Genomic DNA, 99,130 nt, shown 5'->3' with positions numbered 1-99,130 from the left:
AGCAAGCTCCCTGTTACCGTTCGACTTGCATGTGTAAAGCATGCCGCCAGCGTTCAATCTGAGCCAGGATCAAACTCTTTCGTTTAATCTCTGTGCTAATTTGTACAACTTGGCTTACTTTTGAAATGGTTTTAACGCCATTCCTACATCACTTCAAACCTGAAGAATTTACATTCAACAGATCATTTTGAGAGTGTAAGCACTTGTTTGACTGGCAAACCAAGCACTCACACTCATCGGCTGTATTTTGTTAAAGATCAGTGGCTTAGACACCGAAACTCGCTGGAAAACTGCTTGTTTCGTTTGCTGTGTCAGCAGCAGAGAGGCCGAAATATACGCCCCAGCCCCAAACACGTCAACACCTATCGACAAAAAAAATGGGTGTAAGGCGATAAGTCATTGATTTACAAAGAAACCAATTTGAAACAAAAACGCAGCAAACGCTAGAAACCACAAAGGGCGCTAACGCGCCCTTTGTTAAAAACAATTCAAAACCATCGAAATTCAGATCAATCGCATCGATAAATCAATCGCGCGTATATCTTTAGTGAGTTTACCGATAGAAATTCGCTCAACCCCAGTCTCTGCAATCGCGCGCAACGTATCTAAATCAACGCCACCAGACGCTTCCAGCACTGCTTTGCCTTCTGCACGCTCTACCGCGTGTCGCATATCGACCAAACTCATATTATCTAATAGCACCGATGTGGCTCCGGCTTTGAGCGCTTGATCGAGTTCATCGAGGTTTTCGACTTCGACTTGAATTGTCACGTGGGCTGGCGCGATATCGCGCGCGGTAGCCAGTGCATTAGCAATACTGCCAGCGGCGAGAATATGATTCTCTTTAATTAAGATGCCATCGTAGAGGCCAACGCGTTGATTCGCACCACCGCCCACCGTCACGGCGTATTTCTGCGCGCGGCGCAGGCCGGGGATGGTTTTGCGCGTGTCGTGCACTACCGCTGCCGTGCCTGCAACAACGTCTGCATATTGGCGCGTCACTGTTGCGACTGCCGATAACGTTTGTAGAAAATTCAGCGCCGAACGCTCGCCAGTGAGTAATGCACGGGTATTACCTTCTAGCTCACAAAGGATAGTATCTGCATTAACATACTCCCCTTCTTTCACTTTCCAAGTGATAGCCACGCTGGAATCCACTTGGCGAAACACTTCGTTAAACCAGGCTTGACCGCAAATCAGCGCATTTTCACGCAATACAATCCGCGCCACGCTGCTTTGTGTTGCAGGAATCAGCTGCGCGGTCCAATCGCAATCGCCGATATCCTCGCTCAAAGCGACGGCGACGTTGGCGGCAATCAAATGCTGGGGAGGTAGTGTCATCATTTTTCTTCGAAATCTGGAAAAGGGTGCGGTGCAATCGCGGCGGCGAGTTCCTGCCGAATGCGCTGCAAAGCAACTATGGTATCGGCTTCAATCCGCAAAGTTAAGACCGGCGTAGTGTTTGACGCGCGTATCAGGCCAAAGCCATCGGTATATTCAATCCGCAAGCCATCAATCAGGCTAATTTGCTGCGCACTCGGAAAGTGCGCTTGCTGTGCAATTTGTTCAACGAGGGCATGGCCTGATTCATCCAATGGAATTTGTAACTCGGGCGATGAATGATTCACCGGAAAACGCGCCAGCTCAGTATCTAGGTCAAGCCCTGCCGCGACTTGCTGCAATAATTTCGCGCCTGCGTACAAAGCATCATCCACGCCCCATGCGGCGAAAGCAAAATGCCCCGATAATTCGCCGGCGACTAAAGCGCCGGTTTCACGCAAGCGACGTTTCATATGTGAATGGCCGGTCGGAATCGCTTCGGAAGTGCCACCATGCTGCGCGACCCATTGGGCGACGGCACGGCTGGATTTTACGTCATATAAGATATGCCCAGTTCGCTGCGCCAATTCGGCGCAGGCAAATAGCATCAACAAATGATCGCCTGGAATAATTTTTCCACTGCGCGTCACCACACCGAGACGGTCGCCATCACCATCAAATGCTAAACCCAGATCGGCTTGCTGCGCCAAAACGGTTGCTTGGAGTTCGCGGAGATTTTCGGCGACTTGCGGATCCGGATGGTGATTGGGAAATAAGCCATCGACTTCGCAATACAACTCAATGACTTCACAACCGAGCAGTCGATACAGAGTCGGCGCGACTGCACCGGGCGAACCATTGCCGCAATCAATGACGATTTTGAGTGGTCTAGCGACCGATTGGACCAAGGGCAACTGCTGTTGCAGCGTTGAATAATATTCATCAGTCACACTCAAGGCTTGCGCTGCGCCGGATGCTTGGCAAGGCACAGACTCGGTTTCGATCCGTTGCCGCAAAGCCTGCAAGGCCTCCCCCGCCACCGTAACGCCGCCGAGCATGATTTTAATGCCATTGTAATCCGGTGGATTATGGCTGCCGGTAATCATGATGCCTGAACCAGCAGCATGCTTGAGCGCGGCAAAATATAACAACGGCGTACAGGACAATCCCAGATCAAACACTTGCACGCCGGCTTCGACTAAACCATGGCTGAGTGCTGCAGCCAAAGCGGGGCTAGACAAGCGACCATCAAAGCCGAGTGCCAAGTTCGTCAAGCCGCGTTCAATCGCGATGGCGCCACAGGCGCGCCCTACCCAATAGGCAAAGTCGGGCGTGAGTAAATCAATTTTGCCTCGAATATCGTAGGCTTTAAACAAACTAACGGGTACTGAAATCATTTTTATCGCGGTAAAGGAAGATGGTATTGGAAAAAACGCAGAATGTTCTCGGGCAACCACGTTAGCTTGCCAGGCGGCGTGCCACTAACAAAACCCACATGGCCGCCCTCGGCAGGCTGCAATAAAGTAATACAGCTGGCCACTTCATGCGGCTGCGGCAAACTTGCGGCGGGAATAAACGGATCATTCAGCGCATTAATAATTAAAGTTGGTAAGGTAATCTGATGCAGCTGCGATTTACTACTAGCGCTTTGCCAATAATGCTCGACGCTATGGAAACCATGCAAAGGCGCAGTGACCAAATGATCGAATTCTCGGATGGTTTTCACCTGCTTCACTTGCTGCCAATCTATATACGGATTTTCGTTCAGTTTTAGTTTCATCTGCGTTTTGTAGCGCAAAGTGCGCAAAAACTCGCGCACATACAGGTGCCGATTAATACCAATATCCAACTGCGTGCCGCTGGCGACTAAATCCATTGGAGCAGAAATCGTCGCGGCCGCATCAATAATCATATTGGCCGCACTACCCTGCTCCGCCAACCATTTTAATAAGGCATTGCCGCCAAGTGAAACGCCCACCGCAAAGATCGGTGAATCTGGGAACTGTTTACGAATTCGCCGCAGCACCCAATTAATTTCTTCCGAATCGCCAGCGTGATAAGCGCGCGGCAAGCGATTTTGCACATTGCCGCAAGTGCGAAAGTGCGGCACGACGCCGCGCCAACCCTGCTTGTACGCTTGAGTAAATAAAGACAGCGCGTAATGACTGCGCGAGCTGCCTTCCAAACCGTGAAATAACACAATCAGCGGCGTGCCAGCACGCCCTGCCGTCCAATCGACAACAATGCTGTCTAAATCCGGCGTAACCCACGCTTCGCGGCGATAGCGTGCTGCGCGCTTCCACATAAATAAAGCCGGATAAATTGTTTGCGCGTGCCCACCCGGTAGCCAAGTTGCCGATTTGAATTCAGTAAAGCTGAGGGTTTTTTCGCGTGCCATTGAGTGAGTTTGGCGTAAAGTTGCTGCTAAATCTAGCGCTGTTGACCCTAGTTTGAATGAAAAAAGCCCATCCAATCAGGATGGGCTTTGATTAACAGGTGTTTTTATTTGCTCGCTGAAACCAAAACTGTGGCTGGATCGCCCACAATTAAATGCAGCACATTGCCATCAAGTTTAGCCACCGATGCAACCCCAGCAGCCAATACCGCAGCTTCATTGAATTGCTGCACATCTTTCAACACCACGCGAACTCGCGTTGCAGCGATTGAAGCAACTTCACTGATGTTAGATTGGCCGCCCAATGCGCTCAATAAGGCTGGATTACTAATTGAAACACTACCAGCAGGTATTGCCATCGGAGTCTCATTTAACGATGCTGCTAAGCCAATACCCCCTGCTTTCAAATATTCAGACATATCCGTTTTTAGATTTTCAGAACGTGTACCAAAAATCGCCTGCATATTATTGCCGACTTGCATCACACCGGCAGCACCTAAGGATTTGAGTGAGGCTTGATTCACTTTGGCGGCATCGGCGACAGAAATCCGCAAGCGAGTAATACACGCATCTAGACTTTTAATATTGCTTGCACCACCAAAAGCGACCACCAAATCATGTGCCATACCGTGGCCACTAGCTTGATGCTGTACGGCATCAACTACTTCATCTTCACGGCCTGGTGTTTTTAGATTCCATTTAGTAATCACGAAGCGGAACACAGTGTAGTAAATTGTGGCATAAATTGGGCCAACAATCAGTACATACCACCAATTCTTTCCATACACACCCAAGGCATTAAAGAGTAAGAAATCAATGCCGCCTTGCGAAAAGGTAAAACCCATCCGCATATCGAGCGTGTTCGCAACAAAATGCGCCGATGCAGCAAGAAATGCGTGAATCACATACAACACCGGAGCCACAAACATAAAGGCAAATTCAATCGGCTCGGTAATACCAGTGAGGAATGAAGCTAAGGCCGCAGACACCATCATCCCGCCTATCATCACTTTATTTTCTGGTTTTGCAGTATGCCAAATCGCAATCGCTGCGGCTGGCAAACCAAACATTTTAAAGAAAAACGCACCCGACAAAATACCGGCAGTTGGGTCGCCGGCAAAGAAACGGGCAATATCACCACGTACCACTTTGCCGCTGGCATCAGTAAATGAACCAATTTCGGTGAAAAATGGTACGTTCCAGATATGGTGTAAACCAAATGGAATCAACAAGCGCTCAACAAAACCGTACACCGTTGCCGCTGTGCGTGGATCGGAATGCGCAGCCCATTGAGAGAATGTGTTGATCACACCTTGAATCGGCGGCCAAATAAACGACATCAGCACGCCAACAAAAATAGCGACAATACCCGTCGCAATCGGTACAAAACGTTTACCGGCAAAAAAGCCCAGATACGGCGGCAATTCAATTCGATAATATTTATTAAATAATATCGCAGCCACTCCACCGATGATAATCCCGCCAAATACACCGGTTTCCATCGATTTCATGCCCATCACCATTGCAGGCTCAACGCCCATAACCGGTGCCATCACACCCATCGTGGCGAGCAACACCACAAAACCTACTGATGCTGCAATCGCTGCAACCCCATCATTTTCGGTCAAACCTAAAGCCACACCAATTGCGAAAATCAAAGGCAAATGACCAAAAATTGCCCCACCGCCTGCCGCCATTAATTGCGACACAATGGTCGGAATAAACGAGAAATTAGAAGCCCCAATCCCCAGCAATAAACCGGCAACGGGCAATACAGCCACTGGTAACATTAACGCTTTACCGATTTGCTGTAAGACTGCAAACGCATTCTTAAACATTGTTTTTCTCCAAAAGGCTAATGATGCTTTTATAAGTCATTCCATAGCCGGTTTATCGAACTCATACTGAATGATGTTACAAAAAATTAAATTTGCCTATGCAGCGATAACCTTACAGGGATATACCTTAGCGAATATAGATAAAAATATTGTTTTAAATCAATATTGTATAATCACAATATCTAACACCTATTCAAATCACGTCACATCATGATGGCAAAAAAAAACCACCCAAAAGGTGGTTTTTATTATGGATGAAAAATAAATTTAAACAATTAAATGCACAATATGTGAATCAATTTTTGCAAATCCGGCAATACCTGAATTTTTTAATGCGTTTTCATTCAGTAGCGCACCATTGATCAGCTCTACTCGAATTCGAGTTGAAGCAATCAGTTCAGCTAAGCGCACATTCGTTTTGCCACCCAAAGCGGCGTACCACTCTGGTTTAAGCAAATCAGACTGCACAGTAGAAACCACCACGCCTTGAACTTCTTTTTCTACCGGTGCAGTCGCCACGGTTTGTGGTTTACCTCTGAGCAACCAACCGATCGCAATGCCAAGCACTAAACCAATAACTAATAACATTTCAATTTCCTTTTAATCAACCAACTGTGCAAGACGGGCGCGAACTTCGGCAGCGGTGCCCAGTTGCAGCACTTCAGCAGCGAGTTTTTCACAATCGGCTTTATTCAATGTACGCACCAAAGCTTTAATCGCCGGAATCGTTGGCACACTGGCCGACAATTCATCGACACCTATACCCAGCAACAGGGGGATAGCCATAGGGTCTGAGGCAATACCCCCACACACACCAACCCACTTACCATGCGCGTGCGCACCTTTGACCGTCATATTGATTAAATTCAGTACACCGGGATGCATCGCATCGGCTTGTTTAGCGAGTTTCGGATGACCGCGATCCATTGCCAATGTGTATTGCGTTAAATCATTAGTACCAATCGAGAAGAAATCGACTTCGCGCGCAAACTGTTCGGCCATGACCGCCGTTGCAGGCACTTCAACCATAATGCCGACTTGCACATCTTGCGTGATACCCAGAGCCGCTTTTTCTTGCGCAACGATGCGTTTCACTTCGCGCACTTCTTCCAGGCTGGTAATCATTGGGAACATGATGGCCAATTTGGAATACGGCGCAGAACGCAAGATTGCTCGCACTTGCGTGTGCAAGATTTCTGGCTCAGCCAAACATAAACGCACACCGCGAACGCCCAAGAATGGATTTTCTTCCACTGGCATTGGCAAGTAAGGCAATGGTTTATCGCCACCCACATCCAAAGTTCGTACGACGAATGTTTTGTCATTGCCCAAAGCTTTGGCAATATCGATGTAAATCTGGCTTTGTTCTTCCTCAGTTGGCGCTTCGGTGCGTTCAAGGTACAAAAACTCACTACGTAGCAAACCCACACCTTCGCTACCCAACTTCACGCCTTGAATGGCTTCATCCAAACCACCAATATTGGCGACCACTTCAACATGAATTCCATCTGTCGTTGTCGCAGGTTCAAACGCGGTTGCCAATTCAGCTTCACGTTTGATTGCTTGCTTGGCTTGTTTTTCACGGATCTCAGTGACTTCAGTTTCAGACGGATTTTTACGCAAAGTACCGCGTGTGCCATCCAAAATCACCGGCATGCCATTCGTTAAAGCCAAAGCCGCCTCATCGATACCGCAAATTGCAGGAATATTCAGCGAGCGTGCCAAGATGGCAACGTGGCTGGTGGCGCCACCACCGGTGGTGCAAAAACCGAGTACGCGAGTCCGATCCAAACTGGCGGTATCGGATGGCGTGAGGTCTTCGGCAATCAAAATCGCGTTTTCTGGTACGACCATTGCGACTTCTTCAACGCCAGCAATCAAACGTAATACACGCAAACCCACGTCGCGAATATCATTTGCACGACCAGCAAGGATTTCATTTTTGAGTGCGGCGAGTTTCGCTGAGTAAGTGCTGTAGGCTTCTTTCCATGCAAAACCAGCACTTTTGCCATTGGTGATGCCCGCAATCGCAATCGCGAGTAAATCAGGGTCTTCCAGCAATTCTTGATGCGCAGCAAAAATCTCAGCTTTGCTTTCATCGCTGATTTCAGCTTTTAAATTTTCTAATTGTTGATGCGCGTCTTTCAAAGCTTTATCAAAGCGGCGGCGCTCCACTTCAGGGGCATCGCCCTTTTCAGTAACTGCAATATCCACTTGTTTGACTTGGAAAATCTGCCCTACCGCTAAACCCGGTGATGCAGAAACACCCGTCAATACATTTGGATCATCCGATTTGGGCTGAGCTTTGGTCGTTTTAATCGTATCCATCGGTTTTGGTTTTTGTTTTGGCGCAACGCCGCCAACATCTTCACCGCAACCACTCAAAATCAATGCTGTTAAAGTTTTAATCGCACCAGATGCATCAGGGCCAATCGCACGTACACGGATTTCATCACCGTTTTGCACTTCCAAACCCATAATTGCCACAACCGATTTGGCGTTAGATTCTTGCCCTGCACGAACGAGTTTTACTTCGGATTTAAACGTTTTAGCGGCATTGGCCAGCACAGCAGCAGGACGAGCGTGCAAACCCGTTGGATTTGGAATGCGGATTGGATCGGAATAGGCTTCGCCCGACGCATCAGCCGTCGTTGAAGTTTGCACTACGCCATCGGCCAGCACTAAAGTCAGCGCCACATCTTTTCCCGCAACAACCAAACCTTTACTCGGTGTATAGCTGCTGACTTTTTCACCATTGGTGATGACCATCTGAGTCAATAAAGACAGCGCTTTACGACCGACTGCATCCATATCAAATTCGATTAGTGCTTGCCCTGCATCGACGATATCACCTTCTTTCACTTTGGCCGTAAAGCCTTGGCCTTTGAGCATCACCGTATCAAGACCGATGTGAATCAGCACTTCAAGGCCGTTACTAGCAACCAAAGAAATCGCATGTTTGGCAGAATGGATTTGTGTCACTTTGCCCGTCATCGGAGCCACTAGGATGTTACTTGTCGGATCGATTGAAATCCCATCGCCGACCATCTTTTGTGCAAAAACAGGATCAGGTACGGTTTCCAAAGGAACCATGACACCCGAAAATGGGGCGAGTAATACGAACTGCGAAGCTGGATTTGTCGGCATAACAACCTCTATTGGTTTAATTTTTGATGACATTAAATAAAATGATCCGCATTTAGTGCCTGCGTTGACGTCAATCTATTTACTTAGTTTACTTGCGTCATACCAGCGGCATACAGCGTAATATTTCTGGTTTTATAAGTAAATTTTGCCAGCATCGTCTGCTCAATTTTGAGTCTGATTTTTTTGAGCTGGCATTTTAGCTGTCTATATCTTAGATGTTTTGTGTTAAATCAGTTTTATCCGGCGGATTTACAGCAGACAATATTTTCTTACAATTATTAACAATCGAACTCTACATTTAAGCTATAACTAGCAAATAAATAGGGTGGCTTAGCCACCCTATTTATATAAAATTCCTAAATTATTTTTCGCCACATCCAGAATTAATCACGACAGCGATGGCTTTAATCGCCTCATCAGCATCTAGGCCATCGGCTTTAATCTGAATTTGATCACCCTTGCTCACATCCAAGCCCATCACTGAAACCACTGATTTTGCATTGGCTTCTATGCCTTTATAAACCAATTTAATATCTGATTTATATTGCTTCGCCACATTAACCAAATTTGCTGCAGGACGCGCATGCAAACCTGTCGCATTCACAATACTCAGCGGAGAAGAAACAACAGCAGCCATAAATAACCTCGTGTCGGTAAGATTGATCAGAGTCAATCCAATTAGCATAGAACATCGTTGCTAGCATAACCAAGCCGCCACTGTATGTATGTCAGTAATTTCACTAGGCTTAAAACAAATTTGTTTTAGATCAAAGTCGCCGCAGCCAAGCAAGCTCGGTCGCAATAGCATCGAGTTGCAAATCCCAAGGCTCACTAGGCAAGGCATCCACTTGTTGACAAGCAAATGCCAAACCAATCAAGCGTGGTTTGAGCCATGATTTTCGCGTACGCCGAAAAGCAAATGTCGTATCGTAAAATCCTCCGCCCTGCCCTAAGCGCGCCAAAGTAGTATCAAAGCCAACTAATGGTACGAAAACGCTATCTAAATCTTTAGCACTACATTGCTCGGGATGTTGAGGAATCGGGATATTGAATGCACCCAGTTGCCAGCGCGAATTTTGATCCAAACGTACAAACCTGAGCTGGCGACCCGATGACGGCACGATAGGCAAATAAACAAAACAACCGCGCTGCAGCGCCAAAAAAATTAGCGGCCAAGTTGGAAACTCACTACCAACTGGTACATACAGCGCGATTTTTTTGCCACGACGCAGTTTTTGCAGAATTTGTGGGTAATGCGTGATGACCCAAGCCGCCGATTGGCGCTGCGCAATTGAAATCGCCGCTCGGCGTTGACGTAGCTGGCGGCGTAATTGAGATTTTTGTGTAATCACAGAGAATGAGGGCTTCCCACAGTGCCGTTTCGGTTCGCATCTTGAACCCATGGTTCAAGTTGTTGCCGGTCAGATGCCATCAGGTGCATTCAACAAGGAACGCGCACAACAGGCGTCTAGATGACTGACAAACATGCTATACAGCTTATCGGTTCAAAGATTAAGAACCGTCGCGAACACCGCAGGAAAGCTTAAGGGTCAACGACGCAGTTTTAAAAACATTCTGTTTAAAATAATTCAGTCTGTTCTAGTAAAGCTGCATCGATTGTTGAATTCATATTGTCGATTTTACGCTGAATGCTGCCAATGTCAAAGCCACCTTCGACCTTAGTACTTAAAAATTCATGCGTCATATTCAACGCAGTCATGATGGCAATTTTCTCAATCCCAATCACCTTACCCGCAGTGCGAATGTCATGCATACGTGCATCGAGTAATTGCACAGCTTGGAGTAAGGTTTCTTCCTCTGCAACAGGGCAAGCCACGCGAAACTCTCGCCCCATAATTGAAATATCCAGATGCTTTACCGCTTCGCTCATAGCATGTCCTCAGGAAGTTTCGCCAAAATTGCGGCCACTTTATCTTTAGTACCTGCCAACTTCATACTGAGCTGTTGCTGTTCCTGCTGCGCTAACAACAAATTTTGCCGTAGTCCGCGATTTTCAGCCCTCAGCTCACGGCACAAAGCCGCTAACTGCATGACCTTGTCTTCCAAACCACTGAGTTCAACTTCCATAATCGGTTCCCTTTAGGCAGACAGCAAAACTAAATCACTCAGCCACATTTTAAAAGCAAATCATTGTATAACACAGCAAAAAACATCTACACAACAAAATAGTTTAGGTATTTAACGCTAAGCCTTATTAAATAAAGCCTAGCTATACATACCTAATAATCACTCATCATTTTCTTCAGTGACTTCATCAACCACATCAACGCCGTAGCTCAAATCAACACCAATAAAGTCATCTGGTACTTCCAAAGTCATGCGACCAATCGCTTTGCTACGATAGTCCGTGATAATCAAATCAGCCGTTTTTTGCTCATCGATCACACCACCGGCCATCAAAGCACCACGTTTGCGACCAATCAGGTTAAACAACTCATCTACCGTGCCATCCAGATTGCTCAGCTTATAACGCGCCATTAACTCTTTTGGATAGCGTTCACGCAAGGTTTCGATCGCAAAATACGCCACCACGACCTCATCATAGGCATTACGGCCGATAGAACCACCCAAGGCGAGGCGGAAACCCGATGGCTCGTGTGTGACCTTAGGCCACATCAAACCGGGCGTGTCGTACAGAATCACGCCATCTAGCGTCTCAATCCGCTGCTGCGACTTAGTTACGCCCGGTGTATCCGCGACACGAGCCACTTTGCGCTTCGCCAAAATATTCAGCAGCGTAGATTTACCGACGTTCGGAATCCCCAAAATCATTGCGCGCAGCGGTTTCTCAGCATTATTGCGAAACGGTGCAAGTTTTTTACATAGCACCGCAATCTGCTTGATCGCTGCAGCTTTATTGTCTTCACCCATCAACAAAGCTTCGGTACCGGCTTGCTGGCGGAAATAGTTCAACCACAGCTGACTCAAAGCAGGATCAGCAAGATCAATCTTGTTGATGATCTTCAGTGCAGGGCGTTGACGATGCAAGCGCAACTTCTCAATCATCGGGTTACTACTCGACAGCGGCATCCGCGCATCCACGATCTCGATGACCATATCCACCTTGGCCATTGTCTCTGCCACTTTCTTTTGCGCCACATGCATATGACCCGGAAACCACTGAATCGCCATCGAACATCCCCCAGAAAACCCGCGATTATACAGCTTATTCACACAATCCTATACAAATCAGTCACTTAAAATGTGGAGTAAACTAACTGCATATGTGGATAAGTGTTATCCACAGCAAAAGACTAAAACACAGCACATTTTATCCACAGCAGCAGCAGGACTTGTACCTACCCATGTGGATAAGATAAGTTGTTGATAAATATCAGCTTCTAGAGTTATCCACAGAAATTTGAATCCTTATCTATTACTACTATCTTTTACTTATCAATATATATATAAATCAAAACCCCAAAAAAATTTTAGATACAAAAAAAAATTGTAAGCTACAAAAATTATAAAAAAATCCCATAAATAATTAAATTTATGGGATTTTTTATAATTAGTAAATAATCAAAAAATAATTAATTAATCCAAGTACCAGTTCTAGCACCAGTATTGGTCAACGTTATAGTTCCATCATTAGCTTGTGATTTACCTGTAATCGGTGTTGCAGTAACAGTAAACGTATTAGCGGTACTACAATCAGATGTAATTGTATAATAAGTATTAGATGAATTTGCTACTGCACAAGTAGTACCAGTACTTGTATATCTACCATTGCTTGTAAAATATCTCTCGAATGCTTGTGCTTGAGATGTAATAGTTTGTTGCACATCAGTTCTTCGAGTTTTAATTATATATTGCTGATAGCTTGGCAATGCAATACTAGCTAAAATACCAATAATAGCCACAGTAATCATCATTTCAATTAAACTAAAGCCTAAATTTTTTTTCATATTAAAAACCTTAAAGTGGACAAACAAAGGCTGTTGTTTGCAACATAACAACAGAACGAGCATCAATACCTTGTCCACGCCCCATAATACTATATGCTTTACATGATTCTTTTCCAGTTGGCCGCATTGAGTCTGGTAATTGATTAATAAGAAATTTTGCAGAAGTTAATTGTTCTTTACCTGAAGTAGTATCTAAAACAATATCTTTAGAATTAGTATCAGACCATACACTTGGCATTGCAGTTACTATAGAACCTACTCCAGTAACTGTACTATTTGTGCATCCATCTAGACAAGAATCTGCATTAGCTTGCAATAAAGCACTACCTTGACGAAGTGCTTGTTCAGCAGCTTGGTAAGCTCTATTACGGTCCATGTAATTACCTGACATTTTTTCATTCATAATTGTATTACGCATACCATTTACAACTAAAATAGTAACTACCACAAGTAAAATCAATGAAATTATTAAAATAAATCCATTTTGTTTATCAAATTTCATTTGATCACCACCTAACTATTTTTTAATAAAACAGTTGAACGAAACATTCTATATAATTTTTTATCGTTCTGAGATGAAGTAATATCAACATCATTACAATCTTTAACAGCAGCTGATTTTATAACAGAAGAATCTATTTTTTCACTTCTTAAAACTAAACAAACTTGAACTGATGAAATTTGATCAGCAGTAACTCCACCTGATAATGTATCAACATAACTATCAGCAATACAATCCCTAGGTTTAGTTCCATCTCCTGCTTCAACACCGCAGCCATATATACCTTCAGTACCAGTAGGTGCAGTATCAACACCATATTTAATTTTAAAATCTATTAATTCAGTACCATTACCAGTTCCTGAAGCACTTGGTGCTATCCAATCCACAGAACCACATTGTAATTTATTACCTGACTTAGCAATTACAAGCGTAACATCACCACTTGTTGCTCCGGCACCATCACAGTTAATTTGATTAGTACCATCTGAATTAAATTTAATTGAAATAGATTCATTGGATGTTGCTGTTACACGATCAGTTCCCATAGCAACATTCGGGTTTGGCCTAAATCCAGCTTGACCAATTATTTTTTGCAACATAAATATTGCATATCTACCATCTTCTGAAACTCTATTTTGCATAGATTGTAAATTGGATGTTTTTCTAGTGTTTATATAAAGTTCAGACACTGCCAATAAAGCAATTAATGAAATCGCCATAGCAATCATTATTTCTATTAACGTAAATCCTTTATTATTTTTCATTATTCAATCACCGTAGAATAACTAGCTATTTGAGCATCAACTGATGATGTTTTCGATCTATTATCAACCCAATTAATAGTCAAGTTATACCGAAAAAATCCAGCTGATTGACCAGCTACTGCTGTTAGTACGTAAGTTGCTCCTGGTAGTTGAGAACGTAAGTACTGATTCCAATTATCCATTTCAGTAGAAACTAAATACGCTTGTACTCCAGTATCCTGTGTTGAACAATTTACTATGTCATGATCTGAAGTATCTTGAATGCATTTTGAAAAATTTGGTGGTAATGGAGTTGGTAAATCAGCATCAGTACTTGCTAAAAATGGTGTTCGATTTGCACGTATACGATCACTTAAATCTGCTGATACATCCGCTGCAACACTACGATAATAAGAACTTTGATTCATAATAACAGAGCGCGCTTGTAGTGCAGCAAGACCTAACAAACCTAAACCTAATATCATGACTGAAACCATCACTTCAATTAATGATATTCCCAGTTGCTTATGCATACTAAAACCTCTTTAATAATATGAGCATTAAGAGCATATCGTACTACTAATGCTTTTACTAACATGTCCAGATAGTGAGACTGTAATATTCTGTTGTTTTCTATCTTTAATACAAGCTGAAAAATTAATTGCAGGTGTTGCACTACCATGTGTTGAATTAAATGTAACTAATGTTGGACTTCCTGTTCCACTGTTGATTGTTATATTTTTTTGTACTACTACGCGCTGCAATATTGTATTAGTACCACTTTCAATAATTATCCAGCCGTTAGACCAATCAATAGCATTAGTTGAACATGCTGTGGCCGTATTTGCATTACTTACAGGACAAAATTGAATATCTTTTTTTTGCTTAATTGCTTCTAATCGAGCATTACTTAAGCTTGTGATTAATAAATCACTCTGCGAAGATAATTTTGCATCTTTAAGTAAATCCATCATATTAGGCACTGCAATTGATGCCAGTATTCCAAGAATAGAAACGGTAATCATCATTTCAACTAATGTAAATCCATTTGTTTTTAAACGAATTGTTTTACTATTATTCATTATTTAATCTCCCGCCAAATTGTTGTTTCTACTTTGACACCTGATGATTTACTTAATAAATTTTCTTTATCAACAGTATCGCTACCAATAGTTCCTCCGTAAAGAGTTCCCTTTCCTGTTGATGCTGGTTTTGGCATTGGTTTATAAATTTTTATGGCAGGCTTACTTTTTCCATTTGAATCAACAATTAATTTTGGATTTCCTGTGTAAACAGCCATATAATTTGCTTCACGCTGTGCGATAACTTTGCCAATATCTAAAGATGAACCGCTATTATCAGTTGGGGTTACAATTTTATTTTCACTTGCAACATATGTTAGCTCTGTAGGAATTCCTTCTTTTTCATAACCACTTATAAATTGATCACCACTTGCAAATTTAACTTTATCAGCTTCTGTTGATTTTCCATCTTTTTGGATATCAATAAAGCTATACGATAACTTAGTTTTTTTACTATTGTTTGTAGTTACTGAACCTGTATATGGGTTTAAACCCATAACCCACCCTTTACCACCTGGTAAGCACTTTTCAGTGGATTGAGGTATACCTGTTCCAAATAAAATTTTGTCATCAAAAATCATTGGTGAAGTTACTAATCGTTCACTACTTACTGGGAAATTAATATACCAGCCTTTATTTTTTGTAGAATCAGCTGTATTTGTACCTGTTCTTAAATCAAGTGGACTTGCTGATGCTTTTCTATAGTTGCCAATTCTGATATTTGTTCCGCTACTAATATCTTTAGTTTCTGAAATCGATTGTGCTTGTAAACTAGATTCAACTATTGTTGTTGGGGAATCTTCCATCTTATCAACAATTGTATAAAATGATTGTTGTGTTATATCAGTTCTATCTGTATCAGTTAATAGTTTACCTGTACCAAACATTACTAAATTACCAATTTGATTTCCATCTTTATCATTTAATTGCATTACAGCAGGCCGCATCACAATTGGTTTACTTGTACCTGCATTATAAATTGGTGTTGCAACTACTTTAAAATTATCAGGATTCTCATCAGTTAAATCAAATCGCCATAATTTACCGTTAATATCACCAGCATAAAGATAATCTAATACGCCATCTTGTCCTGCATCTATACCTGCTGGTGAAGATAAACCCGCTCCACCAGTAACATCAATTTGTTTAATTAATGCACCAGTATTTGCATTAATAATATAAAGTGATGATGTATTAGGTGTTTGTGGTGATGCTCCTTTCACCCATTTATTTTCATATCCGTTTGTTAAGATAACTGCTGGTGTTACGGTATCAGTTGCTGTACGTACGTTATAAATAATTGGGGTGCCAAAAGCATAACCCATCGTATTTGTACTTTGATCTGTCCATTCCCATTTTATTGTAGTGTTCGCTGCAGAAAAATTTGTATCTTGAGTTGCATCTACTGCGTAATAACCTTTGCCTCCTTGCCCTAGACCACCAACTAATATTGTTTTCCAATTTCCACCGAGTTTTATATCTGCTTGCCGCATACTGCCATTAACATAAAATTCATGAGGCGTTCCGCCACTTATTCCATAATCACTTGCAGTTAATGATTTTAAATTTGAATAAACTGGTGAAGGAATATATGCCATTAATTCAGTCATATTGCTAATGCCAAATGTATGCAGCATTCCATCATTAGCGCCAATAAATACCATATTTCTTGAGGCATTATCAGTGGTAAATTTTGCATAATCTGAATCTAATGTTTGCCCAATTGGTTTGGATACAACAACAGGTTGACTATCTACGATATCACCCAGTAAACCATTTGGTCGTGTTCTAAATCCTGAAATATTTTCAGTACCACGAATAAAATTAATTGTATTTTTTCGTTCTGCTGAGCTGCTACCAAGTGCTGTTGATTGTGCTGAAGTCATTGCAGTCAATCCAGCGGTATCATTAAAAATAAATGATGTTGTTGTTGGAGTAGAGCCTGTTACTTTTGAAGAATATATTTTTCTACTAGCTACAGCGGGGATAACAGCTTTGGCATTTGGAGTGCATTGTGATGTTGCAGGATTAAAATTACCTGCTGAATCTAAATTGTAGCAACGTAATTCGCCATACCATCCTTTGGGATTAAATACGGGCTGAAATACTTTATTAGCAGTGCTTACAATATCTGTTTGTGTAGCTACACCACCAGCGTTAGATATTGATGCAACGATATCATTCACTGCATTAGTTAGTGAAGTTGTTAACTCTGCTTCATTAATTACTGGATAATATTTACCACCGCCCACTTTTGCTGCTGCTGGTAAAACGTTATTAACAACAGCGAAACCTACTGTGTAGGTTTGCATATTTTGAGTTTTAAATTTTACATCGTCGAATGATTTATTATCTAAATCATTACCAGTGGTACGCATGTCAAGTTCATTTGCATATTTGGCAACATCACGTAAAGCACGTGGACGATTACTAGTATCTCCAAATCCTGGTGTAGATGAGGCTGGATTTGAGCCTTCTAATATTGAAGGACAATTAGCAGTCGTTGTTGTGCAAATGCTTACACCTGAATGGTTATTATCATCTGTAGCTTCACCATCAGTGAGTACAATGGTAAAGTTTTTTTGACATCTATATTTTATTGGGCTGGTATAGTTTCCACTAATAACTCCAAAGTTTGATGCTTTACCTTGATAATATTGAGTTATCTCTAATAGTGCCTCCCCTAGTGGGGTTGCTGTTCTACCTCTTAAGCTATTAATCCCACCTAAAACAGTGGATGTATTCGTGTCAGTAGATGTTCCAATGCTGGCACCAATTGCAGTAACAATCTTTCCGCCTTCTCCCCTTTCAGTTCCACCAACACCCGTGGTGTCATTTACCCTAAAGGAAGAAACGCCCCAAAGTAAGCTCGGATTATTTATAATTAGATTCCGTGATACTCTTTTTGCAATATTCATTTTCGTATTTGGATTTGATACTTCACTATCTATCCAATTACGATACGTTGAATTGCTAATACATCCAGTCCAAATTTCATTAGTTTCATTACAGTTTGAATTTGATGATTGAGTAATCCAAGCATTGTTAGTATCTTGTAACATGCTGCCTGAGTTATCAATTAATAACATTACATTGGGTGCAACTGAAGTTGATAATGTGGGTGGTAAAGCTGGATAGGGTCCTACAGCCAATAAAAGTTGACTTTGGACTGCTAGTGCTAATCCAATCCAAACATGAATGGGTTTAACTTTAAATTGGCTGTACATCATCTTCCCCTTACAATTCTGACAAACATGTATAATTTGTATATTATAATATACTGATATGGTGATATTTACATTGACTGATGGCTGGTTGTTTTGAAAAGATAAACGGTTGATTAAAATTTGTTTTAAATCAATGGTCTATCTGTTCTATATGTGTTGATTTAACATCAACTGAATATAGTCCTCACTTCTAGATTTGACTTGTCAGGGAGATAATTGGTTATTTTTCCTTGCTAAAAGGTCAAGTAATTGAATTTTAAGACTAATCCCAGTGTATTTTTTGATAGATGGCAAGATGTAATCTCCACATTTATCTATTATGGTGGGTATGAAACCCAACTATCCACTCCCAAAAATTTTGACTTTTGCTTTGCAAGTCGGTCTGCTTGCTCATCAATCGGGTGCGAGTACGCATCGGACTTCCTTGTTGATTCAGCGCACTGCTAAAGCGCTGGGTGCGGCACGGGTGGAAGTGATTATTTCTTCAACCAATATCGGGGCAACCATAGAGTGGGGCGATGAGCGCGAAACTGGATTTCGCAAAGCACCGCATATGGGCGCGAACTTCGCTTTGCTTACGTCGCTAAATCAATGGTTGGTCGATCTCGAGCAGGATGAGCTTGATCCTGTGCGCGCACAATTAGCGTTAGATACTATTGCCCAGCGTGCGATTCATTATCCACGTTGGCTAATTACTGTTTTGGTTGGCTTATCTTGTGGTGCATTTGCGGCTTTGTTTGGTGGCGATGTAGCGGCGATTTTGATTACGACTTTGGGTTCGACACTGGGCATGGCGCTTCGGTTTTACTTAGTTTTGCGCCATTTTAAGCCTTCGGTTTTTGCGACGGCGGCCAGCTTTGTTGCCTTGCTTTTCGTCGGCGTATTGCGCCATTTCACCGCAACGCCAGATGCCGCATTGGCCGCGTCAGTGCTATTTTTGATTCCTGGTGTACCTTTAATTAATGGTGCCGCGGATTTACTGAATGGTAATTATCTAAATGGTATGGTGCGTTTTACGATGAGCGCAGTGATTGTTTTTGGTATTGCCGTGGGCGTGAGTTTGGCACTGCGGATTTTGGGGATTTAAATGGCGCCTTGGTTATTGGAATTATGGGCGGCGCCTGCTGCTTTGGGATTCGCGCTGTTATTTAATGTGCCACCGCGCGCTTTATGGATGTGCGGTGTGTTGGCCGTGTTGGGTCATGCCGCGCGCAAGTTGGTCATGACTTTGAATGGCGATATTGTATTTGGCACTTTAGTTGCGGCGATTTTAATTGGTTTGATTGCTGAATGGTGGTCGGCACGCCGCAATGAACCCGCAGTGATTTATGCGATTAGCGCGGCGATTCCGATGGTGCCAGGCACGTATATGTATAAAGCAGTGCAAGCTTTGCTGGGAATTGCGACTTTGCCTGCGGGTGACACGGGGCAAGCGTTGTTGATTGCGGCGGGCGTGAGTGGTGTAAAGGCGGGGATGATTGTGTTGGCGCTGGCGTTTGGCATTGCGGCACCGATTTTGCTATTACCGCAACGGAACAGGAATTAAATCATGCGTAAATTATGGTTATTAGTTTTCTTGTTGGCCGCTTTGCCTGCGAGTGCGGTGGGATTGCGTTGTGGTCAGGCCTTACTGGAGTTGGGCGATACGATGAGTCGAGTCGAACAAGCTTGCGGTGCGCCGACAGATCGACACGAATTTAGCGCGCCTTATTATTTTACGGATAACTGGGGCAATCGCCGCTACGGTGGTGAGCAAGTGTTTACTGAGTGGGTTTACAATTTTGGCCCACAGCGTTTTATGATGAAAGTGAGATTTGTAGGCAGTGAAATTACGAATATTACTCAATTGGGTTATGGTAGCTAGGGTATTTGCTTATAGCCATTTATTTATAATGTCTACAAGCAAATACCCTAGCTTTGATTAGTTTGCTTTAAACCACTGCGCACAAAACTGGCGCAAAATCCCCAAGCTATATTGTGCGGCGACTTCATGAATAAATTGCTTGAAATTCAGATGTGCGTGCTCATTCGCTTCATCTGAAATTGTCCGCATAATTGCGAACGGAATTTCAAAATCATCGCAAACTTGTGCAATCGCTGCGCCTTCCATTTCCACCGCCAGCAAATCGGGTAATTCCCGTTTTAGTGCCGCCAAGACTTGCAAATCCTGAATAAATTGATCGCCGCTCGCAATTAATCCTTTAACAATCTGCACTTGATCCAAGCCAAATTGCGCGCGCGATGCAGCGCTGATGTGCTCAGCCAATTCATGTTGAATAAAATACTGCGCTGCATTACTAAGCTGTTGGCTCAGTTCGCTGGATGTGGCAAAACGACTTTTGCCGCTACGCGGAATTTCAAATTTAGGGAAAATCGGGAACGCATTCATATCGTGCTGAATCAGTTCATTCGCGATGACGATATCGCCGACTTTCAAACTCGTATCAGCCGCACCCGCAACGCCGCTGAGCACAATTTGCGTCACTTCAAAATGCTGAATCAAACTGGTGACGGTGCTGGCCGCAGCCACTTTGCCGATGCCGGACAACACGCATACGCAAGGCACGCCCCATAAGGTGCCGCTGCGATATTCACGTTTGCCGAGTAGATGAATTTGCACGTCTTGCAAATGCTCGGCTAAACCTTGTTGCTCTTCTTCCATCGCAAACACAAGGCCAAGGCGGGCGGGGAGGGTTGATTTCATGGAATTGTCGTTTTAATCAGATGTAAAAAAGGCGGCTGATTCAGCCGCCGATGGGAATTATTTGCTAGCGTAGCGCGTTGGATCGGCCATCTTCGCTGCTGCAAATCCAGCAGCGCGCAAACGGCAAGCATCGCAAACACCGCAAGCTTCACCAGTTTCATTGGCTTGATAGCAAGTGACCGTTAAGCTGTAATCAACACCTAATCGCAGACCTTCGGCGACGATCTCGGCTTTAGTCAGACGAATCAACGGTGTGTGGATATTGAGTGATGAGCCTTCCACGCCGACTTTAGTCGCCAAGCGTGCCATCGCTTGAAACGCTGAAATGTATTCTGGACGGCAATCAGGATAGCCCGAGTAATCGACCGCATTCACGCCAATATAAATGTCATCGGCTTTTAAGACTTCCGACCACGCCAGCGCGAACGACAGCAGCACGGTATTTCTCGCTGGCACGTAAGTCACCGGGATTTCATTGGTATTTTCAACGCCATCCACTGGCACGGCAATATTTGCGTCGGTGAGCGCCGAGCCGCCAAATCCGGCTAGATCAATTTTAATCACGCGATGTTCAATCGCGCCGAGCGCTTTAGCTACGCGGGCGGCGGCTTGCAGCTCAGCATTGTGGCGTTGGCCATAATCGAAAGACAGCGCGTAGCAATCAAAACCTTTGGCTTTGGCGATTGCAAGGCAAGTGGCCGAATCGAGACCACCGGATAAAAGAATGACGGCTTTTTTGTTCATATTAATTCCAATTCTAAAAACTAAGGGTATTTAAGCACAACCTTTGAATATAAATTGCTAGCGATCTATACCCCTGGTTTTTCACCCCAAAGAATTTTATGCAATTGCACTTGCACTCGTACAGCCAGTTTATCGGCAATCACCCATTCTGCAAGCTCGGCTGGCTTCAGGGTTTCCCAAACGGGGGAAAAAATCACCGGTGCACGTTCATTGAGCTTTTCTTGGCGTACCTTATCGCGCGCCCATTCGTAGTCAGCGCGATCAACCAAGACAAATTTGATTTCATCACGGCGATTGACGGCGTCGACATTCGGCCAATGCATATTGTGCATTTCGCCTGAACCGGGGGTTTTGATATCTAAAATTCGCGAAACACGGGGATCAACGGTCTCAATTGGCTGGCCGCCGCCGGTTTCAACGCTGACATCAAAACCTTCATCGCACAGGCGTTTGAATAGGATGTGCACCGCTTTTTGCGCCAGCGGCTCGCCGCCGGTGACGCAAATGGTATTGCAGGAAAATGCGCGGATTTGCTGCATGATGTCATCAATTAGCTGCGTTTTGCCGCCAGTAAACGCATACGCGCTATCGCAATAGCCGCAGCGCATTGGACAGCCAGTGAGCCGCACAAACACCGTGGGCAGGCCCATCCGGCTAGTTTCTCCCTGTAGCGAATGGAATATTTCGGTAATTCTCAGTTCTTCACGCATTCAAGCTCCTAACCGGATAACAGTCCGGGGGAATAAAAAACGGCATCGAAATCCGATGCCGTCAGGTATTTTATACTGATTTAATGCTTTGGGCAGTTAACAATTGCCCTAATTAGTTCGGCGCCATCAGCGCTTTTTTCGCTTTAGCGGCGGCTTCTGATTGTGGGTATTGCTCGATGATTGTAATCAGGTAATTCCGTGAGCCTTTTTTGTCGCCGCTGGCAGCCGCAACGGAAGCTAAGCCCAGTAGGGAATCTGGCGCTTTGGCATCGGTCGGGGCATTGTCGACGACGTTTTTAAATGCAACGGTAGCCGATTTATAATCTTTGCTAAACGCATAGCTAGTGCCTAGCCAGTATTGCGCGGCGGGAAGTTTCTCGCTTTTCGGGAAGTCAATCGCAAATTTATTCAGCGCTGCGCTACCTTCTTTGAATTTTTTCGCTTGCACCAGCGCCACAGCGGCATCAAAGCTTTCTTGCTCGCTCAATTGCACCGCGGCTTTGGTTTCCGCTTTGGCTTGCTCGATGGTGCGCAACCGTGTGTCCAAATCGATATACAAGTCTTTTTGCCGTTTGATGGCTTCATCCAAATTAAATTGCAGCACTTCATTTTGGCCATTGAGTTTGGCCAGCGCTTCTTTTTGCGCGTCGATCTGGCGAACTAAATTGAGAACTTGTTTATTGCCGGCTTCGAGCTGGTCGATGCGTTGTTGATTTTGTTGTTGCAGCGTTTGTACTTTATTGGTTAGGTCGGTGATTTGCTGGCGCGCTACGTCGTCGTCAAACAAACCTGCTTGGGAAGACGCGCTCCAAGCCACCAGTGCGAAGGCGATGATACTTTTTTTGAAGTGGATCATTGGTTCATTCATAACGGTAAAGTAGTCCTGAGCAGCATTAAAAGCGGAGTCGACGAAAGACACGAAAAGCACGAAAGTGAATTGTAATCGGGTCGGCAGTCAACCTTCTATCCCTTTTCGTGTTTTTTCGTGCTTTTTGTGGACAATTTTTTTTGACTTTAAACTTGCAGTTTAAGTGTCAGTATTGATTACTTGCTTTGTTCGCCTGGGTAAACGATGTCGGTACGACGGTTGCGTTCCCACGCTTCATCGGTATCGCCATTTTCCAGCGGACGCTCTTCACCGAAGCTTACCGCTTCGATTTGGCTGTCTGGCACGCCCAGTGCTTTGAGCATTGCGCTCACGGCTTCTGCACGTTTTTGTCCCAAGGCCAAATTGTATTCGGCAGTACCGCGATTATCGGTATTACCTTGCAAAATGATTTTCACGTCTTTATGGCTGAGCAAGAATTTAGCGTGCGCTTGTACCATTTCATTAAAGTCTGGACGCACGACGAAGGAATCAAAATCAAAGTACACGCGGCGTTGCGACAAGACATTGCTTGGATCGGTTAGCTCTGGAAACATCGATTTGCCGCTGGTCGTGCTGGTATCGACGGTCTTGATTTCGCTACCGGTGGTGGTGCTTGTATTGGTTTGTTGGCCAGCATTTGGATCTTTGATTGGCGCTGTTGGTGTGCTTGAGCAAGCAGCTAACAAAGCGGTCATTGCGATACTCAGGGCGATTTTTTTCATTTGTATTTCTCCGATTCAAAAAGGGTTGATTGCTCGGTGGGCTCAAGCCCACCCTTACATCGTGGGCTGCCTTACCGCAACATCGGGCCCCAAGCGGGTTGGCGGACTTCGCCGTTTTGCGATTTCAAGCGTTGTTTTACTTTGCCATCGCTAGAAACAATCGCCAAAGTGCCACGGCGACCGACATCCGTTTCATACAAAATCATCGAGCTATTCGGCGCAAACGACGGTGAATCGTCCATATTGGTCGACGTCAACGTCGTGCTACGGCGAGTCGCCAAATCCATAATGGCCACGCGGTAACCATTGTCACGCGTGATATACGTCATCGATTTGCCATCCGGCGAGATTTTCGCGCTGGCATTGTAGCCACCCGAAAAAGTCAGCCGTTCTGGATTGCCACCGCTAATCGACGAGCGATAAATTTGCGGGCTACCGCCACGATCCGACGTAAAGATGATGCTTCGACCATCGGCAGTGAAACTTGGTTCAGTGTTAATTTCACCACCTTGGCTGACGCGGCGTAGATTTTTACCATCCACATCAACGATAAAAATTTGGCTACCGCCTTCTTTACTCAAGACCACTGCAAGTTGTTTGCCATCGGGCGACCAGGCTGGTGATGAATTGCTGCCCTTGAAATTAGCTGCTGCCCAGCGTTTACCGGTCGCTAGTTCATGCACATAGACCACGGGTTTTTCTAGCTCGAACGACACATAAGCCAATTTTCCGCCATCAGGCGACCAGCGTGGCGACATAATCGGCATTCTAGATTTCAGTACGGTTTGCGCGCCGTAACCATCAGCATCAGCGACTTGCAGCTCATAGCTTTTGCCGGTTTTCAGAATGTAGGCAATCCGTGAAGCAAACGCGCCAGTTTTGCCAGTGATTTTGGCGTAAATCATATCGGCGATTTGATGGCTGATACGGCGCAATTGCGCTGGGTTGCCGCGCTTTTCAAACGCAATCAGCTCTTGCTTGCTCGCGACATCGATCAACCAAAATTTCACAACCGCTTGGCCGCCTTCGCTTTGAATTTGCCCAATCACCGCATATTGCGCGCCGCTGGCTTGCAAAGCAGAAAAATTGATCGCGGCAGGGGTATAGGCTTGCAAGCTTGTATCAGTAACGCTGATAACCTTAAACACCCCACTGGTATTTAAATCATTGCCAATTACCGGCGTAACGGGCTGATTCGCTATGTTTTCATTTTGGAAAGGAATGATGGCGATAGGATATTGCTGGCTACCGACGCCAACCACTTCAATCGTCATATCCGCTTGCGCTACGCTGCTGGTGAGTAAAATCAGCAAGGCAAAATGGCGTAAAACACGTTTGAGTAACAAGTTTGCTTCTCCTTTATTCTTTCGGGGCAAATTCCCAACGAATATCGCGGTAATCGTTAAATGATGCGCCTGCTGGCGGTTTCGGGAACGGCGCGTACAACTGGATGGCGCGTTTCACCGCTTCATCCCATTTTGGGTCGCCACTGGCTTTCACCAGTTCAATATCGCGGATTTCACCGCTAGGTAATAAGTAAATTTTGTAGGCAACACGTGGGTTTTGATTGCTCGGGGTATAGACGATTTTCTGTTTAATATCCTGACCGACACCCTTGGCATAAGCCTCACCCAAACCAGCACCCTTGCCTTTGCCGACATTACCCGTTGCACCCACAGTATCGCCTGTGCCGCCGGCTTTGCCGCCTACTTTGGCGTTGGGGTTTGGCTTATCGCTCTTACTACCTGCATCCAGCATATTGTCGAACGATAGCGCGTCTTGCAATTCGCTCTTTGGTTTTTTCACTTCCGCTTTTTTCGGCGGCAATGTCGCTTTAGCGGGAACCGGTGTTGCGACTGTTTTTGGCTGTGCCGTGGCTTTAGGCGCTGCGGTCGGTGTTGGCGCTGATGTTGGCTTCGCGGTTGGCGTGGCAGTCGGTTTGGCGGTGGCTTTCGCAGTCGGAATCGGCGTCGCTTTGACTTTTTCCGTTACGATGTCCGGCGCTTTAACGGGGACAGGATCAGGTTTGGTTTCTGGTACTTTAACGGGTTTAGCGATAGCTATCTGTTCGCTAGCGACCAGAGCAGGTGGCGGCGCGCCCCATAATTCGACGACGACCGGTTCAGGCTTTTTGGTTTTCCATTGCACTGAAAATAGCAAAAATCCAGCGAGCAGCACGTGCATACCGACCGCCAGCACAAAGGCCAACCCACGCTGTTCATCAGGATAATTTGAGCGGTTTGGATTCATTACTTCTGATAGACCTGTAGACCCACGCGAGGGATTTCGGCGATTCGTAGTGCATCAGTGGTTTGCATTACGATTTCATAACGCACATTTTTATCCGCAGCGATAACGACAGGGCGCTCGGTTCCAGCTGCGGCGTCCACTTTTTCTTTAATCGCCACGGCCAGCGCTTTGGCATCGGCGTACGGCGTGCTGTCCTTGCCGTCTTTAAGTAGCAAAGCGCCATCTTTATTGATTTCAACCGTCATTGGATTGCCGGTCACTTGCTGACTAGATTTGCCTGCGGAGGGCAATTCAACCAAGCCCGACGGCATACCGGGTGCGGCGACCATAAAGATCACCAGCAGCACCAGCATCACATCGACATAGGGCACAACATTAATTTCGTTTTTAACGCGGCGAGGGCGACGAGCCATGATATCGCTCCCTTATTTGCCGATTTGGCGTTGCAAGATATTCGAGAATTCTTCGATAAAGGTATCAAAACGGCCAGCCAAACGATCAACATCGTGCGCAAAACGGTTGTACGCAACGACCGCTGGAATCGCGGCAAACAGACCAATCGCCGTAGCAACGAGCGCTTCGGCAATATGCGGCGCAACCGTGGCGAGTGTGGCTTGGCCAACATTACCGAGGCCTTTGAACGCGTACATAATCCCCCACACCGTACCAAACAGCCCGATATAAGGGCTGACCGAGCCGACTGAAGCAAGGAACGAGGTGTGTTTATCCAAATGATCGAGTTCGCGTTGGCAGGAAGCGCGCATCGCACGGCGCGAGCCTTCCATCACGTCAGAGAGTTCCATGCCGGATTTTTGGCGGAGTTTCAAAAATTCGCTGAAACCGGCCATAAAGATTTTTTCCATGCCAATCGCGTTGCGGCCATGTTTGACATGCTCGTACAGACCATTCAAATCCGAGCCGCTCCAAAAACGATCTTCAAATTCATCGGTATGTTTTTTGGCGGTGCTGATGGTGAAATGTTTACTAAAAATATGCCACCACGACATAAACGACAGCGCCAATAGCAATACCATCACCATTTGCACGACGATGCTCGCTTGTAAAACCAAGCTAATAATCGACATATCTTCAACAGGTTGCATGAATCTAAGCTCCGAATGGGCTGAATTTTGAATGAGAGGAATAAGCTCAGAGCGAACAGGCGCTGAAAAGTTTAGCAATTTTGCCTAATTTTTCCTGATGATCATAGCTTAAATGTCATTAGTTACGGTATTAGAGGAGAAAGGCGAAAAACGGGGATTATGAAAGGCACGAACAAAAAAGCGAATAAAGGTAAAAATATTAGCTCAGTTACGGTTTGTGTTTGGTGTGTATGGAGAGTGCTGGGTGAGTCGAAACGAGAGTCCACGAAAAACACGAAAGGCACGAAATAAATACAAAGGCTAAAATTTTGCTCTTGTTCGTGTTTTTCGTGGACTAATTTTTTTTAAGCTTCGGTTTTTGGTGGGTTCAGGCCGAAATGCAAGTAAGCGCTGAGCGTTGCCATACGGCCGCGCGGCGTGCGTTGTAAAAAGCCTTGCTGGATTAGATAAGGTTCGATCACTTCTTCGATGGTGTCGGACGATTCGCCAATCGCGGCGGCGACATTATCTAAACCCACCGGCCCGCCTGCGAATTTATCCAGAATTGCGCGCAGCACTTTTCTATCCATCACATCCAAACCCGCGTGATCAACGTCGAGCATTTCCAGCGCGGCATCGGCGATATCCCGCGTGACGATGCCATCGTGCCGCACCTCGGCAAAATCGCGCACGCGCCGCAACAAACGATTAGCAATCCGCGGTGTACCGCGTGAACGGCGCGCCACTTCAAATGCGCCATCGGCATCCATTTCCACTTTCATCAAACTCGCCGAGCGCGTCACGATGCGTGTGAGTTCTTCCGGCGTATAAAACTCTAGCCGCGCCACAATGCCGAAGCGATCGCGCAGCGGATTGGTCAGCATCCCCGCCCGCGTCGTCGCGCCAATTAATGTAAACGGTGGTAAGTCGAGCTTCACCGAGCGCGCTGCTGGGCCTTCGCCGATCATAATATCCAGCTGAAAGTCTTCCAGTGCCGGATAAAGAATTTCTTCAACTACCGGAGAAAGTCGGTGAATTTCGTCGATAAATAGCACATCATGCGGCTCCAGATTAGTCAGCAGCGCCGCCAAGTCACCAGCGCGTTCCAACACTGGCCCTGAGGTTTGTCGCAAATTGACGCCGAGTTCACGCGAAATAATATGCGCTAACGTCGTTTTTCCGAGTCCCGGCGGGCCAAATAGCAAGACATGATCGAGCGCTTCACCGCGTTTTTTAGCCGCTTCAATGAAAATTTCGAGTTGCCCACGCGCTTTCATTTGCCCGACGTATTCGTCGAGCAATTTCGGCCGCAGCGCTTTTTCTTGCGCGTCTTCGTGATTAGAAATCTTTTGCGCGGTAATCACACGATCCGGCGGCGGAGCAGAAAATAGCGAGTCGGTTTCGATCATGGTTTGCTTTTTGTGACGTATATGATTGTAGTCATTTAAAATAATGGCTTGTAGGTCAATACATATGCATTTCTAATAGGTTATTCAAATTTAATCTTGGTAAATGGATGCGTCGCTAGATTTGAAGCTTCAGCTTTATTGCCAAGATGGTCGCGCTCATGCCGCGCGGCACTTACTTCCTTGAACGGCTAAGAAAGTAAGCAAAGAAGGCCGCCCGAGGCGCACATCGGTCCCCGATGCCCTCGCGTGGCGAAAGCCAAATGATAAAGCTATTTGTCTTTCTTCGTGCTCGGTGCGCTTAGACGGGATTTTAAGCCCCAGCTCGACCAGCGCGAAATTTATCAATACATCATCTGAATTTTAATAATTTTACAAAGCGATGGGTCTGCATAGCAGGCGAAAAATACTAAATAATTTGATGTATTATTTTCGTGTTTTTCGTGATCTAGATTTTATCCTTTCGCCAAGGCTTTCAGCGCCATCCGAATTCCGGTCGATACATCGGCATCCAGCGGTAGCGTTTTCATTGCCATATTCGCTTCACGTTCGTTGTAACCGAGTGCGAGCAAGGCGTTGAGAATATCACTGCGATCATCGGGTGTGGTGCTAAATGGCAGGCCGCCTGGGGTGCTAGTGAGGCCGCTGGTGGCAAGTTTACCGCGCAGTTCGAGCACCAAACGTTCGGCGGTTTTTTTGCCGATACCGGGCACGGTAGACAGGCGTTGGATGTCTTCCGCAGCCACCGCGCTAGCCAACTCGTCTGCGGTCATACCCGACAGAATCGCCAGCGCGATTTTCGCGCCGATGCCGGAGACTTTAATCAGCGTGCGAAAGCTATTGCGCTCGTCTTTGCTGGCAAAGCCGTACAGCAATTGCGCGTCTTCGCGCACGACCAGATGCGTGAATAACGTGGTTTTTTCACTGAGATGCGGCAGCACATAAAAGGTGCTCATCGGCACGTCGACTTCATAACCAACGCCATTGACGTCGAGCACGATGTGCGGCGGCTGTTTTTCGATAATCAGGCCAGTGAGACGTCCAATCATAGCGGCAGCTCCAAAAAGTAATTGCTGGGATTGTAGTCGTATTTTTGGACGTTCGTTCACTTTGCTTTGATTTTGTGCAAAAAGAATCGCTACGCGGAAAATCTGTGCTGATATTTTGTATACCACACAGCAAATCCAGCGACGATCAGCATCGCGGCGCTGTAGCCGGCGAGCACATCGCTAAAATGATGCACGCCCAAACCAACGCGCGCCAAGCCGCAGATCAGCGCTATCGATAGCGCTGCGCCGTAAAATCGCCACGCTTTGGTGGGCTGACGTTGCGAAAAAATCAGCGCCAAAATAAATGGCAAAGCCCACGCGACCATTGAATGCCCGCTGGGAAACGAGGGACTATTGGCATGCGCCAAGTGCAGCAACTCGGGTCGTGGGCGCAGCACACTGTATTTAATCAGCCCCGCCACGCTCCAACTCCCTATCACCGCCAGCGGCAAACCGAGCGCTGCAGCGCGATCGCGCCAGCAAAACCACACGCTAAAACCCAGTGCGATCAGCAGCGAAATGGGAAAGCTCGCCAGCGCGGCGAGCAATTTGCAGGCGGCGATCCACGCCGGATGTGCGTTATACAGCGCATCGCTGATGGTTTGATCGAGCTGGTTCAGGACGGGGGTGTCGATTAAGGCGGTGAGTAGCAATAAACAGATGAAGCCTGAAAACGCCAACCATTTCAGACGACGCAGCGTGTCGGGCGCGACCGCGTCGTGGCGCAAACTAAAATTCCGCATTCCTTAAAACTCCAAAAAAGGTGCGGTGAATTTTAGCGGAGGCTCAAGCGGGGGTCTGGGTAATAAGTCACGGCGATTAAAACCACACACCGCCGTGCGCGCCAATGACGCCACCCGCGACGGTGATGAGGCTGAGCGTGAGTAGGATGTAATGCAATCGCTGCAACAGCGCCATCGTGCCCGCTGGGTCGATTTGGGCTTTGCGATGGAGTAGTCGATGTATCAGCCACGGTTCCAGTACAAACAACATCAGCGTAAAGATACCCCACGTCGCAATCATCGCCCATAGCCACCACGTATCGGCGAGTCGCGACCAGCTATTGCTCAGATGCAGCATCATAAAACCCGAAATCATCGCGATTTGCGTGCTGAATTTGGCTTGTAGGCCGAAACGATGTTCAAGCTTTTCAAACAGCGCATAGTCGTCACCACTGCGGCGCAGCGCTGGAATCAAAATGGTTGTCACAAACGCCACGCCGCCAATCCAAAATACAATGGCCAACACATGCAGCCCGCGCCAGAGCGCGTAATCGTTGATGGTCATGGGTATTACTCCCTAGGCTTTATTTGAAAATGGCGGCGTTGATATACATCTGCTGTGTAATGGTGGGTTACGGCCTAGGTGCTTAGCGTGATTGCTCTGCATTTTCGACAGGCCTAACCCACCCTACGCTACTGCGTTGGTATATCTGTGTGTCGGGATTTACGCCATCCGCCCACGTTTCATCGACAATTGATATTCCATCAATTTTTTGGCGATGCCGCCGCTGTGTTGGGCGTGGGTGAGGGCGACGCCGAGTGCGTCGGCGGCGTCGGCTTGTGGTACGCCTGATAGGCGTAAATGTCGCTGTACCATCAAGCCCACTTGGGTTTTATCGGCGTGCCCGTTGCCGACGACGGCTTGCTTGACTTGCAGCGCCGTGTAATCAGCGACAGGCAATCCGGCCAACACCAAGGCGGCAACGGCTGCGCCGCGTGCTTGGCCTAGCATCAAGGTGGCGGCGGGATTAACGTTGACGAAGACTTGTTCGACTGCGGATTCATTCGGTTGGTAAGTGCGGATAATTTCGGCAATGCCGTCGAGAATGATTTTAATCCGATCTGGCAGCGGCCCACCTTGGGTTTTAATACAGCCCGAAGCGACATAAACGCGATTTTGCCCGACCACATCAATGACGCCAAAACCAGTGGTGCGCGAGCCGGGGTCGATGCCGAGAATGCGCATCAATCGATCGACGTGGTTTGGCGCTCAAACGTCCACGTGCGGGTAATCACGAGGATTTGCGCTGGTTTGCCAGCGGCGTCGAGCATATCGGGTGGCAGTTTTTTAAACGGGGAAGACATTTTCAGAATTCGTACCGCAGCTTTATCGAGCTGTGGATTACCCGATGATTTGTCGATTTCGGCGTTGAGAAGTCGGCCATCGGCGGCGATTTCGACGGTGACGCGCAATTGCCCGTAAATTTTATTCCCGTTGGCATCAACTGGATACGCTAGCGTGCCGACTTTTTCAATTTGCTGCCGCCAATTGTCCATATACATCGCGACGCTGGTTTGTTTGGCGCGCGCGCCGACAAAAGCTTTGCGTGGTTTGCTTTGATAATCGTGATTTTGTTTATCAATTTGCGCCGCCAGACCGGCCATTTTGAGTTCTTGCAGTTTTCTGTCTTCGGCTTCTTTGCCGCTGCCGTCGGGTTTTTCTGGTGTATTTTTGCTATCGGTTTGCAATGCGGTGCTGTGTTTGAGCTGCGTCATCAATTGCGTTGAGCGATCTTCAAGCTGTTTTTGCTGCGCTTCAACTTGTTCCAATTCGGGTGATGGTGCTTTGCTATCAGCAGGCAGCGCTGATTTCACGCGGTGATTCGCGGCATCGGTATTGCCACCGCCGTCGAGGTCGGCTTGGGCTTCGACATCTGTTTTTGTCGGCTTGCTCTTGGTTTTTTGGTTCACCAGCACAATATCAAGTGGCTGTTGCGATAGAAATTGTCGTGGATCGGGCATGACAAATTTAATGCCGAAAATCGGAAAGGCGTGTGCAATGATAGAAAAACCAATGGCCATTGCCATAAAACGATCTCGTCTATCCATTTCGTATCCCTATTCGCGCCATTGCTTTTAAACCCGAGCGAGTGTAGCACAGGCGGCTCAAGGCTTACGCTGCTCGCCGTTTGAAGTGTGAAGCGGAGTAGAATAAAGGAAACACTTCTTTTCTTTTGAGGCTAAAACATCATGTTCCGTTTTATTCTAATTTCTGCATTATTGGCGGCTCCTGCAATCGCGGCGGAAGATGGCGCAAAAGTGGCGGCAAAATACAACTGTTTGGCCTGTCATTCAGTGGATAAAAAAATTGTTGGCCCAGCGTATAAAGATGTTGCTGCGAAGTATAAAGGTCAAAAAGATGCGGAAGCCATGTTAATGGGCGAGATTCGCAAAGGCTTGCCAGGCGGTAAATGGGGACAAATTCCGATGCCGGCGCAGCAGATCAACGATAAAGATTTACGCGTGATTGTGCGCTGGGTTTTGGCACAATAAGTAAAAGATTTAACAAAACTGTGATAAATGGTGTATTGCATAAGAATGCGTTGTTGATTAAGCTGCTTCCCCATTTACTGTTTCATTTGATGTAAGTCGGAAAGCAAAAATTTTAAGGGCCTGTTCGTGCCCTGAGTCGTAGTGGTTTGAACTGCCTTACGATGCAGTTTTTGCATATTTAGTACTAAAGCGCTCTTTGGTAGCGATTACAGTGGTTTACGATAAGCGAGAAAGAATCATGGCCAAGCTCACAGAACAAGACATCGCCGGCTGGAAAGGCTCGGAAGATGATTATATGAATGCGGACCAACTCGAGTTTTTCCGCGAGCGTTTGGTGCAAATGAAAGAAGAATTGGTGGCCAATGCCACGCAAACGACGAATCATTTGCAAGAACAAGAAGCGACGCCAGATCCGGCTGATCGTGCGACTCTCGAAGAGGAGTACGCACTCGAATTGCGTACTCGTGATCGTGAACGCAAATTGTTGATGAAAATCGATTCGACCTTACGCAAAATCGACGACAACAACTACGGTTTCTGTGAAGATACCGGCGAGCCAATTGGCTTGTTGCGCTTGTTGGCACGCCCAACTGCGTCGCTGACCGTGGAAGCGCAAGAGCGCCGCGAACGTCAGAAAAAGCAATACGCAGACTAAGATGAGCCAAGTCGCGCTGGCGCAAGCAAGCGAGCTCATTGCAAAAACCCGCGCTAGAGTCACCCCTGCGCGGGTTAATATTTTGGCGGTGCTATTGGCTGCGCAGCGCCCGCTGTCGCACCAAGACGTGCTCGCTGCGCTAGAACCCGAGGCTGATCGCGTCACCGTGTATCGCGTGCTCGATTGGCTGACTGATATGGGTTTGGCGCATAAACTCTCCGGCGATGATCGCGTCTGGCGGTTTTCAGTCGCGTCTGCGCCGCATCATCACGCGCATTTTCAATGCACATCGTGTGGGCGTTTTTATTGTCTTGAACACGTCAGCACTGATTTATCCCTCACAGTGCCAGCCCAATTTTTGGTTAATGTCGTCGAAATTACCGTCAAAGGCATTTGCGCCGATTGCCTGAAATAAAGCCTCAAACAGAGTCCACGAAATACACGAAAAGCACGAAAAAATTCAGTGCATGTAGCCAAGATCTGCTCGTCGTTACGACGATGGCGCTCTTGCTTGGTACTTTTTCGTGTCTTTCGTGATTTTCGTGGACTCCCGCTTTGTTTTTATGGGGAATTCCTTGAATTTGCGTGCATTAGCCGCTAATCTCTTTCCTTTCGAAGAATAAACGCGCCGCAGGGCGCTAGCCGCTGGCAGGGAAGACTATGCATTATCAAACCGACGACGTTCGTATCCGCGAAATTAAAGAACTCTTACCGCCAGTGGCTGTGATTGAAAAATATCCAGTGAATGAGCTCGCATCGACCGCGGTGTTTGAAACTCGCCAAGCGATTCACCATATTTTGAATGATCAAGACGACCGCATGCTGGTCATCATCGGCCCTTGCTCGATCCACGATACCGAATCGGCCATCGAATACGGCAATCGTTTGGTGAAACTGCGTGAACACTACAAAGGCACGCTTGAAATCGTCATGCGCGTGTACTTTGAAAAACCACGCACCACAGTGGGCTGGAAAGGTTTGATCAACGATCCATTCCTGAACGGTAGCTTCAATATCAATGAAGGCCTGCGCATCGCGCGCAAATTGCTGGTCGATTTAAACAATATCGGCCTGCCAACCGCCGGCGAATTCCTCGATATGATCACGCCGCAATACGTGGCTGACCTGATGAGCTGGGGCGCGATTGGCGCACGGACGACTGAATCGCAAGTGCATCGCGAATTGGCATCGGGCTTGTCTTGCCCAGTTGGTTTCAAAAACGGCACTGATGGCAATTTGAAAATCGCTTTTGACGCGATCAAATCGGCCGGTCAACCGCATCATTTCTTGTCGGTAACCAAATACGGTCACTCGGCGATTGTTGCGACTGCGGGTAATCCAGATTGCCACGTGATTTTGCGCGGCGGTAAAGCGCCAAATTACGAAGAAGCTCATGTTCGCGCTGCAAGCGCAGATTTGGCAGCCGCAGGTTTAGCACAAAAAATCATGGTCGACTTTAGCCATGGCAATAGCAGCAAAGATTACCGTCGCCAAACTGTCGTCTGTGCTGACACCTGTGGGCAAGTCGCAGCGGGCAATACAGCGATTTTCGGTGTGATGGTGGAAAGTCATCTGGTAGAAGGTCGTCAAGACGACGGCGCAGGTAAAGAGCTGACTTACGGTCAATCGATTACCGATGCCTGTATCGGCTGGGATGCAACTGAAACCCTCTTGCAAGACCTGTCTAACGCAGTAGAACAACGTCGCGCCTTAACTAGCTCGAAATAATTACTGTTGATTCATTCAATAAAAAACCCGCTGCGGCGGGTTTTTTATTGCTGCATGAATGGTTTGCTCGGTGGCGCGGAGCGTAGCTCATTGCACTGTTAGGACTATAGCGCTGGAATGTGCGTTTGTATTTTTAAGTCGATCGATCTGATGTATTTACTTATAAGCTTTAATAAATAAGCGCCACATGAATATACCCCTATGTATTGACCCACTGTTTCAACTGTTGCCAGCGCAGCAATACTTCACGTACATGCAGTTCAACTTCGCTTTCGCCAATTTCCCCTGTTAAGCCATTGGCTTTAATTTCACTTAAATCTACCCCCAAACGCGCGGCGAGTTTTGCAGCTGCGGGAGTGATTTTGAGTGCGCTGCTGGCGGCCTGGGGTGGCGCTGTGATGTGATAGCTCACTGGCTCTTCGTTTTCGGCGAGCAAAAAGCCAGTTGGTATTTCTTCTACTTCCATCATCAGCAATAAATCGCCACTATGGGCTGCTTCGCCTAGCGCAATGACAAAGCGACTGACTTCGCCGCGTTCTGGCGCATGAATCGGCCAGCTTTGGCCTTGGTATTCCAAGGTGAGTAGTAATTCATCTTGTGCGACGATTTGGCCAGGTTTCACGTGAAACACGCTGGCAACGACGCTATGCGTTAATTCGGGAGCGCAAATGAGATGCGTGGTGTAGTTTTTATTCATGAACGATAGACCTTAGAAGTCTTGATTTTAACCAAGTTGTGCCCGATTCAGACGACTATAATGCGGACACATTGTGCGCCGCAATACTGCAGTATTTTCTACTTTTCACTGCTTAGCACGCTAAACGTCGCTAAAACAGTCTGTTTTGATGATATTACGCTGGCAACGAAGGCTTAGCGTGAACATTCACTTTATCTGAATTGCACACTTATTTTCGGACTAGAATTCGGCTGACCATAGATGACGGTATTGATTGCTTCACATTGATGGTCTGATGTATTGCTTTCTAGGCATTGATTAATGATAGCTGTAGACCAATACCTCGTATTTATTTTTTAATTTGGAGTGACATAATGAGCGAATTAGTTTTAGTCATTAACGCAGGCTCTTCGAGCATTAAGTTTTCTTTGTTTGAAACGGGCAAAGCTGATCCGGTCGTTTTGTTCAAAGGTCAAATGGAAGGCCTTTACGTCGAGCCGAAATTTAGCGCTAAAGACGCAGCCGACAATAAAGTAGCAAATGAAACTTTGCCAAGCGATGTGCCAAAAACTCACGATTACGCACTGCGTTTTATGCTCGATTGGCTGCAATCGCGGATCAATGGCCGCAGCATTGCGGTAATTGGTCATCGCGTCGTGCATGGCGGCACAACGTATTCCAAGCCAGAATTGGTGACGGCGGAGGTGATTGCAGGCCTAGAAGCCTTGATTCCACTCGCGCCTTTGCATGCACCGCATAACATTACACCGATCCGCATTCTGCAAGAATTGCTGCCGAATGTGCCGCAAGTAACTTGCTTTGATACGGCATTCCACACGACGCAGCCTGAATTGAATCAATTGTTTGCGCTGCCGTATGAGTTTTCGCAAAAAGAAAATATTCGCCGTTACGGTTTCCACGGTTTGTCGTACGAATACATTGCCAGCGTCTTGCCAGAAATTGATACTAAGGCCGCAGAAGGCCGTACCGTGGTCGCGCATTTGGGCAATGGCTCATCGATGGCAGGTTTATTGGGCGGTGTTTGCCAATCGACGACAATGGGCTTTACCGCGCTGGATGGTTTGCCTATGGGAACGCGTTGCGGTCGGATTGATGGCGGTGTGATTTTGCATTTGCTCAATCATCTAAAAATGGATGCCAAACAAATCGAAACGCTGCTGTATAAAGAATCGGGTTTATTGGGCTTGTCGGGCTTTTCTAGCGATATGCGCGATTTGCAAGAATCAGATTCGCCACGTGCGCAAATGGCGGTGCAATATTTTGCCAATAGTGTGGTGCGTGAAACGGCGGCTTTGGCGGCGACTTTGGGTGGGATTGATGCCTTGGTGTTTACCGCAGGGATTGGTGAAAACGATGCGCACACGCGTCAATTGGTTTGTCATCAATTGCGCTGGTTGGGCGTTGATTTGGATGAAGCTGCCAATGCGGTGCGTTCAGGCGAGCCACGCCGGATTTCCTTGGCTGACAGTAAAATCGCCGTGTATGTGATTCCAACCAATGAAGAGCTAATGATCGCGCGCCAAGCATTGGCCTGCCTCGCTTGATTTAAAGCATAGCAACACCAAACCAAGGCTGTGAAATACAGCCTTGGTTTTTTTTGTTCTGTCTTTTGTGATCTAAGGCTTTTAGCTTGGCTTTTTCATGTGGATTTCATCTTGCTGCGGCATGATGAACTGTCAGAAGCAGTCAACTCCAGTTACGATGTCGGTATTGACCGTTTTTGAGTAGGAAGACCATGTTAGACCAAGATAATGTGATTGATGTGAGCGTAGAGCCGCGCAAAATACCGCCGATGCAGGGCTGGCAGTGGATTGTGAACGCGTTTATGTTATTCAAGCAGGCGCCGACAGCCTGGCTGGGGATTTCGGGCGTGTTTATTGTGCTGATGCTCGGGATGTCGATGTTGCCCTTTGTGGGAAGCTTGCTTTCGACGCTGCTGGGGCCTGTCTTTTTGGGTGGGGTTATGTTTGCGGCGCAAAAGCAGGCGCGCGGTGAAACGCCGCAACTGAGTGATTTATTTGCCGGATTTCAGCTGCGTTTTGCTGAGTTGCTCAGAGTGGGCGTCTTGTATCTATTTGGTACGATGTTGGTCATGGTGCTGATGGCCGCTTTATTGGCGGGTGCCGCTTTTGTGGGTTTGATTTCTTTGGATAAAAATCTGCAAGCATTTGAGCAAATGAGCGCAATTTGGCCTGTGATGATTTTGGTGGTGTTGGCATTTTCAGTGGTCTACAGCACGTATTTTTATGCGCCGACTTTGGTGATGTTGCAAGGCATGAAAGCCAGCGAGGCGATGAAGTTGTCATTTCTGGCATTCTGGCGCAATTGGCAACCGATTTTGGTGATGTCGGTGATCGGTGCGGTCGGTTTGATTTTGGCGATGTTGCCGATGTTTTTAGGTTTATTGGTGGCATTGCCCGTGGCATTGATTACTAGTTATGTATGTTATGTTGATGTTTTTGAAGCTTAAGAGTGTATTTTAAAAGTAGCGAGCGCCCGTCAGAACGGAGAGGCCGGAGCACAGAAACCGCAATGTACTCTTTGTACATGAGGATTTCGAGCACCGCCTGACCCGTTATCACGGGATGCGTAGCACTTTTAAAACACGCTCTGTAAACGGAGATCCACAAGTGACTGAGAGCCCTTTTAAAGGTAAGACCGGTGTTAAGCGCGTATTGAATGCTTTGGGTTATTCGCTGGATGGATTGAGTGCCGGCTGGGTGAATGAAGCGGCGTTTCGCCAAGTGACTTTACTGGCTTTGGTCGGGATTCCTTTGTCGTTTGTGCTAAGTATGCCAGCTTGGGCGCATGCGATTGTCGTCGGCAGCCATTTGGCCAGCATGATTGTTGAGCTGCTGAATTCGGCGATTGAAGCTGCGGTGGATCATACTTCATTGGCGAAACATGATTTAGCTAAACGCGCCAAAGATTTAGGTAGCGCGGCGCAGTTGGTGTGTTTGGTGAATTTGGCCGCGATGTGGGCTTTGGCATTAACGGCGTAGTTTTTCCAACGTAGATAAGAAAAAAACGGGCTACGGCCCGTTTTTTCTATTTGGGAAAGCGCGTTAAGGGGCGCTTGAGGTCTTTTTCAATATCGGCCAAGAGGATTTTGAGCGCCGCATCGGACACCATCACTTCCATCAGGCATAAAATCAAAGAGCCGGTCATTAAAACAAGGCTGGCGATAAATAGGCCTTGGGCAAATTGATCCAGATTCAGTGCAATAAGAATCATTGATACAATACACAGCAGCAAGCTGCTGATACCGAGCGCTTGCATATAGCGAATCAGCCAGACGCGCTGCCGCAGATTATCAAGCTGGCGTAAAATATTTTCGTTGGGATTGCTGGTGTGGTGATCGTAAAGCTGGCGAATAATGCTCGAAATAGCCAAGAAACGATTGGTATAAGCGAGCATCAGCAAGGAAATTGCAGGGAACAATAAAGAAGGGGTGTTAATACTAAAATTATCCATCATGGCCTTTCTTGAAATCTTTGATAATGTGTTGCTGGCGGCGACTAACGGGGAGTCGCTCGGGCACGTCGCGCAATACGACCACCCAATGCGCTTCACCACCGTCTTGGACTTCGCGCTCGAAGCCTGCAATATTATCGCGAGACACCAAACAATTCCTGTGAATACGCACAAACTTTGATCCAAATTCTTCTTCTAATTTGGTCAGCGAGTCTTCGAGTAGATATTCTCTATCCCGCGTACGCAGTGTGATGTATTTTTGCTCGGCTTTCAGAAAGCGCGCTTCGCCAATCGGAATCAGATGAATCCTGCCACGCTCAGTCACGCTAAAGTGGCTACGCATGCCATCGTGACGCGGTGCATCAGCTTGGGCTCCGGCCGGTTGGCGTAATTCGATCACTCGTTTTAATGCGGTGAGTAGACGATCTTGGCGGATGGGTTTGAGTAAATAATCCACGGCGCGTACATCAAATGCAGCCACGCCGTAGTCTTCAAATGCCGTCGCAAAAATCACCGCAGGTGGTTTAGCCAAATTCATCAGTTTTTTGGCAACCTCAATACCGCTCATTTGCGGCATTTGGATGTCTAAAATCACCACGTCGATGTCATGTTCGGCAATTTGCGGTAATGCACTCATGCCATTGGTGGCAGTACCAATGACTTGATTGGGGCACTCATGCGCGCAGTCATTCAGAATGTCTTGCAGACGATTCAGAGCGGGCAGTTCATCATCAACGAGAAAGAGTCGTAACGCAGCATTCATTGTTAAAGCTCCCGATAGGGTAGCGTGATATGTATTTGATAATAGTCGTTTCCTGAATTTATGCTGAGATTCGCTTCAGCATCGTAATAAAGCAGCAAACGTTCGCGTACATTGTCTAGCGCCATGCCATTGCCGCTTCGTAGCGGAATGTGATTCAACAGGGGATTGCGAATGTCGATATGAACTTCGTCGCGCACTCGAAATATATTTAATTGGATGACGCCGGGTTCAATTTGCGGCTCAATTCCGTGGTAAATCGCGTTTTCTAATAAAGGCTGTAATATCAATGGCGGAATTGAGGCGAGTTTTGGCATTTTATCGATATGCCATTCCACATGCAGCCGCTCTCCTAAACGCACATTTTCAATTTCCAAATAACCTTGCGCTAATTCGACTTCGCGCGCCATTGTGGAAAGTCCTGTCTCGCTACCCATCGCCACCCGAAATAAATCAGACAAATTCTCTAGTAATCGTTCGGCCAATTTGGGGTCGCTGCGTATTAAAGATAGCACCGCATTTAAACTATTAAAGAAAAAATGCGGCCTAATTCGCGCTTGCAAGGCCACGAGTCGCGCCTCGGCTAAGCGCGGCGATAGCGCGCGTATCCATAATTGATAATGCAACAGCAGCAGCAAAGTGACGCTCAGCGTCACCAGCTCAAAGCGCAGCGGCATCGCTTGCGTATCCATGGGCAGCAAATCTTGGAATAATTTCGACACACTCCACGCTACAATCAGAACCCAAGATAAAACAGCGATCAGCGCATTGCGATAGCTTAGCTTTTGCAATGGCACGCTACAGAGCGCCAAGCCGCCCAAAGAAATCAGCAGCACCGGCTCCACCCACAAGCTGGCTTCGGTGAGTTTGCCGCTCCATTCGCTCCAGCGACTGATTGTCAGCAACACATAAATCAGCACGCCCAAATGAATCAACACCAAGGCGCGCAGTAAAACACCTAGATTGCGAAAGTTGGGCATGAAAGTGGTCGATTGTTCCATTAATTCCTGATTTCCTGCTTACACTGTATAAATTAGCATAGCACCGTGAACTGACCTATGTCGCTTGCCGTTTTGTACTCTCGCGCGCTCGATGGATTATCCGCGCAATCGGTTACAGTCGAAGTGCATTTGGCTAACGGCTTGCCTGCGTTTAATTTAGTTGGCCTTGCCGACACCGAAGTGCGTGAATCGCGCGAGCGTGTGCGTGCCGCTTTGCAAGTTGCTGGGTTTGAATTCCCCAATCGTAGAATTACTGTCAATCTCGCTCCAGCCGACTTGCCCAAAGGCGCTGGGCATTATGATTTGGCGATTGCCATTGGTATTTTGGCTGCCAGCGGGCAATTGCCGTGCGAACATTTAGCTGAGTATGAATTTGCCGGTGAATTGGGTTTAACTGGACAATTACGTTCAGTGCGCGGTGCCTTGGCGCTGGCGATGGCGGCGCGTGATGCGGGGCGAACGCTGATTATCAGTGCAGAAAGCAGCGCAGAAGCGGCCTTGATTAAAGATGCAAATATCTTCGCCGCCGAGCATATTTTGCAAGTCTGTCGCCATTTACTCGGCGGTGAAACGCTGGCCGTGGCCGTGCCACCGACTGAAATTCCCACGCTGATTTACCCTGATCTAGCCGATGTAAAAGGCCAATCGGCGGCGCGGCGCGCTTTGGAAGTCGCCGCTGCGGGTAATCATTCACTACTACTGATTGGCCCGCCCGGCACCGGAAAATCAATGCTGGCGCAACGCTTGGTTGGCTTGCTGCCACCCTTGTTAGAACACGAAGCACTGGAAGCCGCCGCAGTGCAGTCTTTGGGGCAAAATGGCCTTGATCCACGGCAATTTGGCTTGCGCCCTTTTCGATCTCCCCATCACACTGCGTCCAGCGTAGCCTTGGTCGGCGGTGGTAGTGTGCCGCAACCAGGCGAGATTTCGTTGGCGCACCACGGCGTTTTATTCCTTGATGAATTACCTGAATTCGACAGAAAAGTTTTAGAGGTGCTGCGTGAACCGCTGGAAAGTGGGCGAATTTTTATTTCCCGTGCGGCGCGGCAAGCCGAGTTCCCCGCACGGTTTCAACTCGTCGCGGCGATGAATCCTTGCCCCTGTGGCTATTTGGGTCATCCGCAAAAAGCCTGCCGCTGCACGCCAGATCAAGTGGCGCGCTATCGCGGGCGGATTTCGGGGCCGCTGCTGGATCGCATTGATATGGTCGTCGAAGTACCAGCGATTCCCGAGGCGATCTTATTGGCGCGTGGGCAGAGCGAAGCCAGTGAGCCAGTGCGGATTCGCGTTAGCGGTGCGCGGGGTCGTCAGCAAGCTCGGCAAGGTTTGCATAATGCGGCTTTGTTCGGCGCTGCGATGGATCAGCATTGCCAGCCCGATGCAGCCGGTTTGGCTTTATTGCAAACTGCGGTACAAAAGCTGGGCTGGTCGGCGCGCGCTTATCATCGAGTTTTGCGCGTTGCACGAACGATTGCCGACTTAGCCAGCAGCGAAGCCATCACCAAGCAACATTTAGCTGAAGCGATTCAATATCGACGTGGCATTGAGTAGATGTATTGCCTTGTAGCTATTATTTAATATGGGCTACATGGAAATACATCAAAACCATAGTCCACGAAAAACATGAAAGGCACGAAAAATACACAAATTGAACTTAGGAAGTTCGAATCAAGTTCAGCACAGAAAATTTGCAGAAAGGTACGATTTGTTGATTCCATCAGTTTCTAAGCGCGAGAAAATAATCAAAATTTGTATTCTTCGTTTGGTTTTTTCGTGCCTTTCGTGTTTTTCGTGGACAACGCCTTTGCTGTTCTCTGCTAGACTTCTCCCCAATCTTTTTACTGGTTTCACGTGAAACAATGGCAGCTCCTAAATACGACGAATCTTCCGTCAAGGTCTTAAAAGGCCTTGATCCTGTCCGCCATCGTCCTGGCATGTACACCCGCACTGACAATCCGCTGCACATTTGCCAAGAAGTCATCGACAATGCTGCCGACGAGGCGCTGGGCGGATATGCAACGCAAATCGACGTGACGCTATACCGCAATCAATCGCTGCGCGTGCAAGACAATGGCCGTGGCATTCCGGTCGGCATTCACCCCGAAGAAGGCGTGCCGACGGTGCAGTTGGTGTTTACGCAATTGCACGCGGGCGGTAAGTTCGACAAAAAAGACGGCGGCGCGTACGCGTTCTCGGGCGGTTTGCATGGCGTGGGCGTATCGGTCACAAATGCGCTATCGACGCGGCTAGAGGTTGAAGTCCGCCGCGATGGGCAAATCAATCGTTTAGTGTTCTCTGGTGGCGATGTCATCGAGCCATTGTCGGTGCTCGGCACTTGCGCTAAAAAAGACACTGGAACCCGCGTTTTTGTGCAGCCGGATGCCAAGTATTTTGATAGCCCCACCATTCCACTGGCCGATCTAGAACATGTTCTGAAATCCAAAGCGGTGCTCTTGCCCGGTTTGATCGTCACCTTGAATGTTGAGCAAGCTAACGGCGAATTACTCGAAAAACGTTGGTGCTATCCGGATGGTTTGCTCGGTTATTTGAACGAGCAAGTGGCGGGCTACACGCAACTGGTGCCGATTTTGCAGGGCGAGAAGTACATTGAAGGCGAAGACGAAACGTTTAGCCGTGGCGAAGGCTGCGCATGGGCGCTAACGTGGACCGAAGACGGCGCGGTGAATCGTGAATCATATGTGAATTTGATTCCAACGCCAGCGGGTGGCACGCACGAAAGCGGCCTGCGCGATGGTGTGTTCCAAGTCGTTAAAACCTTCATCGATTTCCATAATTTGCTACCGAAAGGCGTGAAGTTACTGCCAGAAGATTTGTTTAGCCGCTGCTCGTTTGTGCTGTCGGCCAAAGTGCTCGATCCGCAATTTCAAGGGCAAACTAAAGATAAACTCACCAGCCGTGACGGCCTCAAGCTTGTTTCTGCGATGGTGCGATCGCCGTTCGAGCTGTGGCTGAACGAACACGTTGATTTGGGCAAGAAACTCGCTGAACTGGCGATCCGCGCTGCGCAATCGCGGCAGAAAAACGCGACCAAAGTCGAAAAGAAAAAATCCTCTGGCGTAGCAGTTCTGCCAGGTAAATTGACCGATTGCGCTTCGGACGAAACCGAGCGCTGCGAATTATTCCTTGTCGAGGGTGATTCGGCGGGCGGCTCGGCTAAAATGGGGCGCGATAAAGATTTCCAAGCGATTTTGCCGCTGCGCGGTAAGGTTTTGAATACGTGGGAAGTCGATAAAGATCAGATTTTTGGCAATAACGAAGTCCACGATATGGCGGTCGCGATTGGCGTTGACCCGCATACGCTTAATAGCGGCGCGGATATGAGCGGCTTGCGTTACGGCAAAGTCATCATTATGTCGGATGCGGACGTCGATGGATCGCACATTCAAGTGCTGCTCTTGACGCTGTTTTATCGCCATTTCCCGCAGCTGGTTGCCAATGGCCACATCTACGTTGCGCAGCCGCCGCTGTACCGCGTTGACGTTGGCGGCAGTGGTAAAAACAAACCGCCGCGTAAATTTTATGCGCTCGACGAAGGCGAATTGACCGCAATTTTAGACAAGCTCAAAGGTGAAAAACTGCGCGAATCGGCGTGGAGCATTTCGCGTTTCAAAGGCTTGGGTGAAATGAATGCCGAGCAATTGTTCGACACGACGATGAACCCCGACACCCGCCGTGTACTGCGTGTATCGATCCCATCGGACGTCGCCGCCAACACCCGCGACGTCATGAATATGCTGATGAGCAAATCCGAAGCCAGTTCGCGCCGCGCATGGCTAGAGGCACGTGGGAATGAAGTGGAAGCTGATTTGTGATGGGTATTGGCTTGTAGCCATTAGTAAATAATCGCTACAGCGATATACGTTAAAAAACCCGCTGATGCGGGTTTTTTAACGGTGTAACTGGCTGCATTCGACCCTTATGAGACGCTCAAGTGTTCTTCGGCAACCACATTGATTAGTGATTGAACGTAAACCCAAACAGAAGGTAACGCGATTCCAATAGCTGAATTTACTTTTAATATTTTTTCTTTCGTTACGTTATTTTCTTTCCAGCTTTGGCCTGAGTTATAAATATTTAGTAAAACTGGCATTAACCTATCGACAGCATAAGCAAAAATGGCCTCATTAGTTTCCCTATCTTCATACTCTTGCCAACGACTCAAGCACCAAATGGCTTGTAACTCAGGCAAAAGTCCAAATGCTTTATGAGCTGCTTCACGTTCTTTATTGATGAATTCATTGTCTTTGTGTTGATAGACAATTTGGTCTCCGACATATATTTCCGGTATGTCATGCACCAGCAATATCTCTATAACTCGGACAATATCAACTTCATAAGGAGATTCATCTATCAATAACTGAGCAAGCATGCAAACTTGCCAACTGTGTTCTGCTGAGTTTTCATATCTATCAGTGCCAATTACTTTGGTTTTTCTTAAAATGGATTTAAGTTTTTCTAGTTCGATAATAAAACTAAAAATATTTTGAAGTTTATTATTCATGGTAGATTCCATTTTTTGGTCGGACTTCCGCTGTTGGCCGATTGCCGCCAAATCCTAAATCAATCAATTAGTCGATCCAACAAGCTGAGCATTTTCTGGCTGCTGTTTTCCATACGATTCAGCGCATCAATCACTTGCGGTTTTTGCCCTGCTTGCCAAGCATTCAGCGCGGCAGTTCCCGCTTGATGGACTTCATTGTGCGGGGTTTCTAGCTCGCGGTAGACCGGATTGTTGCCTGCGAGTGCTTTGCCTTCGCCTTCGTAATACCAGCGGCCAAAGCGGCATTGATGCGGATCATTGGTTTCGTGATTGCTGTTCGCGCCCGAAACGCCTTCGTAAATTTTAAATTTGAAGGCGATATGATCGAGTTTGCTGACTTCAGCAAAAGTATTGAGCATATTCTTGCCGACTAGAGCTTCCATTTCGCCCGATACTTCAATGAGCAGCGCCATATCGGCTGCGGCATTGCTGCCCATTTCGCTAAATTGCGCGGTTTCTTCGGCCATTGCGTTCATCGTGGTTTTGACTGATTGCGTTTCGTGGCGAATATCGCCGACCAGTTTGCTAATGTCTTTGGTGGCCGAGCTGGTACGTTCGGCTAGTTTTCGCACTTCATCGGCCACCACGGCAAAGCCGCGGCCTTGCTCGCCAGCACGCGCCGCTTCAATCGCCGCATTGAGCGCCAGCAGATTGGTTTGATCGGCGATTTCTTTAATCAACTGCACGATGCTACTAATTTGATTGGATTGCTGATCAAGTTTATCGACCTCAGTCACCGATTGCGCTGCGGTGGACGAGAGCTGGTTGAGGCTGGCGGCAATGGTCGTAATCGCTTGGCTATTGTCACTCGACACGCGCGATAAAGCAGCTGCGCAGCGCAGTTCTTCTTTCATTTTGTCGGTGAGATGGCCGATTGAGTGGGATGAGGACGCTAGCGACTGGCCAAATTGCGCCATCGTTTGAAAAAGGGACTGATAGTATTTGCCGTCGCCATTGTCTTGGGTTTGCAGGCTAGCTAAAAAAATTTGATCGCTTTCCAGCTTGGTTTTTTCTTTTTTGAGCTGGGTATTTTCGATTTGCAGTACCCGAATTTGCTCGGATAAATCGTCGATCAGCTTTTTTTGACCAAAGAACATCTGCGCCTCCACAAGATAATTTTCTAATCCGCTCAGTATAGCCAACAATCCTAATCCCGCGCTTTTGCATTGCGATGCCGCGCTGAAATTGCGACGCTTTTGCAGGCAAAGTCACGGCTGATTTTTGCCTCATCACTTAAATTGAGATTTATCTCACGCCTGCGGGGAAGTCCCAATTTCATTCGCACTTCTTCACTGTATGATGCGGCGCTTAATGCTGTAAGGATCAGAGAAAATGAAGAAATGGATTGTGATTGCTATTGCCGCTTTAGCGCTACCGGCCTGGTATTTTGGCGCGGGGCAAAAACCGGCTACGGCGAGTGCTGTAGCCAGTAATACCGCCGAGCCGGGTACGACGTTACGGATTGCGTTGGAAGGTAAATATCCGCCGTTTGAATATGTTGATTCGAATAATAAGCTGGTTGGTTTTAATATTGATTTAGCCAATGCTTTGTGCAAAGAAATGGCCGTGAAATGCACGATTGATCGCTATGAATGGGATGCTTTGATTCCGGCGATTCAAGAGAATAGAGCCGACGCGATTATCGCGACGATGTCGATTACTGACGAGCGCGAAAAATTGGTGAGCTTTACGCAGCCCTACGCACACGTACCGGCGGCGTATTTGGCTAATAATAAACAGCAGTTTTTATTTCCCGTAATGACCGCCGATCGCTTGCAGGGTAAAACGCTGGGCGTCGTTGAAAAAACCACGTTTGATGATTATCTCAAAACCGAGTTTGATGCCAATAAAGTCAAAATCAAACGCTACGCCGATGCTGAGGCTTTACTCGATGGCCTGAAAAAAGATGAAATTAATTTCGCTTTTGGCGACAGCGCCGTGTTTGGTGAATTCTTGCGCGAACCCGCTCATGCTGCACAGTATAATTATGTGGGCAATATCATCAAAACTGATCCACGCCTTGGCCGTGGTGAAGCGATTGCGGTCGGCAAAGAGAATGTTGAAATGCAGGCCAAATTTAATTTAGCGCTGGATAAGCTAATTAAATCTGGGCAATACAAAGAAATGCAGTACAAATATTTCGTGCTGCAAATTTTATAAAAGCAGTACAGATTGAACAAGCCTCAACGCCAGCGTTGGGGCTTTTTCTGTTTATGGGCGTCAATTGATTTGCAACAGGTTTTCGCGGGCAAATCTGAGCCAACTCTAAGGTGATTTCAAGTGACTTGCCGCCGTGCAAATTAAGCCTATTGCCAGCTATAACACCATGCTGCCTGAGTATGAAAGCGGCGAGGCTACAGGAATACCCTAGTTCTCCAAAGTGCGGCGCTGCTGCATGATTCCGACATACTTTGTAATACATTGGCTTAGCTGTGTGAGCGTTGTGCTCGTTGCCGTTTTCGCCATTCAATAATGCGACTGGCAGGCGTATTTCTGCTGGGCGTAGGCCCATTTTTTATCTGCTTTGGAATTCTCTCAAATGAAAATCGCGTCCTATACATTAATGGCTGCGGCCATTGTTGGCCTTGCGGCATGTGGTAAACAAGCGCCAGTGGGCACTGAAACGGCCAGCGCGCCTGTGGTAGAAGCTGCAGCGGATAGCGACGTGATTAAAATCGGTAACGCCGCCGCGCTCACCGGCCCAGCCGCGCATTTCGGTAAAGACATCGAAAACGGCGTGCAATTGGCGATGGACGAAATCAATGCCGCAGGCGGCGTGGACATTGCTGGCAAGAAAATGAAGCTAGTGATGCTGTCGGAAGATGACCAAGGCGATCCAAAAACGGCGACCAATGTGGCGCAGCGTTTTGTTGATGCCAAAGTCGCTGGCGTGATCGGCCATATGAATTCAGGGACAACGATTCCAGCATCAAAAATTTATTCTGACGCCGGTATTGTACAAATTTCACCTTCAGCGACTGCTGTTGCGTATACCAATCAAGGTTTCAAAACTGCATTCCGCGTCATGGCGAATGATGCGCAGCAAGGCAAAGTGCTCGGTCAATATGCCGTCAATAAACTGGGCGCGAAAAAAATCGCGATTGTCGACGACCGCACTGCCTACGGCCAAGGCTTGGCCGATGAATTTGAAATCGCTGCGAAAGCCGCTGGCGCGGAAATCGTGAAGCGTGAATTTACTAACAACCAAGAAACCGATTTCAACGCGGTATTGACCAGCATTAAATCAGCCAAACCGGATTTGATTTTCTACGGCGGTATGGATGCACAAGCCGCGCCGCTGAAAAAACAAGCTAAAAAGCTGGGCGTAGAAGCCAAAGTCATGGGCGGTGATGGCGCGCAAACGCCAGAATTTATCAAACTCGCTGCTGGCGATGCTGAAGGCATGTACGCAACCAGCCCAGGAACACCGAAAGACCAGCTCGCTGGCGGTAAAGCGTTCTTAGAAAAATACAAAACCAAATTTGGCACTGATGTGCAATTGTATTCACCGTATAGCTACGATTCAGTGCACGTGATGGTCAAAGCCATGCAAGAAGCGGGTTCGACTGAGCCTGCGAAATACTTGCCGAAAATGGCCGGAGTGAAATACGAAGGCGTAACTGGCCCGATTTCTTTTGATGCCAAAGGCGATATCAACAACGGCGCGATCACTGTTTACACCGTGAAAGACGGCAAATGGGAAATCCTCGAAGTCGTTGGTGGCGCAGCCGCAGCGAAATAATCACGACGATTGTGATGATGAAAAAGGAGCCTGCGGGCTCCTTTTTGCATTGTTGCGCAAGCTTGCCCATATCCCCACTGCCTAAGTATCGCGCAGCGGCTTATAGTGGCAGCAACCCTTAATCATTCGGTGAACTCAAATGACAAATGCGATCAACTTCTACTACCCCATAGGCACGCTCGGCAAAGCTTGGGGCGCTGCGGAACGCGCGGCTTGGCTGGCGCAGCAGACCATTCAGCGTAGCTATCTGTTTGACGTCGTCACGCCATTAACCGCCTTGCTGTTGGATAGAGATTCACCGCTGGCGGATGTGGCCGAACTGGTCGAATACGGCGTCTTGGATTATCAGGCTCAGGGTTTCGCGCAATATCCGCTGTTTGCGGTGCGCAGCCGACTGTGGCAGGCAGAGCGGCCAACCGTGCTGGTAACGGGCGGCGTGCATGGCTATGAAACCAGCGGCGTGCAAGGCGCGTTGCAATTTATTGCGCAGCACTTTAGCCATTACAGCGCGCACGTCAATCTGCTGGTGTTGCCCTGTATCAGCCCGTGGGGCTATGAAACGGTGAACCGCTGGAACCCGAATGCGATTGACCCGAATCGCTCTTTTACCTCTGGTAGTGCTTCGGCTGAAGCCGCAGCGGCGAGTGCGTTGGTGAAGGCGCAAGCAGGCAAGGTGTTGGTGCATATCGACCTGCACGAAACTACCGATACCGATAACAGCGAATTTGGCCCCGCCAAAGCTGCCCGCGATGGCGTGGCATTTGACTATCACGACATTCCAGATGGATTTTATTTGGTCGGCGACAGCGAAAAGCCCGAGCCGGAATTTCAACGCGCCTTAATCGCCGCCGTCAGCCAAGTGACGCACATTGCTGCGGCCGATGTACAAGGTCGACTCATTGGCGCGCCGCTAGAACAACTCGGCGTCATCAACTACGCCAAGAAAGCGCTAGGTTTATGCGGCGGCATGACCGACGCCGTGTACGTCACCACCACCGAAGTCTATCCCGATAGTCCCAACGCCAGCCCCGCGCAATGCAATCAAGCGCAAGTGGTGACTGTGTGTGCGGCGATTGATTTTGCTATGCGCTAGGGGAACTGATGTTTATGGTGCTTTGGTATATAGCTGTGCGCATTATTCTTTAATGCATTTATTAATATACCCTAGTGTTTTCTAAGTATTCAATTGCGGTGCTGTTTTTAATTCTGGCCAATCGGCCAGTGGTATCGGGCGACCGAAGTAGTAGCCTTGTACGCGTTGGCAACCGAGTTCGCGCAGGCGGTTGGCTTGGGCTTCGGTCTCGATGCCTTCGCCGACTAGAATGACTTTAAAGCCGGCGGCCATATTGATAATGGCGGCAACAATGGCTTCGTCCTGAAGGTTTTCCAGCATCCGCGCGATGAACGATTGGTCGATTTTGAGGTAATCAAAGTCAAATTGGTGTAAATACGCCAACGATGAATAGCCGGTGCCAAAATCATCTATCGCAATGCCCACGCCCAAAAGCCGTACGCGTTTGATGAGGCTGGCAACGAGTTCGCTTTGTGTTACTAAGCACGATTCGGTGATTTCTAGCGTGAGATTGTGCGCGGGGAGGCCGGTTTCTTGCAGAATTTGCTGTAATTGCTCATAAAAATCCGATTGAATCAGTTGCCGCACGGACACATTCACGTGAATGTCGAAATCGTTGCGCCAGCCCGCTTGGAGCTTATTGGCAATTTGCTGGCATGATTCGCGCAACACCCAGTTACCGATTTGCAAAATAAGGCCTGAGTCTTCGGCGGCGGGGATAAACACGCCGGGGGAAATCATGCCGCGTGGGCTTTCCCAGCGGATTAGCGCTTCGGCACCGATTGTTTCTCCGTTTTGCAAATCAATGACGGGTTGGAAATAAACGCGGAATTCTTCGCGTTCTAGCGCTAGCCTGAGTTCGGTCATCAAGCGGGTTCTGGCGATGGATTGTTCAACCATCGCTTCTTCAAAGAGGGTGTAAGAGCCAAAACCTTTGGCCTTGGCTTTGCCGAGCGCCACACTGCTATTACGCAGCCATTCGTTTAAATTGCTAGGTGCAAAGTGACCGTGTACAACGCCAATTGATGCGGTGACTAGTACTTCATCGGCCGATTCGGCGGCTTGAAAGGCTTCGGAAAAATAGGCGAGATAACGCAATGTGGTGTGAATCGCATCGTCGTTGCTATTGATTTCTGACATTAAAATTGTAAATTCAGCACCGGCGGTGCGCGCCAGTAAGGCATTGGCGGGAACGTGTTGCTGTAGGCGCACGGCGATCGATTGCAAGAGCGCATCGCCCAGTGCATGCCCTACGCTGTCGTTGATGGCGCGATAGCCATCCAGACCGATTAATAGCATCAGCTGTTGATCCGCCGGTGCGAATGACCAATCGTTCACGGCTACCGCAAGCCCGTTGCGATTCATCAATCCAGTCATCGCATCAAAACGAATTTGCCGATTCAATTGCTTGAAGGATAGAGCGAGCTTGGCGGCCATATCGTTAAAGGTGTGCGTGAGTAGCGCGGTTTCGCGCAATTGAATTCGCGGTGTTGGAATGGCTTGCCAATCAGCTTGACCGAGTTTTTCTGCGGCTTGGGCGGTGGAGATAATCGGATGGGTAATCCGCCCGAGTACAAACCAACCGAGGATCGCAATCCCCAGGCCGATGAATAAAATAAATAGGGTCGTGAGTCGCTGCTCATGCCGAAGCGCGCCAACGAGATCTTTTTCAGGAATTAATACAACGATGCGCCAATTAATCCCGCCCGGATGGGTGAGTGGCACAATGCGGGCGTAGATACGATCTTTATTGTTGTAAAAGCTAAAGTGATCATCCTGCTGCAGCTGGCTGCTGGCTGCACGAATCAGCGGATTTTTACTTTCGCTCGCGAGTTGGCGCTGGCCGGGTTGGGTGGCGGTACTGCCGCTGGAGAGTACGCTGTCCATTGAGGAGTGAGCAATAAGGCGAGCGTCTTGATCCAGAATAAAAATGGCACCCGTGCCCAAATTCACTTGTTTGAGTAAAAGCTGATTAAATTGATCAATGCGAATATCACTGACCAGCACGCCTACTAATTGCTGCTGAGCATCAAAAACCGGCAATGAATTGGAAATCGTTACTGCTTGTTTTTCATCGATATTGCTATAAATATCCGACCACAACATGCTGCGCTGCTGGATAACCGGCAAAAACCACGGGCGGGTTCTGGGGTCGTAATTATCAATCCGCGCGTTTGGCGTATCAGCTTGCAGGCCTGGATAAATGTGCAATTGCTGTTGTGTTCTGGCGTCTTTCAGCATCAGATTAAATGTCGAGCTTTGCTCGGCGCGGCGTAAAGCAATAAAGCTGCCCGACATCGAGCCAAAACCAATGACGCTGAGTGCGGTTTTTTCGCGCAAAGTTTGCTCAAAAGTGATGCGTAATGGCGCATCAAGCATGGACAAATCATCCACTGGCTTGAGCTGCATCGTCTCGATGAGACCGGCCATAATTTTATTGCTTTGCTCTGGGATGTAAAGGAAGTTGAGCAAGCTGCGCTGTACATCGTAAACTTCGGCCGACATCACTTTGTCGCCTAAGCTGAGCAAAACTTTTTCTTGGTTGCGTAATTGCAAGGTGCTGCTGAGCCAGAGCGCTAGGCACAGTAGCGCCGCAAAGGCGAAGCTCACAGCGAATCTGAGAGAAATTTTATTTGGCAATTCAAGCTCAGTCTGGCAAAAAATAGGCTGGTTTAACTATAGCAGCAATGCTCAGGTGGGCTTGAATCCGATATATATACTGTTGTTTGTCGTTACCGCTTTGAACCAAGGCCGCGAGGCAGATAGAATACGGGGCTAGATTCACTTTGGCCTTTGATCCATGTCTGATGATTTGCTCACTTCCGTAGAAGAAACGCTTCCCGAACTACCTGCACCGAGCCAGGGCGGCGCGGCGCGGTTTATTGCCACGCAAGTCTCTACCACGCCCGACGATGGCGAATCGGTGCAACTGGGTTTATACGCTGAGAAAAGCTATCTCGAATACGCAATGAGCGTGGTGAAAAGTCGTGCTTTGCCGCAAATTGAAGACGGGCAAAAACCGGTGCAGCGGCGGATTTTATATGCGATGCACGAGTTGGGCTTAAGCTCGACCGCCAAGCCAATGAAATCGGCACGGATTGTCGGTGACGTGTTGGGTAAATACCATCCGCATGGCGATCAATCGGCCTACGATGCGCTAGTGCGGATTGCGCAAGATTTCTCGCTACGTTATCCATTGATCGACGGCCACGGCAATTTTGGTTCGCGCGACGGCGACGGCGCTGCGGCTTATCGTTACACCGAGGCGCGTTTAACGCCAGTGGCCGATTTGCTGCTCGGTGAGTTGGACAAAGGCACGACCGATTTCACACCGAACTACGACGGCGCATTCCAAGAGCCCGTGTTATTGCCTGCGCGTTTGCCGATGTTGCTGCTCAATGGCGCATCAGGGATTGCAGTCGGCATGGCGACCGAAATGCCATCGCACAATCTAGGTGAAGTCGCTGATGCCAGCATCGCCTTGATTCGCAATCCGAAACTCTCCACTGCCGAATTACTCACTTATATCCAAGGCCCTGATTTACCGGGCGGCGGGCAAATTATTTCTTCGCACAAAGACATCGCCACTGCGTACGAAAATGGTCGCGGTAGCTTGAAAGTGCGCGCGCGTTGGGAAAAAGAAGAACTCGCGCGCGGCCAATGGCAAATGGTCGTCACCGAATTGCCGCACGGCACGTCGACGCAAAAAGTGCTGGAAGAAATCGAAGAACTCACCAATCCGAAAGTGAAGAAGGGCAAAAAAGCACTCAGCCAAGATCAAGTGCAAACCAAGCAATTGATCCTCAGCGTACTGGATCGCGTGCGCGATGAATCGGGCAAAGACAAAGCGGTGCGTTTGGTATTCGAGCCAAAATCATCGCGGCAAAATTCGGACGATTTGATGAATCTGCTGCTGGCGCATACATCGCTAGAAAGCAGTTTGTCGATCAATATGGTGACGATTGGTCTGGATGGTCGCCCAGGGCAGAAAACGCTAAAAGATTTGATTTCAGAGTGGATCGCTTTCCGCTTTGTCACCGTCACGCGCCGCTGCCAACATCGCCTTGGTCAAGTCGATGATCGGATTCATATCTTAGAAGGCCGCTTGCTGGTTCTGCTGAATATCGACGAAGTGATTCGGATTATCCGACATTCAGATGAACCAAAATCCGCGTTGATGGAGGCGTTTAATCTGTCTGAGCGGCAAGCTGAAGACATTCTTGAAATTCGCCTGCGCCAATTGGCGCGCCTTGAAGGCATCAAGATTGAGCAAGAACTCAGCACGCTGCGTGATGAAAAAGCCGAGTTAGAAAACTTGCTCGCCAATCCAGCTGCGATGCAAAAACAAATTATCAAAGAAATTGAAGCAGATAAAAAGAAATACGCCGATCCACGCCGCACGCTGATTGAACACGCCGAGCGCGCAGTCGCCGAAGTGGCTGTCGTTGATGAGCCGGTCACGATTATTCTGTCGGAAAAAGGCTGGTTGCGTGCGCGCCAAGGTCACGGTCTTGATTTGCAAAGCCTGACGTTTAAAGATGGCGACAGCCAATTGGCGGCGATTGAATGCCGCACGATTGACCAAATTGCGCTATTTGGCAGCGATGGTCGCGTGTATTCCATTCAAGCCTCCGTCGTTCCGGGTGGTCGCGGTGATGGTGTGCCAGTGACGACTTTGGTCGATTTAGTCGCTAAAACACGCATTACGCAAATGCTGGCAGCGAAAATGGGCGAATGGGTCGTGATTGCAAATTCCAGCGGTTACGGTTTTGCTTGCCAGTTTGATAACCTGCTCAGCCGCCAAAAGGCCGGTAAAGCCTTTTTGACGCTCGATGAAGGCGAAACATTGCTGCGCGTTACGACGTTTGTTCCACGTGAAACATCGATTGTTGCCTGCCTTTCTAAAGCTGGAAAACTGCATCTTTTCCCGTATAGCGAATTTAAGCAGCTCACTGGCGGCGGGCGTGGGGTGATTACGATGGCCTTGGATGATAAAGATCAACTCGGCGCGATTACGGTTTGCGATGGAATCACACTCACCATTAATGTCGTGAACCGTGGCAAAGCGGTCGAGTGGGTGTTGAACGAAAACGAAATGGCACCGTACATCGGCAAACGCGCGCGCAAAGGCAAGCCGATTAGTAGCGCATTTAAGTTTCCAGGGTTTTAAATGAACAATCTTCCGGTGGGTATGAGTCTGGCGCTCTCATCAATATGGCTTGAGCTGGGTATACCCCATGAGCTATTGCAAAGCCGGAATTTGCCTTTGTTTGAAGAGGCGAGTGAATTGATTGACGTAGAAACTGCCTTGGACGGTCGTGTTTGGCAGCTCACGCCTGCGGCAGCAGCAGCGTGGCAGGCTATGCAGGCAGCAGCTTTATGTGATGGCATCGTCTTGAAAATCGCTTCGGCGTATCGTGCTAGCGCGCGGCAAGTTGAGCTGATTCAAAAAAAAATCGATTCAGGTATTTGTATCAATGACATCCTCCAAGTGCTCGCACCGCCCGGTTGCAGCGAGCATCACACGGGTAGGGCGGTGGATATTTTTGAGCCGGGCGGGCCAGTTGTTACTGAAGAATTTGAAACTACGCCTGCATTTGCTTGGCTAAGCCGCCACGCAGGCGAGTTCGGTTTTACGCTGTCTTTTCCGCGCGATAATCAATACGGCTATGTGTACGAGCCATGGCATTGGTGTTTTTCTGAGCGAGTCTGACGCGCTGCAGCATCTAGGGGATATACGGTAGTTCAGAAACGCCAAATTGATACGATATTGATATTAAGAGCACAAGAAGAACGAGATCTCCCCGTCCAAGCTCTAAAGCGATGAAGATCATGACCTACGCCATACACCCCGTTTGGAGCACCACCAGCCAGCCGCAGTCTTTGCTTTATGGCTTATATAAAGTCGGCGTCGATGGCGAACACGAAATCGCACAAGCCAGCCGTTTAGAATCCATAGAAGAATTACGGCAGCAGCTACTGCACCCAGAGCAGGGCGGAAAATAAAAAAGAGCACGGATCATCTCCGTGCTCTTTGTGTTTTTGGCGGTTTAAACCGCGCCGATATAATCCTGCTTGCCAATTTCAACGCCATTGCTGCGCAAAATCGCATACGCCGTCGTGACGTGGAAATAGAAATTCGGCTGCACAAACGACAGTAAATAAAACTCAGCCGTCATTGGATTGTCGGGCATAAAAGACAGCGTGATGGTTTTTTTCTCAGCATCGACAAACGCAGCTTGCGGTAAAGATTCAACAAAGCGCAGCGTTGCAGCAATGCGCGCTTGCAGCTCAGAAAAACTTTTCTCATTATCCTCATGCTTGGGCGCTACCGTGCCAGACAGCCGCGCGACGGCGAATTTGGCGCTGTCACAGGCAATTTGGATTTGTTTCGTCAGATTGAGCATATCGGGCGCTAGGCGCAGCGCAAGCATCGTTTCGTCACTGACTTTTTTCGCTGCGGCGTATTCGGCAGCTTTATCAAGCAAATGCGCCAGTTGTTTTAGTGCGCGAGCGTAGACTGGAACGGTGAGCTGATAATAATCGAACATGATGTTTCCTTTTTGGATATGAGCATCAATACAAAAATAGCAAAACGAATCAATTCGTCATTCCGGCGGCGCTCTGCGTACCTGAAGGTAAGGCCGGAATCTAGCTGCAATGTTAGTGGTTGCCATCGCTCTGGATACCGGCCTACGCCGGTATGACGAAGAGTGAATTCATTTCAGGCTTGTTTAGATCGCTAGGCTTATAAAGAGAGGGGGTTGTGCGGCGACCCCCACAGCATTGCGCTTTAGCTCTGCATATTCAAGTGCTCTAGCGTATCAATTGCACCGCGCCAAATTGATTGATTATGTATGTCGTTGTAGAGCTTATTGGCCAATGCTTGTGGCTCAATACCTGATGTATCAATAGTGAGGTCATAAGTCATATCTTGGTGGATTAGCGGGGTTTGCCACGCCACCAAACCGATGGCTCGATCACCACGCGCAGCTTCTCGTGCCAGCGCAATGTCGATATCACAATACACACCGACCAGCGCCACTGAATAGCCCGCCAGTTCGGTGAGTAATTCGCGCTTTTCTCCCGCATCACACCACGCGTTATCAATCAGCAAGCGGCAGCCAGCTTGCAGCAAAGCGGGCAGGCAATAATGATAGCCGCGCACCAAGCTCGGCCAGTCGTAGCCTGCACGTGTAATCACTTCACCTTGCTTCATCTGCTGTAAGTCACTAGGCGGCAGCGCGTACAAAATGCTATCGATACTGAAGTTTAAATATTGCTGCGGTAGTTTGTCTTGCAAAACCTTGGCGATACTGGTTTTGCCCGAACTACTCGTGCCATTGAGCAGAATGACTTGGGGAAGAGACATGGTGTTCCTGCATTGTTTCACGTGAAACAAAAGTATCCACACAGCAAAACTTATCAATTCGTCATTCCGACGAAGGCCGGAATCTAGCTGCAATGGTGATTTTACCGTTGCTCTGGATACCGGCCTACGCCGGTATGACGAAGAAAATTATTGAATCGACTTAGGTGGTTCTAGTTCGGCGTTAGCCGCTGCTTCAGCAATTTCGGCGGCGATTTCTTCTTCAGAGCTACGCGCCCAGAACATACGGTCGGGAATGAACTGCCCCATACCCGGACGGAACGCGGCAGACAGCGCTTGCCACGTGAAGTCTTGCGCGTCTTTCACCGCCTCAGAAATATCCGCACCATTGGCTAATGCACCGGCAATCGCCGACGCCAACGTCGCACCAGCGCCGTGGTAACTGCCTGGCAGGCGTTCCCACTGATCAGTGCGCACGCGGCCTAGGCGGCTGTACAGCGTATTAACGACTTTCGGCGTTTTTTCATGTGTGCCGGCAATCAATACGTATTCGCAGCCGCATTCCAAAATCCGTTGTGCGGCGGCATCGAGTGGCATATCTTCCTGCTCATCGGGATCGTCTGAGCCGAGTAAACGCGCCTCGGTATTATTTGGCGTCACGATCAAGGTATGCGGTAGCAGTAGCTCGCGCATGGCGCTAATCAGCTCTTCGTTCGAAAGTTCTTCGCCACGCCCCATACTAAACACCGGCTCTAAAATCAACGGAATATCGGGATAGTCCGAAGCGATTTCGGCAATAACAGCCAGATTCTCAACGCTGCCGACCATGCCAACTTTGATCGCATCGATTTTGATGTCTTCTAAAATAAACCGCGCTTGCTCGTCGACGATTTCTGAATCAATCGCATGAAATTCTTGTACGCCTGCGCTGTCTTGCACCGTCATTGCGGTGACAATCGGCAGGGCGTGGCAACCCAATGAGGCCAGCGTCAACACGTCGGCCATTAACCCCGCGCCACCAGAAGGATCATTAGCTGCAAAAACTAGCACGGTGGGTGGAGTTGGATTCATATGCGCAGAGTGGTTCGTGTAAAATTAGAATTCTAAACCACTCTGAGCGACTTATCCCGATGAAAAAATATATGTGCCTGATTTGTGCTTTTATTTACGACGAAGCCGAAGGCCGTCCTGAAGACGGCATCGCGCCGGGAACCAAATGGGAAGACGTACCAATGAACTGGACCTGCCCAGACTGTGGCGCGCGTAAAGATGATTTTGAGATGGTGCAAATCTAATCGCACTTTGCTCGTTTTAAATAAAGCGAAGAGTAGGGCTTAAACATCGCAAGCATGAACTACGCAGCATTTTTAAAACACGCGCCAAGGATGGCTATGAAACGTCTCTTATTAAGCCTATTGCTGGCTACGCTGGCAGCAGGCTGCCAGCAAGTCAATACCACCAGCGGTGGCGCAGTTGGCGCTAATCGCAAGCAAAGCATGTTGCTTTCGAGCGAACAAGTCGATCAGATGGCCGCTGCCAGCTACGCTGATACCGTTAAACAAGCGGCAAATAAAGGCAAATTGCTGCCAGATAACGACCCTACCGTACGCCGTGTTCGCGCCATTTCGGCGCGCTTGATTCCGCAAACCGCGGTGTTTCGCCCTGATGCGGCCAAATGGCAATGGGAAGTGAATGTCGAAAAAAGCCCAGAGCTCAATGCCTATTGCATGCCGGGCGGCAAGATTATGTTTTATACCGGCATCATCGAGCAGCTCAAACTCACCGATGATGAAATCGCGCAAATCATGGGCCACGAAATCGCCCACGCGCTGCGCGAACATGGCCGTGAGCGCATGAGCTCGGAATACGGTAAAGCGATTGCGATGCAAGGCGGTATGCAATTGCTCTCAATTGCAACCGGCGGCAAATACGATGCCTATCAAGATTTAGCTGGTGGCGGGCTCAATGCCTTGGTCGATGTAACGTATTCCTTGCCCAATAGCCGCACACATGAATCTGAAGCTGATGTGATCGGTCTAGAGCTGGCAGCACGTGCAGGCTACAACCCGAATGCCGCAGTGAGCTTATGGCAGAAAATGGCCGCGCAGGGCGGTGGCAAAGGGCCGGAATTTATGTCGACGCATCCATCGAGCACCACGCGAATTGCTGAGCTACAAGCCAAAGTGCCAGTGGTGATGCCGCTGTATGAAGCGGCCAAAGTAAAACCAGTGCCGAGCGCAGCACCGAAGAAACGAGCGAAATCGTAATTAAAATTGCGGCAAAAGGTCGGCGGCTTGTTCAGCATCAGTTTAAAAATGCCGCCGCGTGCCTACAATCGATCTTTCCGCATCATTGCGGTGCTCAATGCAAAAAGGAAAGACCATGTTGTGGATTAAATCCATACACCTAATTTTTGTCATCAGCTGGTTTGCTGGGCTGTTTTATTTGCCACGCATCTTCGTCAATCTGGCGATGGCCACCGAGCCTGCTGAGCGAGCGCGGCTTAATTTGATGGCGCATAAGCTGTACCGTTTTATGACGCCGATTGGCATCTTGTCGCTGATTTTCGGCGCCTGGCTGTGGAGTTATTATGACTTTTACATGGGCGAAGGCTGGCGCTGGATGCATGTTAAGCTCAGCCTGGTTGCGCTGCTGATCGGCTATCACGCGTGGTGTCGGCAAATTGTGCGGACTTTTGCTGCCGGCCAAAACACCCGCAGCCATGTTTGGTATCGCGTTTTTAATGAAGTCCCTGTACTTGCCTTGTTCGCCATTGTCGTATTGGTGATTGTGAAACCCTTTTAAATGGTCAGAAAATGAAAGCCTTGCTGCCTGTGTTGTTGATTGCGCTACTCAGCGCCTGTGATGAATCGTCGTCAACGACTGCGGCCAGCGCTGCGGCAAGTTGCGGTGTGTATGCGATTGGTCCGAACCAAATTAAAGACATCCTCAAAAGCCCTGAAGCGAGCGAGCAGGCTAAACCAGCGCCCGGTCGAATTGCAAAATCGGCGATGCCAGCGGAAGTACAAGCGGAGTTTCCTGATGGTTTATTAGATGCTCAGGGCTATTACCGTGGCATGGCGGTGTATTGCACCGTTGAGGAGGCACGCAAAGCCATTGTTGAGCAGAAATACACCGATTGGAGTGTGTATGAGCTGGCAACCGATTGGGCAAGTAATGTGTATAAAGCCGACGACGGTGCACATCACCTAAGCAAAGACGCCACCATCGCTAAGGCGGTTGAATAATGGCAGTCGAAATCGAGCGAAAATTCCTCATAGCCAACGACGCATGGCGCGAACAAATCAGCCGCAGCACGCGTATTGCGCAAGGCTATCTGTGTACCGATATCGAGCGCACCGTGCGCGTTCGCACCAAAGGTGAAGCGGCTTTTTTGACGATTAAAGGCAAAAATGCCGGCATCAGCCGCGCTGAATTCGAATACGAAATCCCCGTCGCCGACGCGCTTGATATGCTTAAACTTTGCCCGAATGTGCTGGATAAAACTCGCCATTTGGTCGACATCGATGGCCACACTTTTGAAATCGACGAATTTCACGGTGCGAATGCCGGATTGATCGTTGCCGAGCTGGAATTGGCTTCTGAAGAAGCGACTTATCCACAGCCCGCATGGTTGGGGCTAGAGGTCTCAGGTGACGCGCGTTATTACAACAGCGCACTGTCATTGATGCCGTTCAGTGCGTGGAAATAGTTTAAAAACAGTGGTCCACGAAAAGCACGAAAAAACATGCTCCGCAGGAAATACCCTTGAGGTACGAACGTGAAGCATCTGCCGCCGCGTGGGAGCGGGCTCGGCCGCGAAGGTTTCTGTTGCCAAGCGCCATGTGAACGAAATGAGGTTGTATGAGTGATTTTCCGGTTTTAAGAACTGAGCGTTTAATCCTACGTGAAATCGTCGCCGCCGATGCTGCGGCGATTTTTGCCATTCATGGCAACGCAAATGTGATGCGTTATTTCGGCGCAGATCCCATGTTAGAGCTCGCGCAAGCGCAAGCATTGATTACCGCTTTTGCGGATTGGCGTGGCGAAGCGCAATCGGGCATTCGCTGGGGCATCGAGCAAAACGGTCAGCTCATCGGCACTTGCGGCCTATTCCGTTGGAACCACGCTTGGCACAGCGCGATGGTCGGCTATGAACTTGCACAGTCTGCGTGGGGGCAGGGCTATATGTTGGAAGCGCTCGCTGCGATTTTGCCGTATGGCTTTAGTGAAATGAACCTCAACCGCATCGAAGCACAAATTCATCCTGATAACACCGCCTCGCTCAAACTGATGCCCAAACTCGGTTTTACGCATGAAGGACAGTTACGCGAGGCGGGATTTTGGGGAGGCAAGTTTCATGATTTTGTGCAATTTGGGCTTTTGCGGCGAGGGTGCCAAGGATAGTCGAATAGGACGGCTTAATTTTATCAATCCGCGCTGATTGCTTTGTAACGCTGAGTCACTGACATAATTTGATGTGTTTTGATAGCGAGAAACTAATGCCGATTCCTGAATTTGCGACCCATTATTTCCTACCCGAAAACGGCCCGTTTAAGAGTTTATCGAGTTTAGAAGGCGGCGGTGATAACCCGATTTTTCTTGAACTGTTAAATCGGCATCAACACGATCCTGCCTATCGCCGCCGTTTTGGCCGCGAATACATTCAACGTCGGCGAGAAACCGAGCAAGCGTTGCGCGAGCTGTTTATTGCGCGGGGTGGCGCGCCGCAAGTTGAGCACCCACTTTATCTCACGCTGGGGATGTCCGCGTGGTTTAAAGGCTTAAACGAGAGCCATCAAGAAATCAGCATTCCACTGGCAAAGCTCAACCCCGCAACCACGTCGGTGACGTTTCCCGATAGTTTTATGACGATGAGCCGAGCCGATAAACCTTATTTCAAACAAGTTTTTCTGCTGGATGAGCTTGAAGCCATGGCGCAACGTTTCGGCATTCCCAACAACGACCATCTCGTGCCGTACGAAAAATACTGGGAAACGGATTTTGAGCTGTATGTGGAAATTCAAGTTTGGGATAAAGCCGAAACATTGTTAACGGCATAATTTGAGGGCTGTGTAGCGTGTAGGGCGGGTCAAGACCCGCGTTGATTATCGTTGCGATATTGGTCTGATTGGCGGGTTACGCCTAAAGGCTAACTCGCCCTACGGCATTGAGGTGTTTGATTGTAGCTCTTTATTTAAAATGGCTAGCTCGCAATACCTAATCATTTTGACTCATCAAAACGGACTACAGCAACGTTTTAATTAAACTCGACCAACTTCAAAGTAATCTATCTCCGGAATCCACTTCATGCTAAATATCGCGATCGAACTTGCTCAATTGGCGGGGCATTCTTTGCTGGATCGTTTTGGCCAAACGCAGGCCGTGACGATGAAGGGCGATGTTAGCAATATTGTTACCGCCGCCGACACGCGTGCCGAGCAGATTATTGTCGCCGGTTTGCGCCAGCGCTTTCCGGGGCACTCGATTATTTCGGAAGAACTCGGCAGCGATTTGCGGCCATCGGATTACACGTGGATTGTCGATCCACTGGATGGCACATCCAATTACGCGGCGGGGATTCCGTGGTTTGGCGTGCTGATTGCGCTGTTTCGTGGCACCGAGCCGATTTTGGCGGTGCTGCATACGCCGGTGAATGGCGATCTGTATCTGGCCGAAAAAGGCAGTGGCGCCGAGCGCAACGGGCAACGCATCCATGTCAGCCTAGAGGCTGAGCTGCACAATGTGCTATGGGCGTATGGTATGGATGCGCAGACCAGTGTGGCAGCGGCGGAGCGCGATATACGGCTACTAACGCAATTACTACAACGCGTACGCAATGTGCGCGCCACCAATAGCCTGATCGATGCCGCCTACACCGCCGACGGGCGCTTGGGCGGCATGCTCAATCAAAGCACCCGCCTCTGGGACATCGCCGCACCAATGTTGCTGATTCAAGAAGCGGGCGGCATTTACACCGCCAGCAACGGCGCGCCGCTCAAACTCGATCTATCCGCCAGCGCCCCCGAGCAAATTTATTCCGTCCTCGCTGGTGCACCGATGTTGCATGGCGCGGTGGCTGAGCTGATGCGGCAGGTCTAGTTTGTGTTTAATCGTGGCGGATTATTGGGAGTTTTTGGTGAATGATCTTTTAAAGCAGCTCATTGCGTATGAGCAAGTATTGCATCAAGCCGATGTGCGTAAAAATGCAGCACAATTAGCAGAGTTACTGCATGCGGATTTTTTTGAAATCGGCGGATCGGGTAATAGCTACGATCGCGCGGCGATTATTCAAGCCTTGCAATCAGAAAACCCAGCCAAGGTTTGGTCACAAGATTATGAGTTGAAAATGATCAGTGATCAGGTCGCCCTGTTGATTTATAAAGCCGCGCATTTCGCCGCAGATGGCACTTTAGTGCGCCATTCATTACGTAGCTCGCTATGGCGTTTCGAGTTAGAAAAATGGAGCATGATTTTCCACCAAGGCACCCCGACAGCGCCTTTTGTCCAAGTAGAACAGACTTACGCTTAAGGCTGATCCACACATCGGAATTGATGTATTTGATCATAGCCTTTTATTTACAATGCTTAGCTGGCAATACATCGACTTAAAAACAAACCTCGTTGATCTGCGCGAGATCCCTTGTATCGCGCCGAGCGAGGAACAAGCGGGGCGGGGTTTTTGCGATCAATGTTTGAGCGAGGCCGATGCTTTTGTATTTGAGGCCGAACGAGTTTTGAGCGCAACCGACCCGATTGTCCGCAGCGAGGGGATCCGGCGCAGCCGGACGCAGATACTAGGGTCGCCTTTCTTTGCTTACTTTCTTTGGCGAAGCAAAGAAAGTAAGTGCCGCGCGGCATGAGCGCGACCATGGCGATTAGAATGTTGATGTTTTAAGTTAAACGCTGCACTTTTCATCAAAATTAAATTTCAAATATTAAGTAGGTATACGAATGCAGCCATTAATCAAAAATGCCTCCATCCATATACCCATTAAACAAAGGTAATCACTATGACCAGCCGTAACGAACAACTTTTTGAATCTGCCAAAAAACACATCCCTGGTGGCGTGAATTCGCCAGTACGAGCTTTTGGCTCGGTGGGCGGTACGCCGCGCTTTTTTAAAAAAGGCGCGGGCGCTTTTGTTTGGGATGCGGACGATAAGCAATATATCGATTATGTCGGTTCTTGGGGCCCGTTGATTCTTGGCCACGCACACCCAGCGGTCATCGACGCGGTGGTGAATACCGCCAAAAACGGCATGAGCTTTGGCGCGCCGACTGAGGGCGAAGTTGAGCTGGCTGATTTGCTGTGCCAAATGCTGCCGTCACTGGAGCAAGTTCGCCTCGTTTCCAGCGGTACCGAAGCGACAATGAGCGCGATTCGCCTCGCGCGCGGCTTTACTGGCCGCGATAAATTGGTCAAATTCGAAGGCTGCTACCACGGCCACGCCGATAGTTTGCTGGTGAAAGCAGGTTCTGGCCTGCTGACCTTTGGTAATCCCTCTTCCGCTGGTGTTCCGGCTGCGGTGGCGGCCGATACGATTGTGTTGCCGTACAACGATGTGGCTGCGTTGGAAAGCTTATTTGCAGCGAACGGCGGCGAAATTGCAGCGATCATCGTCGAACCGATTGCTGGCAATATGAATATGGTGCAGCCAAGTGAGCAGTTTGTTGCCGCGATGCGTAATCTCACCACGCAACACGGCGCGGTGCTGATTTACGATGAAGTAATGACGGGGTTTCGCGTTGGATTGCACTGCACGCAAGGCCTGCACGGCATTACCCCTGATCTGACTTGCTTGGGCAAAGTCGTTGGTGGCGGCATGCCGCTGGCGGCATTTGGTGGCCGCGCCGATATTATGGCGTTTTTAGCGCCGCTGGGCCCTGTTTATCAAGCGGGTACTTTATCGGGAAATCCAGTTGCCGTTGCTGCGGGTTTGGCGACGTTAGCCGAAATTAGTAAACCTAACTTCTTTGAGAATTTAGCCGCACAAACGGCGAAATTCGTCTCTGGATTAAATGAAATCGGCGCAGATCACGGACTTTGTGCACAGTCTGTTGGCGGTATGTTTGGCGTGTATTTCGCCGAAGTTGTGCCAACGTCATTCGCCGATGTAATGCAATCTGATCGCACCCGTTTCAACGCGTTTTTCCACGCGATGCTGGAACAAGGCATTTATCTCGCGCCATCGGCATTTGAAGCGGGCTTTGTGTCGGCTGCGCATACCGACGCTGATATTGCGGCGACTTTGGCGGCGGCTAAAATCGCGTTAGCGCAATGCTAAGCGGACATTCTGCGTCAGTAGCGACGCCAATCACACCGCTGGCGCTGGATTTTGGCGGCCAGCAGCTCATCGGCAGCGCGCATTTGCCTGCTGCTGCCGAGCATGCTGTGTTGATGCTGCATGGTTTTACTGGCAATCGGATCGAATACACGTATTTTTTCGTAACGCTGGCACGCGTGCTGGCAGCGCGGGGGATTGCGGTGTTTCGCTTTGATTTCTTGGGGTGCGGCGAAAGTGATGGCGAATTTGCCAACATTTCTGTGGCCAGCCAAGTGGCACAAACTCAGCATTTATTAGCGCATCTGGCTGCAAATTACCCACAATACGCGCGGCATGTGCTCGGCTTTAGCATGGGCGGCTTGGTCGCGTTGCAAACCGCCTTGGTCGATAGTGCAGCGATGCGCTCGATGACTTTGCTCGCACCAGCGGCTAATTTAGCGCAATTGGTTGAGTCGGTGGCGAGCGCTAATTCTGCCGCGCACCACACTGATCGTACTGATTGTGTGGATTTTTTGGCTTTAGAAATTAACCAAACATTCCGGCAAGAGCTCGCTCAACTCGCACCGTTTTCGGGCTTGGCGACGTTGAATATTCCGACGCTGGTCGTGCATGGTCAGCTCGATCAAGCCGTTCCGGTAGAAATCGGCGAACAAGTCGCCGCTTGCTTGCCGCAAGCGACGTTTGAAGCGTGGCCGGACGCCGATCACACCTTTGCGCGGCGCGAGTATCGCCTGCAATTGGGCGAGCGTATCGCTGATTTTGTATTGAGTCGTCCCTAAAAGCCGTGGGTTTTGATTGATTTTTATTGGACGTGAAAAATGAGTGAAAACAAGCTTAAACGAGTGAGCTGGCGGGCTGCGGTTCTGCTAGAGGGCACAGAACCTTTGCTGGTGAAAGTATCGCAGGCGTCTGAAACACAGCTTGAGCTGATCTCACTCAATTCACTCAAAGCCGGCCTTGAATTGCGCTTGTTTCTAGAGCTGCACGATGTTTCGCATAAGAAGAATGAATATTTTCCAATGCAGATTAAGGTGATGGATTCGGTGCTGGTGGCCAGCGCGCATCATTTTCGCTGCAATGTGAAAGTAAGCCAGATTGACAGCAAGCCACAGTCTGCTTTGAGGGATGCACTGGAACTGGTTAATTAGCCGTTAATGTCTGATATTAACGGCTAATTGCTGCATTTAGCGTAAGTTGGCGGTGATAAATTTCCCAATCAATTGAATCTCGGGCAAGCACACCGAATGTTGCATTGGATAAGTATGCCAATCGACCTTCACGCCTAAATTCGCGACGAAATCTTTGGCTTTTTCACCGAGCACAACGCCGACGACAGGATCTTGGCTACCATGTGCAGCCAGTACCGGCGTGGTTTGATTGGCGGCGATGGTGTCAGCTGTGAGCAGCGATTCAGCAGGCAGGTAAGTCGATAAAGCGACAATCCCAGCCAGCGCTTCTGGATGAGTTAAACCAGCGGTATAGGCAATCGCACCGCCTTGGGAAAAGCCCGCTAGCACGATACGGTGGCTAGGTATGCCTTTGGCATTCTCAGCAGCAATCAAATCGCGAATGGATTGCACTGATTGCTGCACGCCAGCGATATCGGCTTGGCGGCTGATTTGGTCGAAATGCACGATGTCATACCAAGCGCGCATCACATAGCCGTTATTGCAAGTAATCGGCATGGTCGGCGCATGCGGAAAAATAAAGCGCACGGCCAAATCGGCCGGCAAACCCAGCTCAGGCACGATGCCTGCAAAATCATTGCCATCTGCGCCCAAGCCATGCAGCCAAATGACGGTTGCAGTTGGATTCGGAGCGGTTTCAATGGTGACGCAAGGGAGTAGAGCAGAAGTCATTTTAAAGTCTCAGGGAAATTGATCCCTGCATGCTATCAAAAAATGGTGTTGCTCAGGATTACTAATGTGGGGTTGATGGGTATATTGATGTAGGGATTTTTATATATGCTCTACATGCATATACATCGATATTTTTTTTGAGGGTATTTGCGTGTAAGGTGGGTTGAGCCGTATTTGGGCGATACCCATCAACGTTATATCAATGGGTATCGCTTCGCTCCACCCATCCTACACATTCGCATTTAATAAAATGACAAAAAAAATGCCTTCCAATTGGAAGGCATCGCTGGCTTGCTGAATTACTCAGCTTTAAATTCAGCCAACATCGTTTGCAATTCGCCGCTGGCGAATAGCTCTTTCATAATGTCCGAACCGCCAACAAATTCGCCCTTGATGTAGAGCTGTGGAATCGTTGGCCAGTTGGCGTATTCTTTGATGCCTTGGCGGATGTCTTGGTCGGCCAATACATTCACCGCAGCAAAATTCACGCCACAGTTTTTCAGCATTTGCACTGCGCCCGAAGAAAAGCCGCATTGTGGGAAAGACGGCGTGCCTTTCATGTATAAAACCACTGGATTTTCGGTCACTTGCTGGCGAATTGTGTCTTGAATGCTCATGATGATGCTCACAAAGGTTGATAGATTTAGTCGGGTATTGTAAGCCGATGCTCCAAACGCGGCAAGCCCGTTGGGGTGGCGCTACGGCGTGGCTTGAATCACGGCGCAAGCGATTCGGGCGCCAGCGTTGCCCGCCGGTTGGCTGTGGTAATCATCAGGGTTGGCATGAATAATCACCGCTTTACCGATGATATTGTTTGTGCCGGGCAGCAGGCTGAGTTGCGCGAGTGTGAATTGTGTTTCGGCCAAGCCATCGGCGTTTGCGTTGAGATTGGGGATGTCGCCCGCATGATGTTCAGCTGCTTGCGCGCCGTGCGCGTGTTGTTGTGGATTAAAATGCCCACCCGCGCTGCTAAAATCGGCTTTGCTGCAATCGCCCGTCATGTGGATATGAAAGCCGTGTTCACTATTGGGCTTTAGGCCTGCCACTTTGATCCTAAGTAAGACCGGCCCGCTGTCTTGTTGATAAAACAGCAGCTCGCCGTTGATTTTTTGCCCCGCAGCCGATTGCAACTCGGCTTTTGCCTGCGGCGGCATGTTTTTCGGCCCTGCACAAGCGACTAAACCGACACTGCATATCAATGTTAAATGGGCTTGCCACATGATGGTGCTCCTTGCCTATTGAAACCCTAACCATACTTCGGCCAGTTTCAAGCACAAGTGACAATGCCATAATCCATGACTAGCGGTTGTTCAATTTTAGCTGCGCCACTGCCCGCCGCTCACGCGGTCGTTATCGCCCAGATCGCGCCATGTTTGCGCTTCCGCATAACCCGCTTGTTGCAGCAATTCGCGGCAGGCTGCGCCTTGATCCCAGCCGTGCTCGAGCAATAGCCAAGCGCCAGAAACGAGATGCTGCTTGGCTTGGGTGATGATGGTGGCTAAATGCTGCAAGCCATCGCTGCCGTCGGTCAACGCGCCGCTCGGCTCAAAGCGCAAGTCGCCCTGCGTTAGATGCGCGTCGTTCGCTTCGATATACGGTGGATTGCTGACGATCAATTCAAACTGTTCACCCGCCACTGCGGCCAGCCAATCGGATGGTAAAAAGCGCACGTCAGCGTTCAGCGCGGCGGCATTTTGCGTTGCGACTGCCAAAGCGTCGGTCGAAATATCCAGCGCAGCGACATTTAAATCAGGGCGTTCGAGTTTCAGCGTAATCGGAATACAGCCCGAACCGGTACCCAAGTCGATCACGCGGCCAGCTTGTGGCGCACGTGCGATAGCCAGCTCGACTAGCAATTCGGTATCAGGGCGCGGTATTAGCACCGCAGGCGTCACCACAAACTCGCGGCCATAAAATTCACGGCTGCCGAGGATATACGCCACCGGCTCGCCAATCCGCCGCCGCGCCGCCAGCGCTGCAAACGCGGCGCTGTGTTCGTCGCTGGCCAGATCAGTGTCATGCGTAATCAGCCAAGCACGGTTTTTTTGCACGATGTGCAGCAGCAAAACCTGAGCATCAAAACGCTCAAGGCTGCTGGTTTGGATCAGTTCACGATAAGTGGGCATATTTTAGTTAATAGTTTTTTTAAGTGCCTGCGGCACGGTTTTTTAGAGCCGCAATCCGCGGCGGGGACTTACTTTCTTTGCTTCGCCAAAGAAAGTAAGCAAAGAAAGGCGACCCGGGCGCACATCGGTCCCCGATGCCCTCGATCAGTCGTGAGCCAAACGATAAAACTGTTCGTCTCTCTCCTTCACTCGGTGTGCTTAGACGGGATTTTTAAGCCCCAGACCAACCAGCGTGGCACAGCATTAACCCTCAATTTACATCAAGAAAATCGTCGCCAAGCCCAGAAAAATAAAGAATCCCAAGCTATCGGTTAGCGCGGTAATCATCACCGATGAGCCGTACGCGGGGTCGCGGCCGAATTTTTGCATGGTGAGCGGCACGAACAGGCCCACCAGCGCCGCGACGATCATATTGAGCATCATCGCACCCATCATCACCAGCCCCAAATCCCATTTTCCATACAGCGCCCACGCCATCAGCCCCAGCACCGCGCCCCACATCAGGCCATTAATCAGCGCAATGCCCAGTTCTTTAAGCAGTAGCATCCGTGTGTGTGAGGGTTGAATTTGCCCGAGCGCTAAACCGCGAATAATCAAGGTCGTGGTTTGGGTGCCGGTATTGCCGCCGATGCCTGACACAATCGGCATCAATGCGGCCAGTGCGACCAAGTGCGCAATCGTGTCTTCAAACGCGCCAATCACGCGGCTGGCGATAAACGCGGTGCAGATATTCAGCGCCAACCACGGCCAGCGGTTTTTGACCGCTTTCCCGACGCTGGAAAACAGGTCTTCGTCTTTCAAACCAGCCAAAGATAGTACTTCAGCGTCGGATTCTTCACGAATCACGTCGACCATTTGATCGACGGTAATGCGGCCAATGACTTTGTGATTGGAGTCGACGACAGGCGCAGAAACTAAGTCGTAACGCTCAAATGCTTGCGCGGCGTCGCCCGCGTCATCAAACGGCTGAAACACCACCACATCATCGGCCATGACGGCTTCGACGTATTGCTCTGGATCGCTTATCAGTAACACGTTAAGCGGCAATACCCCTTTTAGGATGTCATTGTCGTCAACGACAAACAATTTATCCGTATGCGTCGGCAACTCGTCAAAGCGGCGCAAATAGCGCAGTACGACTTCAAGCTTGACGTCGGCGCGGATGGTCACCATCTCAAAATCCATCAGCGCACCGACTTGATCGTCGGTATACGACATCGCCGATTGCACTTCGGCGCGATCTTCCGCATCCAGCGTGCCGAGCACGGCGCTTTGCACATCCGACGGTAAATCGGGCACCAAATCGGCCAGCTCATCGGTATCGAGTTGCCCTGCGGCGGCGACCATTTCATGCGGCGCCATATCGGCCAGCAAGGATTCACGTACCGCGTCCGACACTTCAAGCAGAATCTCGCCGTCGTCATCGGCGTCGACCAAACCCCATACGGTTAAACGATCAACTGGCGGCAGCGCTTCCAAAATATAGGCAATGTCGGCCGGATGTAGATTGGCGAGCTTGTTTTCTAGCTCAGCGAGGTTTTGCCGATGAACGAGTTGTTCGACCAGATCGTGTTTCGGGCCTTCTTGCTTGTGCACCATGCCTTCAACCAGCTTGTGCCGCTCCAGCAAGCGCGTGACTTGTTGCAGGCTGTCTTGCAAGCTTTCTTGCGGTTTGCGATTCATCACGGTCATGGTTTTGGCCCTGCAGGCGACTATCTGCACGCGAAACGCGCGCCATAGCACTGGTTGAAATAATGCGGTGCGGCGGCAGTTTAGCACGGGCTTATGACGCTGCGAATTGTGCCGCGCGCTCAATTGCGTCTTGGATGCTGCATCGCGCAAATAGGCCGTACATAATGGCTGGCACTCGCAGTGAGGGACGCCGCTCGCAGCGTCATTTGCTCGTGGTATTCTCGGCGTGCCGTTCATTACCGTGGAAGAGGTTTTATGTCGCTGTATTCTTTGCTGCCAATTGCGTTTGTGTTGATTCAACTGCTATTTATTGGGCGGGCTATTTTGCGGCCGCAGCGTGAACCAGCGTCGCGCGTCGCGTGGATTGTCGTCATTGCGCTGCTGCCGATTGTCGGTGTGCTGGCGTATATTTTATTAGGCGAAACCAGCATTGGTCGCCGCCGTGTTGCGCGCTTGAATCAAGCTAAGTCAGCCCTGCAATCGTCTGAAACCACGCCGTGGCCGCAGCAAATTCCCGAGCGTTTTAGTCAGCTGTTTCAGTTTGGCCAGTCAGTGAATGGCTTTCCGCCCGTTGCGGGCAATACGGGGCAATTGCTGCCAGCGGACGGCATGATTGCCGCGATGGTCGCGGATATGGATGCGGCGACCGAGCATATTCATCTGATCTTTTATATTTGGCTGACTGATCACAGCGGGCTGCAAATTGTTGAAGCACTGAAACGCGCTGCCGCGCGCGGTGTGGCCTGCCGTGCAATGGCAGATGGTTTGGGTTCGCGTTCGATGATTGCGTCTAAACATTGGAAAGCGATGCAAGACGCTGGCGTGCAAGTGGCCGTCGCGCTGCCGATTGGTAATCCGCTGCTGCGCCCGTTTAGTGGCCGAATTGATTTACGCAATCACCGCAAAATCGTCGTCATCGACCGGCATATTACCTACTGCGGTAGCCAGAATTGCGCCGATGCGGAGTTTTTGGTCAAAGCCAAGTTTGCGCCGTGGGTCGATGCGGTGATGCGCTTTACCGGGCCGATTGCGCAGCAAAATCACTTTTTATTTAAAAGCGATTGGATGGCGCAAACCGGCGACGATTTGACCGAATATTTGCAACCAATCGCTAATACGCATATCGGCCAAGGTGTTGTCGCGCAAGTGATAGGCACTGGGCCGACGCAGCCGTACACGGCGATGCCTGAAATGTTCACGACGCTGATGTACGCCGCGCGGCGCGAATTGGTGATTACGACACCGTATTTTGTCCCCGACGAGGCAATGCAAGCGGCGCTGTGCGCCACGGCGCGACGTGGTGTGAGTACGACGGTGATTTTTCCGCAGCGCAATGATTCATGGATTGTTGAGGCCGCGAGCCATAGTTATTACGAGGAATTACTCGCAGCGGGCGTGCAGATTTATGAATTTGTCGGCGGCGTGCTGCACACCAAATCGCTGACGCTGGATGGCGAAATGACGTTGATCGGCTCAGCGAATCTGGATAGGCGCAGTTTTGAGCTGAATTTTGAAAACAATATTCTGTTTTTTGATGCGGCCTTAACCGCGGAAATGCGCCAACGGCAAAGTGAATATCTAACGCAAAGCGAACTCGTCACCGTCGATATGGTCGCGCAATGGACTATCCGTCGCCGTTTGTGGAATAACACGATTGCGATGCTGGGGCCGCTGTTGTAATTCACACGGCCAAAGTGGCTTGAATACGCTTTGGCTAATGATGCATTAACTTGCAGTACCTAAATCTTCTTGCCCAGCATACAGCTGATTAATTTTGTAATTAATGTAAAACGCAGTGAACAAAAACGTCCAGCTACCGTGAAGCCAATCGGCATGTTCTGGTGTGAGCGCCAAGAGTTGATTCAAGCGGCTGCGCATTTGAAACGCCCACAGCAAGGCCATCACACCACTAATGAGTGCAAATGCAGTACTCGCAAAGCTCAAGGCATGCTCAGGAGGTACAAAAAACGAGCCGACCGTCAGCACCGCACTCAGCCCATACGCAGCGATCAAACTACTCACAAAATTGCTTGAAATGGGCTGGGCATTTGGAATCTGCACTAGCTTTTGGCTTTGCTGTTGGATATAAATTGCCGTGTAAATGCCAAAGCTAAACAGACTCAGCAAATACAAACGCCAAGTGCTTTGGCTTTTCATAAGTGCGATGATTTCTTTGCGATCCACAATATTTCCTTCATCAAGTGAGCGGTGGGTGCGATAGCGCAGCAGCTTGCGCGTAAATAGCGCTTAGGACAAGCGGATAAACTCGCGATAAAAATCTACAAAAGCGCGCACTTTGGCGGGCACGTGTCGCCCTGGCGGGAAAACCGCGTAAATGCCGCCGTTAGGCAAAGACCAGTCCGCGAGCACCCGCACTAATTGACCGCTGCTCAGCGCCGCTTGTGAACTCATTTCATCCATCACCGACAGCCCCGCGCCGAATTCCAGTAGAGCCAGCAAGGCATTCGGCGAATCAACTTGCAGCCGTGATTTCATTTGCACCGTTTGTGTATTCCCAGCGGCATCGCGCAGTTTCCACGTTAACGGCGTGGGCAACAGCGACAGCGCAACCCACGCATGTTCGCTTAAATCGGCCGGTTGCTGTGGCGCGCCGTGCTGCTGCAAATAGCTAGGCGCAGCGACGATATATTGCGCAAATTCGCCCAATTGAATCGCGCGCTGCGATGAATCTTTGAGCCAACCCACCCTAAACGATAAATCAATGCCATCGGCTACTTGATCGGTGACGCGATCACCCGTGCGCAAATCAATGCGTAGCTGCGGATGCCGCGCCGCAAATTGTGCCAGCGCGGGCGCAACCGATAGGCTGGCATGCGCCACGCTAGCCGAAATTCGCAGCAGCCCCGTTAATTCGCCCTGCTCACTACCGAGCTGCGTTAACGCTTCGTGCAAGCCCATCAGCAGCGGCTGGCAATGCTGATGCAGCGTGCGCCCAGCATCGGTCAAGTTGACTTGCCGCGTCGTGCGCGTAAATAGCGCGGTGCCTAGCTGCTGTTCTAGCCGACTAATTTGCAAACTCACTTTGGCCTTGGCGACGCCCAAACGCTCGGCCGCCGCAGTAAAGCTTTTCGCTTCAACCACAGCATTAAAAATGCGCAGCGCATTCAAATCAATCTGATCTAGGGTAGACATAGACGTAACTCGCTAGTGGGCAATTGTTAAGAATTCCATAACAATAAATTATGGATTTTGCTGTTTATCGCGTCAATAAACACAGGCAAACTGCAGTCACTCGATTCATATTTAATTACCCATAAGTATCTACACAAGTTCAAAATCAGTCATTTAGATCGTCATACCGGCGTAGGCCGGTATCCAGAGTGCAGGGTAAATCCACCATTGCAGCTGGATTCCGGCTTTCGCCGGAATGACGAATTGAGGTTTGTAGAGACCTATGTTCAATCACTTCAAGGAAAATAAAATGAAAATCGCACTGATCGGCGCTACTGGCTTTATTGGTTCTGCTTTGCTCGCTGAAGCACTCAGCCGTGGCCACCATGTAACCGCATTTGCCGCGCATCCAGAAAAACTCGCCCCTGCCGACAATCTGCTTGCTGTCGCGACGGATGTGCAAAACCTCGGTCAACTGACAACGCAATTGCAAGGTTTTGATGCGGTGATTAGCGCATTTAGCGGTCATGCTAATGCTGATACTTTGGGCTATTACGTTGCGGGGATTAGCAACATTATTCAAGCCGCCAAAACGGCCGCCGCGCCGCGCTTATTGGTCGTCGGCGGTGCGGGCTCGCTCGAAGTGGCACCGGGCGTGCAAGTGATCGATACGCCGAACTTCCCCGCTGAATACAAAGCCTCAGCCGAAGGCGCACGCCTAGCATTGAACTTGCTGTGCCAAGAAACGAGCCTCAATTGGACGATGCTCAGCCCATCAGCAATGATCGCCCCAGGCCAACGCACCAACGAGTTCCGCCTCGGTGGCGACCAACTATTAAGCGACACTGAAGGCAAGAGCCATATTTCGGTCGAAGACTACGCAGTGGCGATGATTAACGAATTAGAGCAGCCACAGCATGAGCGTCAACGGTTTACGGTGGGTTATTAATTAGATTGGGTGTTGAGGCCGTCAATCTATTGGCTTGATGGGTATATATATGCAGCGCATATTTAATAAGTTCTACGAACAAATACCCATAAGATATTGGCAATATTAAAATTGGGGTTGATGCCGTGCCGCGATCGTTGAGCAAGGGCTTAAAGTCCCTTGTATCAAGCCGAGCGAGGAACAAGCGGGTCGGGGTTTTTGCGATCAATGTTTGAGCGAGGCCGACGGTTTTGTATTTGAGGCCGAACGAGTTTTGAGCGCAACCGACTCGATTGTCCGCAGCGAGGGTATCCGGCGTAGCCGGACGCAGATACTAGGGCGGCCTTCTTTTGCTTACTTTTCTTGGCCGTTCAAGAAAAGTCAGTGCCGCGCGGCATTAGCGCAACCATGGTGAATAGGAAATTGATGCGTTCATTTAAGTGATACGCTGTTTTTATCAATACCAAATCTGAATATCACCAATTATTCTTAGGTATTACCTTCCAGTCCTTTTCAATAAAGCCTTTCATGTGTATACCCACTAGGAAGCAAAAGGCCGCCAAAATGGCGGCCTTTTGGTGAAATTAGCTTTGCAATTAAATCAAAACTGCCTCCGTATCTATTATCCCAAACACAGCTGCGCCGCAGCGCGGGCGCTGCATTCTCGGCTGCTGTAGGCGCAGACGTGGCTAGTGCCTTCGGGTGCGGCGTCGTAGCCGTTGCGTAGCGCGACTAAAATCAATTGCTCGCCAAATTTGGCGGTCAGTTGCGCGACAAAAGCTTTGGATGCGGCTTGTGCAAAATCTTCGCCGGGCAGTGGATAATTTTCGGTCACGGCCAAGATACGCTGGCGCGAATTGAGCGGCACTTCTTTGAAAAACTCCTGCGCCGCTTCGTAATCAAGGCAATGCAATTGCCCTTCTGGAACGTGCAGCGCCAGCTCAGCGGCAAAATATTCAAATGCCGGAATTTCCTGATTTGGGCCAATACCGCGTGGGTTGATTAGATTGGCGTAATCGTCCATCGGCGTGGTTTGAATAACGATAATTTGCTGATCGTCTTGCAGCGGCAGATTGCCAGCTTCATCACGCAGGATTTTCACCGCGGCGCTTGCTGCTGCGGCTTCAATTTCGCGATGCGCGGCCAGATCAAAGTCTTGATACAGCGGCATAGGCACAAGGCGCGCGAGTTTGAATGCGACCACGCGCTCGGCAATCGCGTTGATTTCGGCCTCTGCCATGCGGCCATCGTTCACCGCAGCCACAATCGCTTCGATCATCGCGATTTGATTATCGAGATAATTCGGGTTGTGATCGTAATGCTCTTCCGACAGCATCATCATATCGATACCGGCGTGAAATGCAGTGATCGCGGCGTCAACAGGCGCGAAATTACGCCGAATTGCGCCCATATTCATACTGTCGGAAATGACGATGCCTTTAAATCCCAATTCACCGCGCAGCACATCTTGCAAAATCGCCTTCGACAACGTAGCTGGGTACTGTGGATCAATCTGTGGATAACAAATATGCGAGGTCATGATTAGCTCGACACCCGCATCAATCGCTGCTTGAAACGGCGCTAAATCCTCGACCAGCAAGGTCGCCAGCGATTTATCCACTTGTGGAATCTCGCGGTGCGTATCCCCGGTGGTGTCGCCGTGGCCGGGGAAATGTTTGGCGCAAGCGACAATGCCGCCCTGATGCGCGCCGTTCACCGCCGCCGCGACTTGCGCCGCCACTTGGCTAGGCGTTTCGCCAAACGCGCGCGTATCAATAATCGGCGAATTGGGCTGCAAATTCACATCGGCGCAGGGGCCGAGCACGCAGTTAAAGCCCGCCGAGCGCATTTCTTGGCCAAACACTTGATATATCGCCGCCGTTAATTCGGGCTGATTCGCGCTACCGAGCGCCAAATTGCCGGGGCCAGTCGTCGATTCGGGCGTGAGCACGCTCCACGCACCTTCTTGATCGACGCCGAGCAGTAGCGGAACAGAATTGGCGCGTTGATTAACGATCTCTGCCATCGCTTGCGTCAGCGCGCGCGCCTCGTCAAACGTCGTCGCATTATCTTGGCTCAAATAGCAGCCGCCCAAGTTATAGCGCTCAATCAAAGGCCGCGCTGCAGCGGCGTCCGAGCCGGGAAAAGCCAGAATAAATAGCTGCCCCACCTTTTCTTCTAAAGACCAAGAACGAACAATCTGTGCGGCTTGCGGCTGAAAAGCGGAAAACATGGGCAACTCCAAAAAGGGCGAGGCAGGAAAGGATGGGGGAATAAGTTGTCGGCAAAATGTATATAGCTTGACTGGCAATGTCAATTTAGCAATGCCGTATGACAATAAGCCACGCGCCCACCCATCGACTCGTCATTCCGGCGAAGGCCGGAATCCAGCTGCAATGCCTATATTACCGTCGCTCTGGATACCGGCCTGCGCCGGTATGACGAAGACTCGGGCTGTAGATAAGATAAGCCGAATCATCGGCCTGAAGGGCGACCTACGAACGCGTATTTACGCATTTTGCCCCGCTAGTTTTAACGATTGCGGCTGCACGCTGGCGGCGAGCGACGCCAACACAATCAGCGCGCCGCCGATAATGACGTTGCTGCTCAATGTTTCACCCAAGGCTAGCGCCGCGAACAGCGCGCCAAATACCGGCTCGGTACCGAGTAAGAGTGCGACGCGTGATGGCGTGCTGCGGCGGATGGCGTAGTTTTGCGCGAAGAACGCAAACAGCGTGCAAAACAGCACCAAAAAGAGCGTCGCCAGCCAAAATGTCGGCGAAGTAGGCAGCGCAGGCAGGCCGCTCGGAGTCAAAAGCGCCAACAATACGCAGCCCAACATCAAGACGCCCGATTGCACCGCAGTCAACGCTAATGTGGAGAGCTTTTGCCCTGCGCAGCGGCGTTTGGTTTCGACCATCAACAGCGCGCGTAAAACCGCCGCCGCCAAAATCAAGCCATCGCCTAAATTGAACGCCGCATTCAGATTGCTGCCCAGCAGCGCCGCGCCCAGCATCGCGATCATTGCTGCACCCAAGGTGAAATTGTCTGGGCGCTGTTTGAGCAGCAGCCATTCGACCAAGGGCGTCAGCACGATGCATAGCGAAATCAAAAACGCCGCATTCGCCGCCGACGTTTGCGCAATACCGTAAGTCTCGCACAGGAAAATCGCCAATAAAATCACGCCCAAAGGCAGGCCGATCCGCAGCGCGGTTTGTACCTCGGCGCTACGAAAATCCCGCAAGCTGGGCAGCAGCAAGGCAAAAGTAATCCCAAAGCGCAGCGCCAAAAATCCCAGCACCGGATAGTAAATCAGCGCGATCTTCGCCACGCCATAACTACAGCCCCAGACAAGGGCAACAGCAAATAACATCAGTTCAGCAAGGGGCAAGCGGTGGCGCATGGTGGCTCTCGGTAAGGTCAAAATCAGATCACGAAAGGCACGAAAGTAAGGCAAAAAAAGGCAAAAAAAGGCAAAAACCGTAGGGTGCATTCAGCGCAGCGAACTGCACCGTGGCGCTGCGAAATAAGCACTCACAGCAAAATCCACCAGCCCAGCCCAAATCAGTTTTCGTGCGCCCTTTTTGCCCTACTTTCGTGTCTTTCGTGATCCCGCCTTGCCATTATCAATTTATACTTGAAACTTGATAATCTACATCAACTGCATAGGACTTATGCGTCATGAGCATTAATGATCGATTACTGGCTTTGCTACCCGATTTGGCTGTGCTGGTGAAAGTGGTGGAAAGCGGGAGTTTTTCGGCGGCGGCACGCGGCCTGAACTGCACGCCGTCTAGCGTTAGCCGGCAAATCTCGCGGCTAGAAGCTGCACTGAACGTACAGCTATTTGTCCGCACCACACGCACGCTGCGCCTGTCTGAAGCGGGGCAATCCATCGCGCAACACGCGGCCGACATGCTGGCCGCCGCCCGCGCCGCCGCTGCCGTCAGCGATGTACGCGCTGCGCCGCAAGGCTTGGTGCGCCTGTCCGCGCCCAAAGCCTTCACCAAACAAGTGATCCAACCGCTGCTCAGCCGCTTTTTACAGCAATACCCCGCAGTGAATTTGCAGCTCATCGTCACCGACCGCCTCACCGACCTGCTGCAAGAAGACATCGATCTAGCGATCCGCATCACCGACCAACCACCCGAAGGCTTAATCGCCAAAGCGCTGATGCCGATTGAGCAAGTCTTGGTGGCATCGAGTGGGTATCTACAGCAACGCGGCATACCACAATCGCCAGCGGAGCTTACCCAGCATGATTGTATTTATCTGGGTGAACATGCGAACGACAATCGCTGGGTATTGCGCCAAGGTGATGTCAGCCACAGCGTTGTCGTCAGCGGTCGTTTCGTCGCCAACCACACCGAAATCCGCCTCGCCGCCGCGCTCGACGATTGGGGCATCGCCAGCCTACCGCTCTTCACCGCCCAAGCCGCGCTGGCCGATGGACGCCTCACGCGAGCCCTCCCTAACTGGCAGCTCCAAACCGCCTACCAAGGCATGGCGTATTTGCTTTACCCTCCGAATCGATATTTAGCGCCTAAGGTGCAGGTGTTGGTGGATTGGTTGGCATTGAGCTTTGACAACATGGCGAAAAATTCGTGTAATTAGGCTTACATTTTGTAGGACAAAGGCATAAGATACTGTTCCGATGAAAGGTATGCTGTCCTAAAAATTTGGGGGCTTTGCCATTGTCGCTATAAATAAATTTTAAAGTAACTAATTGGACTTTTATGCTTGAATTAGAAATTGAAAATTTACGAAACATTAAAAAATTTAAAATATCTTTGCCATTTGAAAAAGGTGTATATGCAGTAACCGCAACTAATGGAACAGGAAAAAGTACAATTTTCAGTGCCTTAGCAAAAGTGGTTTATCGAGCAGCTTTGAAAAATTATTTTAGAGCAGATGGTGATAGCCAGTCTAAGATAACTTACCGACTTAATGGTGAGGAAAATACTTGGGTTAAAGGTATTTCGTGGAATAAAGCAAATCATCAGAGTAAAGATATTCTGGTGAATGGTTTTTTTGAAGGTAGTATAATATTTGGTAATAGATTTTCTGATGCACATACTTCGTTGCTTTCGGGTTCAAGTAAAATAAAAACAGTTGATGTATGTGATGCAAGTGATTTTGTGAAAGAGAATTTGGGATTTATTTTAAAAAATAATAAAACCGCATACCCTAAACTAATGAGAGTTAAAAGTATATCTGTTGCTAAAGGTATGGGGTTTAATTCTATTCCGTACATTAATGAAATAGATGGGAAATGGATTCATCAATTCAAAATGAGCTCTGGTGAGTTCTTAATTATTGGTCTATTGCATTATATTCAAACTAAGTTGGAATATAAAAGCGACAAGAAAATTGAGGATATCGGTTTGATAATTATGGATGAAGTTGAATTGGCACTTCATCCTGCAGCACAAAATCGACTTTCAATACTGCTAAATAAAATTTCAGCAGAACATAATTTCTGTGTTTACTTGTCTACTCATAGTCCGCAAATAATTAACAATATTAGACCTGATAATATTTACCATATTGAATCATCCCTCAGTGGAAGCTTGGAGGTTATTAATCCATGCTACCCCGCATATGCAACTCGATGTATGAATACAGCAGATGGATTCGATCTTTTGCTTTTAGTAGAGGATGAATTAGCAAAGAATCTGGTGGAGAAATCAATAAGGGCTCAAGGGTTTCATCGTAGCCGCTTGATTAAAGTCTTACCATGCGGAGGATGGGAAAAAACACTTGAATTGCATGAGGAAATGCAAAGCTCCGTGGTCGCAGGGGTAAAGTGTAAAATTATATCTATTCTAGATGGCGATATTAAACAAGATTATAAAGCCAAGTATGAGAATGGGGCGAAGAATAAAATTTCACCTCTTGCGAAAGGATTTTTGCCAATTCAAAGCTTAGAGAAGTATTTATTATTAAAAATAATAACGAATCCAGATGATAAGTTTATCCGAGAGTTTGGTGATTTGTTTTATCGAGTTAGAGCATTAAGAGATATTGTTGATAGCTACAAATCTGAATCTTCATCGTCTAAAGACAGTAATGGAAAAGGATTATTTTTGGTTCTTAAAAAATGTGCGGAAGAACAAAATATTTCTGCAGTTCAATTTAAACTAGAGGTTTGTAATTTCATATCTGATTATGAAAATCTTGCAGCACTATCTGTAAGTTTGGAGAGATTATGTTCATAATATACAAACCTTATGTAGTCATGTACCGCGTACGGCGCAATAACCTAGGGTGCTGATGAGTGAATCGCACCGTTGCGATGTTTGTTTGCTGCTCAATCGGTGCAATTCGCTAGGCTCATTGTCGCCCTACAATGCAGATGTATTTAACCGTAGCCATTGATTATCAAAGCTTAGCTGGCAATACATCTGAATTATTTCTTGGTCGTCGGACTGGGGCTTAGAAATCCCTTGTATCAAGCCGAGCGAGGAACAAGCGGGTCGGGGTTTTTGCGATCAATGTTTGAGCGAGGCCGATGCTTTTGGTTTTGAGGCCGAACGAGTTTTGAGCGCAACCGACTCGATTGTCCGCAGCGAGGGCATCCGACGAAGTCGGACGCAGATACTAGGGTCGCCTTTCTTTTGCTTACTTTTCTTTTGGCGAAGCAAAGAAAAGTAAGTGCCGCGCGGCATTAGCGCCGACCCCGCTTAGGAATAGACTTTCGGCATCCAATCCACGCTATGCTAAATCGAATAGCGCTTTCAATGCATTTGAGCTGCGTAGCTACCGAAGGTTTGCAATAAGTTTAGATGCCAATAAAAAAGGCCTGCAAAAGCAGGCCATCATCATTCGAACATTTAAACGCGCAGTAGCGCGATTTTGAGTGGATGCTGGCCATCCGAAGTTGGGAAATCGCTATCCGGCTTGATCCATTCCATGCTGCTGATTGGGCGGCCCGCTTTAACCGCTGAGCGCTCCAATTGATCCAGCCATGCTTCACGCGAGACTTGCGCGACGTTATTGCAGCAAATCAGCGTGCCGCCTTCATTGGTCGACAAGAGCGCAGGCTTGAAAACGGACGCGTAATCGTTGACCAAATCGACAACGCCAAACGGGCTTTTTGAGAAGCGTGGTGGATCAAGCATCACCAAATCAAATTGCTGCTTTTCCAGTTTCGGGAAGTTAGGCATGCGTTTACCGCGCACCATCGCCGCTTGGCCTTTGCCCGACAATTGATTCAGCGCCGCAAACGCGTCTGATTGCACAAAGCGCACGCGGATCGGCAAATCGTTCAATTTGGCATTGTCTTTACCGACCAAGATGCTCGATTCGGCAAAGTCGATATTCACCACATGGCGCGCACCGGCTTTGGCGGCTGCAATGCCGACGCCGCAAGTGTAGGCGAATAAATTCAGTACCGATTTACCTTCAGCTTCAGCCATGATGCGACGGCGACCGGCGCGCAAATCGAGGAATAGCCACGGATCTTGGCCAGCGTGACGGCCTTGAATGCGGTAATTCACGCCGAGTTCCTGCGCGATGCGCGGCTCGTAGGCGATGATTTCTTCGGCTTCAGACAGGCGGTTCATTACGCGCGAATTGCCGTGGCTACGGTCGTTGTACACCATGGCGCTTTCAGGATAAATGCGGGCGTAAAACGCTTTGATTTCTTCAAATTGCTCAACCGTCAGCGCGCGGTGGAAGGTTTGCACCAAGATCAAATCGTTGTATCTATCAATCGTCAAACCCGGCACACCTTCAATGCTGCCGTGAAATAGACGGTAAGTATTGGTTTGCTCAGCGGTCAATTGCTCAATCAAGCTAGAGCGATTCGATAGCGCGGTATCGAGCAGGGAAAACAAAGGTTCTTGCATATCAGTCATCATGAGTCTCAATTAAATAGTAATAAAAATTATTCTTGCGCCGCTTTGCGGACGCGTTTAGCTTTGGCTGGAGCAGCTTCTTCTGCCGCAATCGCTGCTGGGGCTTCTGTCAAAGCGGCTGTTGCTGCCACTTTGCGCGTGCGTTTTGGTTTTTCTGCGGTTTCAGTCGCAACTTCAGGCTCAGCTACATTCGCAGCAACTGCCGCAGGCTTTGCTTTCGGTTTAGCCACACGCTTAGGTTTGTCGGCGACAACTTCTACGATCACATCCGCGATCACTTCAGGCGCAGCGGCTTTGGCCTTGCTCGCACGTTTTGGCTTAGCAACGGTTGCTTCAGCCGCTGCCGTTTCTGGCAAGACTTCAACGGCTGCGACTGGCGGTGCAGCTACGGTTTTCGGCGCTTTAGTCACGCGTTTAGCGACTACTGGCGCGGCTTCGGAAACGGCCTCTACAACTTCTGCAGCAGGCGTTTTAGGCTTTGCCACTTTACGCGCTGGCTTGGCGGCGACTTCTTCCACTGTTACCACTTCTACCGCGACTTCCGGCACGACTTTCTTTGCTTTTTTAACAGCAACTGGCTTTTCAGCGCGATTAAGCCAAGCGACTGCGCCCAAACCCGCTGCGCGGCCACTGCTGAAACAGGCGGTGAGTAAATAGCCGCCCGTTGGTGCTTCCCAATCCAGCATTTCACCAGCGCAAAACACGCCCGGCGCTTGCTGCAACATCAAGTTCTTATCCAGCCCAGTAAACGTTACGCCACCGGCGCTGCTAATCGCTTCATTAATTGGCCGTGGCGCAATTAAAGTAATCGGCAGCGATTTAATTGCCGCAGCGAGTTTAGCGGGTTGCGTGAAATCATCTTTACTGACTAATTCACGTAACAAGCCCGCTTTTACACCTTCTATGCCGAGTTTTCGACGCAGATGATTCGCCATCGAATCAGCACCGCGTGGCAATGACAGCTCTTCAGTAATGCGCGCCAAAGATTTTTGCGGCACTAAATCCAGCCACAAAGTCGCCGTGCCACTTTCAGCAATATCGTTGCGCAGCTGGCTGGAGAGTGCGTAAACCAAACTGCCTTCCACGCCGCCTTGCGTCAGCACGAATTCACCGGCTTTTTTCGCGTCATGTTGCCGCGCTGATGCCGCTACGGTTTTGATGGGTGCGCCAGCAAATTTATCGCTCAGATGCGTGCTCCAAGCCACATCAAAACCGCAATTGGATGGCTGCAGCGCCGTAACGTCAACGCCTTGCTCGGCCAATAAAGGCACCCAAGCACCGTCTGATCCTAATTTTGCCCAGCTTGCACCGCCCAATGCCAATACGACAGCATCAAATTCGCGGCTAATTTCGCCTTCGGGGTTGCTAAAGCGTAGTGCTTTTTTGGCATCCCAGCCCAACCAACGGTGGCGAACATTAACAAGCACACCGCTCGCTTTTAGGCGCGCCAACCAAGCGCGCAGCAAAGGTGCGGCTTTCATTTCTTTCGGGAAAACGCGGCCAGATGAACCGATAAAGGTATCAATGCCTAGGCCATGCACCCAGCTTGTGAGTTCATTCGCGCCAAAGTCGGCGATTATCGGCGCTAAATCAGCACTGGCGTTACCGTAGCGAGCTAAAAAGCTTGGCGCGTCTTCAGAGTGCGTAATATTCATCCCGCCTACACCGGCGAGCAAGAATTTACGGCCAATTGAGGGCATTGCATCAAAAAGTTCTACGGAAAATCCTGCCGCAGCAATCACCTCGGCCGCCATCAGGCCAGCCGGTCCGCCGCCAATGACTGCGACTGTTTTAAGGGAAGATGATTTTTTGCTAGGCATAGGAACTCCAAATTCAATGGCAGTAAAACACGAAGGCTCTCTTATACCGAAATTCACGACTTTAAACTGCACAATTTGCGCTTATTACAGGTTTTTGACGGTAATTAAATCTAAATCGAAGCAGAGCCAGAAAGCCGCGTTAGCTGATTGACACTGGCTGTAACCTTTGTTGCAAAAAGACTTGAGCGTCTGCCAGCGGAAGTGGGCGAGAAAAATAATAGCCCTGCAATTCATCGCAGCCTAAAGCTTTTAAAATGGCGACGTGTTCGGCGGTTTCGACGCCTTCGGCAATGACGGTCAAATTCAGGCTATGCCCCAAACGAATCACCGCCTCGACAATCGCCGCGTCGCCGTTATTGGATTCCAAATTGCGAATGAAACTTTGATCAATTTTGAGCTTATTGAGCGGAAAACGCTTTAGATAAGACAGGCTAGAATATCCAGTGCCAAAGTCATCAATCGACAGCATTAAGCCCAAAGCACGCAATTGATGCAGCAGATTAATCGTGTGATCGGCGTCTTGCATGACCACGCCCTCGGTAATTTCTAGCTCGATGTATTGCGGATCAACTTGGGTTTCATGCAGCACTTGGCGCAGTAAAGCGAGAAAATTGGGATGCTGAAACTGCCTTGCCGAGATATTCACCGCCACCACCAGCGGCATGCCTTGCACTTGCCATGCTTTGGCTTGCTGGCAGGCGGTACGCAAAATCCATTCGCCAATTGGGATAATCAAGCCGGATTCTTCGGCCAAAGGAATAAATTCAATCGGCGGTACAAGCTGGCCTTGATGCTGCCAGCGCACCAAACATTCAACGCCGATCACTTGCTGATTACTCAGCAAGGCTTGTGGTTGAAAGTACAGGCGCAATTCATTGCGCTCAACGGCATGGCGCAATTCGCCTTCTAGCGCCAACCGTTCGACTGCGCGCGCATTCATTTCTTGGCTATACGTTTGTGCGGCATTGCCGCCTTGTGCTTGGGCTTGCTCTAATGCGGCATCCATATTGCGGATTAGCGTTACGGCATCGCTACCATCTTGCGGATACATCGCGCCGCCGATGCTCAAGGTCGCAAATAACTCATGCCCAGACACCATCACCGCACCATTTAAAGCGTGCAATAAACGCTGATCGACGGTGTGTAATGCTTGTGGATTTTTTATTGGAAAAATCGCTGCGAAATGCGTGCCTTCCAATCGATATAAAGTGCCTCCCAATTGCTGCACAATCGGTAGCAGCCGCGCTTTGACCGCCAGAATGAGCTCGTCACCGGCCTCATAACCCAAGCCGCCGAGTACGCGCTGAAAACGATCAATTGAAATCAGTAGCCCTAAATGCGGTTTTTGCTTTAGCGCTGCAATATCTGCTTCAAACATACTGCGATTGAGTAAATCAGTCAGCCTATCGTGGCGTGCGGCGTGAGCGAGCCGATTTTCGGCGCGTTGCCGCGCATAGATATAATAAGCAACCAAGATCGCGATAATCACAATCGCCAAGCTATACGCCAGCACCAGCCGAATCATGGCGCTGACTTCATCCAGCGAAATTTGCCCTGCTTGCTCAATGGCTTTGCTGGCATCGACAAACGACATATCTAATTGATGCAAAAATTCATTGGTATCAATCGCGTTTTCCACTAGCACGGCGCGCGCTTCATCCAGATCGGGCTGCTCTTGCGTCATGATTTGTTCTAATTGTTCTGAGACTAATTTGGCGTTTTCATTGAGCGCCATCAGCGTTTTATAGCGTTGATTGAGTTTCCACTCGGGATTGGTTTTTTGCAGCAATAAAGCCATTTCGTGTTCATTGCTTTGATACTTTTGCCGAAATTGGGCGTGATTCAAGCCGTAGGCAAAATACTGATTCAAAATCACTTGGCGCTCGGTGACTTCGGTTTTTAGCTCACTAATTGTGCGTAAAGTGGGCATGGATTGGGTCACTAAGGGTTGAATGACCGCATTCACTTGATGGCCGCTATGGATCACGACCACGCTGAGCAATAAACCCAGCCCAATCACAATCGCAAAAAAGAAATACACGCCAAGGCGTGACAGAGTGGGCTTTAAAGCAGCGCAGCGCTGCATCAATGAAGGTCGCATTCGCATCTATTTTATCGTTTGTGATGCCGCTTTATAGCTCAAAATGGTATTGCTGGCCGATGCGCGAATCCCTTACTTCGCGCATCAGCCAGTACATCAGCTAGCCATCAGCGGTGCGACGGCGCATGCTGCAATAGCGCCGCATCAGCGTTGAGCGACAGGCTTAAATGCCGTTCGTACTGCTTTAAAATATCTGCTAGCAGTTCTTCTTCGGTGAAGTACTGAATATCGTAGCCTTTACGACCATCAACAAAGTAAGTCGTCGGCTCGAACGTCACCGGCTGGCTCGACAACGGCAAGGCTTCATTCGCCAACGCAAAATCAGGAACGGCTTGTTGAGTACACTTCACGCCGTACACAAAATCGCGCAGTTGATCTTGCTCAACGACCAATTGCATCGTGTCGGCATCGATAAATTGCACCTGGGCTTTAACGCCGCGCTGGGTCAATTCTTGCTCGATTAAATACATCGCGGGTGTGACAGTTTCAGCAAAAAAACGATGCACATCGGCCTGGTCAGTCTGGCGTAAAATTTGCGCCAAGCGTTTCCGCCATTGTTTGCCATTCCAAAAATTACTCGCATGCGACAGCTTTTGGCGTGAATGCAATTCATCGGCGCGCAAACCTTTCAATAGACCCCAGCAGAGCAAGATCATCACTACGGCAAACGGTAAGGCAGCAACAATCGTCATCGCTTGCAGTGCTTTAAGCCCGCCCGCAGTCAAGAGGCAACCGGCCACCAATCCCAATATTACCGCCCAGAATAAGCGCTGCCATACCGGCGATTTAGGATTGCCACGGCTCGCAATATTATCAATCACCAGCGCGCCCGAATCAGCCGACGTAACAAAGAAAATCGCAATCAACACAATCGCCAAGGCCGAGCTAAAACCCGCCCACGGCAGGTAATCCAAGAACGCAAACAGCAGCGCATCCACATTGCCCGCGCTGGCACTTAAAGCGCCCATCGCTACATTGGTGTCGATCCAGATTGCTGCATTGCCAAACACCGTCATCCACAAAAAGTTGAATGTCGCCGGAATCACCAGCACGCCGATAATGAACTCACGTATCGTGCGCCCGCGCGAAATACGCGCAATAAACATCCCTACAAATGGCGCCCAAGAAATCCACCAAGCCCAATACAGAATCGTCCAGCCTTGATACCAGCCTTCCGAATTCGCCGCTTCATAGGTGAAATTACGGAAAGTGAGCTGAACGATATTGGCGAGATAATTACCGATGTTTTCGCTAAAAGCGCCCAATAAATACAAAGTCGGGCCAGCAATCAGCACAAAAGCAAGCAGCGCAATCGCCAATAATAAATTCACTTCACTCAGAATCCGCACGCCTTTGCCGACGCCCGAAGCCGCCGACAAACCCGCCAATACCACGACAGCGACAATTAAGCCTAACTGCATATGAATGCCGCCAAAATCCCAGCCCGTTACATGGCTAAGGCCAGCCGACAATTGCATCACGCCGTAACCTAAAGTGGTCGCAATCCCAAAAATCGTACCGCACAGCGCAAATACATCGACCGCATGGCCCCAAGGCCCGTGGATTTTTTGCTTCAGGATGGGATAAAGGCCAGAGCGGATGGTGAGCGGTAAGTTATAGCGAAAACCAAAGTAGGCCAGCACCAGCCCCACGACGGCATAAATCGCCCAAGCATGAATGCCCCAATGGAAAAACGTCATTAGCATCGCTTCACGCGCGGCAGCAGGCGTGCCTATTGCGGCAGTCGGTGGTGCAATTAAGTGCTGTATCGGCTCACCGACGCCGAAATACATCAGCCCCACGCCCATACCCGCTGCAAACAACATTGCAATCCAAGACGAAAAGCGGAATTCTGGCTCAGCATCATCAGGGCCCAGCCGGATTTTGCCGTAGCGACTCATCGCAATACCGAGCAACAAAATCACAAAACCTGCGACGGCTAAAGTGTAAAACCAAGAGAAATATTGCGTGACCCACGTTTTACTAGAGATAAAAATCTGCTCCGTGTCACCCGGAGAGAAAATCGAGAACATCAATAGCGCCAGCACCAAGGCCATGCTGGGTAAGACCACCGGCCAACAAAATGTGGTTCGTGTGGGTAAAGTAGACGTCGTCATCCGCCGCTCCTTTTATTTACAGAATCAACACCTTAACACGCTGTCATGCAACAGCCTACGCAACTATGTACAGTTGCGTAAGCAAACTATGGTTTTGGCATGGGATTTGCGCCGTTAAATAGCACCATCCCAATTTCTTTCTAAATATCAAATTTTCGCGAAATATTGACCAGTAAAAAATTACTAAGTAAATTCCCTAGTTTTACAAATTGCGGCGTTGTTTAAGCAACTCTGCTAGCACGCACGCCTACTTTAGCGACCATTTTTTAAAAGTGAATCAACCATGAAAGCCAATTTATGGCGCACTGGATGCGCCTATCTCACCTTCTCGATACTAGCGGCATGTGGCGGTGGCGGCACTAGTACGCCTAGCTTGTCTGCTGTAGCACCAAGCGCTAGCCCAAGCTCAATGGCAGTCGTGGCTGGTTTGGTACGCGATACCAATGGCAATCCTGTTGCTGGCGTACGCGTTAGCACCCAGGGGAACGTGGCAGAAACCGATGCCAATGGCCGCTATCAAATTGCCGTGGCAGCCAATGGCAGCACTCGATTGATTGCATTTAGCAAAACTGCATACGCACAACAATTTGCAACGCAAGATCAAACTTTAGCCGCAGGCGCAACGGGCTATGCCAATGCGACTTTATTGCCAATTACCACGATCAGCAATTTTGATCCAAAAATCGCCAACAACTTAACAGTGAGTGGCTCGACAGCATCGGTACAACTTGGCGCAGGCACTTTAGTGCGCGATGCGGGTGCTGCGGCGGTTGGACAAGCGCGTGCTGAAATCACGCTGATTGATCCAAGCGTTGATTCCAGCCGGATGCCGGGCAATTACACTGCGGCAGCGGGTGGCGCTTTACAGCAAATTGAATCATTTGGCGCAATCCAAGTGAATTTTAGCGATGCCGAAGGCCGTAAACTCAACCTCGCCGCCGGACAAACCGCTACGCTGCGTATCCCTGCGGTTGCACGTAGTGGCGTGGTCTTCCCTGCGACGATACCGCTATTTTATTTCAATGAAAGCAGCGGCCGCTGGGTAGAAGAAGGCAGTGCCAGCTTAAAAGGCAGCGGACCCAATCAATATTACGAAGGCACTGTGGCGCATTTCTCGACGTGGAATAGCGATAAAGTGTACGACACCACTTATATCTCGGGTTGTGTGCAAAATGCACAAGGCAAACCGCTCGCTGCCACAGCGATACTGAGCAATGGTATTGATTACACCGGATCGAGTACCACTTACAGCGATACCGCCGGTAAATTTAGACTAGCCGTTAAGAAAAGTGGCAATTCAAGCGTCTCTATTTTAAATGAAGCGCTGCGCAGATTTGATATGGCCGCCACCGTCAAAATTGGCAATACCGAGCTACAACTGCCCACTTGTCTCGTACTGGGTGCCGCCAGCCCAATCGCAAGTAGCACACCTAGTCCGTCATCAAGCCCGAATCCAAGCGCCACGCCAATCGCAACACCTAGCCCAGTGGCCAGTTATGCGGGTGTATATAGCGGTAGTTATGGTGGGAATGAAGCAGGAACGTGGACGATTAACATCGCCAACAATGGCACGATCACCGGTAATGGCCATTCAAATACGTATAACTTGAATTTCTCAATCACCGGAAGCGTTGCTGCAGGCGGTGCTGTGTCGATTAATGCGGCGGGCAATGCGGGTGCATCGATCTTTACAGGTACGATTAATGCTGGCACTGGCACCATTACAGGTACATGGCGATATACAGCAAGCCCTGGGAACGATGGTAGTTTTACTGGGCAACGTAGCTAGTTATAAAATCAAGCAATCCGCCTTGGATAGTATTTCCAAGGCGGTATATGAATGTAGGTATTATTATTTAATGCCTGTATTCATATACCCTAGCTAAAATAGTAGCTTGGCCTAGATTTTTCTGGCCGCATCCTTTTTGAAAAGGATTTTAATAATGCGGTGGAATTTCATCCAGCAGGCTGCGACCGGTCTGTTCCTGCCCGCTGCTGCGTTCTTGCAGGTGGCGCAATTCTTGGCGGATTTGATCTAATTGCTGCTGTTGCCGCGCAATAATCTGGTTTAGATCGTCGAGCAAATCGTCTTGCAAAGCGAGGCGGATTTCTAATTCGGTGATGCGTGATTCCATAACAGCTCTCCAATTGATCCAAACAGCGCGCTGATGATACTAGTTTAAATAGGCATCACGAATTTTTTTCAATTCACCGCTTTTTTCCAGCTCGGCAAACGCGTCCGTAAAGCGTTGAAATAGTTGCGGGTCCACTTTGGGATTAAACGCAAAATAGCAGCCCAAACCTTTTTCAAGTTTTAGGCTGGCTTCCAGCTCCGTTACCGCTAAGCCTAGCCTTTTTGCATTGGCACTATGCGGAATGATCATCCCCACCGAATAATCAAAGCGCTCGGCATACAATTTACGAATATTACGCTCTTCGTCCAAGCTTAAATCCAATTTATCCTCAGGAAATCCCTTGCTGAGCAAAATACTGTGACCCGCAGAACCACGTGGCGCACCGACACGATATTGCTTAGCTTCGTCCAACGTCGTCGCCCGCACATCTTTGCGCTTTTTAAGTTTGATCAGCCAAACTTCACACAAATCATAGGGCCCCACCCAGAGGTATTTTGTTTCTCGATCAGGGGTTCGCACCGTCGTAAACAACAGGCTATTGGCAGTGGCCTGATTGCCTTCTACGGCGCGCAGCCACGGATATGTTTTGCGCGTGATGGTGAGCCCACTGCGTGCAATAATTTTGTCGATAATCTGATTTGCTAAGCCTTGGTCTTTCCCATTTTTGGTGTAATTAAATGGCGCAAATTCTTCGGTAAAGCCAATCAAATCGGCCGCGTGCGCCACAGAAAATAGCGCAAATGCCGTCGCCAAGCCCAATTTTCGCCACATCGCCATTCCCCTTTTGCCGTGCGATTTTCAGCTTAGCCGCTGCTGATTCGTTTCACCATCCTTGAATGCAGGGAGCGCGGTTAAAAAAACCGCCGCGCACGTAATACCTCAACCTACGATGACAACTGACCGCATCGGCGCTTACACTAGCAGCCAACTCTTTCATCCCGAACAGCCCATGCACATTGTTTTAATCGAAGACGAACCCGCCATTGCCGACACGCTGCGCTTTGCGCTGGAACGTGAAGGCTACCGCGTCACCTGGTGCGCGCTGGCGCGAGAAGGCGAAACCGCCGCGCAGCAGGCTGATTTAGTGATTTTGGATATTGGCCTGCCCGATGATAGTGGGCTGGAAGTCCTGAAACGCCTACGCAAAAGCAGTGAAATGCCAGTGCTGCTGCTTACCGCGCGTGCTGAAGAGTTTGATCGGATTTTGGGCTTGGAATTGGGCGCGGATGATTACGTCGTCAAACCCTTTAGCCCACGCGAAGTCGCGGCACGCGCCAAAACGATTTTAAAACGCAGTCAGAAAACATCGATGTATAGCCAGCCAAGCATTGATAATCATTTGTTTCAGCACGATACCCAAGCCAAACGCGTGCAGTTTGCGGGGCAAAATCTAATGCTCACGCCATCCGAATATCGCCTATTGATTACGCTGTTGGCGCATCCCGGCCATGTGTTTAGCCGCAGCCAACTCCTCGACGCGCTGGGCGAAGCCGCCGAAGACAGCTTCGAGCGCACCATCGACAGCCACATCAAAAGCCTACGCGCCAAACTACGAACCATCCGCCCCGAACTCGACCCGATTGCGACGCATAGAGGGTTTGGGTATGCGTTGGAGAAAAGTTAAGGGCTTGGGATCACGAAAGGCACAGAACCTACGCCCTTAGCTCAGTTAATGTACTTTTTAGAGTTTATATCATCATGCCAAATCACAGTATGCCGAAAGAACGGGTTGAGTATGGCCTTGACCAAATCGCCGCTGATAGAGGGGTGACAGTCTCGTTGCGTGACCTTATGTATATTCACCAAACGCTGGCTGAGTACCTTCAGTTCTTCCATCAGCCCCTGCACTATCCTGACCTTGAGGCAGTGCATGAATTTCTAGGTAGTAAAGGTTCTTCTGGAGTGTACGACATTCTTTCCGAATCGCTTTACAGGCGTATGAATAAAATGCTGCCAGAAGATATTCATCAGGCCTTTGATGACGGAAAGATATTTGAGCATCCTTTAGCGCCAACTTACTTCGATGAACGCTGAGCTCAACTCATCCTAACTAATTAATAAATTCGGTCCATTCAAGCAGCACCTGCTTTCTAGCAAGTTTTAGGATAGTGTATGAAATTAATTTCATTCCGCCCCGATTTACAGGATAAATTGGAAGCGTTTCTACAAATAATGCAGGAATCTCGCGGTTATTCATTTGATCGTTTAAATTTGCCGCCAGATATACGAAATATTAAAGAAACATACCAAGATTGTGGTGGTGAGTTTTGGGTACTGGAAGATCATAATTCGATAATTGGCAGTATTGCGATTCGAGCCATAGATCCTGAAAAGCGGATTGGTGAAATCAAAAGGTATTTTGTATTGCCGTCTTACCAGCGGCAAGGAATTGGCGGAAAGCTAATGGCTCACGCGATCCGTTTCGCCGAAGAAGTTAAATTCGAAAAAATCAGACTCGACACAATGAAAAAATCTGAATCTGCGATAATTGTTTTTAAAAAATATGGTTTTTATGAAATTCCAAAGTACAACAATAATGACGTCGCTGAGATTTTTATGGAAAGAAGTCTCAATATGTAGGATGGGTGGAGCGAAGCGATACCCATCAATGCAAAATGATGGGTATCGCCAAAATACAGCTCCACCCATCCTACCTCACCCAAAGCCACTTCATAACCCTTAAAAAGCCCCCCACATGCGCTTTTCACTTCGGATTTTCTTTGGTTATTTCCTGCTGGTAAGCCTGCTGGCGGCCTACGTGCTGAGTTTGGTGAAAGAGGAAATCAAGCCTGCGGTGCGGCAATCCAGTGAAGAAGTTCTGGTCGATACGGCGAATCTGTTGGCTGAATTGATTCAGCCGGATTTTGTCGCTGGGCGGCTGGATGATGGGAGCTTTGCGCGGGCGATGCAGCAATTTGCGGCGCGCAATCCGCAGGCCAAAGTGTGGGGCGTGGCGCGGGATAAAACGTTTTTGCGCGTGTATGTCACCGACGCCAAAGGCATCGTCAAACTCGATTCGACGGGGCAGGCGATTGGCCAAGATTACAGCCAATGGCGCGATGTGGCGCTGACGCTGCGCGGCGAATACGGCGCGCGCAGCACACTGGCCGACCAAAAAGATCCACTGTCGACGATGATGCACGTCGCCGCGCCGATCAAGGATGGCGACAAAATCGTCGGCGTGCTCACCGTGGCGCGCCCTAATTGGGCGATGCAGCCGTTTATTGAGCGCTCGGAAGGTAAGCTGTGGCGCGCTGGGCTGGTGCTATTGATCGTCGGCCTCGGGATCGGTGCGCTGTTTTCATGGTGGCTGAGCCACGGCATTACCAAATTAACGCGCTTTGCGCAGGATGTCAGTGCTGGCCAGCCCGCGCCAGTGCCGCGCTTTGTCGCCAACCGCGAACTGACCAGCCTCGCCACTGCGCTGGGTGCGATGCGCGATCAGCTCGACGGTAAAACGTATATCGAAAATTATGTGCACGAACTGACGCACGAATTAAAGTCGCCACTGGCTGGCATTCGCGCGTCAGCGGAGATTTTGCACGATGATTTGGCGGCACTAGACAAAGCACGATTTTTGCAGCATATCGATACCGAAGTCGCCAGAATGCAGCATATTGTCGACTATTTGCTGCAGTTGGCTTCACTTGAGGCGCGTAATGAATTGCAAGATGCGCAAATGATTAATCTAAAAGAATTGATTAGTTTGCAAATCGACGCGCTACGCAGCCAAGCAGGCCAGCGCACAATTCAAATTGATATTGTCGAGACGAGTTTTGTTTTGGGTGAAGCCTTTTTGCTCGGCCAAGCGCTGCGCAATGTGCTGCAAAACGCGATTGATTTCACGCCCAATGATGGCAAAATTAGCATTCAAGTAGAATGCGCTAGTGATGGTATTGGCTTGCAGCTCTCTATTTACAATAACGGCGAGGCAATACCTGAGTACGCACTGAGTCGATTATTTGATCGCTTTTACTCACTACCGCGCCCGAATGGGCAAAAAAGCACGGGACTGGGCTTGGTACTGACGCGAACGATTATCCAATTGCACGGCGGGCAAATCCATATTCGCAATGCTGAGCATGGCGGCGTTGAAGTGCGGATTCAGTTGCCGAGCGCTTAAAGGTCGTAGGTCGGGATAACTATCTACACAATTCAAAACGCCGCAAAAAATCATCAATTCGTCATTCCGGCGAAGGCCGGGATCTAGCTGCAATGGTGATTTCACCGTCGCCCTGGATACCGGCCTACGCCGGTATGACGATCTAAATGATAGGTTTTGAACTTGTGTCGATACTATGGATTGTTGGTTACGCGCTGCGCCTTGCCGGAGAACGCCGACTAGGAATCTGACGACTAGCCGCCACTCGGCCACTGCTTAATCGTGCTTTTTAGCGTTGCTGCATCGGTCATGCCGCTGATGATTCGATTGCCGATTAGCATGCTGGGCGTCGCAAAAATGCGCAGTTGTTTACCCAAATCCACGCTGGCGGCCAGCGCTTCGGGCTCAGTTAGATCGAGTAAATGCTCGGTTTTACTGTGCCGCGCAATGTCGCGCATCGCTTGCTGCGTAATCGGGAGTGGCGCTTGCATTAAAGCGGCGTGGATGTCTGGGTATTGCGGCCGCGCCGTGCGCCATACGTGCATGGCATAGTTCGCCGCTGCCGCGCTGCTATCGGCCATTATCGCCTGCCATTTCAATACAAATCGCACCTCGCCTTCACGGGCGACCTGCTGCAAAGTCGCGTCAATTTTGCGGCAATAAGGGCAGTTAAAATCAGTAAAAACCAGCACCGTGCGTTTTGCCTTCTGCGCGCCAAAGACAGGATCGGCCGCGTTGAAATACGTCGCAGCGGGTTGATCGCTGGCCATTTTATTCACTTGCGCCAAAAAAATGCCCGTCCTACGCCGCGCCTCGGCTTGCAAATCGTCGAGGGTGGCTTGCGCCCTGACTATCATCGGTAAACCAGCGAGTAGGGCGAGAAAACTTCGGCGTTGCATAGGCGATCTTTATTGGGAATAAGGCTTGCCGATTGTGAGCTGCAGTAAATGGGCTGTCATGGTAAATAGTTCGCCATCTCCACACAATCTCCACATTCCGCGCATTTTCTCTCCACATCAACGCGGCACACTGGCCTTGTCGATAGAGCAATCACAAGGAGAACAAAATGAAAACGCAGTGGAAAATTGTCACGCTGGTGGCGTTGTTACTGGGGATGTTGTTTGCGCTGAATTTAGTGCGTGGTTTGGTGTTTGAGCGGCAGCAGCGCGCCGATGCGGTTCGCGCCGAAATCGCGCAGTTTAGCGCTGGTGAGCAAACGCTGAAAGGGCCATTTTTGGTGCTACCGATCACCGAAACGGTGGCGGTGTTGACCGAAAAAGCTACGCCGAACGGCAAAATCAGCGAATGGAGTGAAACCAGCCATGAGCGCGTTATTTTAATCAGCCCTGAAAAGTACACCGCGAATGGTCAGCTTGCGGTTGAAAGCCTGAAACGCGGCATTTTTGAAGCGCCGATTTATCGCAGTAGTTTGATTTTGTCGGGGCGATTTAACCTTGGCGCACTGACGCAATATGAGCGTAAAGCCAGCTCGAATATGGAAAAAATTAGCAGCACTTGGGGCGTACCGTATTTGGCGCTGAGCTTGTCGGATGTGCGCGGGATTCAAAACTTGGGCGGGCAAATCGCGGGTAATAATCTGACTTTTGAGCCGGGCACTGCGGCGTCCAAATTGGGCAAAGGCGCGCATGCGCTGCTGGCGCTGGATGTCAATGCACTGAACAATCAGTCGCTTGATTTCAAATTGAATCTCAAGCTCACCGGTACCACGCAATTGCACATCGCGCCGATTGGCAAAGAAAGCCACGTCACACTGTCTGGCAATTGGCCGCATCCAAGCTTTAGTGGCAACTTTGCACCCGTTGAACGCAGCGTTACCGCGCAAGGATTCACTGCGCGCTGGCAAACTAGCCAGCTCGCCACTGGCGGTGCACAAGCGACTCAATGTGCTGAAGAAAACTGCGCTAGCGCGATGCTCGGTCTGCGTTTGATCGATCCGGTGGACCGCTATGTGCTGAATGAGCGCACTTTGAAATACGCCGAATTATTTGTATTGGTGATGTTTGGCGCTGTATTTTTGATGTCGGCGATGAATAGAATATCGATTCATCCGGTGCAATATGCCTTGGTCGGCGCGGCGTTGGCCTTGTTTTTCTTGCTGACTTTATCCTTATCAGAACACATTGGCTTTAGCAAAGCGTATTGGATCGCCGCGAGCGCATCGACGCTGCTGCTCGGGTTTTATATCAGCTTTGTCTTGGTCGCTTGGCAGCGCGGGATCGGCTTTGCAGTGGTACTGGCTGCGCTGTACGGATTGCTATTTGGAATCTTGCAATCCGAAGACATGGCTTTGTTAATGGGCAGTTTGACTCTATTTGGCTTATTGAGCGGCGTGATGATCTTGACGCGCAAATTTGATTGGCAAGGATTGAATAAATCGACGGTGATGCAGATTGAGGCGGATGAGCGCTTGGCAGACGAAACTGAGTAATTAACAAGTAATGGGTATATCGACCTGGCCTATAAAAATAAATGACTGTATTAATATACCCATTAATTAATGGCAATGTTCAGATTTGGTGTTGATGCTGTGCTGCTATGGTTGGACTGCGCGAAGTCCCTTGTATCAAGCCGAGCGAGGAACAAGCGGCAAGGGGGTTTCGGCGGGTTCTGTTTTGTTAAAACCCGCCGCCTTGCCGATTGTCCACAGCGAGGGGATCCGACGAAGTCGGACGCAGATACTAGGGCGGCCTTCTTTGGCTTACCTTTCTTGGCCGTTCAAGAAAGGTAGATACCGTCTTGTTCGTCAAGCATTTTGATACTCTGCTTGATACTTTTTTTGGGTTTTCAGTACGCCGAAACAGAGATGAACTAGCTTACGCATTGCCGCGCCAAGGGCAGACATTTTGCTTTTTCCTTTCACCAATAGACGCTCATATAAATCCTTAACATGCGGATTGTGCTTGATCCCAACCATCGCCGCCATGTACAGCACGGCAC

The 99,130-nt window shown here is 49.0% G+C and carries 98 protein-coding genes, 1 rRNA gene, 1 other RNA gene and 2 pseudogenes; 40 read left to right on the top strand and 62 right to left on the bottom strand.

All coding sequences use genetic code 11. The annotated features are described in order from the left end of the window. From Q320_RS0108145 to Q320_RS0108075, 19 genes are all read right to left on the bottom strand, one after another. Positions 1-85 (bottom strand): 16S ribosomal RNA (locus Q320_RS0108145); the annotation flags it as partial. A 419-nt stretch (positions 86-504) separates the two neighbouring features. Then, entirely contained in the window at positions 505-1,344 is an 840-nt protein-coding gene (nadC, locus tag Q320_RS0108140) for a carboxylating nicotinate-nucleotide diphosphorylase (RefSeq protein WP_027468588.1), read from the bottom strand. Beyond that, the gene (locus Q320_RS0108135) at positions 1,341-2,717 is read right to left on the bottom strand and encodes a phosphomannomutase/phosphoglucomutase (RefSeq protein WP_027468587.1); all 1,377 of its coding nucleotides are present in this window, start codon (positions 2,715-2,717) and stop codon (positions 1,341-1,343) included. The genes nadC and Q320_RS0108135 overlap by 4 nt, the downstream gene beginning before the upstream one ends. Before the next feature lie 2 nt (positions 2,718-2,719). Further along, on the bottom strand, positions 2,720-3,718 hold the full coding sequence (locus tag Q320_RS0108130; RefSeq protein ID WP_027468586.1) for a YheT family hydrolase: 999 nt from the start codon (positions 3,716-3,718) through the stop codon (positions 2,720-2,722). Between the two features lie 104 nt (positions 3,719-3,822). After that, a complete protein-coding gene (gene ptsG / locus Q320_RS0108125) occupies positions 3,823-5,553 on the bottom strand; it encodes a PTS glucose transporter subunit IIBC (RefSeq protein ID WP_027468585.1) in 1,731 nt (576 codons plus the stop codon). Positions 5,554-5,820: 267 nt separating this feature from the next. Then, positions 5,821-6,141, bottom strand: a complete 321-nt coding sequence (locus Q320_RS20745) for a PTS sugar transporter subunit IIB (protein WP_051534589.1) — start codon at positions 6,139-6,141, stop codon at positions 5,821-5,823. A 12-nt stretch (positions 6,142-6,153) separates the two neighbouring features. Then, positions 6,154-8,700 carry a phosphoenolpyruvate--protein phosphotransferase gene (gene ptsP, locus Q320_RS0108115; RefSeq protein WP_027468584.1) on the bottom strand — a complete coding sequence of 849 codons (2,547 nt, stop codon included), beginning with the start codon at positions 8,698-8,700 and terminating at the stop codon, positions 6,154-6,156. A 361-nt stretch (positions 8,701-9,061) separates the two neighbouring features. Then, on the bottom strand, positions 9,062-9,337 hold the full coding sequence (locus Q320_RS0108110) for an HPr family phosphocarrier protein (RefSeq protein WP_051534588.1): 276 nt from the start codon (positions 9,335-9,337) through the stop codon (positions 9,062-9,064). 130 nt (positions 9,338-9,467) lie between these two features. Then, the gene (locus Q320_RS0108105) at positions 9,468-10,052 is read right to left on the bottom strand and encodes a 5-formyltetrahydrofolate cyclo-ligase (protein WP_027468582.1); all 585 of its coding nucleotides are present in this window, start codon (positions 10,050-10,052) and stop codon (positions 9,468-9,470) included. 9 nt (positions 10,053-10,061) lie between these two features. Next, a non-coding RNA gene (gene ssrS, locus Q320_RS21270) (6S RNA) lies at positions 10,062-10,243 on the bottom strand. A 36-nt stretch (positions 10,244-10,279) separates the two neighbouring features. Then, positions 10,280-10,591: a cell division protein ZapA gene (locus tag Q320_RS0108100; RefSeq protein ID WP_027468581.1), complete on the bottom strand. Its 312-nt coding sequence runs from the start codon at positions 10,589-10,591 to the stop codon at positions 10,280-10,282. Continuing rightward, complete coding sequence (locus Q320_RS0108095) at positions 10,588-10,788, bottom strand: hypothetical protein (RefSeq protein WP_035853146.1); 201 nt, start codon at positions 10,786-10,788, stop codon at positions 10,588-10,590. The genes Q320_RS0108100 and Q320_RS0108095 overlap by 4 nt, the downstream gene beginning before the upstream one ends. Positions 10,789-10,947: 159 nt before the next feature. Then, complete coding sequence (gene ylqF, locus Q320_RS0108090; RefSeq protein WP_027468579.1) at positions 10,948-11,853, bottom strand: ribosome biogenesis GTPase YlqF; 906 nt, start codon at positions 11,851-11,853, stop codon at positions 10,948-10,950. A 401-nt stretch (positions 11,854-12,254) separates the two neighbouring features. Beyond that, positions 12,255-12,629, bottom strand: a complete 375-nt coding sequence (locus Q320_RS21265) for a type IV pilin protein (protein ID WP_084282490.1) — start codon at positions 12,627-12,629, stop codon at positions 12,255-12,257. Between the two features lie 10 nt (positions 12,630-12,639). Further along, the gene (locus Q320_RS21260) at positions 12,640-13,131 is read right to left on the bottom strand and encodes a pilus assembly PilX family protein (RefSeq protein WP_084282488.1); all 492 of its coding nucleotides are present in this window, start codon (positions 13,129-13,131) and stop codon (positions 12,640-12,642) included. Positions 13,132-13,142: 11 nt separating this feature from the next. Further along, a complete protein-coding gene (locus Q320_RS21255) occupies positions 13,143-13,895 on the bottom strand; it encodes a prepilin-type N-terminal cleavage/methylation domain-containing protein (RefSeq protein ID WP_084282492.1) in 753 nt (250 codons plus the stop codon). Beyond that, complete coding sequence (pilV, locus tag Q320_RS21250) at positions 13,895-14,407, bottom strand: type IV pilus modification protein PilV (protein WP_084282486.1); 513 nt, start codon at positions 14,405-14,407, stop codon at positions 13,895-13,897. The genes Q320_RS21255 and pilV overlap by 1 nt, the downstream gene beginning before the upstream one ends. 27 nt (positions 14,408-14,434) lie before the next feature. Then, entirely contained in the window at positions 14,435-14,956 is a 522-nt protein-coding gene (locus Q320_RS21245) for a GspH/FimT family pseudopilin (RefSeq protein ID WP_035853143.1), read from the bottom strand. After that, a complete protein-coding gene (locus Q320_RS0108075; protein WP_084282484.1) occupies positions 14,956-18,186 on the bottom strand; it encodes a pilus assembly protein in 3,231 nt (1,076 codons plus the stop codon). The genes Q320_RS21245 and Q320_RS0108075 overlap by 1 nt, the downstream gene beginning before the upstream one ends. Before the next feature lie 325 nt (positions 18,187-18,511). Here Q320_RS0108075 and Q320_RS0108070 point away from each other — a divergent pair, with 325 nt between their 5' ends. Genes Q320_RS0108070 through Q320_RS0108060 form a run of 3 tightly spaced genes read left to right on the top strand, consistent with a single transcriptional unit; the run spans position 18,512 to position 20,047 of the window. Continuing rightward, positions 18,512-19,270 carry a threonine/serine exporter family protein gene (locus Q320_RS0108070; protein WP_169734442.1) on the top strand — a complete coding sequence of 253 codons (759 nt, stop codon included), beginning with the start codon at positions 18,512-18,514 and terminating at the stop codon, positions 19,268-19,270. Beyond that, positions 19,271-19,729, top strand: a complete 459-nt coding sequence (locus Q320_RS0108065; RefSeq protein WP_027468576.1) for a threonine/serine exporter family protein — start codon at positions 19,271-19,273, stop codon at positions 19,727-19,729. It begins immediately after the preceding gene. Between the two features lie 3 nt (positions 19,730-19,732). Then, a complete protein-coding gene (locus Q320_RS0108060; RefSeq protein ID WP_027468575.1) occupies positions 19,733-20,047 on the top strand; it encodes a DUF2845 domain-containing protein in 315 nt (104 codons plus the stop codon). 57 nt (positions 20,048-20,104) lie between these two features. Here Q320_RS0108060 and Q320_RS0108055 read toward each other — a convergent pair whose 3' ends face one another. The 15 genes from Q320_RS0108055 to Q320_RS0107985 form a co-directional block, all read right to left on the bottom strand. Then, a complete protein-coding gene (locus Q320_RS0108055; RefSeq protein ID WP_027468574.1) occupies positions 20,105-20,887 on the bottom strand; it encodes a 5'-methylthioadenosine/adenosylhomocysteine nucleosidase in 783 nt (260 codons plus the stop codon). Positions 20,888-20,944: 57 nt separating this feature from the next. Further along, on the bottom strand, positions 20,945-21,631 hold the full coding sequence (gene queC / locus Q320_RS0108050) for a 7-cyano-7-deazaguanine synthase QueC (RefSeq protein WP_027468573.1): 687 nt from the start codon (positions 21,629-21,631) through the stop codon (positions 20,945-20,947). 65 nt (positions 21,632-21,696) lie between these two features. Further along, entirely contained in the window at positions 21,697-22,341 is a 645-nt protein-coding gene (gene queE / locus Q320_RS0108045) for a 7-carboxy-7-deazaguanine synthase QueE (protein WP_027468572.1), read from the bottom strand. Positions 22,342-22,453: 112 nt separating this feature from the next. Continuing rightward, positions 22,454-23,197, bottom strand: a complete 744-nt coding sequence (ybgF, locus tag Q320_RS0108040) for a tol-pal system protein YbgF (RefSeq protein WP_027468571.1) — start codon at positions 23,195-23,197, stop codon at positions 22,454-22,456. Between the two features lie 188 nt (positions 23,198-23,385). Next, positions 23,386-23,931: a peptidoglycan-associated lipoprotein Pal gene (pal, locus tag Q320_RS0108035; protein WP_027468570.1), complete on the bottom strand. Its 546-nt coding sequence runs from the start codon at positions 23,929-23,931 to the stop codon at positions 23,386-23,388. Between the two features lie 71 nt (positions 23,932-24,002). Beyond that, positions 24,003-25,277 carry a Tol-Pal system beta propeller repeat protein TolB gene (tolB, locus tag Q320_RS0108030; protein ID WP_027468569.1) on the bottom strand — a complete coding sequence of 425 codons (1,275 nt, stop codon included), beginning with the start codon at positions 25,275-25,277 and terminating at the stop codon, positions 24,003-24,005. Between the two features lie 13 nt (positions 25,278-25,290). Beyond that, positions 25,291-26,181 (bottom strand): cell envelope integrity protein TolA, encoded by an 891-nt coding sequence (gene tolA / locus Q320_RS0108025; RefSeq protein WP_027468568.1) that lies wholly within the window; start codon positions 26,179-26,181, stop codon positions 25,291-25,293. Further along, positions 26,181-26,594, bottom strand: coding sequence for a biopolymer transporter ExbD (locus tag Q320_RS0108020; protein ID WP_035853140.1), 414 nt, complete (start codon positions 26,592-26,594; stop codon positions 26,181-26,183). The genes tolA and Q320_RS0108020 overlap by 1 nt, the downstream gene beginning before the upstream one ends. A gap of 12 nt (positions 26,595-26,606) precedes the next feature. Beyond that, on the bottom strand, positions 26,607-27,284 hold the full coding sequence (gene tolQ, locus Q320_RS0108015) for a protein TolQ (RefSeq protein ID WP_027468566.1): 678 nt from the start codon (positions 27,282-27,284) through the stop codon (positions 26,607-26,609). Positions 27,285-27,628: 344 nt separating this feature from the next. Beyond that, positions 27,629-28,672: a Holliday junction branch migration DNA helicase RuvB gene (ruvB, locus tag Q320_RS0108010; RefSeq protein ID WP_027468565.1), complete on the bottom strand. Its 1,044-nt coding sequence runs from the start codon at positions 28,670-28,672 to the stop codon at positions 27,629-27,631. Between the two features lie 452 nt (positions 28,673-29,124). Further along, entirely contained in the window at positions 29,125-29,718 is a 594-nt protein-coding gene (gene ruvA, locus Q320_RS0108005) for a Holliday junction branch migration protein RuvA (protein WP_027468564.1), read from the bottom strand. Positions 29,719-29,807: 89 nt separating this feature from the next. Next, a complete protein-coding gene (locus Q320_RS20740) occupies positions 29,808-30,461 on the bottom strand; it encodes a phosphatase PAP2 family protein (protein WP_051534587.1) in 654 nt (217 codons plus the stop codon). Between the two features lie 76 nt (positions 30,462-30,537). Beyond that, a complete protein-coding gene (locus Q320_RS0107995) occupies positions 30,538-31,005 on the bottom strand; it encodes a hypothetical protein (RefSeq protein WP_035853137.1) in 468 nt (155 codons plus the stop codon). Between the two features lie 159 nt (positions 31,006-31,164). Then, entirely contained in the window at positions 31,165-31,686 is a 522-nt protein-coding gene (gene ruvC / locus Q320_RS0107990) for a crossover junction endodeoxyribonuclease RuvC (protein WP_027468562.1), read from the bottom strand. Beyond that, a complete protein-coding gene (locus tag Q320_RS0107985; protein WP_027468561.1) occupies positions 31,686-32,549 on the bottom strand; it encodes an energy transducer TonB in 864 nt (287 codons plus the stop codon). The genes ruvC and Q320_RS0107985 overlap by 1 nt, the downstream gene beginning before the upstream one ends. A 141-nt stretch (positions 32,550-32,690) precedes the next feature. Between Q320_RS0107985 and Q320_RS0107980 the strand changes: the two genes are divergently transcribed. The 4 genes from Q320_RS0107980 (at position 32,691) to aroG (ending at position 35,376) form a co-directional block, all read left to right on the top strand. After that, the gene (locus Q320_RS0107980) at positions 32,691-32,993 is read left to right on the top strand and encodes a c-type cytochrome (RefSeq protein ID WP_027468560.1); all 303 of its coding nucleotides are present in this window, start codon (positions 32,691-32,693) and stop codon (positions 32,991-32,993) included. Between the two features lie 238 nt (positions 32,994-33,231). After that, the gene (gene dksA / locus Q320_RS0107975) at positions 33,232-33,648 is read left to right on the top strand and encodes an RNA polymerase-binding protein DksA (protein WP_027468559.1); all 417 of its coding nucleotides are present in this window, start codon (positions 33,232-33,234) and stop codon (positions 33,646-33,648) included. 1 nt (position 33,649) lies between these two features. Next, the gene (locus Q320_RS0107970; RefSeq protein WP_027468558.1) at positions 33,650-34,063 is read left to right on the top strand and encodes a Fur family transcriptional regulator; all 414 of its coding nucleotides are present in this window, start codon (positions 33,650-33,652) and stop codon (positions 34,061-34,063) included. Positions 34,064-34,308: 245 nt separating this feature from the next. Beyond that, entirely contained in the window at positions 34,309-35,376 is a 1,068-nt protein-coding gene (gene aroG / locus Q320_RS0107965; RefSeq protein WP_027468557.1) for a 3-deoxy-7-phosphoheptulonate synthase AroG, read from the top strand. A 199-nt stretch (positions 35,377-35,575) separates the two neighbouring features. Here aroG and Q320_RS0107960 read toward each other — a convergent pair whose 3' ends face one another. Next, positions 35,576-36,073: a biotin/lipoyl-containing protein gene (locus Q320_RS0107960; RefSeq protein ID WP_027468556.1), complete on the bottom strand. Its 498-nt coding sequence runs from the start codon at positions 36,071-36,073 to the stop codon at positions 35,576-35,578. A gap of 353 nt (positions 36,074-36,426) precedes the next feature. Here Q320_RS0107960 and Q320_RS0107955 point away from each other — a divergent pair, with 353 nt between their 5' ends. From Q320_RS0107955 to Q320_RS0107945, 3 genes are all read left to right on the top strand, one after another. Continuing rightward, positions 36,427-37,617, top strand: a complete 1,191-nt coding sequence (locus tag Q320_RS0107955; protein WP_027468555.1) for an acetate/propionate family kinase — start codon at positions 36,427-36,429, stop codon at positions 37,615-37,617. 191 nt (positions 37,618-37,808) lie between these two features. Continuing rightward, positions 37,809-38,543 (top strand): BPSS1780 family membrane protein, encoded by a 735-nt coding sequence (locus Q320_RS0107950; protein WP_027468554.1) that lies wholly within the window; start codon positions 37,809-37,811, stop codon positions 38,541-38,543. A 160-nt stretch (positions 38,544-38,703) separates the two neighbouring features. Continuing rightward, entirely contained in the window at positions 38,704-39,075 is a 372-nt protein-coding gene (locus Q320_RS0107945) for a diacylglycerol kinase (protein ID WP_027468553.1), read from the top strand. Between the two features lie 46 nt (positions 39,076-39,121). On the opposite strand, the gene Q320_RS0107940 is transcribed toward Q320_RS0107945, so the two are convergent. Genes Q320_RS0107940 through Q320_RS0107930 form a run of 3 tightly spaced genes read right to left on the bottom strand, consistent with a single transcriptional unit; the run spans position 39,122 to position 41,287 of the window. Beyond that, positions 39,122-39,550 (bottom strand): DUF2721 domain-containing protein, encoded by a 429-nt coding sequence (locus tag Q320_RS0107940; protein ID WP_035853134.1) that lies wholly within the window; start codon positions 39,548-39,550, stop codon positions 39,122-39,124. Next, a complete protein-coding gene (locus Q320_RS0107935) occupies positions 39,540-40,310 on the bottom strand; it encodes a LytR/AlgR family response regulator transcription factor (protein WP_027468551.1) in 771 nt (256 codons plus the stop codon). The genes Q320_RS0107940 and Q320_RS0107935 overlap by 11 nt, the downstream gene beginning before the upstream one ends. A 2-nt stretch (positions 40,311-40,312) precedes the next feature. After that, positions 40,313-41,287, bottom strand: coding sequence for a sensor histidine kinase (locus Q320_RS0107930; RefSeq protein ID WP_245590983.1), 975 nt, complete (start codon positions 41,285-41,287; stop codon positions 40,313-40,315). Between the two features lie 78 nt (positions 41,288-41,365). Here Q320_RS0107930 and Q320_RS0107925 point away from each other — a divergent pair, with 78 nt between their 5' ends. Together Q320_RS0107925 and parE are read left to right on the top strand one after the other, a co-directional pair. Beyond that, a complete protein-coding gene (locus tag Q320_RS0107925) occupies positions 41,366-42,859 on the top strand; it encodes a YifB family Mg chelatase-like AAA ATPase (protein WP_027468549.1) in 1,494 nt (497 codons plus the stop codon). Positions 42,860-43,167: 308 nt separating this feature from the next. Next, on the top strand, positions 43,168-45,141 hold the full coding sequence (parE, locus tag Q320_RS0107920) for a DNA topoisomerase IV subunit B (protein ID WP_051534584.1): 1,974 nt from the start codon (positions 43,168-43,170) through the stop codon (positions 45,139-45,141). A 104-nt stretch (positions 45,142-45,245) separates the two neighbouring features. Here the strand turns inward: parE and Q320_RS19060 are convergent, their stop codons facing one another. The 3 genes and pseudogenes from Q320_RS19060 to Q320_RS21975 all read right to left on the bottom strand — a co-directional run. Then, positions 45,246-45,830 (bottom strand): HD domain-containing protein, encoded by a 585-nt coding sequence (locus Q320_RS19060; RefSeq protein ID WP_051534583.1) that lies wholly within the window; start codon positions 45,828-45,830, stop codon positions 45,246-45,248. A 59-nt stretch (positions 45,831-45,889) separates the two neighbouring features. Further along, positions 45,890-46,228 carry a CZB domain-containing protein gene (locus Q320_RS21980; protein ID WP_245590984.1) on the bottom strand — a complete coding sequence of 113 codons (339 nt, stop codon included), beginning with the start codon at positions 46,226-46,228 and terminating at the stop codon, positions 45,890-45,892. A 33-nt stretch (positions 46,229-46,261) separates the two neighbouring features. Further along, a pseudogene (locus tag Q320_RS21975) lies at positions 46,262-46,570 on the bottom strand (methyl-accepting chemotaxis protein); the annotation flags it as partial. A gap of 631 nt (positions 46,571-47,201) precedes the next feature. Between Q320_RS21975 and Q320_RS19055 the strand changes: the two are divergent. The 3 genes from Q320_RS19055 to Q320_RS0107895 all read left to right on the top strand — a co-directional run bounded on the left by Q320_RS19055 (position 47,202) and on the right by Q320_RS0107895 (position 50,704). Further along, positions 47,202-48,029: a transporter substrate-binding domain-containing protein gene (locus Q320_RS19055; RefSeq protein ID WP_051534582.1), complete on the top strand. Its 828-nt coding sequence runs from the start codon at positions 47,202-47,204 to the stop codon at positions 48,027-48,029. A 379-nt stretch (positions 48,030-48,408) separates the two neighbouring features. After that, positions 48,409-49,611, top strand: coding sequence for a branched-chain amino acid ABC transporter substrate-binding protein (locus tag Q320_RS0107900; protein ID WP_027468546.1), 1,203 nt, complete (start codon positions 48,409-48,411; stop codon positions 49,609-49,611). A gap of 139 nt (positions 49,612-49,750) precedes the next feature. Further along, positions 49,751-50,704, top strand: coding sequence for a M14 family metallopeptidase (locus Q320_RS0107895; protein ID WP_027468545.1), 954 nt, complete (start codon positions 49,751-49,753; stop codon positions 50,702-50,704). 81 nt (positions 50,705-50,785) lie between these two features. Here Q320_RS0107895 and Q320_RS19050 read toward each other — a convergent pair whose 3' ends face one another. Next, entirely contained in the window at positions 50,786-53,293 is a 2,508-nt protein-coding gene (locus Q320_RS19050; RefSeq protein ID WP_051534581.1) for a bifunctional diguanylate cyclase/phosphodiesterase, read from the bottom strand. Between the two features lie 190 nt (positions 53,294-53,483). On the opposite strand from Q320_RS19050, the gene parC reads away from it, so the two are divergent. The 3 genes from parC to Q320_RS21530 all read left to right on the top strand — a co-directional run bounded on the left by parC (position 53,484) and on the right by Q320_RS21530 (position 56,689). Next, complete coding sequence (gene parC, locus Q320_RS0107885) at positions 53,484-55,853, top strand: DNA topoisomerase IV subunit A (RefSeq protein WP_084282481.1); 2,370 nt, start codon at positions 53,484-53,486, stop codon at positions 55,851-55,853. Beyond that, the gene (locus Q320_RS0107880; RefSeq protein WP_245590982.1) at positions 55,854-56,396 is read left to right on the top strand and encodes a M15 family metallopeptidase; all 543 of its coding nucleotides are present in this window, start codon (positions 55,854-55,856) and stop codon (positions 56,394-56,396) included. It begins immediately after the preceding gene. Positions 56,397-56,515: 119 nt separating this feature from the next. Further along, on the top strand, positions 56,516-56,689 hold the full coding sequence (locus tag Q320_RS21530; protein WP_156939025.1) for a hypothetical protein: 174 nt from the start codon (positions 56,516-56,518) through the stop codon (positions 56,687-56,689). A 44-nt stretch (positions 56,690-56,733) separates the two neighbouring features. Here the strand turns inward: Q320_RS21530 and Q320_RS0107865 are convergent, their stop codons facing one another. The 3 genes from Q320_RS0107865 to thiD all read right to left on the bottom strand — a co-directional run bounded on the left by Q320_RS0107865 (position 56,734) and on the right by thiD (position 59,084). Next, positions 56,734-57,234, bottom strand: a complete 501-nt coding sequence (locus Q320_RS0107865) for a DUF1993 domain-containing protein (protein ID WP_035853131.1) — start codon at positions 57,232-57,234, stop codon at positions 56,734-56,736. 242 nt (positions 57,235-57,476) lie between these two features. Next, entirely contained in the window at positions 57,477-58,055 is a 579-nt protein-coding gene (locus Q320_RS0107860; RefSeq protein WP_027468541.1) for a chloramphenicol phosphotransferase CPT family protein, read from the bottom strand. 147 nt (positions 58,056-58,202) lie between these two features. Beyond that, positions 58,203-59,084, bottom strand: a complete 882-nt coding sequence (gene thiD / locus Q320_RS19045) for a bifunctional hydroxymethylpyrimidine kinase/phosphomethylpyrimidine kinase (RefSeq protein ID WP_051534580.1) — start codon at positions 59,082-59,084, stop codon at positions 58,203-58,205. 59 nt (positions 59,085-59,143) lie between these two features. Here thiD and Q320_RS0107850 point away from each other — a divergent pair, with 59 nt between their 5' ends. The 12 genes from Q320_RS0107850 (at position 59,144) to Q320_RS0107790 (ending at position 67,449) form a co-directional block, all read left to right on the top strand. Continuing rightward, complete coding sequence (locus Q320_RS0107850) at positions 59,144-59,308, top strand: rubredoxin (RefSeq protein WP_027468540.1); 165 nt, start codon at positions 59,144-59,146, stop codon at positions 59,306-59,308. A 96-nt stretch (positions 59,309-59,404) separates the two neighbouring features. Next, positions 59,405-60,280 (top strand): M48 family metallopeptidase, encoded by an 876-nt coding sequence (locus Q320_RS19040; protein ID WP_156939024.1) that lies wholly within the window; start codon positions 59,405-59,407, stop codon positions 60,278-60,280. Between the two features lie 115 nt (positions 60,281-60,395). After that, positions 60,396-60,818, top strand: coding sequence for a CopD family protein (locus Q320_RS0107840; RefSeq protein ID WP_027468539.1), 423 nt, complete (start codon positions 60,396-60,398; stop codon positions 60,816-60,818). Positions 60,819-60,829: 11 nt separating this feature from the next. Next, the gene (locus Q320_RS0107835; protein ID WP_027468538.1) at positions 60,830-61,261 is read left to right on the top strand and encodes a DVU_2496 family lipoprotein; all 432 of its coding nucleotides are present in this window, start codon (positions 60,830-60,832) and stop codon (positions 61,259-61,261) included. Next, positions 61,261-61,725 (top strand): CYTH domain-containing protein, encoded by a 465-nt coding sequence (locus tag Q320_RS0107830; protein ID WP_027468537.1) that lies wholly within the window; start codon positions 61,261-61,263, stop codon positions 61,723-61,725. The genes Q320_RS0107835 and Q320_RS0107830 overlap by 1 nt, the downstream gene beginning before the upstream one ends. A gap of 152 nt (positions 61,726-61,877) precedes the next feature. Next, positions 61,878-62,420, top strand: a complete 543-nt coding sequence (locus Q320_RS0107825) for a GNAT family N-acetyltransferase (protein ID WP_027468536.1) — start codon at positions 61,878-61,880, stop codon at positions 62,418-62,420. A gap of 95 nt (positions 62,421-62,515) precedes the next feature. Beyond that, positions 62,516-63,076 (top strand): hypothetical protein, encoded by a 561-nt coding sequence (locus Q320_RS19035; RefSeq protein WP_035853124.1) that lies wholly within the window; start codon positions 62,516-62,518, stop codon positions 63,074-63,076. A gap of 247 nt (positions 63,077-63,323) precedes the next feature. Beyond that, positions 63,324-64,115, top strand: a complete 792-nt coding sequence (locus tag Q320_RS0107815; protein WP_027468535.1) for an inositol monophosphatase family protein — start codon at positions 63,324-63,326, stop codon at positions 64,113-64,115. Positions 64,116-64,152: 37 nt separating this feature from the next. After that, a complete protein-coding gene (locus tag Q320_RS0107810) occupies positions 64,153-64,545 on the top strand; it encodes a nuclear transport factor 2 family protein (protein ID WP_027468534.1) in 393 nt (130 codons plus the stop codon). A 481-nt stretch (positions 64,546-65,026) separates the two neighbouring features. Further along, positions 65,027-66,301, top strand: a complete 1,275-nt coding sequence (gene hemL, locus Q320_RS0107800; protein WP_027468532.1) for a glutamate-1-semialdehyde 2,1-aminomutase — start codon at positions 65,027-65,029, stop codon at positions 66,299-66,301. After that, a complete protein-coding gene (locus Q320_RS0107795) occupies positions 66,295-67,080 on the top strand; it encodes an alpha/beta hydrolase family protein (RefSeq protein WP_027468531.1) in 786 nt (261 codons plus the stop codon). The genes hemL and Q320_RS0107795 overlap by 7 nt, the downstream gene beginning before the upstream one ends. 39 nt (positions 67,081-67,119) lie before the next feature. Beyond that, positions 67,120-67,449 (top strand): hypothetical protein, encoded by a 330-nt coding sequence (locus tag Q320_RS0107790; RefSeq protein ID WP_027468530.1) that lies wholly within the window; start codon positions 67,120-67,122, stop codon positions 67,447-67,449. A 36-nt stretch (positions 67,450-67,485) separates the two neighbouring features. Here Q320_RS0107790 and Q320_RS0107785 read toward each other — a convergent pair whose 3' ends face one another. From Q320_RS0107785 to mgtE, 5 genes are all read right to left on the bottom strand, one after another. Continuing rightward, positions 67,486-68,160 carry an alpha/beta hydrolase gene (locus Q320_RS0107785; protein WP_027468529.1) on the bottom strand — a complete coding sequence of 225 codons (675 nt, stop codon included), beginning with the start codon at positions 68,158-68,160 and terminating at the stop codon, positions 67,486-67,488. Between the two features lie 299 nt (positions 68,161-68,459). Beyond that, complete coding sequence (gene grxD, locus Q320_RS0107780; RefSeq protein WP_027468528.1) at positions 68,460-68,777, bottom strand: Grx4 family monothiol glutaredoxin; 318 nt, start codon at positions 68,775-68,777, stop codon at positions 68,460-68,462. 81 nt (positions 68,778-68,858) lie between these two features. Next, the gene (locus Q320_RS0107775) at positions 68,859-69,380 is read right to left on the bottom strand and encodes a superoxide dismutase family protein (protein ID WP_027468527.1); all 522 of its coding nucleotides are present in this window, start codon (positions 69,378-69,380) and stop codon (positions 68,859-68,861) included. A 96-nt stretch (positions 69,381-69,476) separates the two neighbouring features. Continuing rightward, positions 69,477-70,286 (bottom strand): peptide chain release factor N(5)-glutamine methyltransferase, encoded by an 810-nt coding sequence (gene prmC, locus Q320_RS0107770; RefSeq protein WP_027468526.1) that lies wholly within the window; start codon positions 70,284-70,286, stop codon positions 69,477-69,479. Positions 70,287-70,541: 255 nt separating this feature from the next. Further along, entirely contained in the window at positions 70,542-71,978 is a 1,437-nt protein-coding gene (gene mgtE, locus Q320_RS0107765; protein ID WP_027468525.1) for a magnesium transporter, read from the bottom strand. Between the two features lie 255 nt (positions 71,979-72,233). Here mgtE and cls point away from each other — a divergent pair, with 255 nt between their 5' ends. Then, entirely contained in the window at positions 72,234-73,658 is a 1,425-nt protein-coding gene (gene cls / locus Q320_RS0107760; RefSeq protein WP_027468524.1) for a cardiolipin synthase, read from the top strand. 45 nt (positions 73,659-73,703) lie between these two features. On the opposite strand, the gene Q320_RS0107755 is transcribed toward cls, so the two are convergent. Next, positions 73,704-74,162, bottom strand: a complete 459-nt coding sequence (locus Q320_RS0107755) for a DUF4234 domain-containing protein (protein ID WP_027468523.1) — start codon at positions 74,160-74,162, stop codon at positions 73,704-73,706. A gap of 63 nt (positions 74,163-74,225) precedes the next feature. Then, positions 74,226-75,131 (bottom strand): LysR family transcriptional regulator, encoded by a 906-nt coding sequence (locus Q320_RS0107750; RefSeq protein ID WP_027468522.1) that lies wholly within the window; start codon positions 75,129-75,131, stop codon positions 74,226-74,228. Between the two features lie 289 nt (positions 75,132-75,420). Between Q320_RS0107750 and Q320_RS0107745 the strand changes: the two genes are divergently transcribed. Then, a complete protein-coding gene (locus Q320_RS0107745) occupies positions 75,421-76,059 on the top strand; it encodes an NAD(P)-dependent oxidoreductase (protein WP_027468521.1) in 639 nt (212 codons plus the stop codon). 601 nt (positions 76,060-76,660) lie between these two features. Here Q320_RS0107745 and Q320_RS19030 read toward each other — a convergent pair. Together Q320_RS19030 and Q320_RS19025 are read right to left on the bottom strand one after the other, a co-directional pair. Beyond that, entirely contained in the window at positions 76,661-78,271 is a 1,611-nt protein-coding gene (locus tag Q320_RS19030; RefSeq protein WP_035853120.1) for a glycoside hydrolase family 3 protein, read from the bottom strand. A 276-nt stretch (positions 78,272-78,547) separates the two neighbouring features. Beyond that, on the bottom strand, positions 78,548-79,441 hold the full coding sequence (locus Q320_RS19025; RefSeq protein ID WP_051534590.1) for a DMT family transporter: 894 nt from the start codon (positions 79,439-79,441) through the stop codon (positions 78,548-78,550). 278 nt (positions 79,442-79,719) lie between these two features. On the opposite strand from Q320_RS19025, the gene Q320_RS0107730 reads away from it, so the two are divergent. Further along, a complete protein-coding gene (locus Q320_RS0107730) occupies positions 79,720-80,652 on the top strand; it encodes a LysR family transcriptional regulator (protein ID WP_027468520.1) in 933 nt (310 codons plus the stop codon). A gap of 122 nt (positions 80,653-80,774) precedes the next feature. After that, on the top strand, positions 80,775-82,256 hold the full coding sequence (locus Q320_RS0107725) for an AAA family ATPase (RefSeq protein ID WP_035853117.1): 1,482 nt from the start codon (positions 80,775-80,777) through the stop codon (positions 82,254-82,256). 615 nt (positions 82,257-82,871) lie between these two features. Here Q320_RS0107725 and Q320_RS0107720 read toward each other — a convergent pair. From Q320_RS0107720 to Q320_RS0107705, 4 genes are all read right to left on the bottom strand, one after another. Continuing rightward, positions 82,872-83,900, bottom strand: a complete 1,029-nt coding sequence (locus Q320_RS0107720) for a class I SAM-dependent rRNA methyltransferase (RefSeq protein ID WP_245590981.1) — start codon at positions 83,898-83,900, stop codon at positions 82,872-82,874. A gap of 26 nt (positions 83,901-83,926) precedes the next feature. After that, positions 83,927-85,717, bottom strand: coding sequence for a TIGR03862 family flavoprotein (locus Q320_RS19020; protein WP_084282479.1), 1,791 nt, complete (start codon positions 85,715-85,717; stop codon positions 83,927-83,929). Between the two features lie 139 nt (positions 85,718-85,856). After that, positions 85,857-87,824 (bottom strand): putative bifunctional diguanylate cyclase/phosphodiesterase, encoded by a 1,968-nt coding sequence (locus Q320_RS19015; protein ID WP_084282477.1) that lies wholly within the window; start codon positions 87,822-87,824, stop codon positions 85,857-85,859. Positions 87,825-87,925: 101 nt separating this feature from the next. Beyond that, positions 87,926-89,935 (bottom strand): BCCT family transporter, encoded by a 2,010-nt coding sequence (locus Q320_RS0107705; RefSeq protein ID WP_027468517.1) that lies wholly within the window; start codon positions 89,933-89,935, stop codon positions 87,926-87,928. A gap of 283 nt (positions 89,936-90,218) precedes the next feature. On the opposite strand from Q320_RS0107705, the gene Q320_RS0107700 reads away from it, so the two are divergent. Then, positions 90,219-91,724, top strand: coding sequence for a carboxypeptidase-like regulatory domain-containing protein (locus tag Q320_RS0107700; RefSeq protein WP_027468516.1), 1,506 nt, complete (start codon positions 90,219-90,221; stop codon positions 91,722-91,724). A 148-nt stretch (positions 91,725-91,872) separates the two neighbouring features. On the opposite strand, the gene Q320_RS0107695 is transcribed toward Q320_RS0107700, so the two are convergent. Together Q320_RS0107695 and Q320_RS0107690 are read right to left on the bottom strand one after the other, a co-directional pair. Beyond that, positions 91,873-92,070, bottom strand: coding sequence for a SlyX family protein (locus Q320_RS0107695; RefSeq protein ID WP_027468515.1), 198 nt, complete (start codon positions 92,068-92,070; stop codon positions 91,873-91,875). A 39-nt stretch (positions 92,071-92,109) separates the two neighbouring features. Continuing rightward, complete coding sequence (locus tag Q320_RS0107690) at positions 92,110-92,841, bottom strand: substrate-binding periplasmic protein (RefSeq protein ID WP_169734441.1); 732 nt, start codon at positions 92,839-92,841, stop codon at positions 92,110-92,112. A 178-nt stretch (positions 92,842-93,019) separates the two neighbouring features. Between Q320_RS0107690 and creB the strand changes: the two genes are divergently transcribed. The 4 genes from creB (at position 93,020) to creC (ending at position 96,193) form a co-directional block, all read left to right on the top strand. Then, on the top strand, positions 93,020-93,694 hold the full coding sequence (gene creB, locus Q320_RS0107685) for a two-component system response regulator CreB (protein WP_027468513.1): 675 nt from the start codon (positions 93,020-93,022) through the stop codon (positions 93,692-93,694). Positions 93,695-93,768: 74 nt separating this feature from the next. Then, the gene (locus tag Q320_RS0107680) at positions 93,769-94,104 is read left to right on the top strand and encodes a hypothetical protein (RefSeq protein WP_156939022.1); all 336 of its coding nucleotides are present in this window, start codon (positions 93,769-93,771) and stop codon (positions 94,102-94,104) included. A 78-nt stretch (positions 94,105-94,182) separates the two neighbouring features. Continuing rightward, positions 94,183-94,650 carry a GNAT family N-acetyltransferase gene (locus tag Q320_RS0107675; protein ID WP_027468511.1) on the top strand — a complete coding sequence of 156 codons (468 nt, stop codon included), beginning with the start codon at positions 94,183-94,185 and terminating at the stop codon, positions 94,648-94,650. Between the two features lie 115 nt (positions 94,651-94,765). Further along, on the top strand, positions 94,766-96,193 hold the full coding sequence (gene creC, locus Q320_RS0107670; protein ID WP_027468510.1) for a two-component system sensor histidine kinase CreC: 1,428 nt from the start codon (positions 94,766-94,768) through the stop codon (positions 96,191-96,193). Positions 96,194-96,426: 233 nt separating this feature from the next. Here creC and Q320_RS0107665 read toward each other — a convergent pair whose 3' ends face one another. Then, entirely contained in the window at positions 96,427-97,071 is a 645-nt protein-coding gene (locus Q320_RS0107665) for a thioredoxin domain-containing protein (RefSeq protein WP_027468509.1), read from the bottom strand. Between the two features lie 167 nt (positions 97,072-97,238). On the opposite strand from Q320_RS0107665, the gene creD reads away from it, so the two are divergent. Next, complete coding sequence (creD, locus tag Q320_RS0107660; protein ID WP_027468508.1) at positions 97,239-98,621, top strand: cell envelope integrity protein CreD; 1,383 nt, start codon at positions 97,239-97,241, stop codon at positions 98,619-98,621. A 315-nt stretch (positions 98,622-98,936) separates the two neighbouring features. Here creD and Q320_RS21725 read toward each other — a convergent pair. Further along, positions 98,937-99,130 (bottom strand): annotated as a pseudogene (locus Q320_RS21725) (IS110 family transposase); the annotation flags it as partial.

The sequence above is a fragment of the Deefgea rivuli DSM 18356 genome (genome assembly GCF_000620145.1).
In the GTDB taxonomy this organism is placed as follows: Bacteria; Pseudomonadota; Gammaproteobacteria; order Burkholderiales; family Chitinibacteraceae; genus Deefgea; species Deefgea rivuli.
This window is presented reverse-complemented; position numbering and strand designations above follow the sequence as displayed.

Coding starts and splice junctions, on each gene's coding strand:
- nadC (WP_027468588.1), bottom strand. CDS start 1,344: ATGATGACACTACCTCCCCAGCATTTGATTGCCGCCAACGTCGCCGTC.
- Q320_RS0108135 (WP_027468587.1), bottom strand. CDS start 2,717: ATGATTTCAGTACCCGTTAGTTTGTTTAAAGCCTACGATATTCGAGGC.
- Q320_RS0108130 (WP_027468586.1), bottom strand. CDS start 3,718: ATGGCACGCGAAAAAACCCTCAGCTTTACTGAATTCAAATCGGCAACT.
- ptsG (WP_027468585.1), bottom strand. CDS start 5,553: ATGTTTAAGAATGCGTTTGCAGTCTTACAGCAAATCGGTAAAGCGTTA.
- Q320_RS20745 (WP_051534589.1), bottom strand. CDS start 6,141: ATGTTATTAGTTATTGGTTTAGTGCTTGGCATTGCGATCGGTTGGTTG.
- ptsP (WP_027468584.1), bottom strand. CDS start 8,700: ATGCCGACAAATCCAGCTTCGCAGTTCGTATTACTCGCCCCATTTTCG.
- Q320_RS0108110 (WP_051534588.1), bottom strand. CDS start 9,337: ATGGCTGCTGTTGTTTCTTCTCCGCTGAGTATTGTGAATGCGACAGGT.
- Q320_RS0108100 (WP_027468581.1), bottom strand. CDS start 10,591: ATGAGCGAAGCGGTAAAGCATCTGGATATTTCAATTATGGGGCGAGAG.
- Q320_RS0108095 (WP_035853146.1), bottom strand. CDS start 10,788: ATGGAAGTTGAACTCAGTGGTTTGGAAGACAAGGTCATGCAGTTAGCG.
- ylqF (WP_027468579.1), bottom strand. CDS start 11,853: ATGGCGATTCAGTGGTTTCCGGGTCATATGCATGTGGCGCAAAAGAAA.
- Q320_RS21265 (WP_084282490.1), bottom strand. CDS start 12,629: ATGAAAAAAAATTTAGGCTTTAGTTTAATTGAAATGATGATTACTGTG.
- Q320_RS21260 (WP_084282488.1), bottom strand. CDS start 13,131: ATGAAATTTGATAAACAAAATGGATTTATTTTAATAATTTCATTGATT.
- Q320_RS21255 (WP_084282492.1), bottom strand. CDS start 13,895: ATGAAAAATAATAAAGGATTTACGTTAATAGAAATAATGATTGCTATG.
- pilV (WP_084282486.1), bottom strand. CDS start 14,407: ATGCATAAGCAACTGGGAATATCATTAATTGAAGTGATGGTTTCAGTC.
- Q320_RS21245 (WP_035853143.1), bottom strand. CDS start 14,956: ATGAATAATAGTAAAACAATTCGTTTAAAAACAAATGGATTTACATTA.
- Q320_RS0108075 (WP_084282484.1), bottom strand. CDS start 18,186: ATGATGTACAGCCAATTTAAAGTTAAACCCATTCATGTTTGGATTGGA.
- Q320_RS0108070 (WP_169734442.1), top strand. CDS start 18,512: ATGAAACCCAACTATCCACTCCCAAAAATTTTGACTTTTGCTTTGCAA.
- Q320_RS0108065 (WP_027468576.1), top strand. CDS start 19,271: ATGGCGCCTTGGTTATTGGAATTATGGGCGGCGCCTGCTGCTTTGGGA.
- Q320_RS0108060 (WP_027468575.1), top strand. CDS start 19,733: ATGCGTAAATTATGGTTATTAGTTTTCTTGTTGGCCGCTTTGCCTGCG.
- Q320_RS0108055 (WP_027468574.1), bottom strand. CDS start 20,887: ATGAAATCAACCCTCCCCGCCCGCCTTGGCCTTGTGTTTGCGATGGAA.
- queC (WP_027468573.1), bottom strand. CDS start 21,631: ATGAACAAAAAAGCCGTCATTCTTTTATCCGGTGGTCTCGATTCGGCC.
- queE (WP_027468572.1), bottom strand. CDS start 22,341: ATGCGTGAAGAACTGAGAATTACCGAAATATTCCATTCGCTACAGGGA.
- ybgF (WP_027468571.1), bottom strand. CDS start 23,197: ATGATCCACTTCAAAAAAAGTATCATCGCCTTCGCACTGGTGGCTTGG.
- pal (WP_027468570.1), bottom strand. CDS start 23,931: ATGAAAAAAATCGCCCTGAGTATCGCAATGACCGCTTTGTTAGCTGCT.
- tolA (WP_027468568.1), bottom strand. CDS start 26,181: ATGAATCCAAACCGCTCAAATTATCCTGATGAACAGCGTGGGTTGGCC.
- Q320_RS0108020 (WP_035853140.1), bottom strand. CDS start 26,594: ATGGCTCGTCGCCCTCGCCGCGTTAAAAACGAAATTAATGTTGTGCCC.
- tolQ (WP_027468566.1), bottom strand. CDS start 27,284: ATGCAACCTGTTGAAGATATGTCGATTATTAGCTTGGTTTTACAAGCG.
- ruvB (WP_027468565.1), bottom strand. CDS start 28,672: ATGATCGAAACCGACTCGCTATTTTCTGCTCCGCCGCCGGATCGTGTG.
- ruvA (WP_027468564.1), bottom strand. CDS start 29,718: ATGATTGGACGTCTCACTGGCCTGATTATCGAAAAACAGCCGCCGCAC.
- Q320_RS20740 (WP_051534587.1), bottom strand. CDS start 30,461: ATGCGGAATTTTAGTTTGCGCCACGACGCGGTCGCGCCCGACACGCTG.
- Q320_RS0107995 (WP_035853137.1), bottom strand. CDS start 31,005: ATGACCATCAACGATTACGCGCTCTGGCGCGGGCTGCATGTGTTGGCC.
- ruvC (WP_027468562.1), bottom strand. CDS start 31,686: ATGCGCATTCTCGGCATCGACCCCGGCTCGCGCACCACTGGTTTTGGC.
- Q320_RS0107985 (WP_027468561.1), bottom strand. CDS start 32,549: ATGGATAGACGAGATCGTTTTATGGCAATGGCCATTGGTTTTTCTATC.
- Q320_RS0107980 (WP_027468560.1), top strand. CDS start 32,691: ATGTTCCGTTTTATTCTAATTTCTGCATTATTGGCGGCTCCTGCAATC.
- dksA (WP_027468559.1), top strand. CDS start 33,232: ATGGCCAAGCTCACAGAACAAGACATCGCCGGCTGGAAAGGCTCGGAA.
- Q320_RS0107970 (WP_027468558.1), top strand. CDS start 33,650: ATGAGCCAAGTCGCGCTGGCGCAAGCAAGCGAGCTCATTGCAAAAACC.
- aroG (WP_027468557.1), top strand. CDS start 34,309: ATGCATTATCAAACCGACGACGTTCGTATCCGCGAAATTAAAGAACTC.
- Q320_RS0107960 (WP_027468556.1), bottom strand. CDS start 36,073: ATGAATAAAAACTACACCACGCATCTCATTTGCGCTCCCGAATTAACG.
- Q320_RS0107955 (WP_027468555.1), top strand. CDS start 36,427: ATGAGCGAATTAGTTTTAGTCATTAACGCAGGCTCTTCGAGCATTAAG.
- Q320_RS0107950 (WP_027468554.1), top strand. CDS start 37,809: ATGTTAGACCAAGATAATGTGATTGATGTGAGCGTAGAGCCGCGCAAA.
- Q320_RS0107940 (WP_035853134.1), bottom strand. CDS start 39,550: ATGATGGATAATTTTAGTATTAACACCCCTTCTTTATTGTTCCCTGCA.
- Q320_RS0107935 (WP_027468551.1), bottom strand. CDS start 40,310: ATGAATGCTGCGTTACGACTCTTTCTCGTTGATGATGAACTGCCCGCT.
- Q320_RS0107930 (WP_245590983.1), bottom strand. CDS start 41,287: ATGCCCAACTTTCGCAATCTAGGTGTTTTACTGCGCGCCTTGGTGTTG.
- Q320_RS0107925 (WP_027468549.1), top strand. CDS start 41,366: ATGTCGCTTGCCGTTTTGTACTCTCGCGCGCTCGATGGATTATCCGCG.
- parE (WP_051534584.1), top strand. CDS start 43,168: ATGGCAGCTCCTAAATACGACGAATCTTCCGTCAAGGTCTTAAAAGGC.
- Q320_RS19060 (WP_051534583.1), bottom strand. CDS start 45,830: ATGAATAATAAACTTCAAAATATTTTTAGTTTTATTATCGAACTAGAA.
- Q320_RS21980 (WP_245590984.1), bottom strand. CDS start 46,228: ATGCTCAATACTTTTGCTGAAGTCAGCAAACTCGATCATATCGCCTTC.
- Q320_RS19055 (WP_051534582.1), top strand. CDS start 47,202: ATGAAGAAATGGATTGTGATTGCTATTGCCGCTTTAGCGCTACCGGCC.
- Q320_RS0107900 (WP_027468546.1), top strand. CDS start 48,409: ATGAAAATCGCGTCCTATACATTAATGGCTGCGGCCATTGTTGGCCTT.
- Q320_RS0107895 (WP_027468545.1), top strand. CDS start 49,751: ATGACAAATGCGATCAACTTCTACTACCCCATAGGCACGCTCGGCAAA.
- parC (WP_084282481.1), top strand. CDS start 53,484: ATGTCTGATGATTTGCTCACTTCCGTAGAAGAAACGCTTCCCGAACTA.
- Q320_RS0107880 (WP_245590982.1), top strand. CDS start 55,854: ATGAACAATCTTCCGGTGGGTATGAGTCTGGCGCTCTCATCAATATGG.
- Q320_RS21530 (WP_156939025.1), top strand. CDS start 56,516: ATGACCTACGCCATACACCCCGTTTGGAGCACCACCAGCCAGCCGCAG.
- Q320_RS0107865 (WP_035853131.1), bottom strand. CDS start 57,234: ATGTTCGATTATTATCAGCTCACCGTTCCAGTCTACGCTCGCGCACTA.
- Q320_RS0107860 (WP_027468541.1), bottom strand. CDS start 58,055: ATGTCTCTTCCCCAAGTCATTCTGCTCAATGGCACGAGTAGTTCGGGC.
- thiD (WP_051534580.1), bottom strand. CDS start 59,084: ATGAATCCAACTCCACCCACCGTGCTAGTTTTTGCAGCTAATGATCCT.
- Q320_RS0107850 (WP_027468540.1), top strand. CDS start 59,144: ATGAAAAAATATATGTGCCTGATTTGTGCTTTTATTTACGACGAAGCC.
- Q320_RS19040 (WP_156939024.1), top strand. CDS start 59,405: ATGAAACGTCTCTTATTAAGCCTATTGCTGGCTACGCTGGCAGCAGGC.
- Q320_RS0107840 (WP_027468539.1), top strand. CDS start 60,396: ATGTTGTGGATTAAATCCATACACCTAATTTTTGTCATCAGCTGGTTT.
- Q320_RS0107835 (WP_027468538.1), top strand. CDS start 60,830: ATGAAAGCCTTGCTGCCTGTGTTGTTGATTGCGCTACTCAGCGCCTGT.
- Q320_RS0107830 (WP_027468537.1), top strand. CDS start 61,261: ATGGCAGTCGAAATCGAGCGAAAATTCCTCATAGCCAACGACGCATGG.
- Q320_RS0107825 (WP_027468536.1), top strand. CDS start 61,878: ATGAGTGATTTTCCGGTTTTAAGAACTGAGCGTTTAATCCTACGTGAA.
- Q320_RS19035 (WP_035853124.1), top strand. CDS start 62,516: ATGCCGATTCCTGAATTTGCGACCCATTATTTCCTACCCGAAAACGGC.
- Q320_RS0107815 (WP_027468535.1), top strand. CDS start 63,324: ATGCTAAATATCGCGATCGAACTTGCTCAATTGGCGGGGCATTCTTTG.
- hemL (WP_027468532.1), top strand. CDS start 65,027: ATGACCAGCCGTAACGAACAACTTTTTGAATCTGCCAAAAAACACATC.
- Q320_RS0107795 (WP_027468531.1), top strand. CDS start 66,295: ATGCTAAGCGGACATTCTGCGTCAGTAGCGACGCCAATCACACCGCTG.
- Q320_RS0107790 (WP_027468530.1), top strand. CDS start 67,120: ATGAGTGAAAACAAGCTTAAACGAGTGAGCTGGCGGGCTGCGGTTCTG.
- Q320_RS0107785 (WP_027468529.1), bottom strand. CDS start 68,160: ATGACTTCTGCTCTACTCCCTTGCGTCACCATTGAAACCGCTCCGAAT.
- grxD (WP_027468528.1), bottom strand. CDS start 68,777: ATGAGCATTCAAGACACAATTCGCCAGCAAGTGACCGAAAATCCAGTG.
- Q320_RS0107775 (WP_027468527.1), bottom strand. CDS start 69,380: ATGTGGCAAGCCCATTTAACATTGATATGCAGTGTCGGTTTAGTCGCT.
- prmC (WP_027468526.1), bottom strand. CDS start 70,286: ATGCCCACTTATCGTGAACTGATCCAAACCAGCAGCCTTGAGCGTTTT.
- mgtE (WP_027468525.1), bottom strand. CDS start 71,978: ATGACCGTGATGAATCGCAAACCGCAAGAAAGCTTGCAAGACAGCCTG.
- cls (WP_027468524.1), top strand. CDS start 72,234: ATGTCGCTGTATTCTTTGCTGCCAATTGCGTTTGTGTTGATTCAACTG.
- Q320_RS0107750 (WP_027468522.1), bottom strand. CDS start 75,131: ATGTCTACCCTAGATCAGATTGATTTGAATGCGCTGCGCATTTTTAAT.
- Q320_RS0107745 (WP_027468521.1), top strand. CDS start 75,421: ATGAAAATCGCACTGATCGGCGCTACTGGCTTTATTGGTTCTGCTTTG.
- Q320_RS19030 (WP_035853120.1), bottom strand. CDS start 78,271: ATGTTTTCCGCTTTTCAGCCGCAAGCCGCACAGATTGTTCGTTCTTGG.
- Q320_RS19025 (WP_051534590.1), bottom strand. CDS start 79,441: ATGCGCCACCGCTTGCCCCTTGCTGAACTGATGTTATTTGCTGTTGCC.
- Q320_RS0107730 (WP_027468520.1), top strand. CDS start 79,720: ATGAGCATTAATGATCGATTACTGGCTTTGCTACCCGATTTGGCTGTG.
- Q320_RS0107725 (WP_035853117.1), top strand. CDS start 80,775: ATGCTTGAATTAGAAATTGAAAATTTACGAAACATTAAAAAATTTAAA.
- Q320_RS0107720 (WP_245590981.1), bottom strand. CDS start 83,900: ATGATGACTGATATGCAAGAACCTTTGTTTTCCCTGCTCGATACCGCG.
- Q320_RS19020 (WP_084282479.1), bottom strand. CDS start 85,717: ATGCCTAGCAAAAAATCATCTTCCCTTAAAACAGTCGCAGTCATTGGC.
- Q320_RS19015 (WP_084282477.1), bottom strand. CDS start 87,824: ATGCGAATGCGACCTTCATTGATGCAGCGCTGCGCTGCTTTAAAGCCC.
- Q320_RS0107705 (WP_027468517.1), bottom strand. CDS start 89,935: ATGACGACGTCTACTTTACCCACACGAACCACATTTTGTTGGCCGGTG.
- Q320_RS0107700 (WP_027468516.1), top strand. CDS start 90,219: ATGAAAGCCAATTTATGGCGCACTGGATGCGCCTATCTCACCTTCTCG.
- Q320_RS0107695 (WP_027468515.1), bottom strand. CDS start 92,070: ATGGAATCACGCATCACCGAATTAGAAATCCGCCTCGCTTTGCAAGAC.
- Q320_RS0107690 (WP_169734441.1), bottom strand. CDS start 92,841: ATGTGGCGAAAATTGGGCTTGGCGACGGCATTTGCGCTATTTTCTGTG.
- creB (WP_027468513.1), top strand. CDS start 93,020: ATGCACATTGTTTTAATCGAAGACGAACCCGCCATTGCCGACACGCTG.
- Q320_RS0107680 (WP_156939022.1), top strand. CDS start 93,769: ATGCCAAATCACAGTATGCCGAAAGAACGGGTTGAGTATGGCCTTGAC.
- Q320_RS0107675 (WP_027468511.1), top strand. CDS start 94,183: ATGAAATTAATTTCATTCCGCCCCGATTTACAGGATAAATTGGAAGCG.
- creC (WP_027468510.1), top strand. CDS start 94,766: ATGCGCTTTTCACTTCGGATTTTCTTTGGTTATTTCCTGCTGGTAAGC.
- Q320_RS0107665 (WP_027468509.1), bottom strand. CDS start 97,071: ATGCAACGCCGAAGTTTTCTCGCCCTACTCGCTGGTTTACCGATGATA.
- creD (WP_027468508.1), top strand. CDS start 97,239: ATGAAAACGCAGTGGAAAATTGTCACGCTGGTGGCGTTGTTACTGGGG.